Source organism: Streptomyces arenae (assembly GCF_022343545.1).
Taxonomy (GTDB): domain Bacteria; phylum Actinomycetota; class Actinomycetes; order Streptomycetales; family Streptomycetaceae; genus Streptomyces; species Streptomyces humi.
Window position 1 is genome coordinate 56,967 of record NZ_JAKQYH010000043.1, and the last position, 113,425, is coordinate 170,391.

Genomic DNA, 113,425 nt, shown 5'->3' on the forward strand with positions numbered 1-113,425 from the left:
GTACCAGAACAGGAGGATGGTGGCGGCCCAGGCCAGGCAGCACCACAGGCACAGCGCGTCGATCCGGTACAGCGACTCGAACTGCAGCCAGGACACGAAGCCGATGCCGAAGGCGCAGCCGGCCGTGAAGGTCAGCCAGTACCAGGCGGGGAAGCGGGCGCCGGCCAGCAGGCTCATGCCGACGCAGATCACGACGGCGTAGGCCACCAGCCCCAGCATCGGGTTGGGGAACCCGAACACCGAGGCCTGGTCGCTCTTCATGACGCTGCCGCAGGAGACCACCGGGTTCAGGCTGCACCCGGGCACGAAGCGCGGGTTCCTGAGCAGTTCGAACTCGTCGAGGGTGATGACCCAGGAGGCGAGCAGCCCGGCCGCGCCCGCGGCCAGCGTCAGCAGCGCGAACCCCTGTCCGGCGCCCGCGGTCCGGGCCATCAGCCGCGCAGGGTGCGGGCGGGCAGCACCACGTGCGCGGCGGCCGTCAGGGTCTCCTCGGCCCCGGCGAACTCCGTCAGCGCCTCGGGGGTGACGGGCCTGCCGGGCTCGGCGGCGGGCCAGGCGCGGGTGGTGAACACCAGGTAGGCGTAGCCGCGTTCGCCGACCGCGGCGAGCCACTCCTCGGGCGCGGGGCACTGGGCGTTGAGCGGGGCCAGGCTGAGGACCGCCTGGCCGGCCTCGACGAGCAGGGTGACGGGCAGGCCGGGCCGGGCGGTGCCGTCGACGAGGTCGCCGCCGACCGGCAGGCCGTTGTTCTCCAGGAGCGCCCCGATGGCGGTCGCGGTGGCCTCGGGACCGCCTTCGGCGTCACCGAGGGAGTAGGCCAGCAGGTAGGGCATGTCGCCGCCGTCGGGGGCCTCGCCGCTCCAGGCCAGTACGACCAGGGTGCCGAGGTCGGCAGGGCGGAAGGGGCGGGTCGCGCTTGGGGTTGAGGTCACCGCGCGACCCTATCGACGGGCCGTGGGGCGGCCGGGCGTCCGCTCACCCGACCGGCGGACACCGGCCGGCCGGGCCACACGAACGAGGGACACCCCTCGGCGTCCCTCGAACGGTGCCCCTCGAACGGCCTCGCGGCATCCCGGCCCGTGCCGTCCTCAGCTCTGCAGCGGCAGGCCGCCCAGCAGCGGGTTGTGCTGGTTGAGGGCGCCGGTCGCGGTCTTGACCGTGTTGAGCGGGGAGCGCTTGTTCTCGGTGCTGAGGGCGTTCGACTGGTGCCGCAGCGGCATCGCCTGGTTCAGGTCCAGGCCGTCCTTGGTGATGGTGTTCACGGCGCCGTTGAGGCTGGTGGGCGTGAGGTCGGAGGTGGTGTGGGCGAACGCGGGCGCGGCGGCGCCGACGAGAGCCACGGAACCGGCGACGACGACGGCGGCCTTCAGCGACTTCATCATGTTCCTTTCTTCGGCGGCTTTCGGCAACGCAAGCCGCCCGGGGGAATTCTGACGCCGTGTCTAACGATGTCCCGGCGGGCCGGAAACCCCGTTCCCGGAAGACATATGAGATCCCGGGAACGTGACTGAGCTTTCGGAAAGGGTGGCGGCGGGCGGGGCCGGGGAGGGCCGGGAAAGCGGACCGGCCGTCCACCCGCGGAACGCGCGGGCGGACGGCCGGCCGAAGGGAACGGCTGCTGCGTCAGTCGTTGAGGCAGGTCTCGCCGAAGGCGGGGTTCAGCAGGCCGATCACGTCGACGGTGTCGCCGCAGACGTTGACCGGAACGTGGACCGGAACCTCGATGACGTTGCCCGAGATCACGCCCGGGGAGTGGGCGGCGGCGCCGTTCGCGCCGCTGTCGGCGGCGGCCGCACCGGCGGCGCCGGCAACGGCCGCGACGGCGGCGGTGGAAAGGACCAGGCCCTTCGCGATACGCGACATGGAGAGGTCTCCTTGGGGTCGAAACAAACATTCGGGCGGATGCCCAGCGCTGTGTCAACGCGTGGCTCCGCCCCGGGTTGTGCCGCCAAAGGAGTGATCTCCGGGAAGCCGCCTTCACGACTCCGACACACATGTCCGGTTTTGACGGATTAATGCCGATGATGACTAGAGTTGCGAACCTCCTGACCTACTCTCCGAAAGAGCGAAGCCGGTCATGCGCAATCCCCTGGGCCCGCTCCGTACGACGGCCGGCGAGCAGAAGCCGGCCGGAGTACGGCCGAACGGGCTACCCGCTCCGCGTGGCGCCGCCGGTCAGGCGGGTCCGATGACCTACAACGGCGCCCGGGTCGGCACCGGCGACTCGCTCACCCGCACCACGGCCGGCCGCTCACCCACCCCGCTCCGCGCCCCCGCCGGTCCGGCCGACGGCGTACTCCGCCGCACGATCAACGAACCCGGTCAGGTACGCGCCCGGCGTGAGCCCGCGTACGCCAGCACGCTCGGCCACGACTCGGATGTGTTCGATCTCGGCACCGGTCTCGCGCAGGGCGGTGACCAGCCGCCCTTCCGGCTCGTTTCCCAGCCCGACGCGGCGTGGGCGGGCGCGCTCTTCGCCGCCGTGGACGTGCAGTAGTGCGGCGCGTTCCCGCCCGCAGTCCCGAGCGCCCCCCGTGAGCGAGGAAATCGCGTATGCACCGATCAGCCACCGACCCCCGGCCACGGGTCCTCCACCTGGCCCAACCCGTCGAGGGCGGAGTGGCCCGGGTCGTCCTGGACCTGACGAAGGCCCAGCTCGCGGCCGGTCTGCGCGTCACCGTGGCGTGCCCCGGCGGTGAACTGGCGTCAGGTGCACGCGAGCTGGGCGCCGAGGTGCGCGAGTGGCGCGCCGGCCGGTCCCCGGGGGCCGGTCTCCCGGACGAGGTACGACGGCTCACCCGCCTCCTCCACGAGGTCAGGCCCGGACTGGTGCACGCGCACAGCGCGAAGGCGGGCCTCGCCGGGCGCCTGGCCGTGCGCGGGCGCGTCCCGACCCTGTTCCAGCCGCACGCCTGGTCCTTCGAGGCGGTCGGCGGCGCCACCGGCGCACTGGCGCTGAGGTGGGAGCGGTGGGGCGCACGCTGGGCGGACCTGGTGGTGTGCGTCAGCGAGGCGGAGCGCGCGACCGGCGTGCGCGCCGGCATCCGCGCCCGGTACACGGTCGTCCCGAACGGCATCGACACCACCCGCTTCACCCCCGCCCCCGCGCCCGCGCCCGTCGCCACCGAACGGCACGCGACGGCCCCCCTGGTCGTCTGTGTCGGGCGGCTGTGCCGGCAGAAGGGACAGGACGTGCTGGTGCGGGCCTGGCCCGAGGTGCTGCGGCGGGTGCCGGAGGCCCGGCTGGTCCTGGTCGGCGACGGCCCCGACCGGGACGCGCTGCGCCGGCTCGCCCCCGCGTCCGTCGAGTTCGCGGGCGCCGTCACGGACGTCCGCCCCTGGTACCGGGCCGCCGACCTGGTGGTGCTGCCCTCGCGGTGGGAGGGCATGGCGCTGGCCCCGCTGGAGGCGATGGCCTGCGGACGGCCGGTGCTGGTCACCGACGTCGACGGCGCCCGGGAGAGCCTGCCGCCCGGGCACCGCGCACCCTGCCTGGTCCCGCCGGGACAGCCGGGCCCGCTCGCCGGGGCGGTGACCGGGCTGCTGCTCGACCCGGAGCTGCGCGCGTCGCTCGGCGACCGGGGGCGCCGGCACGTCCAGTCCACACACGACGTGCGGCGCACGGCGGAGGCGGTCGCGGAGCTGTACCGCGAACTCCTCGGCGGGCGGCCGCTCGTGTCCTCCGAGCGCAGGGAGTCCATCCACTCGTGACCGCGGAAAGCACCGTCCCCACCCCCGGCCCGCAGCCACGGGACCACGGACTCGCACCCGTCTCGGTACTGCCGGCCCGTACCGCCGGCGGCTTCCGGTTCCCGCTGCGGCGCCCGCCCGCGCGGCCCGCCTCCCCGGTGCCGCTGCTGGCCGCCGACCTGTGTGCCGCGCTGCTCGGCGCGGCCGCCCTGGACGCGGCCGTACGCCGGCCCGTGCTGGTCGGGCTGCTGGTGACCGGGGCGATACTGCTGCGCCCGCCCACGCCCCGGCGGACGGCAGGCGTCCTGGACGAACTCCCCGCCGTCTGCGGCCGGATCGCGGTCGTGTGGCTGGGCCTGGCCGCCGTCCTCGCCGCCTGGGACCCGGGCCGTGCGCTGTCCGCGCGGGTCCTGCTGCTGGGCTTCGCCCTGCACGCGGCGGCGGCCGGCGCGGGCCGCGGCCTGGTGCACTGGCGCCGTCGGGTCGCCCTGCTGCGCCGGCCGGCCGCGGCACTGGTCATCGGCCCGGCCGCGACCGCCCAGCGGGTCGCCGCCGCGGTACTGCGCCACCCGGACTGCGGGGTGCGTCCGGTCGGGGTCGTCGCCGAACACCCGGAGGGCGCCGGCGGCCTGCCCGTGCTCACCACCGGGCAGCAGGTCGAGCGGGCCCTCATCCAGAACGGGGTCCGGGCCGTCCTCACCGTCGACCCCGCCGTCCGCACCGAACAGGGCCCGCTGCTGCGGGCGCTGGCCGAGTCGGGCTGCGTGGTCTGGGAGGTCGACGCCGACTCGCCGGCGTACGAGATGCGCGACCAGCTCGCCGGGTTCTCCTGCCGCCGTCTGGAGATGGGCGCGCGACGGCGCGGCAGCGTCGGCAAGCGGATCCTGGACATCGCGGTGTCCGGGACCGCGCTCGTCCTGGTCAGCCCGCTGCTCCTGGTGTGCGCGGCGGTGCTGCGCCTCACCGACGGACCGGGCGTCGTCTTCCGGCAGGAGCGCATCGGCAAGGGCGGCCGGCCCTTCACCCTGCTGAAGCTGCGCACCCACCGCCCGGTCGACGAGCACGAGGCCGCGACCCGCTGGAGCGTCGCGGGCGAGGTCCGGATGAGCCGCTTCTGCCGCTTCCTGCGCCAGACCTCGCTCGACGAGCTGCTCCAGCTGTGGAACGTGCTGTGGGGCGACATGAGCCTGGTCGGCCCGCGTCCCGAACGGCCCTATTTCGTCGGCCAGTTCAGCCAGACCTATCCGGGCTACGCGGCCCGCCACCGGATGCAGACGGGGATCACCGGGCTCGCCCAGATCCACGGGCTGCGCGGTGACACCTCCATCGAGGACCGCGCCCGCTTCGACAACGCCTACATCGACGACTGGTCGCTGTGGCAGGACGTCTGCATCCTGCTGCGTACCGCGGCCTCGCTCGTGCGCTCGACGGGGAGCTGACGATGAGCCTCGCACTGTCGCCCGCCAGGCCGCTCCGGCTGCCGCCGGTACTGGCCGCGGTCGCCGTCCTCGCGGTCCTCGCGCTGCCGCTCGCCCCGGGCGGCGCGGAGGGCGGCGCCGGACCGGCCGACGCGGTGTCCGCCCTGGTCGTGCTGTACGCCGCGCTGCGGGTGGTCCGGGAGCGGCGCCGCCCGCTGTCCGCCACCGCCGTGGTCGTCCTGGGCATGCCGGTCGTGGGGCTGGCCGTGGCCGCGATGGGCGCGGCCTCGCCGGGCGCGGGACTGACCGGACTCGGCCGCTATCTCCAGGTGTTCGTCCTGGTGCCGGCCGCCGTGCTGCTGCTGGTCCGGAACCGGGCCGACTTCCGGCTGCTGGCCTGGTCGTTCGTGGGACTCGCGGGCTGGCAGGGCGCGGTCGGGGTGCACCAGTACGTCACCGGGACCGGGGCGTCGTACCAGGGCGAGGAGATCCGCGCGGTCGGCACGTTCGGAGCTCAGGACGTGATGGGCATGGCCACGGTGGTCGCCTTCGGCCTGGTGTGCGCGCTGGGCCTGGCCCTGGGGCGGACGACGCCGGTACGGCACCGGGTGGTGGCGGGCGCCTGCGCGCTCGGGCTGCTGCTGCCGCTGGCCCTGTCCTTCAGCCGCGGGGCCTGGATCGCGACCGTGCTCACCTGCGGGGTGCAGCTGGCGCTGGCCGGGCTGCGCCGGGCGCTGAAGGTGGTGGCGGCCGCGGTCGCCGCGGGCGTGGTGCTGGTGGGCGGCCTCGGGGTCGGCACGGCGATGCTCCAGGAGCGGATCAACAGCATCGGGCAGGTCACGGACGCGCCCGACCAGTCGGTGACCGACCGGTACACGCTGTGGGCGGCGGCGACCGGGATGTGGCGTGAACACCCCGTCACCGGCGTCGGGTTGAAGAACTTTCCGGCGTACCGGGACGGGCACGCCTCGCTGGCGCTGTCCTCCGGGAGCGACACGGAGGGGGCGGGGGCCGCGTACCGGAAACAGCCGTTGCTGTCGCCGCACAACATGTACCTGCTGGTGCTGAGCGAGCAGGGGCTGCTCGGGCTGCTGGCGCTGGCCGGCAGCTGGCTGGCGCTCCTGGTGTGCGGGCTGCGGGGCTGGTGGCGGGTCCGCCGCGACGGCCGCGGGCTCGACTGTGCGCTGGTCGGCTGCGGGTTGCTGGTCTGGCAGCTCGTGGACTTCGCGTACGCCGACATCGGGGGGCCGTCGACGGTGCTCACGGCCGTGGTCTTCGGGGCGGTGGCGTGGTGGGCGTTGGTGGGGGCGGCGTGATTCCGGGGGTGCGGGAGTCGGAGGGGCCGGGGGAGCTGGAGGAGCTGGAGGTCGGCTGCGGGCCGGTGCGGGCTGAGCGCGCCCGCGCGGCGGAGCCGCACGTGTCACAGCCCCGCGCCCCTGGGCACGCCGACGGCACCGGAGCCGAAGGGGCGCCGCCCACGGGTGGTTTCCTGGCCAAGGCGGCCTTCGGTACCGCCGTGCTCTCCATTCTCGGGTCGGTGCTCGGGCTCGTGCGGGACCAGTCGCTCGCCCGGCTCTTCGGGGCCGGGCGGGACACGGACGCGTTTCTCGTCGCCTGGACCGTGCCCGAGTTCGCCGCCACCCTGCTCATCGAGGACGGGCTGGCCTTCGCGCTCATCCCCGCGTTCAGTCTGGCCCTGGCCCGCCGGGCCCAGGGGGCGCCCGGCGACCCCGTGCGGGCCCTGGTCGCCGGGACGCTGCCCAAGCTCTCCCTCGCCTTCGCGGGCTTCGGCGCCCTGCTGATCGGGGGCGCCCCGCAACTCGTCGGGGTACTCGCGCCCGGGCTGCGCGACCCCGGGCTCGCCGTGGGCTGCACCCGGCTCACGGCGACCTGCGTGCTGACCTTCGGGCTGGCCGGGTACTGCAGCGCCGCGCTCCGCGCCCACCGGCGCTTCCTCGCCCCGGCCGCGATCTACGTCGCCTACAACACCGGCATCATCACCGCGATGTTCGCGCTCGGCGGCCACTGGGGCGTGCGGTCGGCCGCGTTCGGGGTCGCGGCCGGCGGCGTCCTGATGGTCGCCGTACAACTGCCGACGCTGTTACGTCAGTTGCGGGTCCGTAGCACGCCGTCCGACGGGGCGGCCGGCGCCGGGGCGCAGCCGCTTGACGTCGTGCTGATGGCCACCGTGCTGCTGTTCGCGCTGTGCCGGCAGTCGCAGGTGCTGATCGAGCGGTTCCTCGCCTCGCACCTGGACTCCGGGTCCATCTCGTACCTCAACTACGCGCAGAAGGTCGCGCAGATCCCGATGACGATGTCGTTGATACTGTGCACGGTCACCTTCCCGGTGGTGGCCCGGGCACTGGCCGAGGGCGACACCGAGCGGGCCCGGCTCCGGGTGGAGCGGGACCTCGCGGTGGCCGCGGGCGTCGTGCTGCTCGGCACCGCCGTGGTCGTGGCCTGCGCGCCGCAGCTCATCCGGCTGCTGTTCCAGCGCGGGGCGTTCACGGCCGAGGACACCGCCGCGACCGCCGCGGTGATGCGGGTCTACGCGCTCGGGCTGCTCGGGCAGACCATGGTCGGCGCGCTGGTCCGCTCCTACTTCTCGGCCGGCCGTGCCACCTGGTACCCGGTGGGCGCGATGATCGCCGGGATCGTCGTGACCACCTGGATCGGCGTGCTGGGCGTCGGCCGGTACGGCGTCACCGGCATCGCCGCGGGGAACGCCACCGGGATCACCGTCACCGCCCTGCTCCTGCTGGCCGGCACCGGCCCGCGCAGCGTCCCGATCCGCACTCGGCGGGTGCTGGCGGAGCTCAGCCGGCCGGTGCGGGCCGCCGTCGTCGCGACGGTGGTCGGGACCTTCGCCGCCGGGCGGCCGGCGGACCCGCTGACCGGCCTGGCCGCCGGGATCACGACCGTGACCCTCGTCTTCGTCCTGCTCGGCTGGGCCCTGGACGCCCAGGGCTTCGCCCCCGCACTCCGTTCCGTAGGCAACGTCACCCGAAGGCTCGCGCATGCCGTGTTCCACTGAGTCCGCAGAGCGGGCCGCAGGCCGCACCGGCCCGGTCCCCTGGGTCGCCATGTACCACTCCGTGGGCGACCGTTCCGACGACCCGTACCGGATCACCGTCACCCCCGAACGGCTGGAGAGACAGCTGAGCTGGGTGCGCAGGCGCGGACTGCGCGGGGTGTCGGTGGGGGAACTGCTGGCCGCCCGGGCGCGCGGCGCGGGGCGCCGGCTGGTCGGGCTGACCTTCGACGACGGGTACGCCGACTTCCTCGACCACGCCCTGCCGCTGCTCGACCGCTGGGGCTGCGGCGCCACCCTGTTCGTGCTGCCCGGCCGGCTCGGCGGCAACAACGCCTGGGATCCGCTCGGCCGGCGCAGACCGCTGCTCACCGCCGACGGGATCCGGCGGGCCGCGGCGGGCGGTGTGGAGATCGGTTCGCACGGGCTGACCCATGTCGACCTGACGCGGGCCGACGCGGACACGGTCCGGGCCGAGGTGGCCGGCAGCCGGGCGCTGCTGGAGGACCTGACCCAGGCCCCCGTGACCGGCTTCTGCTACCCCTACGGCGCCGTCGACCGGCGTGCCGTCGACGCGGTACGGGACGCCGGGTACGGCTACGCCTGCGCCATCGACCCCGGCGACCTGAACAGCGTGCACGCCCTGCCCCGCCTGCACATCGGCCAGAACGACAACGCCCTGCGCCTGTTCCTGAAGTACCGGCTGCACCGGCTGCGGCGCCGCCCGGTGGAGGGGGTGTGAATGAAGGCGCTGCACGTCATCACGGGGCTCGGGGTCGGCGGCGCGGAGCAGCAGCTGCGGCTGCTGCTGCGCCACCTGCCGGTCCCCTGTGATGTGGTCACGCTCACCAACCCCGGTCCGGTCGCGCACGGGCTGACCGCCGACGGGGTGCGGGTGGTCCATCTCGGGATGGCCGGGAACCGGGACCTGGCCGCGCTGCCCCGGCTGGTCCGGCTGATCCGCCGGGGCCGCTACGACCTCGTCCACACCCACCTGTACCGGGCCTGTCTGTACGGGCGGCTCGCCGCCCGTCTCGCGGGAGTCCGGGCGGTCGTCGCCACCGAGCACTCGCTCGGCGACTCGCAGCTGGAGGGGCGTGAACTGACCCCCGGAGTACGGGCGCTGTACCTCGCGGGCGAGCGGCTCGGCCGGTCCACCGTGGCCGTCACCCCCACCGTCGCCGAGCGGCTGCGCCGGTGGGGGGTGCCGGGGCCGCGGATCGAGGTCGTACCGAACGGCATCGACCTGGAGCGCTTCCGTTTCGACCCGGCCGCCCGGCGGCGCACCCGGGCCCGCCTCGGGATCCCCGAGGACGCCTATGTCATCGGCGGGGTCGGACGGCTCGCGCCCGGCAAGCGGTTCGGGGTCGCGATCCGGGCGCTGGCCCAGCTCCCCGGAGACTGCCGGCTGCTGCTGGTGGGCGGGGGCCCGGAGGAGCACATCCTGCGCCGGGTCGCCGAGGCCGCCGGGGTCGCCGGCCGGGTGCTGTTCACCGGCGAACGCCCGTACCTCTCCGGCAGTCCTGAGGACCCCGACCTGCCCGCGCTCGCCGCCGCGATGGACGTCCTGGTGTCGCCGTCGGCCGAGGAGGCCTTCGGGCTCGCGGTCGTCGAGGCGCTGGCCGCCGGACTGCCGGTGCTCTACACCTCCTGCCCGGCCGTCGAGGACCTGCCGCCCGCCGCCGCCCCGGGCGCCCGCCGGGTCCGGGGCGGGGCCGGTGCCTACGCCGAGGCGCTCGCCGCCGTCCGCGCCGCCGGACGCGGTCCGCGCACCGCGCCGGAGGCCGCCCGTCACTACTGCATCACCCGCAGCGCCGCCCAGCTCATGGACGTCTACGCGGCCGCACTCGCCACCTCATCCCAGGGAGTCAGTACGCCATGACCGAGAACCCCGTCCGCGCCCCCCGTCCCTTCGCCCGCAAGCTGCCGCCCTGGTCGGTGCTGGCGGCCGGGATCGTCGCCGGCGGCCTGCTGGGCGGCGCCTACGGCGTGGTCGAACCGGCCACCTACACGGCGACCAGCTATGTCATCGCCGTCCCCACCGACCGGTCGGACACCGCCACCGCGCAGGGCTTCGCGCAGGCCTACGGCCGGGTCGCCACCCAGCTCGCGGTGCTCGGGGACGCGCAGCTGTGGGCCGGGGTGCCGGTGAACACCCTGCGGCAGAGCGTGCAGACGGAGACCTCGCCGGACGCGCCGATGGTCGCCGTCTCCGCGACCTCGCCGCACGCCCTGCAGGCCGCCGACATGGCGAACGCGGTGGCCCGCTCGCTCACCCAGCACGCCAACGACACCAAGGCCGACACCCACGTCGAACTCCTCCAGTTCTCCCGCGCCTCGAAGCCGACGTCGCCCACCTCGGCGTCCCCGAAGGTGACCGGTCTGGTGGGTGCGAGCGCGGGCGGGCTGCTGGCCGGTCTGGTGCTGCTGATGCGGCCCCGGCGCCGCCCGGAGGAGACCGCGCCGCAGGCCTCGGTGCCCGGTCCGGCCGTCGCCGCCGACGTACACGGCCAGCTGTGACGACGACGGCCCACCCGACGCTCGCCGCGCACACCACCGAACTCGTCACCGACGAGCGCGCCTTCGCCGCCCTGGCCCCCGCCTGGGGACGCCTCTACCAGCGGTGCGGCACGGCCACCCCGTTCCAGAGCCACGCCTGGCTGCACTCCTGGTGGCGCTCCTACGGCGTCCCGGGCCGGCTGCGCCTGATCCTGGTGCGGCACGGCGGTGAACTCGTCGGCGCGGCCCCGCTGATGCTGGTGCGCCGGCCGCTGCCCGCGCTGGTGCCGCTGGGCGGGGCGATCTCGGACTACGCCGATGTGCTGCTCGCCGACGCCGACGACGGCCGGGCCGCGGCCGCCCTCACCGGGGAGCTGGCACGGGCGGCCCGGACGGCACTGATCGACTTCCGTGAGGTGCGGCCGGGCGGGGCGATGGAACGGGTCTACGACCGCTGGCGCGGGCCGTGCCGGAAGGTGCCCGACTCGCTGTGTCTGGAGCTGCCCGCCGTGTCGATGGACGAGCTGGTCACCCGGCTGCCGTCGAGCAAGGCCCAGCGGGTGCGCGCCAAGCTGCGCAAGCTGGGCTCGCTCGGGGTGCGCCGGGACGCCGTACCGCCGGAGGGCGTCGACGCGGCGCTCGGCCGGCTGCTCGACCTGCACCGCCTCCAGTGGCAGGGACGGAAGGTGACCACCGAGCACCTCCAGTCCCGGTTCCGGGAGCATCTGGTGCGCTCGGTGGGGCCGATGGTGCGTTCCGGGGACGCGGTGGTCACCGAGTTCCGGCTCGACGACGAGGTGGTCGCCGTCGACCTCACCCTGCTGTCGCCGAGCCTGGCCGGCGGTTACCTCTACGGGGCGCACCCGGGACTGCGGGAGCGCAAGGCCGACGTGGCCGTGATGCTGCTGGACGCCTGTACCCAGCACACCGGCACCAGCGAGCGGGGCGCGCTGAGCCTGCTGCGCGGCGACGAGCCGTACAAGCATCACTGGCGCCCCCGGCCGGTCGTCAACCAGCGGCTGCTGCTGGCCCGGCGGCGCACCGCCCCGCTGCTGACGGCGGCGCTCTGCGACGTCGCCGCCCGGCAGCGGGTCAAGGAGGTGCTGCGTCGTTGGAAGGAACACAAGGGACAGACGGAACACCGGCAGGACTAGTCGTCGTCGGACGACCACCAGTCGACGTCGAGGCAGAGCTCCCCGCCGAGCCAGTACTCGACCCAGTCACCCAGGTCCATCGGCGCGCAGTCGGGCGCGGACACGGGGGTGGGCGTGGCCGTGGGTACGGGCGTCGGCGTGACCGCCGGCTTCGGGGTCGGGGTCGGGCTCAGGGCCGGGGTCGGGGTCGGCCTCGGGGTGCCGGTGCCCGGCGTGGGTGTGGGTGTCGGGGTCGGGGCCGGCGTGGTGGGGTCGGTTCTGCCGAACAGCGCCGAGCGGTACACCCGCGACGAACGCGGGTTGGCCGAGCACTGCCAGACCCCGTGCGGGCAGTAGTCGGTCACGGTGTTGTACAGCGGCTTGTGCTCGTCCATCCAGGCGAGCATCCGCCGCATGTACTCGGCGTTGTCACCATTGCGGAAGAGGCCCCATTCCGGATAGGAAATGGGTTTTCCGTGGGCCTTCGCGAAATCCACGTGCTGCTGAAGTCCGTAGGGCTCCCGCACCTGTTCGTCGAAGGAGAGCCCGGACGGCTGGTCGTAGGAATCCATGCCGATGACGTCGACCGTGCCGTCCCCGGGATAGCACTCCGTCCACGGGACGGCGTCCCGGCCCCGGCTCGGCGTGAAGTCGAACCGGAACTTCTGGCCCGGCACCGCGCGCATCGTGGTGACGATCCTGTTCCAGTACTTCTTCCACGCCTCCGGGTCGGGCCCGCAACGATGGGAGTAGGTGATGCCGTTCATCTCCCAGCCGAGCACGAGGACGGTGTCCGGCACCCGCAGCTCCACCAGCCGTTCGGCGAGGGCCCGGAAGTGCTGGTCGAACTCGCCGGCCGCGCCCTGCCGCAGCAGCGAGCGGACCTCGTCGTCCCCGAGACCGTCCTCGTTGTGCTCCTGCATGGGCACGTTGAGGACGAGCGTCCGGTCGGCCTTCTCCCGCCGCCAGTGCGCCCAGACGTCCAGGAAACCGGGGGCGCCCTCGATGTCGGACCAGCGGTCGCCGGGCAGGTAGGTGTGCGCGACCTTGAGCTCGGTGCCGCCCAGCCAGCCGCTCAGCTGCACCATGCGGGCCACCCCGAGCGGCCCGGAGTCGAGGAAGGCCCCGAAGGCCGGCGGTGCCGCCTGGGCGGGCTCGGCCGCGGACGGCGTGGGACGCGCCGGTACCGGCAGAGGAGCCGCCGACGGCGGGACGGACGACGTGGGCGTGACGGCCGGGCTGGGCGTGGCGGCCGGTGTCGGGGGGACGACCCGCACCACGCCCGTGCCCGCGGCGAACCCGAGGCCGGCCGTCAGGGTCGCCGAGGCGACGACCGCCACCGCGACCACGGCCAGACGGGACGACCTGAACCCTGGCCGCTTTCTGTGCTGTGGAGCCATTCCTGCTCCTTTCTCCACCGGTACTGACACTCAGTCATATCAATATGAATTCCGCCAGTGCGGCTGCGGCTTTCGGGTGCCCCGAGCGTCCGCACGGGTGAACCGAATTGAAGGAAATGGTCCGTGTCGCTGCTAGACATCCGAGTGCCCGCGGTTCTGCTGCGGATCGACCGGAATCCCTTTCACCACGGCACCCTGGGAGCTGTGCGCTCGCTCGGCAGGGCCGGGGTGGAGGTCCATGTGGTCGCCGACTCCACCGGAAGTCCGGTCCGCAGGTCGCGTTTCGTACGGCAGTTGCATCCGCCGCCGGCGCCGGACGCGTCCCCCGCCGAGATCGTGGCGGTGCTGCGCCGGGTGGCGGAGCGGATCGCCCGCCCGGCGGTGCTGATCCCGATGGACGACGCGAGCGCGATCGCGGTCGGCCGGTTCCGCGAGGACCTCACACCCGCCTACCTGCTGCCGCGGCAGCCCGGCGCGCTGCCCGAACGCGTCGCCGACAAGGCGGAGTTGGCCGAGGTGTGCGCCGCGGCCGGGATCCCGCACCCCGAGACGGTGGTCCCGGACGGCGCCGAGCAGGCGGCGGCCGCCGCGTGGCGGCTAGGGCTGCCGGTGGTCGCCAAGTGGAGCCGCCCCTGGCTGGTGCCGGCCGGGTCCGGACTGCGCAGCACGGCGGTGGTGCGCTCGGCGCGGGAGGCCCGGGAGCTGTTCGCGCGGACGGAGGAGGCGGGCAGCAGGCTGCTGCTCCAGGAGTTCCTGCCGCCGGGTCCGGACCGTGACTGGTTCTTCCACGGCTACGCCGACCGCACCGGCGCGGTGCGGGCGGGCGGGCCCGGCCGCAAGCAGCGGTCCTGGCCGCGCGACGCCGGACTGACCGCGGTGGGCCGGTGGACGCCCAACGGCCAGGTCCAGGCGTCGGCCGAGCGGCTGGTCGGCGAGCTGGGCTTCCGGGGCATCTTCGACCTGGACTTCCGGCGCTGCGGCAGCACCGGCCGCTACCACCTCCTCGACTTCAACCCCAGGCCGGGCGCCCAGTTCCGGCTCTTCGCCGACAGCACCGGCCTGGACGTCGTACGCGCCCAGCACCTGGACCTGACCCACCGTCCGCTGCCGGCGGGGGTGCCGCTGTCCGGGCGGGCGTTCGTGGTGGAGAACTACGCGCCGCTCAGCGCGCTGCGTCCGGCTCCGCGCGGCCGGGAACTGGCCTGGAGCGCGCCGGACGACCGGGGGCCGGGGCTGGCGATGTGGGCGCTGTGGAGCCGGCATGTGACGGACCGGCTGCTCGACCGGCTCCTGGACCGGCTGCGCCGCGCCGTGGCGGCCCCGGTGCCGTCTCAGCGTCGCGCAGTGGTCCGCCAGGCCGGGGAGCCCGCCGTTGCCGCCGCCCCGGCCGGGGAGTTCTCCGGGGTGTCCGGTCTGACCGACAGGTCCGACGACGGCACGGGGAGCAGCCGATGAGGTACGACCCCCGTACGACGCCGGTGACCGGGGCCGGCGCGGCGCCCGAGGCGGACCGGGGCTTCGGGTCGTCGTACCCCGTGCTGTTCACGGCCGGACCGGTCGCGGCGGCGGGCCGGGGCGTCCCGGCGGGGCGACGGGAGTCCGCGCCGGGCGCGGTGGGAAGCTGACGGACGGGTGCCGGACGTTTGGGGCGTCCGGCACCCGTTCTCCGCTACGGGCGACGGGACGTGGCCCGGCCCCGGCCCCGGCGGAACAGGATCGCCCCACCCGCGATCAGCGCGGCACTGACGGCCGAGGTCGCGATCATGGCCTCACTGCCGGTGTGCGGCAGGCTGGGCCGGTGATGGTGGTGGCCGTGGTGGTGGCCGTGGTGCGGCGGCTTCGGCGGGTGCGTGTAGGGAGGGGGTGACGTCGGCGGCTGCGTGGTGGGCGGCGGGGACGTCGGGGGTTTGGTGTGCGGCGGTTTGGTGTGGGGTGGTTTGGTGTGCGGGGGCGGAGAGGTGTGCGGAGGCGGGGACTCCTCGCCGTAGCCGGACGGGGTGTGGTCGCCGTACGCGGGCGGGGACTGCTGGCCGTGAGCGGGCGGGGTGTGGTCGCCGTAGGCGGGCGGACTGTGGTCGCCGTAGGGAGGCGGGCTGTGGTCGCCGTACGCGGACGGGGACTCCTCGCCGTATGCGGACGGGGACTCCTGCCCGTAGCCGGTGGGCGCCTTGTCGCCGTGGGCCAGGGGCGTCTCGCGGTCGCCGGACGGCGGGGTGGTGCCGGACGCGCTGCCGGCGGACGCCTCGGTTCCGTGACCCGTGGCGCTGTCGCCCCGGTCGCCGTGGTCCGAGTCGTCCTGGCCGGTCTCGGCGCGGGCGGCCTCCGGGTGCACGGCCTGGGCATGGTCGGCCACCTCGTGGGCGGCTTCGGCGGGGGCGGCCTCGGTCCGGTCGGCCACCTCGTGGGCGGCTTCGGCGGGGGCGGCCTCGGTCCGGTCGGCCTCCTTGGGAGCGGCTGCTTCGGGGGCGGCCACCTCGTGAGCGGCCTCCGCGGGAGCGGCCACCTCGGGAGCCGCCGCCTCGGGTGCCGGTGCTTCGGGTGCCGGTGCTTCGGGTGCCGGTGCCTCGGGAGCGGCTTCCGCATGGGCGGCCGCCTCGGGAGCCGGAGCTTCAGGAGCCGGAGCTTCAGGGGCTGCCGCCTCGGGGGCGTGGTCGGCGGTGTGTTCGTCCGAACCCGAGCCGTTCGCACAGGAGTTGCCGCAGGCGTCGGCCGGAACACTCGCCGGGTCACGGGCATCGCTACCGGACACGACACCCGGCTGGCCGGCTGCGGCCCCGGTCGCGTCCGTGCCGGCGAGCGCGGGACTGCCGTACAGGGACAGAATGCTCGTCGCGGCGGCGGCCGCGAGCATTCCCCTGCTGAGGGTCTGTCGCAATCTCGTTGTCTTCCTGCTTGAAGAAGTGGGAAAGCCGGCCTCGGAACGCGGATGCAAAGGATCGACGGTCCGAGGCCGGCCATGACTCAGCCGGGGGGCTGGTGCGCTGTGGGTGACGTCGTCAGTCGTTGGCGCAGGCGTTGGCGAGCGCCGGGTCCAGCAGCGCGATGACGTCGACGGTGTCGCCGCAGACGTTGACCGGAACGTGGACCGGGAGCTCGATCACGTTGCCGGAGACGGCGCCCGGGGAGTTGGTGGCGGCACCCTGCCCACCCGCGTCGGCGAAGGCCGGGACGGCACCGCCCAGCGCCAGGATCACGCCGGCGACCACAGCAGCGGTCTTCTTCATGAACTTTCCCTTCTCTGCGGTCATGCCCGTATGTCGGCCGAAACCGAGCGAGCACACATGAACGGCTCGCACCATGACCGGCGGGCTGTAGAACGAGGAATAGACAGCCGAAGAAACTATGGAACGCGCGCCGTCGGTTAATTCACTCGAACGCCTTCACAGAATTGACACAAAGAGCGGAAACGCTTCTTCTGGCAGCGGGAATTGTCCGGGCACGACGAAAGCCCGCCCGGGCGGCGCATGAACGCGCACCGCCCGGGCGGGCTTTCACAGGACCGGGGTCACTGGTTGGCGACGCCGTTGGCCGCGAGGACCGCGATGTCGTCCAGGATGTGCGACGCCGGCTCGTCACCCTTGGCCTGGGTGGAGTTCTCGGCGCACTGCTGGTTCTGCGGCGCGGACAGGACCGGGATGTCCTGGGCCACCCCGACGGCGGCGATGAGGCCGAGGATCCCCTGGGCGTTCGCCTTCACCGGGAGGCCGACACAGAGCTTGTTGAGCGAGCTCTGGACCAGGGTGGCCTGCGGGCTCATCTTGCCCTTGGTCACCTGGTTGCCGAACGTCTCGCGGGCGTTGTTACCACTGGCGGAGGTGGTGCCGTGGTCGTTCCCGGTGGCAAGCGCCTGGGGGGCTGCCGCCGCCGACACACCTACGACGGACACGGCGACCGCCGCCGCGGCCATTGCCTTCTTCAGCATTTCGCTTTTCCTTTCCTGGCTCAAGGCCAAGACGGACGTTCCTGCCCGGCATCAACCGCTCGCAACCCGAATGGTTGCGGCACGGCGCGGCACGTCACCCGTTCGGACCGACCCCCCTCCCGCAATTCCCCGGGAATCCGGGCCCGGCACGGAATCGGGGGATTTCCGGCCCGTGGGCCATTGGAGTGAAGCGGAGCAACCAAACGGAACACGAGCAGTTGACCAGTGCGCTCCGGTGGACGGGGTGTCCTCAGAAGGGAACTGACAAGTGATCAAGAAGGTTCTGGCCGCCGCCGCTGTCGCCGCCTCCGTCGTCGGCGTCTCCGCTGCCGCCGCCTCGCCGGCGCTGGCCACCGGCAACGACCACGGCACCACCTCCTTCAGCGGCAACGACGCCCAGCAGGCGTTCGGCAACTCCGCCACGTTCGGCAACATGAGCCCCCAGATGGCGCTCATCCAGGGCTCCTTCAACAAGCCCTGCATCGGCCTCCCGGCGAAGCTGAACCTCCAGGGACTGGCCGGCGTGGGTGCCGTCGGCGTCCTGCAGGACGTGCCGATCCTGTCCGCGCCGCAGAACCAGCAGTGCGTGGAGAACTCCACCCAGGCCAAGGGCGACGAGCCGCTGTCGCACATCCTGGACGACATCTCGGCGCTGTCCGCGAACGGCACCGGCAACAAGTAAGTCCGGAAGCCCTCCGGGCCCCTGCGCCCGGAAGCCCTCCGGGCCCTGCGCGAGGGCGCCAGTCGAATGATCGCACTGCGCTCCGCCAATCGGGGCAAACCACGCAACCCAGGCGGGCCCGCGGCCGTTGACGATCACGCAGCTCCTCCCCGGAGTCCGCCTTTCGAAAGGGAACCAACATGAAGAAGCTGTGGGCAACCGCGGCTGTCGCCGTCACCGTCGCCGGTTTCGCCGCCACGGCCGCCCCCCAGGCCCTGGCCACCGGCAACGACAACGGCACCACCTCCCTCAGCGGCAACGACGCCAAGTCGGAGTTCGGCAACTCGGCCACGTTCGGCGACATGAGCCCGCAGCTCTCGCTGGTCCAGGGCTCGCTGAACAAGCCGTGCATCGGTCTCCCGGCGAAGGCGAACCTCCAGGGTCTGGTCGGTGCGGTCGCCGTCGGCGTCGCCCAGGACGTGCCGATCCTGTCCGCGCCGCAGAACCAGCAGTGCACGGAGAACTCCACCCAGGCCAAGGGCGACGAGCCGCTGTCGCACATCCTGGACGACATCTCGGCGCTGTCCGCGAACGGCACCGGCAACAAGTAGGTCCACAAGCTCCGCGGGCGGCGGGTCACCGGTTCTCCGGTGGGCCGCCGCCTTCGTCGTACCGGTCACTTCCCCGGTGACTCCCCCGGTGACTTCCGGTACAGCGCCTCGATCTCGGCCGCGTAGCGGGCGGTCACCGCGTGCCGTTTGACCTTCAGGGACGGCGTGAGCAGTCCGTTGTCCTCGCTGAACTCGCCCTCGACCAGCACGAAGGAGCGGATCGACTCGGCCCGGGAGACGGCCTGGTTGGCGTGGTCGACGGCCTTCTGCACCTCGGCCCGCATCCGGTCGTCGCGCACCAGCTCGGCGAGCGGGGTGTCCGGCGGCAGCTTCCGTACGGACAGCCAGTGGGCGACCGCCTCCGGATCGAGGGTGATCAGCGCGGCGACGAAGGGCCGGTTGTCGCCGACCACCAGGCACTGCCCGACGGGCGCCCGGCTGCGCAGCCGGTCCTCCAGGACGGCCGGTGAGACGTTCTTGCCGCCGGAGGTGACCAGGATGTCCTTCTTCCGGCCGGTGATGGTGAGATAGCCGTCGGCGTCGAGCGATCCGAGGTCGCCGGTCGCGAACCAGCCGTCCGCCGCCAGCACTTCGGCGGTGGCGGCCGGGTTGTTCCAGTACGCCCCGAAGACCACCGGCCCCTTGATCAGCACCTCGCCGTCGGCGGCGATCCGGACGGCCGTGCCGGGCACGGGCTGTCCGACGGTGCCGGGACGGGGTGCCAGCGGCGGCACGACGGTGGCGGCGGCACTGGTCTCGGTCAGGCCGTAGCCCTCGTAGACGACGATCCCGGCGGCCTGGAAGAACAGGTTGAGGTCCCGGTCGAGCGGGGAGCCGCCGCTGATGGCGTACCGCATCCGGCCGCCGAGCTCCTTGCGGATACGGCGGTAGACCAGCAGGTCGTAGAGGGCCCAGGCGGCGTACAGTCCGGGTCCGGGGCCCTTGGCTCCGCGACCGTCCTGACCGCCGCGGCCGCCCGTGCCGAGGAACTTGTCCAGGTAGGCCTCGGCGAAGCGCACGCCGATCCGCTCGGCGCGGTCGAAGGAGGCGGCGCGGCCGATCTTCTCGGCCGTGGCCCGGCCCGTGTCGTGGATCTTCTCGAAGAGATACGGCACCCCGACCAGGAACGTCGGCCTGAACTCCCTCAGTGCGGGCCGCAGTTCGTCCGGCTTCACGCTCGGGAAGTGGCCCATCTCGATGCGGCCCATCAGGCAGGCGATCTGGAGGGTGCGGCCCAGGATGTGGGCGAGCGGGAGGAACAGCAGGGTGGACGCGGTCCGGCCGGTGACCGCCTGGAAGACGGGGTGCAGCAGTTCGACCGTGTTGGCGGCCTCGGCGTGCAGGTTGGCGTGGGTGAGGACACAGCCCTTGGGGCGGCCGGTGGTGCCGGAGGTGTAGCAGACGGTGGCGACCGTGCCGGGGGTGAGGGCGGCGCGGCGCTTGGCGACCTCCTCGGCCGGGACGTCCCGGCCGAGGGCGGTGAGGTCGGCGACCGCACCCGCGTCCAGTTCCCAGATTTGGGGAGGGTGCGGGTGGCCGGCGGTGCCGGCGGTGACGGTGGCCGTGTGCTGCGGGGTCTCGGTGACGACGTGCCGGGCACCGGAGTCCCTGACGATCCAGTCCACCTGGGCCGCGGCCGAGGTGGGGTAGACGGGGACGGTCACACCGCCCGCCGCCCAGACGGCGAAGTCGAGGACCGTCCACTCGTAGCGGGTGCGGGACATGACGGCCACGCGGTCGCCTGCGGCGAGCCCGGCGGCGATCAGGCCCTTCGCGACGGCGGTCACCTGGGCGGCGAAGTCCCGCGCGGTGACCGGGCCGTCGGGGCGCCGTACGGCTGGGGCGTCGGGGTTCTCGGTGGCGTTGGTGTAGGGGAGGTCCGCGAGGGAGCCGGTGGTGAGGGGCGGGGCCAGGTGTTCCCGGCGTACCTCCCGTACGACCCCGGCCTCGTCCTTGATGACCTCGACCTTGGCCCGGTCCGCCAAGTCGGTGCGTTGTCTTGCCCGTTTGAGGTCCTTGCGTACGCCCATGGGGCGTCAACTTACTCACAAGTAAGAATTGGTCAATGGGCTCGGAGGGATGGTTTTCAGGTGCGGGCGGGTCGGGGCTGGTCGCGCAGTTCCCCCAGCGCCCCTAAAGGCGCGCTGCCTCGCCGATCGCGGTGGAAAGGTCGGCGACGTCCTTGTCCTCGGTCACCCTCGCCAGAGCCTTGGCCCGTGCCTGAAGTGCCGTCAAGCTCGGTGCCGCCGGTATGCCGTACTCCCCGCCCGCCAGTGCGTCCGCGAAGTAGGCCGCCACCGCTGTCACCTGGAAGCGGGGGGAGGCCGACCAGACGCTGTCGTGCAGGGCGGCGGTCTCCATCGAGCCCGTGTTCTCGTGCGGGGTGCGGGTGTCGGGGTCCAGCCAGCGGACCGTGGCGGTGGCCAGGTGGCCGTCCGTGCCGGGGTTGGTGCGGACGGCGTAGAGCGCGGTGACCGTGTGGCCGGGGCCTATCTCGCCGCCGTCGACGCGGTCGTTGCGGAAGTCCTCGTCGGCGACCCTGCGGTCCTGGTAGCCGATCAGGCGGAACTCGGCGACCGTGTGCGGGTCGAAGGTGACCTGGGCCTTCGCGTCCCGGGCCACCAGGTCGATGTTCTGCGGCAGTTGCCGGCAGAAGACGTCGGTCGCGGTGGCGGTGTCCGAGACGTACGCCGTGTGGCCGTCGCCCTTGTCGGCCAGGCGCTCCATCAGCTTGTCGCCGTAGTCGCTGCCGACTCCCACGCCGAACAGGGTGATGCCGTACTCGCGACGGTCGCCGTCGATACGCCTGAGGATGGCGTCCGGGGCGGTCTCGCCGTCGTTGGCGAGGGCGTCGGAGATCAGCACGACGCGGTTGGTGGCGTCCTTGCGCAGGCCCTCGACGGCGGTGGCGTAGCCGGTCTCGACGCCCTCGCCGAGGTTGGTGGAGTAGAGGGCCCGGAGCCGGTCGACGGCGCGGTGGATCTCGGTGCGGTGGCCGCCGAGGCGGGTCATCGGCAGGACCCTCTCCGCGTGTTCGCTGAAGGTGACGATCGCCACCGAGTCGTCGTCGCGCAGCCGGTCGGTCAGCGTGTCCAGGGACTTCTTGGCGAGGTCGAGGCGGCCGGGCTCGTCCATCGAGCCGGAGACGTCGATGACGAACGTCAGCGCGGCCGGGGGGCGTTCGGTGCCGTCGGCGGGGCGGGTGGTGAGGCCGACGCGGACCAGGGACCAGTCCGGCCGGCTGGTGCGGGCGCCGTCGACGGTGACCGTGAACCCGTTGTGCTCGGGGGTGCGGTAGTCCTGGCGGAAGCTGTTGACGAACTCCTCGGGCCGGACGGTGGCGGGGTCGGGACGGCCGCCGTCGGCGAGGGTCCGGCGGGCGTAGCCGTAGGAGGCGGTGTCGACGTCGAGGGCGAAGGTGGAGAGGTGGCCGGAGGACGGGGCGGTGGCGGACGAGGTGGGTCCGTCGCCCCGCGCCTGGGAGGGGGCCGGGAGACCCTTGCTGTAGTTCGGGCCGTTGGCGTGGTCCTCGCCGGCGCCGCACGCCGTCAGCAGCAGCGCGCCCGCGGCGGCGACGGCGAGCAGTGACCCGCGGGTCCCTCGGCGGGTCCGGTGTCGGTCCATCATGAGTGCCCCCAGTGCCGGTCGGAGTCGACTTCCTGACTTGTCGTCGACTCTGACGGCGCAGGGGCCCGGAACGTGCGCTCCGATGCGTTGCGGATGGATCTCGAATGAGCCACGGACCAGGGCTTTCGAGTCCGGAGGGAGATCGTCCGGTGATCTGGGGGACACCCCCTAGGACACCACGTCCTTGCGGGCGAACCCCCGGAAGGCCAGGGCGAACAGGACCAGGGCGTACGTCACGGAGACCGCGGTGCCCTGGATCATGCCGGACCACTCGGGATGCGGTTGTACGGCGTCCGCCCAGGCGAACTGCCAGTGCGCGGGCAGGAAGTCGCGCCAGTGGCCGAGAGCGGTGACGGCGTCCAGGACGTTGCCGACGATGGTCAGGCCGACCGCGCCGCCGACCGCGCCGAGCGGTGCGTCGGTCTTCGTGGACAGCCAGAACGCCAGCCCCGCGGTGACCAGTTGGGACAGGAAGAGGTACGCGACCACGACCGCGAGGCGCTGGCCGGCGGTGGTGGTGTCCAGCGCGCCGCCGGTGGGGATCTGGAGCGGCCCCCAGCCGTAGGCGGCGGTGCCGACGGCCAGGGCGACCAACGGCAGCAGGATCATCGCGGCGAGGCTGAGGCCGAGCGCGACGACCAGCTTCGACCAGAGCAGCCGGGCCCTCGGCACGGGCGCGGCGAGCAGGTAGCGCAGGGAGGACCAGCCGGCCTCGGAGGCGACCGTGTCCCCGCAGAACAGGGCGACCGGGATGACCAGCAGGAAGCCCGCCGACACGAACAGGTTGACCGCGGCGAAGTTGGCGCCCGACGCGGTGGCCGTGTCCAGGAGGGTGACCTGGCCGTTCTCCCGGCCCGGCCGGCCGCCGATCGCGAACGCTATGAGCAGCACGAACGGCAGTACGGCCAGGATGCCGCCCATGACCAGTGTGCGGCGCCGCTTGAACTGGCGGACCAGTTCGACGCGCAGCGGCAGGGTGCGGGCCGCCCGGTAGCCGGAGGCGACCGCGGCGTTCTCGGTGACGGTGCTCATGCGGAACCTCCGATCAGGGTCAGGAACGCGTCTTCGAGCCGGCGGTGCGGGCCCACCGAGGCCACCTGGACGTCGAGCCGTACGAGTTCGGCGACCAGCTGCGGGGCGCTGCCGCCGGGCTCCATGCGGACGAGCAGACCGTCGTCGGTGCGGGTCACCGTGGCGACGCCGGGCAGCGCGGCGACCTTCTCCACGACCGGTTCCTCCACGGGGGTGCCGGTGCCGACCAGGAGGGTGTCCCCGGAACCGACGATCTCGGCGACCGGGCCGGCCTGTATCAGCCGGCCGCGGTCCATCACCACGAGGTGGGTGCAGGACTGCTCGACCTCGGCGAGGAGATGGCTGGAGACGATCACCGTCCGGCCGGCGGCCGCGTAGCGGATCATCACCTCGCGCATCTCGCGGATCTGCGGCGGGTCGAGGCCGTTGGTCGGTTCGTCGAGGATGAGCAGGTCCGGCAGGCCGAGCATGGCCTGGGCGATGGCGAGGCGCTGGCGCATGCCCTGGGAGTACGTGCGGACCGCGCGGGCCAGCGCGTCGCCGAGGCCCGCGATCTCCAGGGCCTCCTCCAGGTGGGCGTCCTCCGGCGGGCGGCCGGTGGCCTGCCAGTACAGCTCCAGGTTCTCCCGGCCGGACAGGTGCGGCAGGAAGCCCGCGCCCTCCACGAAGGCGCCGACCCGGGAGAGCACGGGCGCGCCGGGGCGGATGGCGTGTCCGAAGACCCGGATCTCGCCGCCGTCCGGCCTGATCAGGCCCATCAGCATGCGCAGGGTGGTGGTCTTGCCCGCGCCGTTGGGGCCGAGGAGGCCGAGGACCTGGCCCTGCTCGACGCGGAAGGACAGCTCCCGTACCGCGTACCGGTCGGCGGAGCGTGCGTAGCGCTTGCTCAGGTCCGTTATCTGGAGCGGGACTTCGGCGAGTTCCGGGGCGGGGGGCTGGGTGGCGGTGCGGCGGCGGCCGGTGAGCAGCAGGGCCAGGGCGGCCAGCGCGCCGGCCAGCGGCAGCCACCACACCCAGGCGGGCAGCGGTGCGGCGGCCGTGTCCACCTGGGGTGCCGTCGGCACGCTCAGGGGGCTCTTGAGGGAGACGGTGTAGGTGGCCGGGGCGGTCGGGGAGGCGTAGCCGAGGTCGGTGGAGGCGAGGACCAGGCGCAGCCGGTGGCCCTTCTGGACCTCGTGGTCGATGGCCGGGAGGGTGATGGTGACGTCCTTGCCGGCCTTGGCGCCCGTGACCCGGACCGGGGCGACCAGCTGGGAGGGCAGCACCTGCTGGGTGCCGTCGGGGCCGACGTCGTACACCTTGCCGAAGAGGACGGCCTCGTCGCTGGTCGAGGTGAGGTGGACGGTGGCCGTGGGGGTGCCGGTGATCTGCGTGTTGTCGGTGACCGGTGCCGAGTCGAAACGGGCGTACTGGCCGGGGAAGTCCAGGGAGACGCCGACGCCGAGGGAGGAGAGCTGGGCGAGTCCGCCGCCGCCGAGGCCGGGCAGCGCGGAGACGCCGGGCGGGCTGGCGCCGGCCGGGTTCTGGACGCGCTGGGTGCCGCCCTTGAGGGCGATGTTCCGCCGGTCGCCCGTCAGGCCGGGGTAGCTGTCGGCGGTCGCGCCGCGCAGCTGGGCGGTGCCGTTGGTGGAGTCGACGCCACCGGTGCGGGTGATCCGGAAGGCCGGGCCGGTGTCGGTGGCCTTGTCGCCCTTCAGGTACCGGTCGAACCAGGAGGTCACGCGGGCCTCGACGCGGCCGGTCTCCAGGTCGCCGCCGTCATGGCCGCCGGCGATCCAGTCGACGTCGACGGGGGCGCCGTTGGCCTTGACGGCCTTCGCCGCCGCGTCCGACTGGGAGAGGGTGAACAGGGAGTCGGTCTGGCCCTGGAAGAACAGGGTCGGCACCTTGATGCGGCTCGCGACGGCCGACGGGGAGCGTTCTTCGAGGAGCCTGACCGCGGCGGCGTCCGGCTTGCCGGCCTCGGCGACCCGGTCGTACATCGCGCACAGCTCGGGCTGGAACCGCGCGCAGCCGCCGCCGGTGTTGAAGAAGATCCCGGCCCAGAGCTTCTTGAAGACGCCGTCCGGGAACAGGGCGTCCGCGAGGTTCCAGTACGTGATCGACGGGGCGATGGCGTCGACGCGGTCGTCGTGTCCGGCGGCGAGGAGGGAGATCGCGCCGCCGTAGGAGCCGCCGGCCATGCCGACGCGCGGGTCGCCGGGTTTGTCGAGCTGTACCTGGGGCTGCTCCGCGAGCCAGTCGATGAGCCGGGAGACGTCGGCGACCTCGCCCTTCGGGTCGTTGAGGCCGATCTTTCCGGTGGACCTGCCGAAGCCGCGGGCGGACCAGGTGAGGACCGCGTAGCCGTCGCGGGCGAGGTCCTCGGCCTCGGCGCGCATGTCGTTCTTGCTGCCGCCGAAGCCGTGGGCGAGGAGGACCGCGGGGCGCCGGCCGGTGCCGGCGGTGGTGAAGAACGAGGTGTCCAGACGCACCCCGTCCACCGCCATGACCCTGTCGCTCTGGTGCACCGCCGGTGTGTCGTCGGTGGCGGCGACGGCCGTCCATGTGCCGGTGCCGACCAGCACCACGACGGCGGCCGCGGCGGGCAGTAGCCGTCGCGGCCGCCGGAGCAGGGCTCGCCAGGCGGGCAGTCGAAGATCCATGCCTCAACGGTACGGGGCGGGACCGACAACGGATGCCGACGATGGGCTGAACAGCCTGCCATCCCCGAGGAGTACGGTCAGGCACCACGTACTTCAGCCGCGGTACACCGCCCCGAACCCGCCCGGCCGGCGCCCCCGCCGCGACGGTGGCTTTCGGCGGTGCCGAGCCGGGCGGTGATGCACCTGCGGGCCGGTGGGGGTTGTTCGCGCAGTTCCCCGCGCCCCTGGGGTCGGTCGCCGCGCCGCCGGTTTCCCCGGTCCCACCGGCAGCTCCCGGCCCACTGCCGCACCCCCGCCACCGCGCCCCGACCCACCGCCGTCCACCCTGTCCCGCCTGCGGGCCGGTGGGGGTTGCTCGCGCAGTTCCCCGCGCCCCTGGCGGGGCGGTGTAGTCGGCCACTTATTCGGGTGTCACGTCGTCCGGGATTGAGACGACCCAGTGGGTGGTCTTGCGGGGGCGGAGGTAGAAGGCCCAGTAGAGGGTGGCCGCCGCGGTGATGCCGCCGGTCCACAGGAGGTAGGTGGTCTCCTGCTGGGTGAGGATGTACGCCAGGACCACGATGAGGAGGACCGGCATCGCGGGCCAGAGCGGCATCCGCCAGGCGGGGGTGTGCTTGTGGTGGCCCCGGCGCGACAGCAGCGCGGCGATCGCGACCAGCAGGTACATGCCGGTCACCGACACGCCCGTCACGCCGTACAGGGTGTCCAGGTTGACGAAGCAGAGGAGCGCGCCGGGGACGCCGACGGCGAGGGTGGCCACCCAGGGAGAGCCGAAGCGGCCGAGGCGGGAGAGGGCGCTGTTGACCGGGGCGGGCCAGGCCTTGTCGCGGGCCGAGGCGAACAGGACCCGGGAGTTCTGGATGACCATGACGATGCCCGCGTTGATGATCGCGAGGGCCACGCAGAGGCTGACGAACGTGCCGACCGCGGAGTTGGACCAGGCGGTGACCATGGAGCTGATGTCGCCGCCGGTGAGCGCCTTGAGGTCGGTCGCGCCCATGGTGATCGCGGCGACCGGGACGAGGATGACCACCGTGGAGATGGCGAGCGTGGCCAGGACGGTACGGGCGACGTTGCGGCGCGGGTTCTCCAGTTCCTCGGAGAGGTAGACCGCCGTCGAGAAGCCCTGGGTGACGAAGAGGGCGATGGCGAGGCCGGAGACGACGAGCATCGCGGTGACGGTGGTGGCGTGCCCGCCCGTGTCCGCCACCTGCATGGAGGTGAGGCTGCTGACGCCACGGTGGCTGTGGGAGAAGCCGAGCACCGCCACCACGCCCGCCGCGATGACCTCGAGGACCAGGAAGATGCCGGTGATCCAGGCGTTGGCGCGCAGGTCCAGGAGGCCGGCGAGGGTCGCGAGGAGCATGACGCCGGCGCCGGTCATGGCCGGGTCGAGGTGGACGATCGGTGCCAGGTAGTCGGCCGTGCCCATCGAGATCACCGGGGGCACGATCATCACGACGAGGAGGGACAGCACGAAGACCAGCCAGCCGGCCAGGCGTCCCGCCATCGTGGACACCATCGCGTACTCGCCGCCCGCGCTCGGGATGAGGGTGCCGAGCTCGGAGTAACAGAAGGCCACGGCGATACAGAGGAGGGAGCCGATGGCGATGGTGAGGGCGGTGGCGGTGCCGAGGGATCCGAACAGGTCGGGGACGACCACGAAGAGCGTGGAGGCCGGGGTGACGCAGGAGAGGGTCAGTAGGGTGCCGCCTACCACTCCGATGGAGCGCTTGAGCGTCTTGGGACTGTCGGGCGCCTCTGCTACGGCGTTCTCGACAGGGCGGAGCGTGTCGGTCATGCGGCGGTTCCGATCGGCTTGTGCGGATGCCTCCGGCGGTTGGGCTGTGCTGCATGGAACCCCGACGAAAACCGTGGCGTCAATGGCTGTTTACCTTCGGATTCCGCACTCGTAAAGCGAGCGAGTTCACATCACTTTCGCAGGGTCGAACATCCCTATAGAGCAATCACAAAGACTGTTCGCCACATGACCTTGCTTTCGAAGGCAGTGAACGCAAAGAACTTAAGTCACCCGTTTCATCCCCTCGGAACGAGAACCGAAGGTGAACCGCCAAAAAAAGTCGGGGCCGTCCGGATTCCGGACGGCCCCGACGAGGTCGGTCGGTGACACTCAGTGGTTGCGCGGGAAGCCCAGGTCGACGCCCGCGGGGGCGTCCGCCGGGTCGGGCCAGCGAGTGGTGACGACCTTACCGCGGGTGTAGAAGTGCGTGCCGTCGTTGCCGTAGATGTGGTGGTCGCCGAAGAGCGAGTCCTTCCAGCCACCGAAGGAGTGGTAGCCCACCGGCACCGGGATCGGCACGTTCACGCCGACCATGCCGGCCTCGATCTCCAGCTGGAAGCGGCGGGCCGCGCCGCCGTCCCGGGTGAAGATCGCGGTGCCGTTGCCGAACGGCGAGCCGTTGATGAGGGCCACGCCCTCCTCGTAGGTGTCCACGCGCAGCACGCACAGGACCGGGCCGAAGATCTCGTCGGTGTACGCCTTCGCGGTCGTCGGCACCCGGTCCAGCAGCGAGATGCCGATCCAGTGCCCGTCCTCGAAGCCCTCGACCGTGTAGCCGGTGCCGTCCAGGACGACCTCCGAGCCCTCGGCGGCCGCGCCGGCCACGTAGGAGGCCACCTTGTCCCGGTGCACGGCCGTGATGAGCGGGCCCATCTCGGACGTCGGGTCGTTGCCGGGGCCGATCTTGATCTTCTCGGCGCGCTCGCGGATCTTCGCCACCAGCTCGTCGCCGATCGCGCCGACCGCCACGACCGCCGAGATCGCCATGCAGCGCTCACCGGCCGAGCCGTAGGCCGCGGAGACGGCCGCGTCGGCCGCCGCGTCCAGGTCGGCGTCCGGGAGGACCAGCATGTGGTTCTTGGCGCCGCCGAGCGCCTGCACCCGCTTGCCGTTGGCGGAGGCGGTGGTGTGGATGTAGCGGGCGATCGGGGTGGAGCCGACGAAGGAGACCGCCTTGACGTCGGGGTGCTCCAGGAGGCGGTCGACGGCCACCTTGTCACCGTGCACGACGTTGAAGACGCCGTCCGGCAGACCGGCCTCGGCCAGCAGCTCGGCGAGCTTGATCGAGGCCGACGGGTCCTTCTCGGACGGCTTCAGCACGAACGTGTTGCCGCACGCGATGGCGATCGGGAACATCCACATCGGGACCATCGCCGGGAAGTTGAACGGCGTGATGCCCGCGACGACACCCAGCGGCTGGCGGATCGAGGAGACGTCCACCCGGCTGGCGACCTGCGTCGACAGCTCGCCCTTCAGCTGCACGTTGATACCGCAGGCCAGGTCGACGATCTCCAGGCCGCGGGCGACCTCGCCGAGCGCGTCGGAGTGCACCTTGCCGTGCTCGGCGGTGATCAGCTCCGCGATGGCGTCCCGGTTGGCGTCGAGCAGCGCGCGGAACCGGAAGAGGATCTCGGTGCGCTTGGCCAGCGAGGACTGGCCCCAGCTCAGGTAGGCGTCCTTGGCGGTGGCGACCGCCGCGTCGACCTCGTCGACCGAGGCGAACGCGACCTTGGTGGTGACCGCGCCGGTGGCCGGGTCGGTGACCGGCCCGAAGTTGCCCGACGTGCCCTCGACGGACTTGCCGCCGATCCAGTGGTTGACGATCTTCGTCATGACCGGTTACTCCTTCACAGATGGCGGCGTCGGGTCGAGACGTGCCGTTCGTAGAGCTCACGTGCCTTGACCGCGGCGGATCGGGTCGCGGTCGCGGCCACAGGTACATCCCACCAGGCCTGCGCCGGAGGCGGGCCCGACACAGTGTCTGCCGTTTCCGTCTCCACGTAGACACATGTGGGAGCGTCGGCGGCCCGCGCCTCGGCGAGCGCCGCGCGCAGGTCCTCCACGGTCTTCGCGCGCAGCACCCGCATCCCGAGGCTGGCCGCGTTGGCGGCGAGGTCCACGGGCAGCGGGGCGCCGGTGAGCGTGCCGCACTCGGAGGGGAAGCGGTAGGCGGTGCCGTACCGCTCGCCGCCCACCGACTCGGACAGCCCGCCGATGGAGGCGTAGCCGTGGTTCTGCACCAGCAGCACCTTGATGGCTATCCCCTCCTGTACGGCGGTGACGAGCTCGGTCGGCATCATCAGATACGTGCCGTCGCCGACCAGCGCCCACACGTTGCGCTCCGGCGCGGCCAGCTTCACCCCGATGGCGGCCGGGATCTCGTAGCCCATGCACGAGTAGCCGTACTCCAGGTGGTACTGGTCGTGCGACCGCGCCCGCCACATCCGGTGCAGGTCGCCGGGGAGGGAGCCGGCCGCGTTGACGACGACGTCGCTCTCGTCGACGAGGGCGTCGAGGACGCCGAGGATCTGGGACTGGGTGGGCCGGACGTGCGGCTCGTCGGCCTCGTAGCAGGCGTCGACGCGCTGCTCCCAGCGCTCCTTGTCCTCGGTGTACTCGGTGACGTACGAGTCGGCCACCCGGTGGCCGTCCAGGGCCTTCCGCAGCTCCGTGAGGGCACTGCGGGCGTCGGCCACCACAGGCAGTCCGGCCAGCTTGTGGCCGTCGTGGGCGGCGATGTTGAGGTTGAGGAAGCGGACGTCCGGGTTCTCGAAGAGGGTGCCGGAGGCCGTGGTGAAGTCGGTGTAGCGGGTGCCGACGCCGATCACCAGGTCGGCGGTGCGGGCGAGTTCGTCGGCGGTGGCGGTGCCCGTGTGCCCGACGCCGCCGACGTCCTGCGGGTGGTCCCAGCGCAGCGCACCCTTGCCGGCCTGGGTGGCGGCGACGGGGATGCGGGTGGCCTCGGCGAACTCCGCGAGGACGGCCTCGGCGCGGCTGTGGTGGACCCCGCCGCCGGCGATGACCAAGGGCCGGCGCGCGTTCCTGACCGCCTCGGCGGCCGCCGCGAGTTCGACGGGGTCGGCGCCCGGCCGCCGTACGGTCCACACCCGCTCGGCGAAGAACTCCTCGGGCCAGTCGTACGCCTCGGCCTGGACGTCCTGCGGGAGGGCTAGGGTCACGGCGCCGGTCTCGACGGGGTCGGTGAGGACCCGCATCGCGGCGAGGGCGGAGGGGATCAGCTGCTCGGGGCGGGTGATCCGGTCGAAGAACCTCGACACCGGGCGGAGGGTGTCGTTCACGGACACGTCGGCGGCGTACGGGACTTCGAGCTGCTGGAGGACCGGGTCGGCGGGGCGGGCGGCGAAGACGTCGCCGGGCAGCAGCAGGACCGGGAGGTGGTTGATCGTGGCGAGGGCGGCGCCGGTGACCAGGTTGGTGGCGCCGGGGCCGACGGAGGTGGTGACGGCGTGCGTGGCGAGCCGGTTCGACTGACGCGCGTAGCCCACTGCCGCGTGCACCATGGCCTGTTCGTTACGGCCCTGGTGGTACGGCATCTCGTCCGCGTGCTCCAGCAGTGCCTGGCCGAGGCCGGCCACGTTGCCGTGGCCGAAGATGCCCCAGGTGGCGCCGATCAGGCGGCGGCGCTCACCGTCCCGTTCGGTGAACTGGACGGCGAGGAAGCGGACAAGCGCTTGCGCGACGGTCAACCGAATCGTCATCGGTAACCCTCCGTATGGTCCGGATGGAAGCAGATCCGCCACTCCCGCGTCGCACCCGGCCCCGCCATGACGTTCAGGTAGTACATGTCGTGCCCGGGCTGCGCGATCGACGGGCCGTGCCATCCGTCGGGAACGAGCACGGCGTCGCCGGAGCGGACCTCGGCGAGGACGTCCGTACCGCCCTCACGGGAGGGGAATACGCGCTGATACCCGATACCGTTCGGTCCGTCGATCTCGAAGTAGTAGATCTCCTCCAGCTCCGACTCCTCGCCGGGCCGGTGCTCGTCGTGCTTGTGCGGCGGGTACGAGGACCAGTTGCCGCCGGGCGTGATCACCTCCACGGCGATCAGCTTGTCGCAGTCGAAGGCGGTCGCGGAGGCGAAGTTGCGCACCTGCCGGGCGCTGGTGCCGCTGCCGCGGTCTTCGACGGGGACCTCCGGCGCGGGGCCGTAGCGGGCGGGGAGTCGTCGCTCGCACTTCGCTCCTGCCAGGGCGAAGCGGCCTCCCGCGCCGGAGGCGATCTGGACCTGGGCGTCACGGGGCACGTACGCGAAGTCCGAGACTCCGCTGAACACGCTCTCCCGGCCCAGGATCTGGAACTCGTTTCCCTCTGTTCGCACCGTACAACCGCCCTGTAGCGGAAGCACGATCCACTCACTGTCCCCGGTGGTGAACAAATGCGTTCCACGCGGGGTCAGTTCGACGATCCGCAGGCTGCTGTGCGCCCAACCGGCCCGCTTGGGGTCGATGTCGAGCGTGTACTGGGCGTTCGCGGTCGAACCCTTGCTCAGGTGCAGCTCGCTGGTCGTCATCAGGTCCTCACAGCAGTCCTACGGCGGTGTCGACGGCGGCGGCCACGTCACCGTCCGCCGGGTACAGCAGTGAACGGCCGACCACCAGGCCGCGCACGGTGGGGAGTCGCAGGGCGCTGCGCCACTTCTCGTAGGCGCCGTCCTGGTCGTCGCCCACTTCCCCGCCGAGGAGGACGGCCGGGAGCGTGGACGTCTCCATCACCTCGGCCATGTCGTCGGGGTCGTCGGTGACCGGCACCTTCAGCCAGGTGTAGGCCGAACTCCCGCCGAGACCCGAGGCGATGGCGATGGACTTGGTGACCGCCTCCGGGGACAGGTCGTTCCTGACCTTGCCCTCGGGGGTGCGGCGGCTGATGAACGGCTCGACGAAGACCGGGAGCCGGCGCGCGGCCATGTCGTCGATGGCCCGGGCCGTGGACTCCAGGGTGGTCAGGGACCCCGGGTCGTCGTAGTCGATGCGCAGCAGCAGCTTGCCGGCGTCGAACCCGAGGCGCTGGATGTCCTCGGCGCGGTGGCCGGTGAACCGGTCGTCGAGTTCGAAGGCGGCGCCCTGGAGTCCGCCGCGGTTCATCGAGCCCATGACGACCTTGCCGTCGAGGGCGCCGAGCAGGAGCAGGTCGTCCAGGATGTCGGCGGTGGCGAGGACGCCGTCGACGCCGGGGCGGGACAGCGCCAGGCAGAGGCGTTCCAGCAGCCCGGCCCGGTTGGCCATGGCGAGCCGGTCGCCGCCGACGCCGAGGGCGCCGCGGGCCGGGTGGTCGGCGGCGACGATCATCAGCCTGCCGTCCTCGTTGAGGAGCGGGCGGCGGGAGCGCCGGGCGGCCGCCTCGGCGATGGCCTCGGGGTGGTGGGTGCGGGTGTGCACGAGGGCGGAGATGTCCACCTTCACCTGCGGGGCGGGGGCACCGGCGCCGGTGCCGTCGCCGTCGACGGGGTGTGCGCCCGCGACGCGGCCGGCCCTCACAGCACCGCTCCGGCGGCGAGCGCGGCGTCGATCTCTTCCGGGGTCGGCATCGCGGAGGAGCACTCCAGGCGGGAGGCGACGATGGCGCCGGCCGCGTTGGCGTGCCGCATGATCTTCTCCAGGTCCCAGCCCGCGAGGAGGCCGTGGCAGAGGGCGCCGCCGAAGGCGTCACCGGCGCCGAGGCCGTTGAGGACGTTGACCGGCAGTGGCGGGACCTCGGCGGAGTCGCCGTCGCGGCTGACGGCGAGGACGCCCTTGGGTCCCTGTTTGACGACGGCGATCTCGACACCGGCGTCGAGGAGGGCCTGGGCGGCGGCCCGCGGCTCGCGCACGCCGGTCGCCACCTCCACCTCGTCGAGGTTGCCGACGGCGACCGTGGTGTGCTTGAGCGCCTCGGTGTAGAACGGCCGGGCGGCGTCCGGGTCGGTCCAGAACATGGGGCGCCAGTCGAGGTCGAAGACGGTCGTGCCGGCCTTGGCGCGGTGGGCGAGGGCCGCGAGGGTCGCCGTGCGGCTGGGCTCCTCGCTCAGGCCGGTGCCGGTGATCCAGAAGATGCGGGCGTCCCGGACGGCGTCCAGGTCCAGCTCATGGGCGTCGATCTCCAGGTCCGGGGCCTTGGGCTGCCGGTAGAAGTACAGCGGGAAGTCGTCCGGCGGGAAGATCTCGCAGAAGGTGACCGGGGTGTTCAGGCCGGGGACCGAGGTGACCCAGCGGTCGTCCACGCCGAAGCCGCGCAGCGCCTCGTGCAGGTAGGCGCCGAAGGCGTCCTCGCCGGTGCGGGTGATGACGGCGGTGGCGCGGCCGAGACGGGCGGCGGCCACGGCCACGTTCGTCGCCGACCCGCCGAGGAACTTGCCGAAGGACGACACCTGGGCGAGCGGGACACCGGTCTGGAGCGGATAGAGGTCCACCCCGATCCGCCCCATGGTGATCAGGTCGTACGCCATCGGCATCCCTTCGTCACGGCTCTCCCGTGGTTTGTAGCCCCGGTCGGGAGGTCGTGTCAATGGTTTGTCCGGACATTCGGACGACAGTGTGGGAGTCACCCCTGCGGACGGGGCTCGGGTGCCCCCGTGTCAACCCACCCCGCCGACGAGCCGGCGCGCACCTTTGCCCCAGCTCTGTCACAACCACCCCCTTTGTGTCACACATGTCACGCATACGCGGGCTGTCGGTCACACCAGGTCGACAGCCGCTTGCTCACCGTCACGCTCCGTCGTTCACCGGGCACAGGCTTTGTGATCGCCAGCGCAGCGCCCGGCTCCCCCGACGACCGACTCCGGTCGCCCCCGCGGCGCGCGCAGGGAGGTGCGTCCCATGACCGACCGAAGGCTCTGGTCGTACAAGGAGATCGCTGCGCACATCCGCGTGCAGCCCGACACCGTCCGCTCGTACCGAAAACACGGACTGCTCCCGCCGCCCGACCATGTCGAGGGCGGCAAGCCCTACTGGTACGCCGACACGGTCCGCGCCTGGGTGGCCTCCCGCCCGGGCAACCGGGGCCGCAGGGACTGAGAGCACGTCGGGCCCGTCAGGCCCACGGCTCGATGACCGTCACCCCCGCCGGGCCGGCCGTGTCCATCTCCGCCAGGGCCTGTGGGGTCTGGTCCAGGGTGATGGTCCTGGTGACCAGGAGGTCGGGGTGGAGGGTGCGGGTGCGGACCAGTTCGAGCATGGCGGGATAGGCGTGGGCCGGCATGCCGTGGCTGCCCCGCAGTTCGAGCTCCAGGGCGATCGCCCGGGCCAGGGGCACCGGCGTGGTGCCGTCCGGCGACGGCAGGAGGCCCACCTGGATGTGACGGCCGCGGCGGCGCAGGGAGTTGACGGAGGCGGCGGCGGTGGCCGGGGAGCCGAGGGCGTCCAGGGAGAGGTGGGCGCCGCCGGAGGTGAGGTCGCGGACCGCCGCCGCCGGGTCGGCGGTGTCCGACGCGTCCACGCGGTGGGCCGCGCCGAACCTCGCCGCCAGGTCCAGCGCCCTGGGTGAGACGTCGACCGCCACGACCCGCGCTCCGCAGGCGGCCGCGATCATCACCGCCGACAGGCCGACGCCGCCGCAGCCGTACACCGACACCCACTCCCCCGCCGCGACCCTGCCCTGCTGCACCACCGCCCGGAAGGCGGTGGCGAAGCGGCAGCCCAGGGAGGCCGCCGTCGCGTACGACATGTCCTGCGGGATCGCCACCAGGTTGACGTCGGCGTGGTCCAGCGCGACGTACTGGGCGAAGGAGCCCCAGTGGGTGAAGCCGGGCTGCGTCTGGCGTTCGCAGACCTGCTGGTCGCCGGCCGCGCAGGACGGGCAGCTGCCGCAGGCGCAGACGAAGGGGACGGTAACCCGGTCGCCGGGGTGCCAGCGGGTCACCCCGGCGCCGACCGCCTCGACGACGCCGGCCAGTTCGTGGCCGGGTACGTGCGGGAGCGTGATGTCCGGGTCGTGGCCCGTCCAGCCGTGCCAGTCGGACCGGCACAGGCCGGTGGCCGCCACGCGGACGACCACGCCGTGGGGGGCCGGGCGGGGGTCGGGGACGTCCCGTACTTCCGCGGGGGTGCCGTGGTGGTCGAAGACGACGGCTCGCATGCGCATTCCCTTCGGGCGACTCCGGGAAGGGTAGGCGTTGCGGCCGGGTCAGACCCCGACGGTCGAGTGTGGCTGGTCGCGCAGTTCTCCGCGCCCCTTACGGGGCACGTCATGCTCACCCTCGCTCAGGCCGAAGCGTTCGTGGAAGCGGCGCAGCGGGGCCGGGGCCCACCAGGTGGCCCTGCCCGTCAGTCGCATGATGGCCGGGACCAGGAGGCTGCGGACCACCATCGCGTCCATCAGGACCGCCAGGGCGATGCCGAGGCCCAGCATCTTGGTGTTGGTGACCCTGGAGGTGCCGATCGCCACCATCACCACCGCCAGGATGACCGCCGCCGCGGTGATCAGGCCGCCCGTGCGCTGGAGTCCGAGGCGCACCGAGCGCTCGTGGTCGCCTGTTCTGTCGTACTCCTCCTTGATGCGGGAGAGCAGGAACACGCCGTAGTCCATGGAGAGGCCGAAGGCCACGCAGAACATCAGGACCGGGAGCGTGGTCTCTATGGAGCCGGGGCTGGTGAAGCCCAGCAGGCCCGAGAGGTGGCCGTCCTGGAAGACCCAGACGACCGCGCCGAACATCGCCGTCAGGCTGAGCGCGTTCAGCAGGACCGCCTGGAGCGGGATCAGGACGCTGCCCGTGAGGAGGAAGACCAGGAACAGGGTGACGACCGCGATGAACACCGCCGCCCACGGCAGGCGTTGCGCTATCGCGTGCTTGGAGTCGACCAGTACGGCCGCGGTGCCGGTCACCTTCGTGTCGAAGGGGGTGCGCAGTGCGCGCAGGTCGCCGACCAGACGCTGTGCGTCGTCGCCGACGGCCTCTCCTCTGGGCTGCACCGTGAAGTACGCGGAGTCACCCTTGACCAGGGGGCCGGTGACCCGGGCCACCTCCGGGAGGGCCGCCACCCGCCGCTCGTAGGCCGCGTACTGGGCCCGCGTGGCCGGGCCCTCGGCCAGGACCTCCAGGTCGCCGCCGGGGTTGCCCGGGAAGTTCTGCCTGATGTGCTGCTGGACGACGTGGGACTCGGCGGTGGCCGGGAGCTGGCGATCGTCGGCGGTGCCGAACTTCACGCCGGTGAAGGGCAGTCCCAGGACGATGAGCAGGGCCGTGGTGGCCACCGCGAAGAGCGGGGCGCGGCGCATGACGAGCGTCGCGGTGCGGGCCCAGGCCGTGCCCTCCGCGCCGGACGGCCGGGGCGGCCGCGTGCCCCTGCGGAACATCCGGCGCAGGTCCAGGGAGTTGACCCGGTGGCCCAGCAGGACCAGTGCCGCAGGCAGGAGGATCAGGGCGGCCGCCGCGGCGAGCAGCACCACCGCCATGCCCGCGTAGGCGAAGGAGCGCAGGAAGTACTGGGGGAAGACCAGCATCGCCGCCAGCGAGACCGCGACGGTCAGGGCCGAGAACAGCACGGTGCGGCCCGCCGTGCGCAGGGTGGTGCCCACCGCGGTCAACGGGTCGGCGCCCGTGGCCAGTTCCTCGCGGAAGCGGCGGACGATGAAGAGGGCGTAGTCGATGGCCAGGCCCAGGCCCAGGGCCGTGGTCAGGTTCATCGCGAAGACGGAGACGTCCGTGAAGGAGGTCAGGGCGCGCAGCACCGCGTTGGTGCCGAGGATGGCCACGATGCCGATGCCCAGGGGCAGCAGGGCCGCGATCGCGCTGCCGAAGACCATCACCAGCAGGACGAGCGTGATGGGCAGGGCGATCAGCTCGGCACGGGCCAAGTCCTCCTTGATGATCGTCTGCATGTCGTGGCGTACCGCCACCATGCCGCCGACCCTGACCGTCACCGGTCCGTGCGTGCCCCGGTAGTGCGGGGCGATGCGGTCCAGGGTGTCGGCGGCCGCCTTCTCGTCTCCGGTGACGCGAGCCGCTATCAGCGCCTCGTGGCCGTTGCCCGCGCGCAGGGCGGGTGACCCCGTCCCCCAGTACGAACCGACTCCCGTGACGCCCTTCTCCTCGGCCAGGCGGGCGGCCAGGGACTTCGCCTCCGCCGCCACCGCCGGGCTGTCCACCGGGGCGCCGTGCGTGTCCACCAGAAGCAGCAGGTTCGGCTGGGAGTCGGGGAACTCCCGCTCCAGCGCCTTCGTCGCGTACGTGGACTCCGCGGCCGGGTCCTCCCAGCCGCCGCTGCCCAGCCGGTCCGCGACCCCGCTGCCGGCCAGCACGGCCAGTGCGGTGATCACCAGGGCGAGCAGCAGGGAGAGCCGCGGCCGGGCGGTCACGAAACGCGTCCAGCCCCCGGGCCGGACCCCGCCCTCGGGCGTCGTGGGCTTGTCGACTTCGGTCATCCTGCGGTGTCCCCTTCACCGGGACCACTGCCCGCCGAGTACGCATCCGGTCCGCGCGCACGGCAGCATGGGTCGGTCATTGCCACTTAGACTGGCAAACACGAGTAGTCGCTCGCGTTTCACCAGAATGCGAGCGGTCGCTCGTGTTTGTCAATCGCGATCGGAGAGCTGGGGACAACTCGTGCCCGACAAGCCCGACCAGTCACAGAAGCCCGGCGCCGGGACCACCGAGCCCGGCGCCACGGGCAAGGAGCAGCCGCGCCGGCGGCAGGCGCGCGGCGAGCGGCGCATCCAGCAGCTGCTCGAAGCCGCCGCCTCGGTCTTCTGCACCACGGGCTACACGGCCGCCAGCACCAACGCCATCGCCCGCGAGGCCGGCGTCTCCCCCGGCACGCTCTACCAGTTCTTCCCGAACAAGGAGGCGATCGCGATCGAGCTGGGCGACCGGCTCGTCCACGAACTGCGGGACACCTACGGCGAGGCGCTGGCGCCGGTCGCCCCCGGCACCCCGCTCGCGGAGGCGGTCGGCGCCGCCGTGGACCGTTTCGTCGCCTTCAACACCGAGCGCCCGGTGTTCTTCACCCTGATGCACGGCCCGGACATGCCCGGCGGCATCACCGAGGCGCACGACGCCCTGCACTCGACCCTGGTCGGCCGGGTGGCGGACCTGCTCGTCTCGCTCCTGCCGCCCGACACGGACCAGGCGCGCGTCACGCGCACGGCGCACGTCTGCCTCAGCATCTACAAGGCCGGGCTGGAGCTGGTGCTCGGCCACCAGGGCGCCGAACGCCAGGCCTACGTCCAGGAGATCAAGGACGTGCTCACCCGCTACCTGGAACCCCTCGTGGGCGACCGCCTCGGAGACCCCGCCCACCGCACCGCCCACTGACCCGCCCACCGACCCGCCCACCGACCCGCCCACTGACCACGGCCACTCCCCCGAAGGCCCCGGACTGCGACATGTCACGCATCTGCCTAAAGTGCGGGTAAAACAGCCCGATCCGGCGAGCGCCACCGCGTCCGCAGGAGCACCGCGCAGGAGCACAAGGGGACCCGCCGTGACGCACTCTCCGCCTCCCGGCCGGCCGCAGGCCCGCATCCCGGGCCCGCAGCAGCCGCCACCGCCGTACCCGCGCATCCGCACCGGCCTGTGGAGGCGCTGCCTCGGCGGCGGGCTCGCCCTGTGGGCGCTGACCGCGGTGGTCACGTACGCGACCCGGGACACCGCGCCGCTGCCGACGCTGATCCTGCTCGGCGGCTTCCTGGTCCCGGTGGTGTTCGTGCTGTGGGCGTACGAGCGGCACGGCCGCGACCTCGGGGTCAGCGCGGTCCTCGGCTGCTTCCTGGCCGGCGGCGCGCTCGGGGTGCTGGGCGCCTCGGTGACGGAGTCCAGTCTCGTCCGCCCGTCCTGGGGGATGTTCGTGTCGGTCGGCCTGATCGAGGAGGCGGCGAAGCTCGGCGCGCTGGTGTTCGCGCTGCGCCGGCTGCCCGGGATCCGCGGCATGCGGGCCGGACTAATGCTCGGGGCGGCCGTCGGCTTCGGCTTCGCGGCCCTGGAGAGCTCCGGGTACGCCCTCACCGCGGCCGTCTCCACTCAGGGCGTCGGCCTGCGGGCGCTGATCGAGACGGAGCTGCTGCGCGGGACACTGGCCCCCATCGGGCACGGCCTGTGGACGGCGATCGCGGGCGGTGCCCTGCTCGCGTTCCGCCGCCCGAACGGCCGCTTCCGGCTGACCGCCCCGGTCGTCGGCGCTTTCCTCGGCGCCTCCCTGCTGCACGCCCTGTGGGACTCCACCCACGGGGTGGCGATCTGGCTGGTGGCCCGGCTCGCGGGTACCGGAGTGGGGAGGGAGCTGTTCGCCCAGGGGTACATCCCGCACCCGACCGCCGCCCAGGAGCACCTCTTCGCACTGTTCTCGGTCGGTCTGCTGGTGCTCGTCGCGCTGGTCGGCATCGCCTGGGCGGGCTCGCTGGCACGCCGGTACCCCTCTTGGAGAAATACCCCCTAGGGGTATAGTGTGACCAGAGTGGGGTTCTCTCCTGGGCCCCATCGGCCCCACCCGCCTCGACGAGGAGAACGACATGACCGCCCAGACCGACACTTCGGGCTCCGTGACCGCCGTCTACAAGGTGACCGGCATGAGCTGCGGACACTGTGAAGGTTCCGTCTCCGCCGAGATCTCCGGGCTCGCCGGCGTCAGCTCGGTGACGGCCGTCGCGGCCAGCGGCGAGGTCACGGTCGTCTCCGCGGCCCCGCTCGACGAGGAGGCGGTCCGCGCCGCCGTCGACGAGGCGGGCTTCGAGCTCGCCGGCCGCGTCTGAGCGACCCGAGCAGCAGTACGCACGACGGAAGCGCATCTCTCCGCCGGGCCGCGCCGACCAGCTCATACTGGATCCGTACGGTCCGGTCCGTTGCCTGGAGTCCGGACATGACCACCAGCACCACCTCCGCGTCCGCCGCGGACACACCCATAGCCCCGCCGCCGTCGGCCGACGCGTCCGAGGTCGAGCTGCTCATCGGCGGCATGACGTGCGCCTCCTGCGCCGCCCGGGTCGAGAAGAAGCTCAACCGCATGGACGGCGTCACCGCCACCGTGAACTACGCGACCGAGAAGGCGAAGGTCACATACCCCCAGGGGGTTCAGGTCGCGGACCTGATCGCGACCGTCGTGAAGACCGGGTACACGGCCGAGGAGCCGGCCCCTCCGAGGCCGGAACAGCCGGTCCGGCCGGGACCGGCCGGACCGGAGCCGGACGCCACGGACGGCCGGGACCCCGAACTCGCCGCGCTCCGCCGGCGCCTGCTCGTCTCCGCGCTGCTCGCCGCCCCGGTCGTGCTGCTCGCCATGGTCCCGGCGCTGCAGTTCGACAACTGGCAGTGGCTTTCGCTGACGCTGGCCGCGCCCGTGGTCGTCTGGGGCGGCCTGCCGTTCCACCGGGCCGCCTGGACGAACGCCCGGCACGGCGCGGCCACCATGGACACGCTGGTCTCGCTCGGCACGCTGGCCGCCTTCGGCTGGTCGCTGTGGGCACTGTTCCTCGGCGACGCGGGCATGGCCGGCATGCACGACGAGTTCCGGTTCACGGTCTCCCGGACGGACGGCTCCGCCACGATCTACCTGGAGGTCGCCGCCGGGGTCGTCGCGCTGATCCTGCTCGGCCGCTACCTGGAGGCGCGCTCCAAGCGGCGGGCGGGAGCGGCCCTGAGGGCCCTGATGGAGCTGGGCGCCAAGGACGTGGCGGTGCTCAGGAACGGCCGTGAGGTACGGGTCCCGGTGGCGTCCCTGGCGGTCGGCGACCGGTTCGTCGTACGGCCCGGGGAGAAGATCGCCACCGACGGGACCGTGGCCGAGGGGGTCTCGGCGGTCGACGCCTCGATGCTGACCGGCGAGTCGGTGCCGGTGGACGTGAGCGCCGGCGACACCGTCACGGGCGCGACCGTCAACGCGGGCGGGCGGCTGGTGGTGACGGCCACCCGGGTCGGCGCGGACACCCAGCTGGCGCGGATGGCGCGGCTGGTGGAGGACGCCCAGAACGGCAAGGCCGAGGTGCAGCGGCTCGCCGACCGGATCTCCGCGGTGTTCGTGCCCGTCGTCATCCTGATCGCGCTCGCCACCTTCGGCGGCTGGCTCGGCGTCACCGGCGACACGGCCGCCGCGTTCACGGCCGCGGTCGCCGTGCTGATCATCGCCTGCCCGTGCGCGCTGGGGCTGGCCACGCCGACCGCGCTGATGGTCGGCACCGGCCGGGGCGCCCAGCTCGGCATCCTCATCAGGGGGCCCGAGGTGCTGGAGTCCACGCGCCGGGTCGACACCGTCGTGCTCGACAAGACCGGCACGGTGACCACCGGGCGGATGACCCTCCAGGAGGTGTACGCGGCCGAGGGCGTCGACGAGGACGAGGTGCTGCGGCTCGCGGGCGCCCTCGAACACGCCTCCGAGCACCCGGTCGCCAGGGCGATCGCCGCCGGAGCCGAGCAGCGGCTGGGGGAACTGCCCGGCGTCGAGCACTTCGAGAACGTGCCCGGGCGGGGCGTACGCGGCCGGGTGGCGGGCCGCGAGGTGGCCGTGGGCCGCCTCTTCGAGACCGTTCCCGAGGAGCTGGACCGGGCCCGCTCCCGGGCCGAGCGGGACGGGCGTACGGCCGTCCTGGCCGGCTGGGACGGGGTGGCACGCGGTGTCGTCGCGGTCGCCGACGCGGTCAAGGAGTCCAGCCCCGAGGCGGTGCGCGCGCTGCGCGCGCTCGGGCTGACGCCGGTGCTGCTGACCGGGGACAACCGGGCGGTGGCCGGGACGGTGGCACGGGCGGTCGGGATCGACCAGGAGCACGTGTTCGCCGAGGTGCTGCCCGAGGACAAGGTGGCGGTCGTACGACGGCTGCGGGACGAGGGGCGGACGGTCGCCATGGTCGGCGACGGGGTCAACGACGCGGCGGCGCTCGCCACCGCCGACCTGGGGCTGGCGATGGGCACCGGGACGGACGCGGCGATCGAGGCCGCCGACCTGACCCTGGTCCGCGGGGACCTGCGGGTGGCCGCGGACGCGATCCGGCTGTCCCGGCGGACCCTCGCCACCATCAAGGGCAACCTCGTGTGGGCCTTCGGCTACAACGTGGCCGCGCTCCCGCTCGCCGCCGCCGGACTGCTGAACCCGATGATCGCGGGGGCCGCGATGGCCTTCTCCTCCGTGTTCGTGGTGACCAACAGCCTGCGCCTGCGCACCTTCCGGTGAAAGTTACCGAGGGTTCGCCGCCTTGGATGTAGAAGTCCCCCTAGAGTCCGAAGCGCACCTCACATAAGCTCTTCACAAGGCTCGTGCATCATCCTTACGCTTGAGCTCCGATCGCTGTATCGGGGCTCTTGCGCATCTATCGGACATATGCAAGAGACGCAGATCACAGTGATGTGAACGTAACCATCGAAGGGGTTCGAAGGTCTAAGTTGGCGATGTCAGAGAAGCGTCTTGGGGGGCGCTGACCTGGCATCTGGGGATGTCTTGGGGGACTTCCTCAGAGATGCGTTGCCGGGGCACGTACGACGGGAAGCTTTGAGCGGCCCTCCCGTGCCGTGCGGGTCCCGGCAGATCGCACCGCATCACTGGCAGCACGACAAGGAGTACGGCGGGCGGTGCCCGTTGTGCTCAACGCAGCGATTCAGGCGCTGCCGCACCGAGCGCCCGGCCGGATCCCGTGGGGGGAATCCGCACCGGGACACGGGAAGGCGCCCTGGTCGCCGGCCCGTGGGGGGACCGGTGCTCCAGGGCGCCTTCTGCTATGCACGTACAGCGGGGGCGCCGTACCGGACGGCACCCCCGAGCGGAACGTGTCAGCGCTCCTCGACCGGGACGAAGTCGCGCTCGACGACGCCCGTGTAGATCTGGCGCGGGCGGCCGATGCGGGAACCCGGCTCCTTGATCATTTCCTGCCACTGGGCGATCCAGCCGGGCAGCCGACCGAGGGCGAACAGGACCGTGAACATCTCGGTCGGGAAGCCCATCGCGCGGTAGATCAGGCCGGTGTAGAAGTCGACGTTCGGGTAGAGGCTGCGCGAGACGAAGTAGTCGTCGGAGAGCGCGTGCTCCTCCAGCTTCAGGGCGATGTCCAGCAGTTCGTCGGACTTGCCGAGGGCGGAGAGCACGTCGTGCGCGGCGGCCTTGATGATCTTGGCGCGCGGGTCGAAGTTCTTGTAGACCCGGTGGCCGAAGCCCATCAGGCGGACGCCGTCCTCCTTGTTCTTCACCTTGCGGATGAAGGTGTCGACGTCGCCGCCGGTCGCCTGGATGCCCTCCAGCATCTCCAGGACGGACTGGTTGGCGCCGCCGTGCAGGGGGCCCCAGAGCGCGGAGATGCCGGCGGAGATCGACGCGAACATGTTCGCCTGGGACGAGCCGACCAGCCGGACCGTCGACGTCGAACAGTTCTGCTCGTGGTCCGCGTGCAGGATCAGCAGCTTGTCCAGGGCCGAGACGACGACCGGGTCGAGCTCGTAGTCCTGGGCCGGCACCGAGAACGTCATGCGCAGGAAGTTCTCCACGTAGGAGAGGTCGTTGCGCGGGTAGACGAAGGGGTGGCCGACCGACTTCTTGTACGCGTACGCGGCGATCGTCGGAAGCTTGGCGAGCAGGCGGATGGTGGAGAGGTCACGCTGCTTCGCGTCGAACGGGTTGTGGCTGTCCTGGTAGAAGGTGGACAGCGCCGAGACGACCGACGACAGCATCGCCATCGGGTGCGCGTCGCGCGGGAAGCCCCGGTAGAAGTTCTTGACGTCCTCGTGCAGCAGGGTGTGCCGCGTGATCTCGTTCTTGAACGTGGTGAGCTCGTCCACGGTCGGCAGCTCACCGTTGATCAGCAGGTAGGCCACCTCGAGGAAGGTGGAGCGCTCCGCCAGCTGCTCGATCGGGTAGCCGCGGTACCGGAGGATGCCGGCCTCGCCGTCGAGGTAGGTGACGGCGGATTTATAGGCAGCGGTGTTGCCGTAGCCGCTGTCCAGGGTCACGAGACCGGTCTGGGCGCGGAGCTTCCCGATGTCGAAGCCCTTGTCGCCGACGGTGCTGTCGACCACCGGGTAGGTGTACTCGCCGTCGCCGTACCGCAGTACTACAGAGTTGTCGCTCACGTCTTCCCTCACCGACGTAGTGCCTCATCTTCGAGGTGCCCTGACTGTCTCTACCATCCCCCATTTGGCTCAGGAGAGTGCACTCGGGGTCGACCATTGGGCCTATCGACGGCACTCAGTGCCGCCAACCTGCTCATCCTGCCCCCTTGTCCTCCCATCTGGAAGTGCCTTGTGACCTTCACGACTCATTTGATCGATCATTTTTTGTGATGCGTGGCGTCGAAAGCCTGAAGTCGAGTGCCGTACAGCGCCGACCTGCCGACACGGTGCGCACCGCCTGCCCGATCGCCTTGCGCGAACCGACCAGGACGACCAGCCGCTTGGCCCGGGTGACCGCCGTGTAGAGCAGGTTCCGCTGGAGCATCATCCACGCTCCCGTGGTGACCGGAATCACCACCGCGGGATATTCACTCCCCTGTGAACGGTGGATGGTCACCGCGTAGGCATGGGCCAGTTCGTCCAGTTCGTCGAATTCGTACGGCACCTCCTCGTCCTCGTCGGTCAGCACCGTCAGGCGCTGGTCGACCGGGTCCAGCGAGGTGACCACACCCACGGTGCCGTTGAAGACGCCGTTGCTGCCCTTCTCGTAGTTGTTGCGGATCTGGGTGACCTTGTCGCCGACCCGGAAGACCCGCCCGCCGAACCGCTTCTCGGCGAGGTCGGGGCGGGCCGGTGTGATGGCCTGCTGGAGGAGGCCGTTGAGCACACCGGCCCCCGCGGGCCCGCGGTGCATCGGCGCGAGCACCTGCACGTCCCGCCGCGGATCGAGCCCGAACCTGGCCGGCACGCGGCGGGCGGCGACGTCGACGGCGAGCTTCCCGGCCTCCTCCGTCTCGTCCTCCACGAAGAGGAAGAAGTCCTTCATGCCCTCGGTGACGGGCTGCTGTCCGGCGTTGATCCGGTGCGCGTTGGTCACCACCCCCGACTGCTGGGCCTGCCGGAAGACCCGGGTGAGCCGGACGGCCGGGATCGGGCCGCCGTCGGCGAGCAGGTCCCGCAGCACCTCCCCCGCTCCGACGCTGGGCAGCTGGTCGACGTCCCCGACGAAGAGGAGATGAGCACCGAGGGGTACGGCCTTCACCAGCTTGTTGGCGAGCAACAGGTCCAGCATGGACGCCTCGTCGACCACCACCAGGTCGGCGTCGAGCGGGCGGTCCCGGTCGTAGGCCGCGTCCCCGCCGGGCTTCAACTCGAGCAGCCGGTGCACGGTCGACGCGTCGGCGCCGGTCAGTTCGGCGAGCCGCTTGGCGGCACGGCCGGTGGGGGCGGCCAGCACCACCTTGGCCTTCTTCGCCCGCGCCAGCTCCACGATCGACCGGACGGTGAACGACTTGCCGCAGCCGGGGCCGCCGGTGAGGACAGCCACCTTCTCGGTCAACGCCAGCCGGACGGCGGCCTCCTGCTCGGGGGCGAGTTCGGTCCCCGTACGGTCCTTCAGCCAGCCCAGCGCCTTGTCCCAGGCGACGTCCCGGAACGCCGGCATCCGGTCCTCGCCGGTGCGCAGCAGCCGCAACAGCTGGGAGGCCAGGGCGACTTCGGCACGGTGGAAGGGGACGAGGTAGACGGCGGTGACGGGTTCGGCGTCCGGGCCGGGGACCCGCTCCCGTACGACACCCGGGTCCTCGCCGTCCTCCGGCTGCGCCGCCAGTTCGGCGAGGCAGTCGATGACGAGCCCGGTGTCGACCTGGAGCAGCTTGACCGCGTCCGCGATGAGCCGCTCCTCCGGGAGGTAGCAGTGCCCCTGGTCGGCGGACTGGGACAGCGCGTACTGGAGCCCCGCCTTCACCCGCTCCGGACTGTCATGGGGAATGCCGACGGACTGGGCGATCTTGTCGGCGGTGAGGAACCCGATGCCCCAGACGTCGGCGGCGAGCCGGTAGGGCTGGTTCTTCACGACGGAGATCGAGGCGTCCCCGTACTTCTTGTAGATCCGCACCGCGATCGACGTGGACACCTCGACGGTCTGGAGGAAGAGCATCACCTCCTTGATCGCCTTCTGTTCCTCCCAGGCGTCGGCGATCTTCTTCGTCCGCTTCGGTCCGAGGCCGGGCACCTCGACCAGCCGCTTCGGCTCCTCCTCGATGATCCGGAGGGTGTCGACGCCGAAGTGCTGGGTGATGCGGTCGGCGAACACCGGCCCGATGCCCTTGACCAGTCCGGAACCCAGATAACGCCGGATGCCCTGGACGGTGGCCGGCAGCACGGTCGTGTAGTTCTCGACGGTGAACTGCTTGCCGTACTGCGGGTGCGAGCCCCAGCGGCCCTCCATCCGCAGCGACTCCCCCACCTGGGCGCCGAGCAGCGCGCCGACGACCGTGAGGAGGTCGCCGGCGCCTCTGCCGGTGTCGACACGGGCCACGGTGTAGCCGTTGTCCTCGTTGGCGTACGTGATGCGTTCGAGCACGCCTTCGACGGTGGCGAGCCGCCGTTCGCCTGTGGGGGTCCCCGCCTGCTGAGCCATGGACCGACGGTACCGGTGGTGACTGACACCGGAGGGGGCGACCGGGGACGGGCGGGGGTGTCACCTACGTGTCGGATTCCTGCCAGCCCGGGCCGGGCAGCGGGTGGTTGAGTGACCCGCATGACGCTGAATCACCTGCTCCGTGACCAGGCCCTCGCCTTCCGCGCCCGACACGTCCCCGGACGTCCGCTGGTCCTGCCGAACGCCTGGGACGTCACCAGTGCCCGTCTCGTCGAGGACGCGGGAGCCGCCGCGGTGGCGACCACGAGCGCGGGGCTGGCCTGGGCCCTGGGCGCGGCGGACGGCGACCGGCTGGACCGGGACCGGGCCCTCGGTGCCGTCGCGCGCATCGCCGGGGCGGTCCGGGTGCCGGTGACCGCCGACATCGAGAGCGGCTACGCGCCGGACGCCACGGGCGTCGGCGACACGGTCCGCGCGGTGCTCGCGGCGGGCGCGGTCGGCGTCAACATCGAGGACGCGCGGTACGACGGTGGCGAGGGCCCGCTGCGGCCGGTCGCAGAACAGGCCGAGCGCATCGCCGCGGCCCGCGCGGCCGCGGACACGGCGGGCGTGCCGCTGTTCGTGAACGCCCGCATCGACACGTTCCTCTCCGGCACCGGCGGGGTGGCGGAGACCCTCGAACGAGCCGCCGCGTTCCTCGCCGCGGGCGCCGACGGGATCTTCGTCCCCGGCGCCGTCGCCCCGGACACCGTGAAGGCGCTGGTCGCGGGCGTCGACGGCCCGCTCAACATCATGGCGGGCCCCGGAGCGCCCCCGGTCGCCGACCTCGCCGCACTCGGCGTCGCCCGCGTCAGCGTCGGTTCGGCCATCGCCCAGGCCGCCCACGCCGTGATCCGCCGAGCCACCCGGGAACTCCTCGACTCGGGCACCTACACGTCACTGACGGAGGCCCTCGACTACGGCGAGCTGAACACGCTGCTGGGCGAAAACTAGACGCAGGCCCGGCCCTTCACCGCACCGAGGAAAGCGACGAAGACGGGGACGAGGCCGGGGAAGATGAGCGTGGCTCGGGCGGGGGCTTCGGAGTCAGGCGGGGGCTTCGGAGTCACGGGCGGAGATGCGGGCGGGGGCCTTGAAGTCACGGACGCAGGTGCGCGCGGGGCTGGTGGCCCGCGCCCGCATCTCCGTGCGCGAGGGCGCGCGGAACGTGCGCGCCCTGAGATCGCGTCCGTCACGTGCCGGACCAACCGGGGTGCAGGGCCTGCCGCAGCTGCTGACAGAGCCGTTCCACTTCGGCCGCCCGCGGGAAGCAGCCCGCCTCTCCCATGGCCACCTGCAACGTGGGGCCGAAGGCGTCGAACCGCGCCATGTCCTCGCCGCCGACGGGCTGGACGACGAAGTGGATGTGGCCGGGGACGCCGCCGGCGTGCGACCACAGGCATACGTACACCTGCTCAGGGCTCATCACCTCGGTGACCGCGGCGCTCACCTTCCGCAGCAGCGGCCCCAGTTCCGTGGACTCCTGCGGTGTCAGGTCGGCCAGGTGCAGCAGGTGCCGGACCGGCTTGACCACGAGGGTGCCCAGGCCCAGGGGGCCGACGCAGTGCTCGACGACCCAGAACTCCGTGCGCAGCACGGTCCCGCCGGGCAGCGGAGCCCGGCCCGTCATGAGATCGCACGCAAGACACTCGCCGCTCATCGACAACCTCCCCTGCCTGAACCCTCATTCGACCACGGCACACTGACCCCATGGACGCAGGTCTCGCCGCTCTGCTGGGTGCCGCCGTCGGTTCTCTCGCCACCCTCGGCGCCGCCGTCCTGAGCGGCAGGGCGCAGGCGCGGGCGCAGCACGAGCAGTGGCGTCGGCAGCACCGCAGGGACGCGTACGCCGCCTACCTCGGTGCGCTGCACGACCGCGACATCGCCATGGACGCGGTGCTCGACGCGCTGCGTCCCGACGAACCCGACCTGCCCGGCGTCGACGAGAAGGTGCGCCGCTTCGTCGGTCTGGCCCGCGAAGTGCACCGCGCCGCCGAGGTCGTCGTCCTCGAAGGCCCGGCCGCCCTCGCGGAAGCCGCCGACCGGATCACCCGCGCCTCCGCCGAACTGTCCGCAGTGATGCGGCGGATGGTGGACGACGCCCATGGGGGAGACACATCCCGCAAGGACGAGGACACCGCCCTCGCCACCGCGCGCGAGCGCGCCCTCTACCGGACGGTGGGCGACTTCCGGCTCGCCGCCCGCAGGGCCATCGGCAACACGGACTGACCCGCGACGCAACGGCCGGGGCCCCGGGGCGGCGCTGAGCCGTCGGCGCTGAGCCGTCGGCGCCGGGCCGTCGGTGAGCCGTCGGTAAAACCGCGGTCGCTCGGGTGGCGGGATCCGTGCGGGGCGGTAAGGGTGGGCGGCGGAGGACTTCTTCGCGCGCAGGGAGAGCTGGACATGCCCGAGATCACCACTCCGTACGCGACCGGCACCCCGTGCTGGGTCGATCTGATGGCGAAGGACCAGCAGGCGGCGCTGGACTTCTACCGGGACCTGTTCGGCTGGCAGGGCGAGGTCGGCGCGGCCGAGTTCGGCGGGTACGCGGTCTGCACGCTGCACGGCAAGCCGGTGGCCGGCATCGGCCCGGCGATGGCGCCCGACGGCGAGCCCGAGCCGCCGACCGTGTGGACCACCTACCTGGCCAGCACCGACGCGGAGGCCACCCAGGACACCATCGTCTCGGCGGGCGGCACCCTGCTGGCCCCGGTGATGGACGTCGGCACCCTCGGCCGGATGCTGATCGCCGCCGACCCGCAGGGCGCGGTGTTCGGGGTGTGGCAGCCGGGCGAGTTCCACGGCGCGGGCCTGGCCAACGAGCCGGGCACGCTGATCTGGAACGAGCTGAACACCAGCGACCTGCCCGCCGCCACCGGCTTCTACGGACAGTCCTTCGGCATCGAGATCCAGCCGATGGAGGGCGCGGAGGGCGACTACTGGTCCCTGAACGTGGGCGGCCGGGGTGTGGGCGGCGCCGCCCGGCTCGGCGACGACCGGCCCGGCACCCCGCCGCACTGGCTGACGTACTTCGCGGTGGACGACGTGGACTCCACCGTGGACGCGCTGGTCAAGCGGAACGGCACGGTGCTCGCGCCGCCGTTCGACATGATGGCCGGACGGATGTCGGTGGTCGCCGACCCGCAGGGCGCGGTCTTCGCGATCCTCGCGCCGAAGCCGATGGCCTGACGACGGCCCGACGACGGCCTGACGCGCAGAGCAGCCCCGCGCCGAAAGCAACAGGCCCGGACCCCCTTCTGCTTTCGGCGCTGCCGGAGATACCTCTGACGGGGTGACCGGCGGTACGGAAGCGTAAGGGGACGGGTCTTGGCAGGAAACGAGCAGGTCCCGCAGGGCTGGCAGGTGGACTCGCGCTGCGCGAACTGCGATGTCGCACGGCAGCTGGCCCCTGGGCTGATCGGTGAGGCGGGCGGCCGTTCGGTCGTACTGCGCCAGCCGCGCGACGCCGCGGAGGCCGCGCGGCTGCACGCGGCCGCGCACGCCTGTCCCACGCGCTCCGTGCGTCCCCCCGGCGGGCGCCTCGACCCGGCGCGGGACCCGTTCCCGCTGGCCCTGGACGCCACGGTGGCGCTGTGCGGGCACAACTCCCCGCACACCGCCGGCGCCAACTCCTATCTCCTGCGCCGCCCCGACGGCACGTCGATGATGGTGGACACGCCTCGCTGGAGCCCGGCCCTCGCCGCCCGCCACGAGGCGTCCGGCCCGGTCACCGACGTCCTGCTCACCCACCGCGACCACGCCGCACACGGCCGCCGGTACGCCGCCCGGTTCGGCGCCCGCCTCTGGATCCACGAGGGCGACCTCGACGCCGCCCCGGACGCCGACCGCGTACTGCGCGGCACCGCACCGACGGAGATCGGGGACGGCGTGCTCGCCCTCCCCTTCCCCGGCCACACGCGCGGCAGCGTGCTCTACCTCGCCGACGACCGGTACTGCTTCAGCGGCGACAGCTTCTACTGGTCGCGTACGACGGCGGACATCGAGGTCGCCGAGAGCGTCACCTGGTACTCGATCCGCGAACTGGCCGCCTCCCTGACCCGGACCGCGGACCGGCTGCGCTTCGAATGGCTGCTCCCGGGCCACGGCGACCGCCGCCGCCTGCCCGCGGACGACATGGCGGCCCGCCTGCGGCGACTGGCGGCCCGTACCCACGCCCTGCGCCCCCGCCCGGTGGACTTCACCGCGGTGCGCTGGTGACGACCGCCTTCCCCTGACCCCGGCGGCCCGCACCCCCTGACCCGGCGGCCCGCACCCCTCACCTCGGTGACCCGCACCCCCTGACCCCGGCGGCCTGCACCCCTCACCTCGGTGACCCGCACCCCCTGACCCCGGTGGCTCGCACCGCCTGACCCGCGACGCGCTCAGTCACGATTCGGTTTCGGCCACCTCCACCCCCTTGCCCCGCACGCATGTAATCGATTCCAATCCTCGGTACACGCCACCGTGTAATCGATTCCAAGCACGGTGCACGAGTTCCACGAGGAGGTGGAGCGGCGATGGCGAGCATCAAGGACGTCGCTGCCGCGGCCGGGGTTTCCGTCGCCACGGTGTCGCGCGTCCTGAACGACCATCCGTCGGTCAGCGACGACGCCCGTACCCGGGTACGGGCCGCCGTCGCGGCGCTGGGCTACCGCCCGAACGCCGTCGCCCGTTCCCTGCGCACCGACCAGACCCGCACCCTCGGCCTGGTCATCAGCGACGTGCTCAACCCGTACTTCACCGAGCTGGCCCGCTCCGTGGAGGAGGCGGCCCGCGCCCTCGGCTACAGCGTCATCATCGGCAACGCCGACGAACGGCCCGAGCTCCAGGACCACCACGTGCGGACCCTGCTCGACCGGCGGATCGACGGGCTGCTGGTCTCCCCCACCGACGGCGGTTCGCCGCTCATGCTGGAGGCAGCCCGCGGCGGCACGCCGATGGTGTTCGTCGACCGGTGGATCCCGGGCGTCGACGTGCCGGTGGTCCGCTCGGACGGCCGGGCCGCCGTCCGGGACCTGGTGGCGCACCTGCACGGGCTGGGGCACCGACGGCTGGCGATCATCGCGGGGCCGGCGGCCACCACCACCGGCAGCGAGCGGGTACGGGCCTTCCGGGAGGCCCTCGCCGAGTACGGTGTCCCGCTCCCCGAGGCCTACATAGGCCAGGGCGACTTCCAGGCCGAGAGCGGCCGGCGGGTCACCGAGGGCTTCCTCGACCTGCCCGAGCCGCCTCAGGTCGTCTTCGCCGCCGACAACCTGATGGCGCTGGGCGCGCTGGACGCGGTCCGGGCGCGCGGGCTGCGGGTGCCCGACGACATGGCGCTGGCCGCGTTCGACGACATCCCGTGGTTCGTGCACACCGACCCGCCCGTCACGGCCATCGCGCAGCCGACCGGCGAGCTGGGGCGCGCCGCGGTACGGGCGCTGGTCGACCGTATCGAGGGGCGGCCTCCGCAGTCCGTGACCCTCCCCGCCCGGCTCGTCGTACGCCGTTCGTGCGGCGAGAACCCGGACCAGAACGTTCAGAACAGGAGCCAGTCGTGAGCAACCAGGACGAGTTGCTGCGCATCGAGGGCATAAGGAAGACCTTCCCCGGCGTGGTCGCGCTCGACAGCGTCGACTTCGACCTGCGCCGCGGCGAGGTGCACGTACTCCTCGGTGAGAACGGCGCGGGCAAGAGCACCCTCATCAAGATGCTCTCCGGCGCCTACACGCCCGACGCGGGGCGGATCCTGGCCGACGGCGAGGAGGTGCGCATCCACGGTGCGCAGGACTCCGAGCGGCTCGGGATCGCGACGATCTACCAGGAGTTCAACCTCGTACCGGACCTCACGGTCGCCGAGAACATCTTCCTGGGCCGACAGCCGCGCCGCTTCGGGGTGATCGACCGCAAGCGGATGGAGGCCGACGCCGAGGTCCTGCTGCGGCGGGTCGGGGTCGACGTGTCGCCGCGGGCGCGGGTGCGCGAACTCGGTATCGCCCGTCTCCAGATGGTCGAGATCGCCAAGGCGCTCAGCCTGGACGCGCGGGTGCTCATCATGGACGAGCCGACCGCGGTGCTCACCTCCGACGAGGTGGAGAAGCTCTTCACGATCGTGCGCCGACTGCGCGCGGACGGCGTCGGGATCGTCTTCATCACGCACCACCTGGAGGAGATCGCCGCCCTGGGGGACCGGGTGACGGTGATCCGGGACGGGAAGAGCGTGGGCCAGGTGCCCGCCGCCACCCCCGAGGACGAGCTGGTCCGGCTGATGGTCGGGCGTTCCATCGAGCAGCAGTACCCGCGCGAGCGGGCCGAGACGGGCGCCGCGCTGCTGTCCGTGGAGGGGCTGACCCGGGACGGTGTCTTCCACGACGTGAGCTTCGAGGTGCACGCCGGCGAGGTCGTCGGCGTCGCGGGCCTGGTGGGCGCCGGACGTACGGAGGTGGTGCGGGCCGTGTTCGGTGCCGACCCCTACGACAAGGGGGCCGTCCGGGTCTCCGGTACGACGCTGAAGCGGCACGACGTGAACGCGGCCATGTCCGCCGGGATCGGCCTCGTCCCCGAGGACCGCAAGGGGCAGGGCCTGGTCCTGGACGCCTCCGTCGAGGAGAACCTCGGCCTGGTGACCTTGCGGAAGGCCACCCGGGCCGGGATCGTCGATCTCAGGGCGCAGCATGCCGCCGCCGAGCGGATCGCCGGGCAGCTGGGCGTCCGGATGGCGGGCCTCGGCCAGCACGTGCGCACGTTGTCCGGCGGCAACCAGCAGAAGGTCGTCATCGGCAAGTGGCTGCTCGCCGACACCAAGGTGCTGATCCTCGACGAGCCCACCCGCGGCATCGACGTCGGCGCCAAGGTCGAGATCTACCAACTGATCAATGAGCTGACGGCCGCCGGGGCCGCCGTACTGATGATCTCCAGCGATCTGCCCGAGGTGCTCGGTATGAGCGACCGGGTGCTGGTGATGGCGCAGGGCCGGCTCGCGGGCGAACTGACCGCGGAAGAGGCCACCCAGGACGCCGTGATGGCGCTCGCCGTCAGCAACCCCACCATGACCGACAAGGAGGCCGCTCGTGGCCACTGACACGCTCAAGAGCAGCACTACGGGCGCCGGTGGCGTACGCCGGCTGCTCCTCGACAACGGCGCGCTCACCGCGCTGATCGTCCTCGTCATCGCCATGTCGGCGCTGTCCGGGGACTTCCTGACCACCGACAACCTGCTGAACGTCGGCGTCCAGGCCGCCGTGACGGCCATCCTCGCCTTCGGCGTGACCTTCGTGATCGTGTCGGCCGGCATCGACCTGTCGGTCGGCTCGGTGGCGGCCCTGTCGGCGACCGTGCTGGCCTGGAGCGCGACCCAGAACGGGGTGCCGGTCGTCATCGCGGTGGTCCTCGCGGTCCTCACCGGTGTCGCGGCCGGGCTCCTGAACGGCTTCCTCATCGCGTACGGCAGGCTGCCGTCGTTCATCGCGACGCTCGCGATGCTGTCGGTGGCGCGCGGTCTGTCGCTGGTGATCTCCGGGGGCTCCCCGATCGCGTTCCCCGACTCGGTCTCGCACCTCGGTGACACGCTCGGCGGCTGGCTGCCGGTGCCGGTGCTCGTCATGGTCGTGATGGGGCTGATCGCGGCCTTCGTGCTGGGCCGGACCTACATCGGCCGTTCCATGTACGCCATCGGCGGCAACGAGGAGGCCGCCCGGCTGTCCGGGCTGCGGGTGTCACGCCAGAAGCTCGCCATCTACGCGCTGTCCGGGCTGTTCGCGGCCGTCGCGGGCATCGTGCTGGCCGCCCGGCTGTCGTCCGCGCAGCCGCAGGCCGCCAACGGCTACGAGCTGGACGCGATCGCCGCGGTCGTCATCGGCGGCGCCTCGCTGGCCGGCGGCACGGGCAAGGCGTCCGGGACGCTGATCGGCGCGCTGATCCTCGCGGTGCTGCGCAACGGCCTCAACCTGCTCAACGTCTCCGCGTTCTGGCAGCAGGTCGTCATCGGTGTCGTCATCGCGCTGGCGGTGCTCCTCGACACCATGCGCCGCAAGGCCGGGGCCACCCCGGCGGCGCCCCGGATCGGCGGGAGCAAGGGGAAGCAGGCCGGGACGTACGCGCTCGCGGTGGTCATCACCGTGGCGCTGGCGGCCGCGACCTCCCTGCTGCACACGGGCTCCGCCTCCAGCACGCCGAAGGTCGGGCTGTCGCTGTCCACCCTGAACAACCCGTTCTTCGTGCAGATCCGGTCCGGGGCCGAGGCCGAGGCGAAGAAGCTGGGCGTGGACCTGACCGTCACGGACGCCCAGAACGACGCCTCGCAGCAGGCCAACCAGTTGCAGAACTTCACCAGTTCCGGGCTCGGCGCGATCATCGTCAACCCGGTGGACTCGGACGCGGCGAGCAACTCCGTGAAGGCCGCCGACAAGGCGGACATCCCCGTCGTCGCCGTCGACCGGGGCGTCAACGGCGCCAAGACCGACACGCTGGTCGCCTCCGACAACGTCAGGGGCGGTGAGCTGGCCGCGCAGACGATCGCGGACAAGCTCAACGGCCACGGCAAGATCGTGATCCTGCAGGGCCAGGCCGGCACCTCCGCCGCCCGGGAGCGGGCGCAGGGCTTCGCCAACGGGCTCAAGGCCTACCCCGGTATCCAGGTGGTGGCGCAGCAGCCGGCCGACTTCGACCGCACCAAGGGCCTCGACGTGATGTCGAACCTGCTCCAGGCCCACCCGGACATCCAGGGTGTCGTCGCCGCCAACGACGAGATGGCGCTCGGCGCGATCAAGGCGCTGGGTTCCAAGGCCGGCACGTCCGTCTCGGTGGTCGGCTTCGACGGCACCCCGGACGGCCTGACCGCGGTCAAGAACGGCACGCTGTACGCCTCGGTCGCGCAGCAGCCCTCGCAGCTCGGGAAGATCGCCGTGGACAGCGCGCTCAAGGCGATCCAGGACAAGAGGATCGACCCGACGATCAAGGTGCCGGTGAAGGTGATCACGAAGGCCAACGTGGCGGGCTTCACGGGCTGAGGCACCGACGATTCACCGCCGAGGCACTGCCGAGGCACTGCCGGGACGGCCGGGGCGTTCACTTCGGTGTGCGGCCCGGCCGCCTCGTCGCTCATTCGCATAGGGAGTCATGTGATGTACGACTACGACCTCCTGGTCGTGGGATCGGCCAACGCCGACCTGGTCATCGAGGTCGACCGGCGGCCGGCCGCCGGTGAGACGGTGCTCGGCGGGGACCTCGCCACGCACCCCGGCGGCAAGGGCGCGAACCAGGCGGTCGCCGCCGCCCGGCTCGGCGCCCGTACCGCCCTGCTGGCCCGGGTCGGTGACGACGCGCACGGCAGGCTGCTGCTCGACTCGCAGCGGGCGGCCGGGGCGGACACGGCCGGCGTACTGGTCGGCGGGGCGCCGACGGGCGTCGCGCTGATCACCGTGGACCCCTCCGGCGACAACAGCATCGTGGTGTCCCCCGGCGCCAACGGGCGTCTCACGCCTGCGGACGTACGGGCCGCGGCCGGCCTCCTGGGCGCCTCCCGGGTGGTCTCCGCTCAGCTGGAGATCCCACTGGAGACGGTGGTGGAGGTGGTCCGGGGCATGGCACCCGGCAGCCGTTTCGTGCTGAACCCGTCGCCGCCGCTGCCGCTGCCCGCCGAGGTGCTGGCGGCCTGCGACCCGCTGATCGTCAACGAGCACGAGGCGAAGGTGATCCTCGGCGGGGCGGGCGCGGACGGGGAGCCGGCCGACTGGGCGCGGCTGCTGCTCGCGAAGGGTCCGAGGTCGGTGGTGGTGACGCTGGGCGCGGACGGCGCGCTGGTGGCCGACGGCCACGGCGTGACGGCGGTGCCGTCCGTGAAGGTGGCCGCGGTGGACACCACGGGCGCCGGGGACGCGTTCACGGCGGCCCTCGCGGTACGGCTGGGCGCCGGCGCGTCGCTGCCGGAGGCGGCGGCGTACGCGGCCCGGGTCGGGGCGGCGGCGGTGACACGGCGGGGTGCGCAGGAGTCGTACCCGACGGCGGCGGAGGTCGAGGCGCTGTGAGGAAGGCGGGCATTCTCAACCGTCATCTCGCCGGTGCGCTGGCCGAGTTGGGGCACGGGCACGGGGTGCTGGTCTGCGACGCCGGGATGCCGATCCCGCACGGTCCGCGGGTCGTGGACCTCGCCTTCCGGGCCGGGGTGCCGTCCTTCGCCGAGGTGCTGGAGGGGCTGCTGGAAGAGCTGGTCGTGGAGGGCGCGACGGCGGCGACGGAGGTCCGCGAGGCCAATCCGGCCGCGGCCGCGCTCCTGGACGGCCACTTCCCCGGCCTGTCCCTGGTCCCGCACGAACACCTGAAGGAACTGTCGGCGGACGCGCACCTGATCGTCCGCACAGGCGAGGCCCGCCCGTACGCGAACGTACTGCTGCGCTGCGGGGTGTTCTTCTAGGACCTGTCTGACAATTCGCGTCGTCGCCCGAAGGGCGGCCGCGCGGCGTCAGGTGCGTGCTCTGGGGGTCCCCCCCCCCCGGCCGGAGGCTGGGGGAGTGCCGGCCCCAGGCCCCCGTACTGGGCGTACTCGGGTCTGGGGCCGGTGCGGCGAGAGTGCGTGCATGGCGTCGCGCGGCAGACGCCAATTGTCAGACAGGGCCTAGGGACCGCCGGCGCCTCGGCGCCCGGCCTCGACGGTCAGTTACCGGCCTTCTTGTCGAACCATCCGAGCGACCGGATGACGGACGCGCCGATGAAGAGGATGCCGAGAGGAACGACCGTGAACCAGGCCGCGGCGGCCTTCATGGCCGCGAGCAGGGCGATGGCACCGATGGCCAACGCCAGGAGCACGAGCATTCCCACCAGGACACGAATCTTGGAAACCAACGAAGGACTCTCCCCTGTGCGGCTGGGCGCTACTGACGGACGAGCGTTCGCCACCACCCGTCGGACCGCCGGCGACGGTTGCCCAGCGGGAAAGCGGCAAGCTCCCCCGGCGTGACCCCACGGCTCCGCCGGGAAGCTGATGGGGGCGAGTCTCCCAGCGCTGCCTTCCGGAGTCGCCAGTAGAACTACGTAATCGCCTACGCAGGTGCACCGGTACGCGGCCGAGGCCGTCGGCCTCCCGGCCGCACTCGCGCCCGGCCTCGCCGCGGCACGAGCAGCACCTCGACCAGCACGCCCACCGCCGGTCCGCGCGGGCCGGTTCGGCGCCCCGGTGTTCGCCGTCCGCCTACGCGCCGGGTGGGCGGAAGTCGACCTGGCGGCGGGTGGCCTCGTCGACCTCGTCGAGGGTGAGGAGGGGCGTGGCCCGGGTGCGGAGCGCGCCGCTGGCCTTGACGCTGAGGCTCGCGGCGGCCATGGAGACGGAGTCGGGGAGGTCGAGGACGCACACGAGGTCGTCCTCCCCGAAGGCGAAGTACATGGCCTCGACGGTCCCGCCGAGGCCGGCGACCACCCGCTCGACGGCCGCACGACGACCGCTCGCCCCCTCCCTGAGCAGGCCCTTGGTCCCCTCGGGGGTGTAGCTGGCCTGGATGAGGAACTTCGGCATCGGGAACTCCCTGCCCGTGACGTGTCCGACGTGCAACAAGCCCTTCCCGCCGGCACGCCCGCCACCGGTCTCCGAACGGCCGGATTCATCCGTACGGCACATCGTCGGCGGCCACATCATGGGCGTCGACGCTCCCCCGCGCCCCCGTCGCGCTGCCGCGCCCCGCTTGTGCGGGTCCGGCGCGGCCGGTTCGGATGGGGCCGAGGAGCACGAAAGCCGGGACAGGGTTGTAGCGATCATGACAAATTCGGGTAGGGATGCCGACATGCCTTTACGTCGGTCACACCGGTTAAGTCGATCACGTTCGGGAACGGCGCGCCTCGCCGCGCTCCTCGCCGCAGCGGCACTGACCCTGGCGGCCTGTGACAGCGGCGGCGGCTCGCACGACAGCGACGGGCGGCAGGAGCTGACCGTGGCCGCGCTGCCGCTCACCGACTCCGCCGCCCTCTACCTGGCCCGGGACCGCGGGCTGTTCGCCAAGGAGGGGCTCGACGTCCGCATCCAGCCCGTGCAGCAGAGCATCCAGGCGTTGCCCGCGTTGCTCAAGGGACAGGTGGACGTCATCGCGAGCGCGAACTACGTCACCTACCTCCAGGCGTACGAGAAGGGCACCCTGGACCTGCGGATCCTCGCCGAGGGCGTACGGATCGCGCCGCACATGATGGATGTCCTCGTGCCCGGGGACTCCGCCCTGAAGTCGCCCGCGGACCTCGCCGGCAAGAAGGTCGCCGTCGCCGTCCTGAACAACATCCAGTCCCTGACCCTGAACGCGATCCTCGACGCCCGGCACGCCGGCCGGCCCGTCTACCGGCAGATTTTGTTCCCGCAGATGGGCCCGGCCCTGCAACGGGACCAGGTGGACGCCGTGCACGCGGTCGAGCCCTTCGACACGGCCATCCAGGGCGACCTGGGCGCCCGGGTGCTGCTCGACGGCGGCTCGGGACCGGCGAAGGGCCTGCCCGCCAGCGGGTACGTCACGACGGCCGGCTTCGTGAAGAAGAACCCGAAGGCGGCGGCGGGCTTCCGGCGTGCCGTCGAGGCCGCGTCCGCGCTCGCCGCCAAGGACCCGGCGGCGGTGCGCGCCGAACTGCCGAAGTACACCAAGGTGACGGCGGACCAGGCCAAGTCGATCCACCTGCCCGCCTATCCGCCGACCGCCGACCCGGCCGTCCTGCGCCGGCTCGTCCGGCTCATGCGGGCCCAGGGACTGCTGACGAAGGACATCGACCCGGCACCCCTGCTGGTGAAATGACCCGGCGTCAGGAGCTGCTGCTGGGGCTGCTCGGCGCGGCCGCGGCCTTCGGGATCTGCGAGGCGGTGTCCCGGGCCGGGATCGTCCGGCGCAGCTACCTGCCGCCCGCCTCCGAAGTCCTCGTACGCGCCGTCCGGCTGGCGGGCGACCGGGCCTTCCTCGACGGGATCGGGGTCACCCTGCGGGCCTGGGCGCTCGGCCTCGGGCTCGCCTGCGCGCTCGCCGTGCCGCTGGGACTGCTGCTGGGCACGGTGCCGGTGGTCGAGGCCGCCACCCGGGCCGTGCTGGAGTTCCTGCGGCCGCTGCCGTCCGTCGCGCTGATCCCGCTGGTGTCGCTGCTGCTGGGGTCGGGAGCCCGGACGGAGGTGACCCTGATCGCGTACGCCTCGCTGTGGCCGGTGCTGTTCAACACCGTCTACGGCCTCGGCGAGACCGACCCGCTGGCCAGGGACACCTTGCGCGTGTTCGGGTTCGGCCGGCTCGCGGTGCTGCTGCGGGCGGACCTGCCGGCCACCGCCCCGTTCATCGCCGCCGGCGTGCGCATCTCGGCCGCGGTCGCCCTGATCCTCGCCGTCGCGACGGAGATCCTCTCCGGCTTCGGCCAGGGCCTCGGCATCTTCATCGCCCAGGCCCAGACCGGGACCGACGGCACCCGGGACGTGCTGGCCGGGGTGGTGTGGGCGGGCGTCCTCGGCCTGCTGATCAACGGCGTACTGGTCGGCGCCGAACGCCGGTTGTTCGCCTGGGCGCGGGAACCCCGACCGGAGGCGGCACGGAGCCCACGGCGGACGGCGTCATCACCGCGGCCGCGGCCGCAGTCACAGCCACTGCCACAGCCGGGGAGGGACCGCCCATGACGCGGGCGGAGCCGGAAACGGAGCCGCAGGCGCAACCGCGGCCCCAGTCGCTCCCGCACCCCTTCTCCCCTTTTCCCTTCCTGCTCCGCTGGTCCGTGTTCCTCGGTGCCGTCCTCTGCTGGGAGGTGGCCGCCCGTGCGCGGCGCAGCGTGTACTTCCCGCCGCCGCTGCGGATCGTCCGGCACGCCCGCGACCTGTGGTTCTCCGGCCCCGCCTGTCATCTGTTCCTGAGTTCGGACGCCGTCGGCGCCATCCTGCCGAGCCTGGGCCGGATGGCCGCCGGGTTCGCGCTCGCCGCCGTCGCCGGGGTCGCCCTGGGGATCGCGGTGGGCCGCTCGCGCCGGGCGTACGCGCTGTGCAACCCGGTGCTCCAGTTCGCGCGGGCCGTGCCGCCGCCCGCGCTGGTGCCGGTGTTCGTCGTCGTCTTCGACGTCGGTACGCCCATGCAGGTGGCGTCGATCGTGTTCGGCGCCGTGTGGCCGGTGCTGGTCAACTCGGCGGAGGGCGCCCGTGCCACTGACCCGCTGCGGCTCCAGGTGGCGGCCGTGCTGCGGCTGACGGCACCCGAGCGGCTGTGGTTCCTGATCCTGCCCTCGGCGCTGCCCCGGATCCTCGCGGGGCTCCGGCTCAGCCTGTCGCTGTCCCTGATCCTGATGGTGTTCTCGGAGCTGCTGCCGGGCAGCGACGACGGCATCGGGTTCACGCTCACCGACGCCATGACCCGCTCCGACCTGCTCACGGTGTGGTCGGCGCTGCTGCTGCTCGGCACGCTCGGGTATCTCCTCAACACCGCACTGCTGGCGGTCGAGAAACGGCTCGTCGGCCCAGGATCCCCCGCAGGGAGGACGGTATGACGACGACCACTGTGCGCGAGGCGGTCGTACGGCTGCTGCGTGACACCGCCATGACCACGGTCTTCGGCAATCCGGGCTCCACGGAGCTGCGGATGTTCCGGGACTGGCCGGACGACTTCACGTACGTGCTGGGTCTTCAGGAGTCCGTCGTCGTCGGCATGGCGGCCGGATACGCGCTCGGCACCCGGCGGGCCGCGTTCGTCAGCCTGCACTCCGCGGGCGGGGTCGGGCACGCGCTCGGCGCGGTCTTCAACGCGTTCCGCGACCGCGTGCCGCTGGTGATCGTGGCCGGTCAGCAGGCGCGCTCGCTGATCCAGCTGCGGCCGTTCCTCGGTGCCGACGAACCGGCCCTGTTCCCGCGCCCGTACGTGAAGTCCGCGCGCCAGCCGGAGCGGGCCGAGGACGTCCCCGCGGTGCTCGCCGAGGCGCACCGGCTCGCGACGGCACCGCCGCGCGGCCCGGTGTTCGTGTCGGTGCCCGAGGACGACTGGGACCGGCCCGCGGAGCCCGTCGCACCCCGCACGGTGCACTCGGCGTTCACGGCCGGCCCGGACGTCCTGGCCGCGCTGGCCGCCCGGCTGGAGAGCTGTGCCCGCCCGGCGCTCGTGGTCGGACCGGGGGTGGCCGACGAGGACGCCACGGACGAGGTCCGGGCGCTGGCCGAGCGGCTGCGGGCCGGCGTGTGGATCAGCCCGCTCTCCGGCCGCTCCGGCTTCCCGGAGTCGCATCCGCTGTTCCAGGGTTTCCTGCCGCCGGTCGCGCGCCCGCTGGCCGCGTGCCTGGCGCCGTACGACGTGGTGCTCGCCCTCGGCACGCCGGTGTTCACCTACCACGTGGCGGACGGCGGTCCGCCGCTGGCGCCCGGTACCGAGCTGTTCCACCTGGACTGCGACCCGGGCCAGGCGGCCTGGCTGCCCACCGGCACCAGCGTCGTCACCACCCTGCGGCCCGCCCTGGCGCACCTCACCGGGCTGCTGGGCCTGCCCGACCGCGACCCGCCACCGCCCCGCCCGGCACCGCCCCCGGCCCCTGTCGGCGGGGGGTACGGGGGGCCCGGGGGCTCCGGAGGTCACATCACCCCGGAGCTGTTCTTCTACCTGCTGCACGCCCGGCTGCCGCGCGACCGGGTCCTCGTGGAGGAGGCGCCGAGCCATCGCGACGCGCTGCACGCGCGGGTGCCCGTCGAGGCGGGCGACGGTTTCCTGACCACGGGCAGCGGGGCGCTCGGCTGGGGACTGCCCCTCGCGGTGGGCCGGGCGCTCGCCGACCGGCGCCGGGTGGTCTGCGTGGTCGGGGACGGTTCGGCGCTGTACTCGGTGCAGGCCCTGTGGACCGCGGCCCGGCACGCGGCCCCGGTCACCTACGTCCTCCTCGACAACGGCGGTTACGAGGCCGTCGGCGCGCTGGGCCGCCGGATCGGCGTCGCGCCCGTCCCCGGCACGGACATCACCGGCATCGACTTCGCGGCCCTCGCGGAGTCCTTCGGCTGCCCCGCGGCCCGCGCCGAGCACCCCGGGGAACTCCCGGCCGCCCTGGACCACGCCCTGGGCGCGGGCGACGACGCCGGCCCCTTCCTGCTGCACGTCACGGTGGCCGGCGGCGCGGGCACCCTCTACGAACCACGAACCCCGGATCGGGTGAGGTGAGGGATGCTGCGTCTCGACTCCGTCAGCCGGCACTTCGGCGACCAGCACGTCCTGGACGGCATCAGCCTGACCGTGCCCGACGGGCAGCTGCTCAGCGTGGTCGGACCCTCCGGCTGCGGCAAGTCCACGCTGCTGCGCACCATCGCCGGGCTGCTGCCCGCGCAGGAGGGCACGGTCACGGTCGACGGGACCCCGGTGACCGGCGTGCCGGAGCGGCTCGCGGTGGTCTTCCAGGAGTACGGCCGCTCGCTGCTGCCCTGGCTCACCGTCCGCGACAACGTGGCCCTGCCGCTGCGCCGCCGGGGCCTCGGCCGCGCCGCCCGCCGGGCCGAGGCCGAGACCATCCTCGAACGGGTCGGTCTGCACGGGGTCGCCCGGCGCCGTCCGCGCGAACTGTCCGGCGGTATGCAGCAGCGCGTCGCGATCGCCCGCGCGCTGGTCCCCCGTCCCTCGCTGCTGCTCATGGACGAGCCGTTCGGCTCGCTGGACGCGGGCACCCGTGAGGATCTGGAGGACCTGCTGCTGGAGGTCCACCGGGCCGACGAGACGACCATCGTGTTCGTCACCCACGACATCGACGAGAGCGTGTACGTGGGAGACCGCGTCGTCGTCCTCTCCGCCGGCCCCGGCTCCCGTGTCGTCCGGGACCTCCCGGTCGCCCTCCCCGGCGAACGGGACCAGATCACCACCCGCGGCTCCACCGCCTTCGTGGCACTGCGCACGGAGGTGGGCCGGGCGGTGCGGGGCATGCCGGAAGTGAACGGCCGCTAGGACGCCACCCAGACGTGATTCGAGGGGGCCCGGTCCGTCGACCGAACCCCCTCGGCTTACCCCCTCCGCATCAGAACCCCCGCGATCCCCCCGGATCCCCCTCCGAAAGCCCTGACGCCCCGTATGACAGCCGAGGTGGGGGAAGGGTTGTACCGGATTCCAAGATTCTTCCCAGCGCCGAAGATGGCCGCTTAGTCCTTCGAAGCGGTTGACTCCGTCTGTGGTGGTGTCGGCTGCGCCGGACACCCGGCGCAGGAGCCTGACCCGGCCAGTCAGTCACGACTGGGCAGTCGTGCGCCCCTGCTCTCGGCGATGCGTTTGACGTCGCTCAGGGATTCACTCAGCCGTCGGGCTAGGTAGCGGAGTTCGTCGCCTGTCAGGCGCTGCTCCGCGAGGAGGGCGGCGGCATGGTCCAGCAGGCCGTCCGCCATACCGAGGTGCAGGCTCTCGATCTGGTCCGCGAGCCGCGAGACATGACCCTCGCCATCGCCCACGAGGTAACACGGCTTGCCGTCCGCACCGGTCCAGGGAAGCAGGCGCCCGTTCACGTGTAGGTCTCCACATGGTCGAGATAGGGGCGGACGAGCGGGCTGTCCTCGCCGCGCAAGGGGACTTCGCCCCTGCGGTACGTCGTCGGGCGGCCGACGTACGGGCACGAGTACGGGCACATGTAGGTGAGCGGTGCGACCGGTCGCTTCTTGCGCCGTCGCCCACGAGGGGGCAGGAAGAAGCGAAGCAGCGGCTCGACCAGCCGGGCCAGGAGATACGTCATGCCAACCTGCCTTCTCACCTGCGGTGACTTCGTTGTGTGTTGATTCCCTCACAGAGTGGGGTCGGGGGTGGCTACGCTTCCAGGGGCGGGGACTTGACAGAGCCTTTGTCAGGAACGGGAGTTGGCCGCATGAGCGAGTGCCGGAAGCCTCGGACGCAACGGGAGAAGTACGGGGAGGAGTTGCGGCTGCGGCGCGTCGCGTCCGGCCTCACCCAGGAGGGACTGGGCGAGCTGGTCGTGTGCTCGCCCACCTTGATCAGTCACTTCGAGGCAGGGAGGCGGCTGCCGAAGTCCGACGACGCGCGCCGGATCGACCGGGCCCTCAAGACGGACGGGTTCTTCGAGCGGTGGCTTGAGGATCTGGACTCGAAGTACAACGACTACTTCGCGGCCGTGGCGGAGCTGGAGCAACAGGCCACGCTCATCCAGCAGTTCGCACTGTCCCTGGTTCCCGGCGTGTTTCAGACCGAGGACTACGCAAGTGCCCTCTTCCGCGCGTATCGGCCGACGTATACGGCCGAGGAACTTGACGAGTTCCTCGTCAACCGAACAAAACGCCGCCGAATCCTCGACGCCCCCCAACAGCCGGTCATCTGGACGCTGCTGGACGAGTCGGTACTACGGCGCCGCGTCGGCGGCTCCCAGGTGATGGCCGTACAGCTACGCAAGATCGCGGACATGGCCGAGGCGGGACGGCTGCGGCTTCATGTGCTTCCGTACGGTGTGGGCGCACATGCCCTCCTGCAGAGCTACCTCACGCTCATGGGCTTCGAAGACTCCGCCCCCGTGGCCTACGTAGAGGGCTTTCTCACCGGCAACTTGATGGACGATCCGGCGCTGGTGAGGGCCAGCCAGACCGCCTACGCTCTGGCCCTGAGCGACGCGTTGTCGCAGCAGCAGTCACTTGTCGCCGTCAGAGCGGCAGCGGAGGATCACGCACATGGCGAGCAATGAACGCACCGTCTCCGATTCGTCCACGTTCACCGGGTGGTACAAGTCCAGCTACAGCGGAGGTACCAACGACGACTGCCTGGAGATCGCCCCCGTCCATGCCGTCGTACCCGTCCGCGACAGCAAGGCAGGATCCACGGGCCCGGCGCTGGTCTTCTCGGCGGCCGGCTGGGCCGCGTTCGTCGGGGCCGTGCGGGGCGGGCGTTTCAGCAGCTGACGCCCCGAGTGCGGAAGCGATCAAGCCGCCCACGGGAACCGTCAAGCATCCGACGGTGAACTTGATTGGCATGGGCGACCATGTTTCCCAGCGGCTCACCGGTCGCACCACGATGTCGCGGAGCGATTCCACATGGGCGTAGTCCCCGACTATGTGTTCATCCTGCCGGCGGTGATCCTCGTGGGATGGATCGCGTCCTGGTGGGGAACCCGGCGCGTCCGGTGGGCCGGGTTGTCCGGCGCGGCCGTGGTCTCCGTGCTCTGCCTCGTCATCGGCTGGAACGCGATGGGGCCGCGGACGGACCCGCGGACCCTCGGCTGTTCACCGGCGTTCGAGTGCACGGACCTGCGCTCGGTCTACGTCGTCGCGGCCGGCCTGCTCGGTGTCGTGTGCTGCCTGGCGTTGGCGGTCCTGACACTGGTGGGCGAGCTCATCGTCCACGTCAGCCGGAAGGCCTCGGCCTGACACGGAGAGGGACCGAGGGACGTCCGGCGGCCGGAGAGCGGGTTCGCCTCTCCGGCCGCCGGACCGGACTACGCCGCGTGGGTCAGGAACCTCTCCGCCGTCTCCGCGAGGACCTCCCGGCCGTTCCGGGCCCACAGGGCGTCGTTGAAGAGTTCGACCTCGATGGGGCCGGTGTAGCCGGCCGCCTCCACGTAGCCCCGCCACTCCCGCATGTCGATCGCGCCGTCGCCGATCTGGCCGCGGCCGTTGAGGACGCCCGCCGGCAGCGGGGTCGTCCAGTCGGCGAGCTGGAAGGTGTGGATACGGCCGCCGGCGCCGGCGCGGGCGATCTGGGCGGGCGCCTGGTCGTCCCACCAGATGTGGTACGTGTCGACCGTGACGCCGACCTGGTGCGCCGGGAAGCGTTCCGCGAGGTCCAGGGCCTGGGTGAGGGTGGAGACCACGCAGCGGTCGGCGGCGAACATGGGGTGCAGGGGTTCGATGGCCAGCCGGACGCCGTGCTGTTCGGCGTACGGGCCCAGTTCGGCGAGGGCGTCGGCGATCCGCTCCCGGGCGGCGCCCAGGTCCCTGGAGCCCGCCGGGAGACCGCCGGAGACCAGGACCAGCACCTCGGTGCCGAGGGCCGCGGCCTCCTCGACGGCGCGGCGGTTGTCGGCCAGGGCCGCCACGCGTTCCGCCGGGTCGGTCGCGGTGAGGAAACCGCCCCGGCACAGGGTGGTGACCGTCAGGCCGGCCTCGCGGACCAGTTTGGCGGTCGCCTCCACGCCGTGGGACCGCACCGGCTCGCGCCACAGGCCCACGCCCGGCACGCCCAGTTCCAGGCAGGCGTCGGCCAGTTCGGGGATCGACAGCTGCTTGACGGTCATCTGGTTGATCGAGAAACGCGACAGGTCGCCGGTCACTGGGCCACTCCGTACAGGGCGAGCAGGGTCTTCATCCGCTCCTCGGCCAGCTTCGGGTCCGGGAACAGGCCCAGGCCGTCGGCGAGTTCGTAGGCGCGGGCGAAGTGCGGCAGGGAGCGGGCCGACTGGAGGCCGCCGACCATGGTGAAGTGGGACTGGTGGCCCGCGAGCCAGGCCAGCAGGACCACGCCCGTCTTGTAGAACCGGGTGGGGGTCTGGAAGAGGTGGCGGGAGAGTTCCACGGTGGGGTCCAGGAGGCCGCGGAAGCCCGCCGTGTCCCCGGTGTCCAGGACCCGGACCGCCTCGGCCGCCAGCGGGCCCAGCGGGTCGAAGATGCCGAGCAGGGCGTGGCTGAAGCCCTGCTCGTCACCCGCGATCAGCTCGGGGTAGTTGAAGTCGTCGCCGGTGTAGCAGCGGACCCCGCCGGGCAGGCGGCGGCGGATGTCGATCTCCCGCCGGGCCTCCAGGAGCGACACCTTGATGCCGTCGACCTTGTCGGGGTGGGCGGCGATGACCTCCAGGAAGGTCGAGGTGGCCGCGTCCAGGTCGGACGAGCCCCAGTAGCCCTCCAGGGCCGGGTCGAACATGGGGCCGAGCCAGTGCAGGACGACCGGTTCGGAGGCCTGGCGGAGCAGGTGGCCGTAGACGTCGAGGTAGTCCTCGGGTCCGGAGGCGGCCGCGGCCAGCGCCCGGGATGCCATCAGGATGGCCTGGGCGCCGGTCTCCTCGACGAGCGCGAGCTGCTCCTCGTAGGCGGCCCGGACCTCGGCGAGGGTCGCCGGGCCGGTGAGCTGGTCGGTGCCGACCCCGCAGGCGATCCGGCCGCCGACCGCCTTGGCCTCGGCGGCGCTGCGGCGGATCAGCTCGGCCGCGCCGGCCCAGTCGAGGCCCATGCCGCGCTGGGCGGTGTCCATGGCCTCGGCGACGCCCAGGCCATGCGACCAGAGGTGGCGGCGGAAGGCGAGGGTGGCGTCCCAGTCGACGGCGGCGGGCGCGTCGGGGTTGCTGTCGGCGAACGGGTCGGCGACGACGTGCGCCGCCGAGAAGACCGTGCGCGAGGTGAAGGGGGTGCCGGGGGTGAGGGCGAGCGGTTCGCCGCGGGTCTCGTAGGTCCGCAGCGAGCCGTCGGCCGAGGGCAGTCGGAGGGTCACAGCGAGATCTCCGGGACGTCGATACGGCGGCCCTCCGCCGAGGACTTCAGGCCCAGCTCGGCGAGCTGGACGCCACGGGCGCCGGCCAGCAGGTCCCACTGGTAGGGGGCGTCGGCGTAGACGTGCTTGAGGAACAGCTCCCACTGCGCCTTGAAGCCGTTGTCGAACTCGGTGTTGTCCGGGATCTCCTGCCACTGCTCGCGGAAGGCGTAGGTGGCGGGGATGTCCGGGTTCCAGACCGGCATGGGGGTCGCGCTGCGGTGCTGGACACGGCAGTTGCGCAGGCCGGCGACCGCTGAGCCTTCGGTGCCGTCCACCTGGAACTCGACCAGTTCGTCGCGGTTGACGCGGACCGCCCAGGAGGAGTTGATCTGCGCGACGGCGCCGCCGTCCAGCTCGAAGATGCCGTAGGCGGCGTCGTCGGCGGTGGCGTCGTAGGGCTTGCCGCCCTCGTCCCAGCGCTGCGGGATGTGGGTGGCGGTGAGGGCCTGGACGGACTTCACCCGGCCGAACAGCTCGTGCAGCACGTACTCCCAGTGCGGGAACATGTCGACGACGATGCCGCCGCCGTCCTCCGCGCGGTAGTTCCAGGACGGGCGCTGGGCGGTCTGCCAGTCGCCCTCGAAGACCCAGTAGCCGAACTCGCCGCGGACGGACAGGATCCGGCCGAAGAAGCCGCCGTCGATGAGCCGCTTCAGCTTGAGGAGGCCGGGCAGGAAGATCTTGTCCTGGACGACGCCGTGCTTGATGCCCTTCGCGTGCGCGAGCCGGGCCAGCTCCAGGGCGCCGTCCAGGCCGGTCGCGGTCGGCTTCTCGGTGTAGATGTGCTTCCCGGCGGCGATGGCCTGCTTCAGGGCCTCCTCGCGGGCGGAGGTGACCTGGGCGTCGAAGTAGATGTCGATGGTCGGGTCGGCGAGGACCGCCGAGAGGTCCGTGGCGATGTGCTCGCCGGACAGACCGTGCCGGTCGGCGATGTCGCGGAGGGCGTGTTCCCGGCGGCCGACGAGGACCGGTTCCGGCCACAGCACGGTGCCGTCGCCGAGGTCGAGACCGCCCTGTTCGCGCAGCGCGAGGATCGAGCGGACGAGGTGCTGTCGGTAGCCCATGCGCCCGGTCACGCCGTTCATGGCGATACGCACCGTCTTGCGTGTCACGTGTTTCCCTTCGTCCGCGTGCGTCTCAGCAACGCAGCAAGCGCTTTCTATACAGTCTGAAGCTAGCCTTTCACCACTGGTCTGTACAAGACCGTGACGGGGTCGACTTGTTCGAGGGGGCGAACAACCAGGGTGATTGGCCTTATGGTCTGCACGGCAAGGGGGCTTCCTTTGATCAGGCTGTGTACGACGGCGTACGACAAGATGCGCGACCGGAGGACGACGAGATGACGGTGACCCTGGCGGACGTGGCGGCCCGCGCCCAGGTCTCGCCCGCGACGGTGTCGCGCGTACTGAACGGCAACTACCCGGTGGCGGCGACCACTCGGGAGCGGGTGCTGCGGGCGGTGGACGAGCTGGACTACGTCCTCAACGGGCCCGCGAGCGCGCTCGCCGCGGCCACCTCCGACCTGGTCGGCATCCTGGTCAACGACATCGCCGACCCGTTCTTCGGCATCATGGCGGGCGCGATCCAGTCCGAGATCGGCGGGCCCGGCGGGCGCGCGGGCGGCGAGCGGCTGGCTGTGGTGTGCAACACAGGGGGCTCGCCGGAGCGGGAGCTGACGTACCTGACCCTGCTCCAGCGGCAGCGGGCGGCGGCGGTGGTCCTGACCGGCGGTGCCGTGGAGGACGCGCCGCACGCGGCGGCGGTGGCGGCGAAGCTGCGCAAGCTCGCCGACGCGGGCACCCGGGTGGTGCTGTGCGGGCGGCCGCCGGCGCCTGACACCGACGCCGTGGCGCTGACCTTCGACAACCGCGGCGGCGGCAAGCAGCTGACCGAGCACCTCATCGGGCTCGGGCACCGGCGGCTCGGCTACATCGCGGGCCCGGAGGAGCGGACGACCACCCGACACCGGCTCGAAGGGCACCGGGCGGCGCTGGCCGCGGCCGGGATCGAGGAGGACCCGCGCTGGACCGTGCACGGCCGGTACGACCGGCGGGCGGGGTACGAGGCGACGCTGGAGCTGCTGCGCCGGGACCCCACGCTCACCGCGGTGGTGGCCGCGAACGACTCCGTCGCGCTGGGCGCGTGCGCGGCGCTGCGCGAGTCGGGACTGCGGATCCCCGAGGACGTGTCGGTGGCCGGCTTCGACGACCTGCCGTTCAGCATCGACGCGGTGCCCTCGCTGACGACGGTACGGCTGCCGCTGGCGGAGGCGGGCGCACGGGCCGGGCGGATCGCCATGGGGCGCGAGGAGCCGCCACCGGGAGGCATCGCGACGGTCCGGGGGGAGCTGATGGTACGGGGCTCCTCAGGGGTGCCGCGGAGCTGAGGCCGCCGGGGTGCGCGCGGACCGCCCCAGCAGTGGCAGCGGTGCCTCGCCCCACCGCCGGTCCCGGTACCAGCGGCGGCCCGTGTCGTAGGCCCGGCGGACCCGGCGTACCGGGGAAAGCTGGGTGGCCAGGTGGGTCTGGTAGCGCCAGGGGGGCTGGTTGCCCTGGCGGACCGCCATCGCGTAGGCGAAGTCGACGGGGTCCCGGTCGAGGTAGCCGTCGAGGTGCTCGAACCAGGCCATGCTGGTGCGTGCCGCCGCCTGGACGGAGTGCAGTTCGGCGCGGCGGTGCCGGTCGTACTCGTGCAGGGCGACCCGCGGATCGTCGTACCGCTTGAGCGCGTGGGCGAGCACGATCGCGTCGATCATCGCGAGCCGGGTGCCGGAGCCCAGGGTGAAGTGGGTGGTGTGCGCGGCGTCGCCGGCGAGGACCACCCGGCCGTCGACCCAGGTCTTGTTGGTGACGTGGGTGAAGCGCTGCCACCTCGCCGGGGCGCCGCGCGACCTGCTGATCAGGGAGTGGCCGTCGAGGGCCCGGTGGAACACCTTCTCCAGCAGGGGTACGGCGTCCTCCTCGTCCATCGTGTCGAGGCCGAGGCCCTGCCAGGTCTCCGGTGAGCACTCGACGATGCAGGTGCTGACGCCCTTGAACGACGGGTAGGCGTGGAACCAGATCCAGCCCGCCTCGGTCTCCTCGAAGGCGAAGACGAAACGGTCGAACTGCCGGTCCGTACCGAGCCAGACGAACGGGTTGCGGCCGGTCTCCAGCCGGGTGCCGAAGTGCTCGGCGCGGCTCTGCCGGATCCGGCTGTTCGCGCCGTCTGCGGCCACCACCAGGTCGGCTTCGGGCAGGCCGGCGGGGTCGGCGAGGCGTTCCCCGTGCCGTACGTCCACGCCCAGGGAGCGGGCGCGCCGGGTCAGGATGCCGAGCAGGGCGGCGCGGCCCATGCTGTAGCCGTAGCCGCCGAAGTAGGCCGTGCCGTCGTGCCGGTCGCCGTGCACGCGGATCTCCTGCTGCTGCCAGAGCACGGACGCGGCGCTGATCGCACGGGCGCTCTCGGGGTCGTTGCCGTGCAGGATGTCCAGCAGGTCGTGCCAGTACACGACGCCCCAGCCGTAGGTGGCCTCGGGCGGGTCCGCCTCCAGGACGGTGATCTCGTGTCCGGCGTCCCGCAGTTTCGCCGAGATCGAGAAGTAGAGTCCGGCCGGGCCTCCGCCCACGCAGACGATCCTCATCCGGTCACCGCCTCCTGGCGTCGGGACCTGTGCCCCGCGGGGGATTGGATGCACGGGTCCGGGTGCCCGAGGGGTCGGGCACCCGGATCCGTCCTTTACTGTCAGAGAGCGTCAGCGACTGTGGATTCAGTCTCCCCAGCCACCGCCGCCGTAGCCGCCGCCCCCGCCCCAGCCGTCGTCGTCGCCGCCCCAGCCGCCGCCACCGTTGTGGCCGCCGCCCCAGCCGTAGTCGTCGTCGCCGCCCCAGCCCCAGCCGCCGTTGTCGTGGCCTCCGCCGTAGCCGCCACCGCCGTAGCCGCCACCGCCGTAGCCGCCGCCACCGTGGCCGCCACCGCCGTAGCCGCCACCGCCGCCGCCGTGGCCGCCGCCGCCTCCGCCGCCGCCGTGGTCGCCGTACGCGGCGACGTGGGCGGGTGCGGAGCCGGTGGCCGCGCCGGCGACTCCGGCACCTGCCGCGAGCGCCAGGATGGGCGCTGAGATCGCAGCGATCGCGACCCTCTTCATACGTGTGGTGTGCGCGCGCATTTCTCGCCCCTCTCCGAGGGTGTGGATGTGTACCGGCGGCCGCTCAGGGGGACCGCCCTGCGTGCGCTCCAGAGCCTGCGCGCAGCTCTGAGCACGTCCGCCGCCCTCGATGCCGGTTCTCCGCACCGCACGGGTTCTCCGGCGGACCACGTCACGCCCGAAGTTGAAAACGGACATAAGTGACGTTCGTGTATAAACCTACGGCGCTGACGCGACGAAGTCAAAAGCAGGACCAGGACCAGGCAAAAAGAACAAGTAAAGCCCGGAGGGCCCGCGTTCGGGCCGACGCCTTCCGGCCTGACGGGGCGAAGGGTTAGCCTCGGAGGGCGATATCTCTGACTCAGTCAATCATCGGGGTTCCCGCCATGACCGTCCAGGACGTGCGCGCCTTCAACCGCTTCTACACCAACCTCATCGGCGCCCTCGACTACGGCCGCCACCTCTACGCCCCGTACACCCTCACCGAGGCCCGGGTGCTCTACGAACTCGCGCACTCCACGGACACCGACGCGGCCGACCTGCGCGCCGATCTCGCACTGGACGCCGGGTACTTGAGCCGCATCCTCAACAAGTTCGAGACCGCCGGGCTGATCGAGCGCGCCCCCTCGGACAAGGACCCGCGGCGGCGCCGGGTGTCCCTCACCACGGCCGGCCGGGCCGCCGCCGGCCTGCTGGACGAACGGGCCCGGGAGTCGGTCGGCTCGCTGCTGGCCGCCATGGACCCCGGCGACCGGCCGCGCCTGGCCGAGGCCATGCGCACCATCCGCACCCTCCTCGGCGACGGGCACGCCCCGGACGGCGCGGCCGAGCCCGTGCTGCGCGAGCCGCACCCCGGCGACCTGGGCTGGATCGTGCAGCGCAACGCCGCCCTGTACGCCGCCGAGTACGGCTTCAACGCCGACTACGAGGGGCTGGTCGCCCGGATCGTCGCCGACTACGCCGAGGACCACGACCCGCACCTGGAGCGGACCTGGATCGCCGAGTGGGCTGGGCGGCCGGTGGGCTGCGTGATGTGCGTGCGGGACGACGCCCCGGGCACCGCGCGGCTGCGGCTGCTGCTGGTCGAGCCGGACGCCCGCGGGCTCGGCATCGGGGACCGGCTGGTCGGCGCCGTGGTCGACTTCGCGCGCGGGGTCGGCTACCGGGACCTGGTGCTGTGGACCAACGACATCCTGTCCTCGGCCCGCCGCATCTACCAGCGGCACGGCTTCGTCCTCAGCGCCGAGAAACCGCACCGCTCCTTCGGCCAGGACCTGGTCGGGCAGGACTGGCGGCTGGATCTGCACGGGACGGGCCGCTGAGACTAGGTTGGTGGGCATGAAGTTCGCCTTCTCCACCCTCGGGGTCCCCGGCCTGCCCGTCTCGGACGTGCTGGCGCTCGCCACCACCCACGGCTACCACGGTGTGGAGCTGCGCGCCCACCCGGAGGAGCCGGTGCACCCAGGTCTCGGGCCCGCGCAACGGGCCGACATCGCCGCCGAGTTCAAGTCGTGCGGGGTGGAGGTGCTGGGCGTCGCGGGCTACGCGCGGGTGGCCGCGCCCGGCGAGGACGCGCCGGTCCTCGACGAGATCCGGCAACTCCTCCAGCTGGCGCACGACCTGGGCGCCTCCTTCGTGCGCGTCTTCCCCGGCGCCGACCCCGACGTGCCGGCCGCCGAGTCCGACGCGATCGCCGCCCGGCGGCTCGGCACGGTCGCCGAGGACGCCTCCGCGCTCGGCGTACGGGTCCTGCTCGAGACCCATGACTCGCACCGCACCGGCGCCGACGCCATCCGCGTGCTCGGCCCGGTCGGCCACCGCATGGCCGGCGCGCTCTGGGACGTCATGCACACCTGGCTGGGCGGCGAACAGCCCGCCGAGACCTACGCGGCCCTCGCGCCGCACCTCGGATACGTCCAGGTCAAGGACATCGCCTCGGCCGAGGACACCACCCCGCTGGCGCTGGGCGCCGGGGTCCTGCCCCTCTCCGACTGCGTGGAGGTCCTCTCCCGGCACGGCTGGGACGGCTGGCTGTGCTGGGAGTACGAGAAGCGCTGGTACGAGGCGGCGGCCCCGCTGCCCGGCCTCCTGACCGCGGGCCGCGACCACCTCTCCCGGCTCCTCAACGAATCGGCCTGAGCACGGCGCGGTGGCGGGCGGCCTGCCACGGGCGCTGAGCACGGCACGTGGCATGCGGCCGGCCGCCGGCGCGGGACCGGGGACTCAGGCGGCGTCGAGTGGGATTCCCCAGCCCGCGGCCAGTTCCCCGAACGCCTCGTGGAACCCCGGGAACGTCTTCTTCACGCACCCCGGGTCGTCGAAGGTGATGCCGGGGGTCCGCAGGCCCGTCACCGCGAAGGACATGACGACGCGGTGGTCGCCGTGGGTCCTGATCTCGGCGGGGGCCGGGGCGCCGGGGCGGATCTCGATCCAGTCCTCGCCCGTGGCGACCTCGACGCCGAGCCGGCGCAGGTTCTCCGCGCAGGCGTCCAGGCGGTCGCACTCCTTCACCCGCGTGTTGGCCACGTCCTCGATCCGGACGGGGCCGTCCGCGAAGGGGGCGACGGCCGCGAGGGTGGGCATGGTGTCGGAGATGTCCCGCATGTTGACGGTGACGCCGCGGAGTACGCCGGTGCCCCGGACGGTGGTGCGGTCCGCGCCGGTCTCCACCTCGGCGCCCATCCTGCGCAGGACGTCGACGAAGCCGAGGTCCCCCTGGAGCGCGCCCTGTCCGAGGCCCGGCACGGTGACCTCGCGGCCCGTCACGGCCGCCGCGGCGAAGAAGTAGCTCGCGGTGGAGGCGTCGGGTTCGATCGCGTAGGTGGTGGCCCGGTAGCCGCCCGGCGGTACGACGAAGGTGTCCCCCTCGCGTGCCACCCGCACCCCGAACGACCGCATCATCGCGAGGGTGATCTCCACGTACGGCGCGGAGACCAGGTCCGTCACCCGGATCCGCAGGCCCCTGCGGGTCAGCGGTCCGAGCATCAGCAGCGCGGTGAGGTACTGCGAGGACTGCCCGGCGTCCAGGGTCACCTCGCCGCCCTCCACACCGGCCGCCTCGACGCGCAGCGGGTGGTGGCCCTCCGCCGCCTCGTGACGCAGGTCGACACCGAGGTCGCGCAGGGCGCGGGTGAGCGGGGCGAGGGGGCGGCGGCGCATCTGCTCGGACGCGTCGAAGCGGTAGCTGCCGTGGCCGGCGGCGGCGAGCGTGGGCAGGAAGCGGGCGGTGGTGGCGCCGTCCCGGCAGTGGACGTCGGCCTCGGGCACGGCGGGGCCCTGCGGGCGGCCGTCCACCTGCCAGGTGTCCGGGGTGCGGCCGACGCGGTAGCCGAGCCGGGTCAGGCCCTCGGCGAAGCCCTCGGTGTCGTCGGAGCGGAGGGGGCGGACGAGGGTGGTGACTCCGTCGGCGGCGGCCGCGAGGAAGAGGGCGCGGGCGGTGACGGACTTGGAACCGGGGATGTGGGCGACGGGCATGCGCCGATGATCTCCGGTTCTTCGTCGGTGCGGGGTCGTTTGTCCATGGGGTGGAACGGTGGAATGTCGTGTGCGGCCCGGTGGGGGTTGTTCGCGCAGTTCCCCGCGCCCCTGACGGGCGCTTCACCGACGTACCTCGGATTCCTCCGCCAGCCTTCGGCCGGGGGACCCCCAGCGCCCCTTAAGAGCGCCCTCCGCCGGTGAATCGCGGGAATCCGCTGCCGTCGGGAACCCGGCCCCGGCTCCGGTCGTCCAACGCGCAGGCTGTCGGAAGAGTCCTCGTGGTGCGGCCCACCCTCTCCGCCGTACCGCGGCCGCCGGCCCGCCGCCATCGACGTGCCCCCCTCCAATGCGCCGATGGCGGCCCCTTTCCGGCTACCTTGCCCTCAGGGTTCCCCACCGGAAGGAGCGCACGTGCCCTCCAGACGCACCCTTCTCACCGCGACCGCGGGGGTGACCGCGGGACTGACCGTCGGCACCAGCGCGTACTCCCTCGATTCCGACGAGCGGACACTGCGTGCCCTGGTCTCCCGGATGACGCTCCCGGAGAAGGTCGGCCAGCTGTTCGTGGCGCGGGTCCACGGCCACTCCGCCACCGCTCCCGACCAGGCCGACATCGACGCCAACCTGAAGGAGCTCGGCGTCCGCACCGCCGCCGAGCTCGTCGCGAAGTACCGGGTCGGCGGGATCATCTACTTCACCTGGACCCACAACACCCGTGATCCGCGGCAGATCGCCGAGCTGTCGAACGGGATCCAGCGGGCGTCCCTGGAACAGCCGCGCGGGCTGCCCGTGCTCATCAGCACCGACCAGGAGCACGGCGCCGTCTGCCGGATCGGCCGGCCCGCCACCCTCTTCCCGGGCGCGATGGCGATCGGGGCGGGCGGTTCGGCGGCCGACGCCCGTACCGTCGGCCGGGTCTCCGGTGCCGAACTGCGGGCGATGGGAGTCCGGCAGGACTACTCCCCCGACGCCGACGTCAACGTGAACCCGGCCAACCCCGTCATCGGCGTGCGGTCCTTCGGCGCCGATCCGGACGCGGCGGGCGCGCTGGCCGCCGCCGAGGCGCGGGGGTACCAGGAGGCCGGGGTGGCCGCCACCGCCAAGCACTTCCCCGGGCACGGCGACACCACGGTGGACAGCCACACCGGTTTCCCCGTCATCACGCACAGCCGGGAGCTGTGGGAGAAGCTGGACGCGGTGCCCTTCCGGGCGGCCGTCGCGGCGGGCGTCGACTCGGTCATGACCGCGCACATCCAGTTCCCGGCCCTGGACGACTCCGGTGACCCGGCGACCCTCTCCCACCCCGTGGTCACCGGCATCCTGCGCGGTGAACTCGGCTACGACGGTGTGGTGGTGACCGACTCGCTGAGCATGGCGGGGGTGCGCACGAAGTACGGCGACGACCGGGTGCCCGTGCTCGCCCTCAAGGCCGGTGTCGACCAGCTCCTCGACCCGCCCGCCCTGGACGTCGCCTGGAACGCCGTCCTGAAGGCCGTACGGGACGGCGAGCTGACCGAGTCCCGGCTGGACGAGTCGATCCTGCGCCTCCTGCGCCTGAAGTCGCGGCTGGGGCTGCTGGACCGGCCGTACGTCGACGCGAAGGACGTCCGCCGGGTGGTCGGCACGGCCCGCCACCTCGCCGTCGCCGACCGGGTCGCCGAGCGCACCACCACCCTGCTGGTCAACGAGGGCGGTCTGCTCCCGCTGTCGCCGCGCACCCACGGCAAGGTGCTGGTGGTGGGCGCCGATCCGGCGGCCCCGTCCGGCACGACGGGCCCGCCCACCGGCGTGCTCGCCGCCGCGCTCACCGAACTCGGCTTCTCCGCACGCGCGTTGTCCACCGGCACGGACCCCTCCGCGGCGACGATCGAGGAGGCGGTCGCGGCGGCCGAGGGGACGGACGCGGTGGTCGTCGGGACGTACAACGTCACGGCGGGCGGCGGGCAGCAGAAGCTGGTGGGCCGACTGGTGGGCACCGGGCGGCCGGTGGTCGTGGTCGCGGTGCGCAATCCGTACGACGTGGCCCAACTGCCCACCCTCAAGGCCTGCTTGGCGTCCTACTGCTGGACCGACGTCGAACTGCGGGCGGCCGCCCGGGTGATCGCGGGCCGGGTGGCGCCACGCGGGAGACTGCCGGTGCCGGTCGGGCGGGCGGACGACCCGGCCCAGGTGCTGTACCCGATCGGCCATGGGCTGACGTACCGGACGCACGTAGCGGACCGGGCGTGACACCCCCGACGGGCGGACGGCCTTCGGCGCGGCGGGCGCGGACCGTGGACGCGGTCCGCGCCGGCCGGGGTCGGCCGGTCCTCAGCAGAGGATCCACCCCGAGCTGACCGAGCCGCCCGCCACCGCGCCCTTCACCCACACGCAGCGATGGCCCGCGTGGACGGTCACCGGGCCCGCGCGGCGGGTGTACCTGCCCTTGTCCACGACCGGGCGGTTGCCCCGCGCCTGGACGCTGACGGACATGGTGCGCTTGATCCCGGGGTTCTTGGAGAGGGTGACGGCGCAGACGTAGCCGCCCTGCCGGTAGACGTGCACCGTGCCGGTGGTGAACGGCAGGGTCCGGACCTCGCGGCCGGCGCAGTTCTCGGCCGTCACCGCCCGCGCCTGGACCGGCGCCGCGAGGGCGAAGGCCCCGGAGGCGGCCAGCACGGCCGCGCCGAACGCCAGCCGCCGACGTATCGCACCACTGTCCACCGTCGTCCCCTCCCATGCCGCGGCCGTGCACCATCCGTGTACGCCAGGTACGTACTGATGTACGGACGCACGACGTATGTCGGATGGTTGCACGACCGTCAGGGACGCGGGGCCGCCGCCCCCTCGACCGTCCCCTCGGCGGTGCCCGGGCGGCGGGCGGCGGTTCAGCGGGCCGCGCCCACCGGTTCCTCCGGTTCCCCGGCCTGGCCGGTGAAGGTGCGCCACAGTTCGGCGTACCGGCCGCCGCGGGCGAGGAGTTCCTCGTGGGTGCCGTCCTCGGCGACCCGGCCGTGGTCCATGACCACCACCCGGTCGGCGCGGGCCGCGGTGGTCAGCCGGTGGGCGACCACGAGCGTCGTACGACGGCCCGCGAGACGGTCGGTGGCCAGGTTGACCTGCGCCTCCGTCGCCAGGTCGAGCGCCGCCGTCGCCTCGTCGAGGAGCAGCACGTCGGGGTCGACGAGCTCCGCGCGGGCCAGCGCGATCAGCTGGCGCTGGCCGGCCGAGAGGTTGCGGCCGCGCTCGGCCACCTCGTGGAGGTAGCCGCCGCCGAGGGTGGCGATCATCTCGTGGGCGCCGACCGCGCGGGCCGCCGCCTCCACCTCGGCGTCGCCGGCCCCGGGCCGCCCGTACGCGATGGCGTCCCGGACGGTGCCGGGGAACAGGTACGCCTCCTGCGGGACCACGCCGAGACGGTGCCGGTACGAGGTGAGGTCCAGGTCGCGCAGGTCGGTGCCGTCGACGGTCACCCGGCCGCTCGTCGGGTCGTAGAACCGCGCCACCAGCTTCACCAGGGTCGACTTGCCCGCTCCGGTCTCGCCGACGAAGGCGACCGTCTGCCCGGCGGGGATGACCAGGTTCACTCCGGTGAGGGCCGCGTCGCCGTGGTCGGCGGCGCCGTAGGCGAAGCGAACGTCCTCGAAGGCGATGTCGCCGCGCAGGGCGCCCACCTCGCGGGGCCGCTCGGCGGACTTCGTCGAGGTCGGCTCGCGCAGCAGTTCCTGGATGCGGCCGAGGGAGACGGTCGCCTGCTGGTAGCCGTCGAAGACCTGCGAGAGCTGCTGGACGGGCGCGAAGAACAGGTCGATGTAGAGCAGGTAGGCGACCAGCGCGCCGGTGGTGAGGGTGGCCGCCTCGACCCGGTGCGCGCCGGCGATCAGCACGCTCGCCGCCGCCACCGAAGACAGCAGCTGCACGAACGGGAAGTAGACCGAGATCAGGAACTGGCCCCGGGTACGGGCCCTGCGGTAGCTCTCGCTGCGCTCGGTGAAACGCCGGGAGCCGTCGCCCTCGCGCCGGAAGGCCTGCACGATCCTGAGGCCCGCCACCGACTCCTGGAGGTCGGCGTTGACCGCCGACACCCGCTCCCGGGCCAGTTCGTACGCCTTCACGCTCGCCCGGCGGAAGAAGAAGGTCGCGACGACCAGCGGCGGCAGGGTGGTGAAGACGACGAGGGCCAGCTGCACGTCGATCACCAGCAGGGCGACCATGATGCCGAAGAAGGTGACGACGGAGACGAAGGCCGTGACCAGACCGGTCTGGAGGAAGGTGGACAGGGCGTCCACGTCCGTGGTCATCCTCGTCATGATCCGGCCGGTCAGCTCCCGCTCGTAGTAGTCGAGTCCGAGCCGCTGGAGCTGGGCGAAGATCTTCAGCCGGAGCGAGTAGAGGACCCGTTCGCCGGTACGGCCGGTCATCCGGGTCTCGCCGGTCTGGGCGGCCCACTGCGCGAGCACCGCGAACAGCCCCAGCAGCGCGGCCGCCCAGACCGCGCCCAGCGCCATCCTGGAGACGCCCTGGTCGATGCCGTGCCGGATCAGCACCGGCAGGAGGAGGCCCATGCCGGCGTCCACGGCGACCAGACCGAGGCTCACGAGGAGGGGGGCGCCGAAGCCGCGCAGCAGGCGGCGCAGGCCGTAGGAGTCCTCGGGGCGGACGGCACGGTCCTCGTCGATGTCGGGGGTGTCGGTCGCCGGGGGCAGGGCGTCGACCCGGGCGAGGAGTTCTGGGGTGGCCGGGGTGCCGGCGAGGGCGAGGTCCCGGGGAGCGCGGTCACCGGTCCACAGGCGCGGGGTCACCCCGCGCTCGGCGTCGAACTCGGCGTCCAGTTCCTCGCGTACGGAGATGTCCTCGCGCGGCCCGGCGGGCAGGGCGTGCCCCGGGGAGACCCCGCCCAGTTCGTCGGGGTCGGTGAGCAGCCTGCGGTACAGCGCCGACCGTTTCTGGAGCTCCTCGTCGGTGCCGATGTCGGCGAGCCGGCCACCGTCGAGGACGGCGATGCGGTCGGCGAGGTTGAGGGTGGAGCGGCGGTGCGCGACGAGCAGGGTCGTGCGGCCCCGCATCACGTGTCGGAGCGCCTCGTGGATCTCGTGCTCCACGCGGGCGTCGACGGCCGAGGTGGCGTCGTCGAGGACGAGCAGCCGCGGGTCGGTGAGGATGGCGCGGGCCAGGGCGACGCGCTGGCGCTGGCCGCCGGAGAGGGTGAGGCCCTGCTCGCCGACCTTGGTGTCGTAGCCGTCGGGCAGTTCTGTGATGAAACGGTCCGCCTGGGCGGCGCGGGCGGCGGCGCGGATCTCCTCCTCGGTGGCGCCGGGACGGCCGTACGCGATGTTGGCGCGGACGGTGTCCGAGAAGAGGAACGAGTCCTCCGGGACCAGGCCGATCGCGGCCCGCAGCGAGTCGAGCGTCAGCTCGCGCACGTCGTGGCCGCCGACCAGGACGGCGCCGTGGGTGACGTCGTAGAAGCGGGGCAGCAGGAGGGACACCGTGGACTTGCCCGAGCCGGAGGAGCCGACGACGGCGAGGGTCTCGCCGGCGCGGATCTCGAAGCTCAGCCCTCGGAGGACCGGGCTGGTTCCGCCGGGGGCCTGGTCGTAGCCGAAGGCCACGTCGTCGAACTCGACGGTGGCGGGCGCGTCGGCGGGGAGAATCTTCGTCCCGTCCTTCATCGTCGGCCGGGTGTCGATCAGCTCCAGGACGCGTTCGGTGCCGGCGCGGGCCTGCTGGCCGACGGTGAGGACCACGGCGAGCATCCGGACCGGGCCGACCAGCTGGGCGAGGTACGAGGAGAACGCGACGAAGGTGCCGAGGGTGATGTGGCCGCGTACCGCCAGCCAGCCGCCGAGCGCCAGCATGGCGACCTGGCCGAGGGCCGGGACGGCCTGGAGCGCCGGGGTGAACCTGCTGTTCAGCCGGATCGTGCGGAGCCGCCCGGCGAAGAGCCTGCGCCCGATCTCGCGGAGCTTGCCGGTCTCCTGCTCCTCCTGTCCGAACCCCTTGACCACGCGTACGCCGCTCACCGCGCCGTCGACCACCCCGGCGACGGCGGCGGCCTGGGCCTGGGCGTACCAGGTGGCGGGGTGCAGCTTGGTGCGGCTGCGCCTGGCGATCCAGTACAGGGCCGGAGCGACGGCGAGGGCGACCAGGGTGAGCGGCGGCGACAGCCAGGCCATGATCGCGAGGGAGATCACGAAGAGGAGGACGTTGCCGATGGTCATCGGCAGCATGAAGAGCAGGCCCTGGATCAGCTGGAGGTCGCTGGTGGCCCGGCCGACGACCTGGCCCGTGGACAGTTCGTCCTGGCGCCGCCCGTCGAGCCGGGTGAGGGTGTCGTACATCTCCGTCCGCAGGTCGTGCTGGACGTCGAGGGCGAGCCGGCCGCCGTAGTAGCGCCGTACGTAGGCGGAGACGTAGACGAGGACGGCGGCCCCGATCAGGCCGCCGGCCCAGGGCGCCATCGACCGGCTGTGATCACCGATCACGTCGTCGATGATCACCTTGGTCATGAGCGGTACGATGGCCAGCACGGCCATTCCGGCCAGCGAGGACCCGAGCGCGAGCACGACGTCCCGGGGGTGCCGCCAGGCGTACCCCGCGAGTCTGCGCGCCCAGCCACCCTGTCCCCGCTCCCCCTGTTGCGCTGCCACGCGGTGCCCTTCGTTCGCCCTGGTCTTCCGCATCGCCACAACACGGCCAGAAGCGGATTTCATCCCTCCGCAACAATTCTCGGGCCGGCCGGGGGCGTGAAGAAGTTGACGAGGTTGCCGTCCGGGTCGCGGAAGAGCAGGGAGCGGTTGCCCCAGGGCATCGTGGTGGGCCGGTTGACGAAGTCGGTGACGAAGCCGGTCAGGTTCCGGTACACCCGGTCCACGTCGTCGACGCGGAACTCGGTGATCACGCTGTGGTTGTCCGCCGGGCGGCCCGCGCCCGGGGCGAACAGCGGGACGGTGCGGGTGCCGGCGATCGCGAGGGTCGCGCCCCCGGTCCTCAGTTCGGCGAAGTCCTCGGTGGCCCAGGTCGCGGACACTCCCGTGGCCCGTTCGTAGAACGCGACGAGGCGCGCCACGTCCGCGGTGATGATGCGGATCGAGACGAAGTCCATGGCATCTCCTGGCTGTGCTGAAGGGGTGACTGAAGTAGTGACTGAAGTGGTGCACCGCGCAGGCTAGGACGAATAGTGGACAGAATCGGTCCGGTATTCCGCGTTAGATTGAGCCCATGTCCCGACCGACCGGCCGCGTGCTGACACTCCTGGAGCTGTTGCAGTCGGGCGGCACCCGCACCACGGCCGAGCTCGCCGAGCGGCTCGGCGTCGAAGGGCGCACCGTGCGGCGGTACGTGGACCAGCTCATCGACCTGGACGTGCCCGTGGAATCGGTGCGCGGCCGCTACGGCGGCTACCGGCTCGCCCCCGGCTACCGCCTGCCGCCGCTCATGTTCAACGACGACGAGGCGCTGGCCGTGCTCCTCGGCCTGGTCGCCGGCCGCCGGACCGGGTTGACGACGACCGAGCTCGCGGCGAACGAGACGGCTTCGGCGAAGATCATGCGGGTGCTGCCCAAGCACCTCGCCCGTCGGCTCGACACCCTCCTGGAGGCTCTCGCCTTCACGGACCGGCCCGGCGGCTTCGACACCCCGGACGCCCAGGTCCTGCTCACCCTCGCCGACGCGGTGCGCCACCGCCGGCCGGTCTCCGTCCGCTACACCGACCGCCACGGACGGGCCGGCGAACGCACCCTGCACGCGTACGGGATCGTCGCCCACGCGGGCCGCTGGTACGTCACCGGCAAGGATGCCCGTACCGGCGAGGACCGGACCTTCCGGCTCGATCGGATCACGGAGCCGAGAGCCCTGCCCGGCTCCTTCGAGGCGCCCACGGGTGCCGATCCGGCGCAGCGATTGCTGTCGGGGTTCGCGACGGCTGAGTACCGGCACGAGGTGACCCTGCGGATCCACGGGACGGTGGAGCAGATCCGCGCCCGACTGCCCGCCGGCGTCGCGACGCTGGAGGAGGCGGAGGACGAGGCCGGGGCGGAGGACGAGGCCGGGGCGGAGGCCGGGGCCGCGGGCGGCGGGGACGCGGCGGGCGAGCGCTGGCTCCGCGTCGGCCTGCGGGCCGAGCGGCTCGACTGGCTGCCTCCGGTGCTCGCCGCGCTCGACCGGCCGTTCGTCGTCGAGCGCCCCACCGAACTGCGCACCCTCGTCACCGCGTTCGCCGACCGTCTCGCGGCGCGCGCCCGCCAGGTCTGACCGCGCGGGAAAACCGGTGGCACGGTGGCGCCGCGCGCCCCTACGGTGCCTGCGGACCCCAACCCCCGGGCAAGGACGTGCCGTTGTACACCGTGTGAGACCTCCCGAGAGCTGAACTGTCGCGCGTCGCGCCTGCGCGCCGCGCTCTTTCCCGCTGCGGATTTCTCACTGAGACCGGTGTGTTCCTGTGCTCGACAACTGGGTCGTCATGCCCACCTGCCTGCCCCTCGTCCTGCGCCGCTGCCACGCGTGCGCGTCCCCGCGCTTTCGGGCGAACGGAAAGTTCCGTGTCAACGCCCACCACAAGCTCATCGACGCCTGGCTCCTCGTGCTCTGCGCCGGCTGTGGCCGGACCGCGAAGCTCACGGTCCTGGAGCGGATGAACGTGCGCTCCGTACCACCCCTACTGCTGGACCGGCTGCACGCCAACGACCCGTCGCTGGCGGCCGAGTTGCTCCAGGATCCGGTGGTGCGGCGGCGCAACCGGATCGCTCTCGACTGGGACGGGGCCTGGCGCCTCGACACCGGCGGCACGGGCCCTTCCGACCGGGAGGTGCTCGACGTCGCGGTGCGTTTCGCGGCGCCGATCCCCGTCCGGCCGGTGCGGCTCGTCGCCGAGGGCTGCGGCCTCGCGCGAGCCGACGTCGGGAGACTGATCGTGGAGGGGAGGCTCGTCTCGGCGGTCCGGCTGGACGGCCGGCTCTCCGACGACTTCACCTTCACGCTCAAACGCTGACGTCCGGCCCGGCGCGCCGGGCCGGATAACGGATCGTCAAAGCCATCGACCCTCGTACAACCATTCGTGCGAACTCGTGCGTCACATCGGGCATGACTCACCGGATATCCAGACGTGCCCGCGCGCTGGCGGCGGTTGTCGGCGGGGCCGCGCTCACCGTGGGCGTGGCCTCGGCGCCCGCTTCGGCCGCCGCGCCCACGGTCAGCTGTACGTCCGCGAAGGCGGGCCTGGCCGCGAAGCTGAAGACGGACATCACGGCGGCCGTCGCGAACCGCAGGGGGACGATCGCCGTCGGGCTGTACGACCGGTCCACGAAGACGACCTGCACGCTCCGCTCCACCACCCACTACGACTCGGCCAGCACGGTCAAGGTCACCGTCCTCGCCACGCTGCTGTGGGACGCGAAGAAGCACAATCGGTATCTGACCACCACCGAGCAGACGCTCGCCAAGGCCATGATCACCAAGTCGGACAACGACGCGACCAGCAAGCTGTGGCGGCAGCTGGGTCTGACGAAGATCAAGGGCTTCCTGAGCGCCGCCGGCATGACGCAGACCACCCCGGGCGCGAACGGCTACTGGGGCCTCACCCAGATCGACGTGCGCGACGAGCAGAAGCTGCTCGCCCTGGTCACCGCCAAGAACACCGTGCTCAGCGACAACGCGCGGGCCTACATCCTGAAGCTGATGGGGCAGGTCATCTCGTCCCAGCGGTGGGGCACCCCGTACGGCGCCCCGTCCGGCGTCGCCGTGCACGTCAAGAACGGCTGGCTGCAGCGCGCCACGCACGGCTGGCGGGTGCACAGCCTCGGCACGTTCACGGGCGGCGGGCACGACTACCAGATGACCGTGCTGACCCAGGACAACAGCACGATGTCCTACGGCATCAACACGATCCAGGCCGTCGCGAAGGTCGTCCACAAGGATCTCGGGGCGTCCTGAGGCTCCTTGGCCGGAAATCGGCCCTTCCCTTCATGGGGCGGTCTCCGGCCCGTCACCGTCGCGTCCTACGGTGACCGCCATGCGCCTGCGAACCGTACTCGCCACCGTCACCGCCGGCCTGGCGGCGGCCACCTGTCTGTCCGCCGCCGGTCCCGCCACGGCCACGACGACCACCATCACGACGGCCAACACCACGAAGAACAGCGCCTGTTCGCCCTCGGTCTCCATCGACGGCTTCTCCGACGCCCTCGACAAGACGGCCTTCGGCGGCTACTTCGTCGGGAACCTGTCCGCGCTCGCCGTGGACAAGGACGGCTCCCTGGCCGCCCTCGCCGACCGCTCCTACCTCTTCGACCTGGACGCGAAGACGCTCGCGCCGAAGAAGGTCGTCGGGCTGGCCGACGAGAACGGCGCGGCGCTCGACTCCGAGGGCCTGGCCGTGGACCGGGACGGCACCCGGCTGATCACCTCCGAGACCGAGCCGTCCGTCCGGCGCTACTCGGCGGACGGCAGGATCCTGGACCGGCTCCCGGTACCGTCGTCCCTGCTGGTGTCCCCCGCCGGGCGGGCCACCTCCAACCAGACCTTCGAGGGCCTGACCCTGCTGAACGGCGGCCGCACCCTGCTGGCCTCCATGGAGGACGCGATCTCCGGCGACACCCCCGGGACCGTCCGCTTCCAGACCTGGCGGCGCACCAAGGGCGACCACTTCGAACTGTCGGCCCAGTACGCCTACCGCACCGACGACCCGGCCCTCGGCGTCCCCGAGGTGCAGGCGCTGCCCGACGGCCGGCTGCTGGTCCTGGAGCGCGGCTTCACCTCCGGCGTCGGCAACACCGTCCGCCTCTTCCTGGCCGACCCGCGGCACGCCACGGACACCCGCGGGATCGAGAACCTGACCGGGCAGACGGGCGTCCGCCTGATCAGGAAGACGCTGCTGACGGACATCGCGGCCTGCCCGTCGCTGGGCGCCACGGCCAGGCAGCCGCAGCCCAACCCGCTCCTCGACAACATCGAGGGCATGGTGGTCACGGGCCACGCGAAGGGCCGCTACCAGGTCCTCCTGGTCAGCGACGACAACCAGAACGCGGCCCAGACGACCAGGTTCTACCGCCTGTCGGTCCGAGTGCGCTGACCCGGCGGGCATCCGAGCGGAGGGGCGGCCCGCGCCGGCCGCCCTCTTACCCACATCTCACCCATCCACAGCGCGCTCCCAGGATCAGCACAGCGCTCACTCATCGCGCCGCTGCATGTTGGGCTCGTGACATCTGCCACCGATCCCACCCCCCACACGCATCCGACCGTGTCCCCCGACTGGGCCCCGCCCACGGCGGCTTCCGCGGCTCCCCTGCCGGACAAGGCACCGCGCTGGTCGCTTCCCGCGTTGGCCGCGATCCTGGTCCTGGCGGCGGTGCTCTACTCCTGGAACCTCTCCGGTTCCGACATGAACACCTTCTACAGCGGAGCCGTCTGGGCCGGCACGAAGAGCTGGAAGGCCTGGTTCTTCGGCTCGCTGGACCCGGGCAACTTCCTGACCGTCGACAAACCGCCGCTCGCGACCATGGTCATGGGCCTGTCCAGCCGGATCCTCGGCTTCGGCACGTGGCAGATGATGGCGCCGATGATCGTGCTGGCGCTCGCCACGATCTACATCCTGCACACCACCGTCAAGCGGGTGTGGGGCCACGGCGCGGCGGCCGTCGCCGCGCTGGTGCTGGCGCTGACCCCGATCACCGTCGCCATCAACCGCGACAACAACCCCGACACCCTCCTGGTGTTCCTCATGGTGTCGGGCGCGGCGCTCGCCTTCCGCGCCACCCGTGACGAGAGGCTGCTGCCGCTGCTCGGCTCGGCCGCCTGCTTCGGTCTCGCCTTCAACACCAAGCTGCTCGCGGGCTGGATCGCGCTGCCCGCCGTCTTCGCGCTCTACCTGTACGCGTCGAAGGCGCCCTGGGTGAAGCGCGTCGTCAACCTGCTGCTCGCCGCGGTCGTCCTGGCCGTCTCCAGCTTCTGGTGGGCGATCGCCGTCTCCCTGGTCCCGGCCTCCGACCGGCCCTACATCGGCGGCTCCACGGACGGCTCCGCCTGGGACCTGATCATGGGGTACGACGGTCTCGGCCGCGTCTTCGGCGGCGAGGGCAACGGCGGGGGCGGGGGTGGCGGAGGCGGCGGCTTCTCCGGTTCCGCGGGCCTCGGCCGGATGTTCAACGACATCCTCGGCGGCCAGATCTCCTGGCTGCTGCCCTTCTCGGCCATCGCGCTCGTCGGCGGTCTGGTGCTGTGCGGGCGCGCCCCGCGCACCGACCTCAGGCGGATGGCGCTGGTGCTGTGGGGCGGCTGGACCCTCCTGCACTACGTGATCTTCGCGACCGCGCAGGGCACCATGCACCCCTACTACACGACCGCGCTCGCCCCGGGCATCGCGGTGCTGTGCGCCGGCGGCGGTGTGATGCTGCTGGACGCGTTCCGCACCGACAAGCGGTGGGTCTGGGTCCTCCCCCTCGCCTTCGGCGTCACCGGCGTCTGGGCGATCGTGCTGCTGCGCCGGGCCTCCGGCTGGAACACCTGGCTCTGGCCGACGGTCGGCGTGCTGACCGCGGCCGGCATCGTGGGCATGATCCTCTTCCGGTCGGGCGGCAGGGTCCGGCTGCTGGCGGTCTCGCTGGCGGCGGCCGTGGTCGCGGCGCTGGCCGGCCCGACGGCGTACGCGGCGACCCTGCCGTTCGGCAGCGGCACCGGCGGCGGGATGCGCGGCGGTACGAACCCGACCGCGGGCCCCTCGACGGGCAGCGGCTTCGGCGGCGGACCCGGCGGGGGCGGCGGCAGCCGCGGGGGCTTCCCGGGCGGCGGCGAGATGCCGGGCGGCACCCAGCAGGGCGGCGGCCAGAACAGCCAGGCCGGCGGTGAGACGGGCGGGGGCTTCCCGGGCGGTGCGAACGGTGAGGCCCCGAGCGGTGCGAACGGCGGCTTCCCGGGCACCGGAAACGGTCAGACGGCGCCCGGCGGCGGCACCGGCGAACTGCCGAGCGGCGGCACCGGGAACGGCGAACTGCCCGGCGGCACCGGCGGGATGCCGGGCGGAACCGGTGGCACCGGCGAACTGCCCGGTGGCGGTACCGGTACCGGCGGCACGCGCGGCGGCTTCGGCGGCGGCATGGGCGGCGGTGGCGGTATGGGCGGCGGCGTCGACAGCGACCTGATCGCCTACCTCAAGAAGCACATGGACGGCGCCACCTGGCTGCTGGCCGTCTCCAACTCCCAGTCCGCGGCGCAGATCGAGCTCAGCGCGCGGGAACCGGTGATCTCCATGTGGGGCTTCACCGGGTCCGACAAGGCGATGACCGTCGCCAAGCTGAAGGAACTGGTGAAGGCGGGCAAGCTGCACTACATCCAGATCGGCGGCAGCGGGATGGGCGGCGGCATGGGCGGCGGCAACTCCGTCAGCTCCGCCGTGAACACCTGGGTGCAGAAGCACGGCACCGCGGTCAAGGAGAGCGCGTACAGCAAGAGCGCCACGTCGAGTTCGGGTTCGGGTTCGGGTTCGAAGTCGTCGACGTCTTCGTCGTCCACGTCGTCGTCCACGTCGTCGTCCTCGCAGAGCAGCACCTCGACGCTCTACCGGCTGGACCCTTCGGACGTCAGCTGACACACCGGCACCAAGAGGCCTCCGACCACGCGGTCGGGGGCCTCTTTTTACGTCCCGTTCACCTACGCGTCCTCATGTTCATGTCACCCTCCTTCTTGCCGCCTCATCAACCCGCGTAGATGGGACACTCTTTATGCTGGCGACACACATCCGGCGCTGGAAGCCGGTGGCGCTGACGACCGCCGCCGTCCTGGTGGGCCTGACGGTCCCGGCGCTGACGGCGACCCCGGCCGCCGCCACGACGACCGCGTACGACTCGACGTACTACAAGAACGCGATCGGCAAGACGGGGACGAGCCTGAAGTCGTCCCTGCACACGATCATCAGCGCGAACGTCACCAAGCTGTCGTACTCGGCCCTGTGGGACGCCCTGAAGAAGACCGACCAGGACCCGAACAACAGCAGCAACGTGATCCTGCTGTACTCGGGCATCTCGCGCAGCAAGTCCCTCAACGGCGGCGACAGCGGCGACTGGAACCGCGAGCACGTGTGGGCGATCTCGCACGGCGACCTGACCACGTCCACCGGCCCCGGCACGGACCTGCACCACATCCGTCCCGAGGACGTGGCGGTCAACGGCAAGCGCGGCAACCTCGACTTCGACGAGGGCGGCTCCACCTTCACCAACAGCGGCGGCAGCAAGGTCGACTCGGACTCGTTCGAGCCGCGCGACGCCGTCAAGGGCGACGTGGCCCGGATGATCCTCTACATGGCCGTGCGCTACGAGGGCGACGACGGGTTCGCGAACCTGGAGCCCGACGACAAGGTCGGCAACGGCTCCAACCCGTACATCGGCAAGCTGTCGGTCCTGAAGCAGTGGAACGACGAGGACCCGCCGGACTCCTTCGAGGAGAACCGCAACGACGTCATCTACAACACCTACCAGCACAACCGGAACCCGTTCATCGACCACCCGGAGTGGGTCGACGCGATCTGGTAGGCGCGCGGGTCCCGGTCGTACTACTTACCTCACACAGGTGAAGTCGATCTTGGGGTCGGGCGTGTCCGGGTGATCACCCAGGAGCATGGGGACGCCCCGGCGGTCCTGCCGGGGCGTCCCCAACTCCCTTCTCCGGAGCGTCCCGTGAAGCAGCTTCGCACCTGGTCCCTCGCCGCCGTCCTCGCCCTGACCGCCCTGGTGCTGCCCGCGCAGACGGCTGCCGCGCACGCGGTCGCCGCCCCCTCCTGTCCCGACGGCTCGGTCTGCTTCTGGAGCGGTGAGGGCTTCGGCGGCGACTACTGGGAGTGGACGTCCCGCAGTGGCTACCGCGACATGCCGCCCAACCTCCACGACCACGTCGGCTCCTTCGTCGCCGCCACCCGCGCCTGCTTCATCAACTGGTCCCCGGTCGAGAAGCGCGACGTCTACAACGCCGACTGGCGCTCGCAGTACCGCGGCGACTTCGGCGGCCGTATCGACGGGGTGGGCCCGGGCGCCTGCTGAATCACGGCGGGTCCGCACCCCTCAACCGAGGACGTCCCGCGCCACCCGGTCCTGGCGCCGCATCAGGGACCGCCAGGTCGCGACGGTCGCGGGATGCGCGTCCAGCCAGGCCTGCTGGGCCACGGCCAGCCTGGCGTAGGCCGTGCGCAGGTACTCGGTGTCGCCCTTGCAGCGGACGTCCGCCCTGGCGACGGGACTGGTGGCGAGGACGGTGGTCCTGGGCAGGCTGTCGAGCAGACCGACCGGGTCGTCCGTGGCGACCCCGGCGGCCCGCATGCAGCGTGCCCAGCGGGCGTCCGCCGCACGGAACGCCGGATCCCGGGCCAGGTTCCTGCGGGCCTGCTGTTCGCCCTCGCCGATCGCGATGGTGGTCCGCAGCCACCGCAGCCGCTCGGTGCCCAGCAGCCGCTTCTCGGCCTCGGCCTGACAGCCCTGGGCCGGCCAGGAGACCTTGATGGACTTGCCCTCGGCGGAGACGCGCCGGTCGTCGGGGCCGTAGAGCGCGGCGAGGAAGGCCTTGCTCTCGCGCTGCTCCGACGCGGTCGGCGCGGGTCCGGCGGTGGCCCTGGTGAGCGACTCCAGGCCGAACGGCAGCGGGTGGTCGGCGGTGACCGCACTCGGCCGAGGGACCTCGGCGGGCGTGTACCGGTAGCCGTGGGCGGCCATACAGGTGATGGCCAGCCGCCGTTCCGCCGTGGCGATCCGCCACTGCCGCTCGCTCGGCGCGTGCAGGAACGGGTAGAAGGGCAGCCGGGCGCTCAGACGGCCGGCGTCCGCCTGCGGCGGCCGGCCCGGGGACGGGTCGGTACGACCGGAGTACACCCAGGCCGCACAGGCGGCCACGACCACGGCGGTCGCGGCGGCCACGAGTGCGGCGATCTTGCGCGTGACCAAGGTCTTCCTCCTCCCGCGGTGGTGGATCCGGCGAGGGGTCGCCGGATCCACCGCAGGGCGCGGATCAGTAGCAGCCGCCGGGGTTCGAGGTGGTCAGTGAGAGGGAGCTGGCCGACAGCGCGGCGCCGAGGTACTCGACCTGGCTGCCGGGCTTGACGCAGAAGACCATGCCGCCGCCGCTGTTGATGTCCAGGTAGTACCTGGAGTAGTAGCCGCCGGTGCTGGAGTTGCTGGCGGAGTAGGCGTTGTCGTTGACGGTCGTACCGGAGCCGCTGCTGCCGTACGTCGTGTCGTTGAAGGTGTCGTTCGTGAAGTTGCTGTCGCCGTTGAAGTACGAGTGCCTGGCGCTGCTGAAGCCGGACCAGAACACACAGTGGTAGCCGCCGGCACAGTTGGTACCGGCCGACGCGGGCGACGCCGTGACGACACCGCCGACGGCGAGCGCCGCGGCCAGTCCGGCGGTCGCCGCGAGCGTCCTGCGCGACCGCGCCCATCCGGCCCTTATTGGCATTGGCATGACATTCCTTTCATGTCGGTCTCTGGGTGGTCCCTCACCCTCGCAGCCCCCCGGCCGATTTCCCATGCATTGTGGCCAGGGCCGAAAAGCACAGGTCAGCGGCGAAGTCGCGGCTTGCCCGGCACTCCGCGGACACATCGGCACATGACCGAATAACGCCTGTTGCAGGTGTTGTCAGCCGCGTCCGGCGGCGGACATGATGACTCGCGCCCGGCCTGAAACAGACCGGGTCCGAGCGGCCGTCGTGACTCGCGGCCGGACGGGGGGACGGCCGTCGTCACGGCGCGGCCGTACGGGGGCGGCCTCGGTCACACCGCGGCCGGACGGGGGGACCGTCATGCTGCACATCCGTTTCACCGAGGCCGATCTGGCCCGCACCCGGCTGGTGTCCGAGCCGGACCCGCTCTGGGAGACCGCCATGAGCCTGCACCGGCTGCAGACCCAGCAGGGGCGCAGCGCGCACGCGGAGTGGTACCGGACGACCCGGGCCCGGCTGGCGGACCAGGGGCTCGAAGGGGCCGTGCGGCACCTGCTGCTGCCGCTCTTCCCGAGGTCGGCGTACTTCCCGGACTTCCTCACCCCGGCCGAGGGCACCGAGGGCCTCGCCGCCGGCCTCGCGGCGCTGGTGGACACCCCGGCCGACCGGGTGCGCAGGGAGGTGGCGCGCTTCGTATCGGTCGGGGCGCCGCCATGGGCGCCCCGGCTGGCCGAGCGCGCCACGCGCCAGGAGGTCGCCCAGGTGCTGAGGCGGTACCACGAGACCGCGGTGGCGCCCTACCGGGAGCGGGCGCTGGCCCTGGTGGAGGCGGACCGGTCGCTCCGGGGCCGGACGCTCCTTGCCGACGGGGTGGACGGGCTGCTGCGCGGTCTCGGACCGCAGATGCGCTGGGAGGCCCCGGTGCTCCATGTGCACTATCCGGAGGAGCGCGACCTCGACCTCGGCGGGCGCGGGCTGACCCTGGTGCCGTCGTACTTCTGCTGGAGTTATCCGATCGCGCTGGCCGACTCGGCGCTGCCGCCCGTACTCGTATACCCGGTGCTGCGCGAGGCACGGCCGATCACCGTGGGCCGGCCGCTCGGCGTACTGCTCGGCCGGACCCGGGCCCAGGTGCTGCGGGGCATCGCGCCGGGCGCGACCACCGGTGAACTGGCCCGGCAGGCGGGGGTGTCGGCGCCCACGGTGAGCCAGCACGTCTCGGCCCTGCGGGACGCGGGACTCATCAGCAGCCTGCGGTACGGCGCCGGCGTCCTGCACACCCTCACCCCGCTCGGGGAGGCCCTGCTGCGCGGCGCGGCCAGGCGGGCCACCCCCGTCCCCTGAACGGGCCTACCGCTCCCCGGAGTCCAGATGCGTCGGGGCGAACATGCGGAGCAGGGCCGGGAGTACGACCACCGAGGGGCCCGGTGCGGCCAGGGCCTTCGCCAGGTCGGCCGCCAGGTTCTCCGGGGTGGTCCGGGTGCCGGGGACGCCGAAGGACTCCGCGAGGGCCACGTAGTCGGGGCGGGCCAGTTCCGTGGCCGTGGCCTCGCCGAACGCGTCGGTCATGTACTCACGGAGGATGCCGTAGCCGCCGTCGTCGACGATGAGCCAGGTGACCGGGAGGTCGTACTGCTTCGCCGTCGCCAGCTCCGCGATGGAGTAGAGGGCTCCGCCGTCGCCCGACACCGCCAGCACCGGGCGGGACGGGTCGGCCGCCGCCGCGCCCAGGGCGGCCGGGAAGCCGTAGCCGAGACCGCCGGCGCCCTGCGCCGAGTGCATCAGGTTCGGGGCCTCGGCGTCGAAGGCCGCCCAGGCCCAGTACGCCAGGATCGTCATGTCCCAGAAGGACGGGGAGCCGGCCGGCAGGGCCTGCCGGACCGACGCCAGCACCTCCTGTTCCAGGGTGAGTTCCTGGGCGGCGATGCGGTCGGAGACGCGCGAGAGCAGGTCTCGTACCCGGTCCGCCGCCTGGTCGTCCGCACGCGGGGTCACCGTCTCCAGGAGCGCCTGGAGGGCGAGCCGCGCGTCCGCGTGGATGCCCAGTGCCGGGTGGTTGGACTCCAGTTTGCCGAGGTCGGCCTCGATCTGGACGACCCGGCCGCGCGGCTTGAACGTGTGGTAGTTCGAGGAGAGTTCACCGAGGCCCGAGCCGACCACCAGCAGGACGTCCGCGTCCTCCAGGAAGTCCGTGGTGTGCCGGTCCTCCAGCCAGGACTGGAGGGAGAGCGGGTGGTGCCAGGGGAACGCGCCCTTGCCGCCGTAGGTGGTGACGACCGGGGCGTTCAGCGTCTCCGCCAGCTGCCGCAGCTTCCCCGCGGCGTCCGACCGTACGACCCCGCCGCCCGCGATGATCGCCGGGCGGGCGGCCCGGGACAGCAGGTCGGCCGCGACGGCGGTCAGTTCGGGGCGCGGCGGGAGTTCGTCGGGGGCCGCGTCGACCGCCGTCACCACCGGGACGGACGTCTCGGCGAGGAGGACGTCCTGCGGGATCTCCACCCAGACCGGGCCGTGCGGGGCGGTCAGCGCGGACTGCCAGGCGGCCGCGATCGCCGACGGGATCTGCGACTGGGTGCGGACCGTGTGGACCGACTTCACCACGCCGCGGAACGAGGCCGACTGGTCGGGGAGTTCGTGCAGGTAGCCGTGGCGGCCGCCGCCGAGTCCCGCCGTCGGGATCTGGCTGCTGATCGCCAGCACGGGCGCGGACGCGGAGGCCGCCTCGTGCAGCGCGGCCAGCGAGGTCAGCGCGCCGGGGCCGGTGGAGAGGAGCAGCGGGGCCGCCTCGCCGGTGATCCTGCCGTACGCGTCGGCCGCGAAGCCCGCGTTGTTCTCCACCCGCAGGCCGACATAGCGCAGGGCGGAGCGGCGCAGCGCGTCGAACATGCCGAGGGCGTGCTGGCCGGGCAGCCCGAAGACGGTGGTCGCGCCGAGCCCGGCCAGGGTCTCCACGACCAGGTCCCCGCCGTTGCGGCCGGCGGGCGGGTTCAGGGCTGCGGCCGTCTGCGCCTCGGTCGGGCGGAGCACCAGGTCGTGGTCGTGGGTCACTTGGAGCGTGCCTCGGCAATCTGTCGGGTCATGATCGTGGTCAGTTCGTAGGCGGTGTGCGAGGCCGCCACCGAGGTGATCTCGGCGTGGTCGTACGCGGGGGCCACCTCGACGACGTCCGCCGACACCAGGTTGCAGGAGGAGAGTCCGCGCAGGATCTCCAGCAGTTCCCTGGACGTCATACCACCGGCCTCGGGCGTGCCCGTGCCGGGGGCGTGCGCGGGGTCGAGGCAGTCGATGTCGATCGAGATGTAGAGGGGCCGGTCGCCGATGCGCTGCCGCAGCTGGTCGGCGACCTCGTCGGCACCGCGGCGGTAGATGTCCGCCGAGGTGACGATGCCGAAGCCCATCTTCTCGTCGTCGGTGAGGTCCTGCTTGCCGTAGAGGGGGCCGCGGGTGCCGACGTGCGAGAGGGCGGAGGTGTCGAGGATGCCCTCCTCCACCGCCCGCCGGAACGGGGTGCCGTGGGTGTACTCGGCACCGAAGTAGGTGTCCCAGGTGTCGAGGTGGGCGTCGAAGTGGAGCAGCGCGACCGGGCCGTGCTTCTTCGCGACGCTCCGCAGCAGCGGCAGGGCGATGGTGTGGTCGCCGCCCAGCGTCATCAGCCGGGCGCCGGTGCCGAGCAGTTCGTCGGCCGCCGCCTCGATGGTCTCGACGGCCTCGTTGATGTTGAACGGATTCACCGCGACGTCCCCGCCGTCCGCCACCTGCGCCAGCGCGAAGGGGGAGGCGTCCTGCGCGGGGTTGTACGGACGCAGCAGCCGGGACGCCTCGCGGATGGCGTTGCCGCCGAAGCGGGCGCCCGGCCGGTAGGAGACGCCGGAGTCGAAGGGCACGCCCACGACCGCCACGTCCGCGCGGCCCACCTCGTCGAGGCGGGGCAGCCGGGCGAAGGTCGCGGGACCGGCGTACCGCGGGACGCGGGAGGAGTCGACGGGACCGCGGGGCGTGTCGTTGCTGGTCATGGGGGTGCTGCCTTCTTTCCTACGCTTCATCGCGTACGTACCGCTATGTACTGCCTCTGCTGACGACTCTACTGGTGGGCCGGCACCGGTTCGGACGCGAGTTCGGGGGCGGCACGGCCAGCCAGCCGCTCGCGCCAGTTCGCCAGCACCGCCGCGTCGGTCGGCTTCGTCGCCAGGGAGACGGCGACGTACGCGGCGAGGGAGGAGAGGAGGCCGTAGTAGACGGGCTCGTTGGCGAGGATGCCGTACCCGGCCATCAGGCCGATCACCGCGAGGCCGCCGACGACCACGGCGGCGAGGGCGCCCTGCACGGTGCCGCGCTTCCACAGCAGCCCGCCGAGGATCGGCACCAGCAGGCCGCCGACGAGCAGGTTGTACGCCACGGTCAGCGCCTCCACCACGTCGTTGAGCGCGATGGCCGTGCCGATCACCCCGATCCCCATGACCAGGATGAAGACGCGGTTGCCCCGCACCTCGTCGTGGTCGCCGGAGCGCGCCTTCCCGCGCAGCCGCGACCAGATGTCGTTGTTGGCGACGGTGGCGCAGGCGATCAGCGCGCCGGAGGAGGTCGACATCACCGCGGCCAGCGCGGCGGCCAGCACCAGCCCCCGCACGCCGACCGGGAGTTCGTCCTTGACGATGGTCGCGAAGGCGTCGTCCGGGCTGCCCAGCTTCGGGTAGAGCACCTTGGCGGCGGTCCCGATGACCGCCCCGGCGAGGGCGTAGACCAGACAGTAGGTGCCCGCGACCGTGCCGCCCCACCGGGCCGTCGTGTCGCTGCGCGCCGTGAACACCCGCTGCCAGATGTCCTGCCCGATGAGCATGCCGAACGTGTAGATGAGCACGTACGTGAAGATGGTCTCGCCGCCGATGCCCAGCGGGTCGAAGTACGACGTCGGCAGCTTCGCCCTCATCGCGCCGAAGCCACCCGCCTTCACCACCGCGATGGGCAGCAGCAGGAGCAGCACACCGATGGTCTTCACGACGAACTGGACCATGTCCGTCAGGGTGATCGACCACATGCCGCCGAGCGTCGAGTACGCGACCACGATCGAGCCGCCGAGGACGATCGCGACGGTCCGGTTCATGTCGAAGAGGACGTCGAAGATCGTGGCGTAGGCGATGGTCGAGGTGACGGCGAGCATCAGGGTGTACGCCCACATGACCACGCCGGAGATCACGCCCGCCCGGCCGCCGTACCGCAGGTCCAGCATCTCGGAGACGGTGTAGACCTTGAGGCGGGCGATCCGGGCCGAGAAGAAGACGGAGAGGGCGAGCAGGCCCAGGCCGATGGTGAAGACCATCCAGGCCCCGGACAGCCCGTACTGGTACCCGAGACCGACCCCGCCGATGGTGGACGCGCCGCCGAGGACGATCGCGGCCATGGTGCCGGAGTACATGGCGGGCCCGAGCCGGCGCCCGGCCACCAGGAACTCGCTCTTGGACCTGGCGCGACGCATGCCCCACCAGCCCATGGCCAGCATCCCGGCGAGATAGAGCACGATCACTGTGTAGTCGACGGCCATGGGACCTCCCTCGAATCGTGTGCACGGAGTCGGATGACGTGCCACGACACTAGGTGGCCGGAAAGCGACTGCGAAGTGTACGTTTCATCCATTCGAGCCGTAGCGCATGGAGGGAACGCACACCATGCCGGATCCCGCCGTTCCCCCCACGCCCGCGGTGCCCCTCGCGGCGCTGCTGGCCCGCGAGGACCTCGCCCTGCGCCGGATCGCGGGCCCGTCCGACCCCTCCCTGGTGGTCCACGCGGCCCACACCTCGGAGATGGCCGACCCGTACCCGTACCTGCTGGGCGGCGAGCTGCTGCTGACGGCCGGGGTGCACATCCCGGACGCGGCGGGTTCGGGCACCTACTTCGACGGCTACGTCTCCCGGATCGTCGCGGCGGGCGGCGCCGCCCTCGGCTTCGGCCTGGCCCCCGTCCACGACACCGTCCCGCGCGCCCTCGTCGCCGCCTGCGACCGGTACGGCCTCCCGCTGATCGAGGTCCCGCCGCGGACCCCGTTCACCGCCGTCGCCCGCGCCGTCTGGCAGTTGCTGGCCCAGGCCCGCCTCGCCGAGCTGCGCCGGGTCAGCGAGGCCCAGCAGAGCCTCGCGGCCGCCGCGGCCCGCCCGGACCCGGTCCCCGCGGTGCTGCGCCAGCTGGCCCAGCGGGTGGGCGGCTGGACGACCCTGTACGGCCCGGAGGGCACGGAGATCGCGTCGGCGGGCCGGGAGCCGGAGCCGCCGGTGCGCGAGACGCTCGCCGAGCTGGCGGAGGTCGTACGCCCGTCGGGCCCCGGCACCCCCACCTCCGCCACCCACGCCACCGCCGGCAGCCACCTCGCCGCCTACACCCTCAGCAGCGGCTTCGCTCTCGGCGTGGCCACCCCGACCCGCGAACCGGGCGACCACACCATCGCCTCGGTGGCCACGGTCCTGCTCACCCTCCTCACCGGCCAACAGCAGAGCGGCTCGGGCGCGGCCCGCAGCGCGGCGCTGGTACGGCTGATGCTGGGCGGCACACCGGAGGAGGTGACACCTTTGCTGGGCGGAGACGGCGACTGGTTGGTGGTGGAGGCCTGCCAGAACGACCGACGGGACCGCCCCTCCCCAGGGGCGCGGGGAACTGCGCGACAAGCCCCCGCGCACCCGCTCCCGCCAGACCTCGTGGCCCCCACCGCACTGGGCGCCAAACTCGGCTCGACCCTCATCGACCCCGTAGGGGAAACCGTCCGCATCCTGCTCCCGGCGGACCGCACCCCCGAACCCCAGCCCGGCTGGACCATCGGCGTCAGCGACGCGGTCCCCCCGCACCAACTCCCGACCGCCGCCACCCGCGCGGCCCGCGCCCTCGCCCGCGCCCGCGCCACCCGCACCCCCCTCGTCCGCCACAGCACCCGCCCCACCCTCGCCGGCCTGGTCCCACGCGAGGACGCGCAGGCCCACGCCCGCACCCTCCTCGCCCCCCTCGCGGAGCACCCCGCCCTCACCGAGACCCTGCGCACCTGGCTCTCCCTGCACGGCAGTTGGGACCGCACCGCGGTCGCCCTGTCGGTCCACCGCAACACCGTGCGCCAGCGCATCGCCCGCTGCGCGGCCCTCCTCGGCACCGAACTCGACGACCCGGACGTCCGGATGGAGCTGTGGTTCGCCCTCGGACAGCAGTGACCCACGTCCCAGCGGGCGATACGCAGGGAAACCGCACAGCACGCTGCCCCACAATGGAGCCATGCCGATACCCGGGACACCCAGCCGCGCCGAGCTCGTCGAGCACCTTGTGAAGACCCGTATCGCGGGCGATGTCGCAACCCCCCGCGAGAACAACCTGCTCCACTACCGCAAGCTGGCCAACGGCGAGCGCAACTGGTGGCTCGGGCTGGAACTCGGCGACCGCTGGACCGACGAGCAGGACGTACTGGCCGTGATGGCCGAGCGGGTCGGGGTGAACGACGACGCCGAGTACCGGTACGGCCAGGACACCATCGATCCCGAGCTGACCGTGGACGCCCTGGACCGGCTGGCCGCGCGGCTGCGCAAGGCGGCCGAGGGGCGGCAGCGGGTGCTGTTCGCGACCGGCCACCCGGGCGGCCTGCTGGACGTGCACCGGGCGACGGCGGCGGCGCTGCGCGCGGCCGGCTGCGAGATCGTGGTGATCCCGGACGGCCTCCAGACGGACGAGGGGTACGTGATGCAGTTCGCCGACGTGGCGGTGCTGGAGCACGGGGCGACCCTGTGGCACACCCACTCCGGGGAGCCGATGAAGGCGATCCTGGGCGGCCTGGAGCGCGCGGGCCGGCCGCTGCCCGACCTGGTCGTCGCCGACCACGGCTGGGCGGGGTACGCGGCGCAGGCCGGTGTGGACTCCGTCGGCTACGCCGACTGCAACGACCCGGCGCTGTTCCTCGCCGAGGCGGAGGGCACCCTCCAGGTGGCCGTGCCCCTCGACGATCACGTGCTCAGCCCGCGGTACTACGACCCGCTGACCGCGTACCTGCTGGCGGAGGCCGGGCTGGCCTGACACGCCGGTGTGCGGCCCCCGTGAGACGGGAGCCGCACACCGTGTACTGGCCCTAGACCCTCAGTTCCTGCCGTTCGTGGTCCTGTCGTGCCCGGCCGGTTCAGCCGAACCCGTCGTGCCCGGCCGGTTCAGCCGAACCCGAGTCCGCCGAACCCGCCGAAGCCACCGAGGCCGCCGAAACCGCCGAAGCCGAAGGCGGGGACGACCACGACCGGGACGACCGGAACGACGGGGACGACGCCGAAGCTGCGGAAGCCGCAGTTGTTGAACCCGCCGCCCCGGAAGCCGTTGCAGCCGAAGCCGCCGGTGACGACGGTCTGGTGGGTGGAGGCGGGAGCCGCCGAGGCGGTACCCGCGGCGCCGATCGCGGCACCACCGGCCAGCAGCAGGCCGGCGGCGGACATCGCGGCGAGACGCCTCGCGCGCTGTACTCGCATGGGAAATACCTTTCTGCCGGACATACGTCCGCTACGCGGCACGTCCGCTATGCGGCACATGCACTGTGCGGCATTTCACTCATAGAGCTTAATCTCGGACAAGTGGGACGGCACGTCGGGTGGTCACCGACCGTCATTCCCCGAGCTCAGGGGCCCAGACGAGTCAGGGGCCCGGGGAGTTCAGAGGCCCCGGCGTGGGATCCAGGTACACCCGGCCGATCGCGGGGAACGCGGCCCGCAGCCGCTGCTCGGCGCGCTCGCAGGCCCACTCGATCTCGGCCGCCGTCGACACGTCCCGGAAGTCCACCTTGGCGGCCACCAGCGCCTCGTCCGGACCCTGCACCAGCGTGGTCAGCTCCAGCACGGCCACGATGTGCTCGGACTCCAGCAGCTCCGCGCGGATCCGCTCCCGCGCGGACCTCGGCAGCGGCCGCCCGATGAGGAGTTCGGCGTTGGACCGGCCCAGCACCCAGGCGACGTACAGCAGGAGCACGCCGATGAGGAGGGAGGCGAGGCCGTCCCAGACGCCGGAGCCGGTGAGCTGGCCGCCGAGCAGCCCGCCGGCCGCGAGCACCAGGCCGACCAGCGCGGCCGAGTCCTCCAGCACCACGGCCTTCACGGCGGTGTCGGGGGTGTACCGGAGGTAGCGCTTGAACGGCGCCTTGACGCGGGCCGCCGCACCGCGCGCCTGCTTCAGGCCGGTGCGCAGGGAGTACCCCTCCAGCACGAAGGCCACGGCCAGCACGACGTACGAGGTCAGCGGATCGCCGGGTTCCTCCCCGACGGCCAGCGTGTGGACGCCGTCGTAGAGGGAGAAGACCGCGCCGCCGACGAAGGTGGCGAAGGCGGCGAGCATGGCCCAGATGTACCGCTCGGGGCCGTAGCCGAGGGGATGTTCCTCGTCGGCCGGCTTCCCGCTGCGCTTGAGGGCGGTGAGCAGCAGCAGTTCGGTGACGGTGTCGGCGACCGAGTGCGCCGCCTCGGAGAGCATCGCGCTGGACCCGCTGATCACTCCGGCGACCGCCTTGGCCACGGCGATCCCGAGATTGGCGACGGCGGCGACGATCACCGTGAAGGTGCTCTCGCCGCCGCCGTCGTCGTCGTGCGCGTGTGTCTCCGTCACGCCTCTCAGCTTTCCCGGGGGACGCGGACGACACCCTCCTGGATCACGGAAACGGCGAGTGAACCGTCCTGGGTGTAGATCCGGGCCTGGCCGAGCCCCCGGCCGCCGGACGCGGACGGCGACTCCTGGTCGTAGAGCAGCCACTCGTCGGCGCGGAACGGGCGGTGGAACCACATGGCGTGGTCGAGCGAGGCGCCCACCACGTCGCCGACGGCCCAGCCGCCGCGCCCGTGCGCGAGCAGCACGGAGTCGAGGAGGGTCATGTCGGAGACGTAGGTGGCGAGGACGACGTGCAGCAGGGGGTCGTCGTCGAGCTTGCCGTTGGTGCGGAACCAGACCTGGCTGTGCGGTTCGCGCGGCTCCCCGTACTTCCCGTACGGCGGCTCGTCGACGTACCGCAGGTCGATCGCCTCGCGGGCCTCCAGGAACTTCCCGACGACGACCGGGTCCAGGTGGTCGTAACCGCGGAAGCGCTCCGCCGAGGTGGGGAGGGTGTCCGGGTCGGGCGCGGGCGGCATCGGGGCCTGGTGGTCGAGGCCCTCCTCGAACGTCTGGAAGGACGCCGAGAGCGCGAAGATCGGCCGGCCGTGCTGGACCGCGACCGCGCGCCGGGTGGTGAAGGAGCGGCCGTCGCGGATCCGCTCGACGTTGTAGACGATGGGCGCGCCCGGGTCGCCGGCGCGCAGGAAGTACGCGTGCAGGGAGTGGGCGTGCCGGTCCGCCGGGACGGTGCGTCCGGCGGCGACCAGCGCCTGGGCCGCGACCTGTCCGCCGAAGACGCGCGGGACGACGGCGGACCGGGACTGGCCGCGGAAGATGTCCTCCTCGATCTGCTCCAGGTCGAGCAGGTCGAGGAGATCATTCAGTGCCTGGTTCATGGCACCTTTTCTACTGGCCGGTAGTTGCAGCGGGCTTACAGGCCCATGTCCTTCGCGATGATCGTCTTCATGATCTCGCTGGTGCCGCCGTAGATGCGGTTGACCCGGTTGTCCGCGTACAGGCGGGCGATCGGGTACTCGTTCATGAAGCCGTAGCCGCCGTGCAGCTGGAGGCAGCGGTCGATCACGCGGTGCGCGACCTCGGTGGTGAACAGCTTGGCGCTGGCCGCCTCGGCAGGGGTCAGCTCACCGGCGTCCAGGGCCTCGGTGGCGCGGTCGACCACGGCCTCGGCGGCGTCCACCTCGGCCTGGCAGGCGGCCAGCTCGAACTTGGTGTTCTGGAAGGCGGCGACGGGCTGGCCGAAGACGACCCGCTCCTGCACGTACTGCTTGGCGAACCGGACCGCGGCCTTGGCCTGCGCGTAGGCGCCGAAGGCGATGCCCCAGCGCTCCGAGGCGAGGTTGTGGCCGAGGTAGTAGAAGCCCTTGTTCTCCTCGCCGAGGAGGTCCTCGACCGGGATCTTGACGTCGACGAACGCCAGCTCGGCGGTGTCGGAGGTCTTCAGGCCCAGCTTGTCGAGCTTGCGCCCGATCGAGTAGCCCTCCGCCTTGGTGTCCACCACGAAGAGGGAGATGCCGTGCCGGCGGTCCTCCTTGGTGGGCGCGGCGGTACGGGCGCAGACGATCATGCGGTCGGCGTGCACACCGCCGGTGATGAAGGTCTTGGCGCCGTTGAGGACGTAGTGGGTGCCGTCCTCGCTGAGCTTGGCGGTGGTCTTCATGCCGGCGAGGTCGGAGCCGGTGCCCGGCTCGGTCATCGCGATGGCCCACATCTCCTCACCGGAGACGAACTTGGGCAGGTACCGCTTCTTCTGCTCGTCGGTGGCGAGCAGCTTGATGTACGGCAGGCCGAGCAGCACGTGCACGCCGGAGCCACCGAAGGAGATGCCGGCGCGGGCGGTCTCCTCGTACAGGACGGCCTCGAACTTGTAGGAGTCGATGCCGGCGCCGCCGTACTCCTCGTCCACGCGGATGCCGAAGACGCCCAGCTCGGCGAGCTTGTAGTAGAAGTCGCGGGGGGCCTGGCCGGCGGCGAGCCACTCGTCGTAGACCGGGACGACCTCGGCCTCGATGAAGGCGCGGAGGGTGTCCCGGAACGCCTCGTGATCCTCGTTGTACAACGTACGGCGCACGGCCGCCACCTCCAGGCACGTCAGCTGTCTAAGCGCTTGCTCAGATCACCAAGGTACCGGTGGGTAGGCCGACGGGTCCAGGGTGCGCGGGACGGGACGGGGGTAACGCTCGTCACTCCCCCGCCGCCGCGCCGAACGCCCCCTTCGCCATCCGGTGCAGCAGTCCCGCCGTGGTCCCCCGCCCCGGCAGGGAACCCGGTCGGCCCAAGTGCGGGGTGGAGTTCAGGAGGCCGAAGACCGAGTGGACCGCCGAGCGGGCGGCGGGCTCCGCGAGCCGCGGGTGGACCTCCCGGACGACCTGCACCCACAGCTCGACGTACTGCCGCTGGAGCTGGCGGACCAGTTTCCGGTCGCTCTCGCGCAGGCGGTCCAGTTCCCGGTCGTGCAGGGTGATCAGTGGACGGTCGTCGAGGGCGAAGTCGATGTGCCCCTCGATGAGGGAGTCGAGCACCTGCTCGGCGGGGACCCCGTCGGCCTCCGCCAGGCGCCGCTTCGCCCCCGTCAGCAGCTGCCCGCTGATCCCCACCAGGAGCTCCGCGAGCATCGCGTCCTTGCCCGCGAAGTGCCGGTAGAGACCGGGCCCGCTGATGCCGACCGCGGCGCCTATCTCGTCCACGCCGACACCGTGGAAGCCGCGCTCGGCGAAGAGCCGGGCGGCCTCCTTGAGGATCTGCTCACGACGGGTCGGGGCGTCGGTTCTCGTGACCATGAAGGCAATTCTAGACAGGGAGGTTAGCGCTCGTTAACCTGAGGGAAATGCGTTAACGCTCATTAACAAGGTGAGGGGATCGCGGGATGGACCAGGCACCGGAGCTCCACAGCGCGGCGGACCCCGCGTCGGAGGCCTTTCGGGCCAACGAGGAGGCGCACCGCGTCCTCGTGGAGGAGCTGCGCGGCAAGCTGGCCGCGGCCGCGCTGGGCGGCGGCGAGAAGGCGCGGGCCCGGCACACCGCACGCGGGAAGCTGCTGCCCAGGGACCGGGTGGACACCCTGCTGGATCCGGGGTCCCCGTTCCTGGAGCTGGCCCCGCTGGCCGCCGACGGGATGTACGACGGGGCGGCCCCGGCCGCGGGCGTGATCGCCGGGATCGGGCGGGTCAGCGGCCGGGAGTGCGTGATCGTCGCCAACGACGCGACCGTCAAGGGCGGCACGTACTACCCGATGACCGTGAAGAAGCACCTGCGGGCGCAGGAGGTGGCCCTCGACAACCGGCTGCCCTGCCTCTATCTGGTGGACTCCGGGGGCGCCTTCCTGCCCATGCAGGACGAGGTCTTCCCGGACCGTGACCACTTCGGGCGGATCTTCTACAACCAGGCCCGGATGTCGGCCGCGGGGATCCCGCAGATCGCGGCGGTGCTCGGCTCGTGCACGGCCGGCGGCGCGTACGTCCCGGCGATGAGCGACGAGGCGGTCATCGTCCGCGGCCAGGGCACGATCTTCCTGGGCGGGCCCCCGCTGGTGAAGGCCGCCACGGGTGAGGTGGTGACGGCCGAGGAGCTGGGCGGCGGCGAGGTCCACTCCCGGGTCTCCGGGGTCACCGACCACCTCGCCGAGGACGACGCGCACGCCCTGCGGATCGTCCGGAACATCGCCGCCACCCTCCCGGCCCGGCGTGCCCTGCCCTGGCAGGTCGCCCCGGCCGCCGAGCCCAAGGCCGACCCCTACGGCCTCTACGGCGCCGTCCCCGTCGACTCCCGGACCCCCTACGACGTCCGCGAGATCATCGCCCGGGTCGTCGACGGCTCCCGGTTCGCCGAGTTCAAGAGCGAGTTCGGGCAGACCCTGGTCACCGGCTTCGCCCGGATCCACGGTCACCCCGTCGGCATCGTCGCCAACAACGGCATCCTGTTCTCCGAGTCCGCCCAGAAGGGCGCCCACTTCATCGAGCTGTGCGACCAGCGCGGGATCCCGCTGGTGTTCCTCCAGAACATCTCCGGCTTCATGGTGGGCAGGGACTACGAGGCGGGCGGCATCGCCAAGCACGGCGCGAAGATGGTGACGGCGGTGGCCTGCACCCGGGTGCCGAAGCTGACGGTGGTGGTCGGCGGCTCCTACGGCGCCGGGAACTACTCCATGTGCGGCCGGGCCTACTCGCCCCGCTTCCTGTGGATGTGGCCCAACGCGAAGATCTCCGTGATGGGCGGCGAGCAGGCCGCCGGCGTGCTGGCCACGGTCAAGCGGGACCAGCTGGAGGCACGCGGCGAGGAGTGGCCCCGCGAGGCGGAGGAGGCCTTCAAGGCACCCGTCCGGGAGCAGTACGAGCGCCAGGGCAACGCCTACTACGCGACGGCCCGCCTCTGGGACGACGGGGTCATCGACCCCCTCGACACCCGGCAGGTGCTGGGCCTGGCGCTGACGGCCTGTGGCAACGCGCCGCTGGGTGAACCCCGGTTCGGCGTCTTCCGGATGTGAGGAGGGGACTCGTGTTCGACACCGTACTCGTGGCCAACCGGGGCGAGATCGCCGTCCGGATCGTCCGGACGCTGCGCTCGCTGGGCGTGCGCTCGGTGGCCGTGTACTCCGACGCCGACGCGGACGCCCGGCACGTCCGGGAGGCCGACACGGCGGTCCGGCTCGGCCCGGCACCCGCGGCCGAGAGCTATCTGTCGGTGGAGCGGCTGCTGGACGCGGCCGCGCGGACCGGCGCGCAGGCCGTCCACCCCGGCTACGGCTTCCTCGCCGAGAACGCGGCCTTCGCACGCGCCTGCGAGGCGGCCGGGCTGGTCTTCATCGGCCCGCCGGCCGACGCGATCGCGCTGATGGGCGACAAGATCCGGGCCAAGGAGACCGTCCAGGCCGCCGGGGTGCCGGTGGTGCCCGGCGGCCGTGACCCCGAACTGGCGGACGCGGCACGGGCGTTGGGTGCGCCGGTGCTGCTCAAGCCGTCCGCGGGCGGCGGCGGCAAGGGCATGCGGCTGGTGCGCGACCTCACCCTGCTGGACGACGAGATCGCCGCCGCCCGGCGCGAGGCCCGCGCCTCCTTCGGCGACGACACGCTCCTCGTCGAGCGCTGGGTCGACCGGCCCCGGCACATCGAGATCCAGGTACTGGCCGACGGCCACGGCGACGTGGTGCACCTCGGCGAGCGCGAGTGCTCGCTCCAGCGGCGGCACCAGAAGGTCGTGGAGGAGGCGCCCAGCGTGCTCCTGGACGAGGCGACCCGGGCCGCGATGGGCGAGGCCGCGGTGCAGGCGGCGCGCTCGTGCGGGTACGTCGGCGCGGGCACGGTCGAGTTCATCGTGCCGGGCGGCGACCCTTCGTCGTACTACTTCATGGAGATGAACACCCGGCTCCAGGTGGAGCACCCGGTCACGGAGCTGGTCACCGGTCTCGACCTGGTGGAGTGGCAGCTGCGGGTGGCCGCGGGTGAGCGGCTGCCGTACGGGCAGGGGGACATCGCGCTCACCGGGCACGCGGTCGAGGCGCGGATCTGCGCGGAGGACCCGGCCCGCGGCTTCCTGCCGACCGGCGGCACCGTGCTGCTGCTGGACGAGCCGTCCGGCGCCGGGGTCCGTACCGACTCCGGGCTCAGCGAGGGCACCGAGGTGGGCAGCCGGTACGACCCGATGCTGTCCAAGGTGATCGCGTACGGCCCGGACCGGGAGACGGCGCTCCGCAAGCTGCGCGCGGCCCTCGCCGGGACGGTCACGCTGGGCGTGGGGACCAACGCCGGGTTCCTGCGCCGGCTCCTCGCCCATCCGGCGGTGGTGGCCGGGGAGCTGGACACCGGCCTTGTGGAGCGGGAGGCGGCCGGGCTGGTGCCGGACGCGGTGCCCGCGCAGGTGTACGCGGCGGCCGCGCTGCTGCGCCACGGCGCGCTCACGCCCGCCGGCGGCCCCAGCTGGGCCGACCCCTTCGCCGCCGTCGACGGCTGGCGCCTCGGCGGCCGGCGGGCCTGGACCCCCTACCACCTCCAGGTGCCCGGCCACGATCCGGTGACCGTCCGCGTGCGCAGCACGCCGGACGGGACGGCGGAACTCCTCCTGCCCGGCTCGGCGGAACCCGTGCCGGGGTCCCTGCCCCGGGGGCTTACGGACGGGCACCGGTTCACCTTCGGGCTGGACGGCGTCACCCACTCCTTCGCCGCGCTGCCGGACGGCAGCTGGCTCGGCCTGAACGGCGACGCCTGGCAGGTGCGCGACCACGACCCGGTGGCCGCGACCCTCGACCGCGGCGCGCACTCCGGCGCCGACTCCCTCACCGCGCCGATGCCCGGCACGGTGACCGTGGTGAAGGTCGCCGTGGGCGACGAGGTGACCGCAGGTCAGAGCCTGCTGGTGGTCGAGGCGATGAAGATGGAACACGTCATCTCCGCCCCGCACGCCGGCACGGTCGCCGAACTCGACGTGCGGCCCGGCACCACGGTCGCCATGGACCAGGTGCTCGCCGTGATCGCGCCGGCCGCCCCGGCGGAGGAGGACCAGTGACACTCCCCATGGCCGTACCGGCCACCGATCTGCCCGCCCGGGTACGGATCCACGAGGTGGGCGCGCGCGACGGACTGCAGAACGAGAAGTCGGCCGTGCCCACGGAGGTCAAGGCCGAGTTCATCCACCGGCTGGCCGACGCGGGCCTGACGACGATCGAGGCGACCAGCTTCGTGCACCCCAAGTGGGTGCCCCAGCTGGCCGACGCGGAGGACCTGTTCCCCCGGGTCCGCGACCTCTCCGGGGTCGCCCTGCCCGTGCTGGTCCCCAACCGGCGCGGGCTGGACCGCGCGCTGGCCCTCGGCGCCCGCCGGGTCGCCGTCTTCGCCAGCGCCACCGAGTCCTTCGCCAAGGCCAACCTCAACCGCACGGTGGACGAGTCGCTGGCCGTCTTCGACCCCGTCGTCCGGCAGGCGAAGGAGGCCGGCGCGCACGTCCGCGGCTATGTCTCGATGTGCTTCGGCGACCCCTGGGAGGGAGCCGTGCCGCTCCACCAGGTCGTGCGGGTCTGCCGGGCGCTGCGCGACATGGGCTGCGACGAGCTGAGCCTCGGCGACACCATCGGAGTGGCGACCCCCGGCCACGTCCTCGGACTCCTCTCCCTCCTCAACGAGGAGGGCGTGCCGACGAACGTCATCGGCGTGCACTTCCACGACACCTACGGCCAGGCGCTCGCCAACACCTACGCGGCCCTGGAACACGGCGTGACGACGGTCGACGCGTCCGCCGGCGGGCTCGGCGGCTGCCCGTTCGCCAAGTCCGCCACCGGCAACCTCGCCACCGAGGACCTGGTCTGGATGCTCCAGGGCCTCGGCATCGAGACCGGAGTCGATCTCGGCCGTCTCACCGCCACCAGCGTGTGGATGGCCGGCCAACTGGGCCGACCCAGCCCGTCCCGTACCGTACGCGCCCTCTCCCACCAGGAGTGACGACCATGGACCACCGCCTCTCCCCCGAACTGGAAGAACTCCGCCGCACGGTGGAGGAGTTCGCGCACGACGTCGTGGCGCCGAAGATCGGCGACTTCTACGAGCGGCACGAGTTCCCGTACGAGATCGTCCGCGAGATGGGCCGCATGGGCCTGTTCGGGCTGCCGTTCCCCGAGGAGTACGGCGGCATGGGCGGCGACTACCTGGCGCTCGGCATCGCCCTGGAGGAACTGGCCCGCGTCGACTCGTCGGTGGCGATCACGCTGGAGGCCGGGGTGTCGCTCGGCGCCATGCCGGTCCACCTCTTCGGCACCGAGGAACAGAAGCGGGAGTGGCTGCCGAGGCTCTGCGCCGGGGAGCTCCTGGGCGCGTTCGGGCTCACGGAACCGGACGGCGGCAGCGACGCGGGCGCCACGCGCACCACGGCCCGCCTCGACCCCGCCACCGACGAGTGGGTGATCAACGGCAGCAAGTGCTTCATCACCAACTCGGGCACGGACATCACGGGGTTGGTGACGGTCACCGCGGTCACCGGCCGCAAGCCCGACGGCAGGCCCCTGATCTCCTCGATCATCGTCCCCTCCGGCACCCCCGGCTTCACGGTCGCCGCCCCCTACTCCAAGGTCGGCTGGAACGCCTCCGACACCCGTGAGCTGTCCTTCGCGGACGTCCGGGTGCCGGCCGCCAACCTGCTGGGTGAGGAGGGCCGCGGCTACGCGCAGTTCCTGCGCATCCTGGACGAGGGCCGGATCGCGATCGCGGCGCTGGCGACCGGGCTGGCCCAGGGCTGCGTGGACGAGTCGGTGAAGTACGCGAAGGAGCGGCACGCCTTCGGACGGCCGATCGGCAGCAACCAGGCCATCCAGTTCAAGATCGCCGACATGGAGATGAAGGCCCACACGGCCCGCCTGGCCTGGCGGGACGCGGCCTCCCGCCTGGTCGCCGGCGAACCCTTCAAGAAGGAGGCGGCCCTCGCCAAGCTCTACTCCTCGACGGTCGCCGTCGACAACGCCCGGGACGCCACCCAGGTGCACGGCGGGTACGGGTTCATGAACGAGTACCCGGTGGCCCGGATGTGGCGGGACGCCAAGATCCTGGAGATCGGCGAGGGCACCAGCGAGGTGCAACGGATGCTGATCGCCCGCGAGTTGGGGCTGGTGAGCTGAGGGGCGCGAAGGCCGGGCCGGCGCCGTCGAGGGCGGCGGCCAGGAAGTCCCGCGACGTTCGGGCGGTGTCAGGGTTCGGCCGGTCCGATGCCCAGCAGGTCCAGCAGGCGGAAGAACAGTCCCTCCGCCCAGTCGGTGTCCGCCACCGCGAACACCGCGAGCAGGCCCGGCGGGTCGGGGGTCAGGCCCGCCTCCCGGGCCCAGGCGGCCGCGGCGCGGGCGGCTGCCTCCGCGGGCGGGAACTCGGCGGCGAAGTCCTCGTCGTCGTCATCGCAGTAGGCCTCGGCGGCCTCCCGCGCCAGACAGGCCCGCCAGTGGCCGGCGCGGGCCGAGAAGCCCTCGACGAAGACGGTGTCGCTGTCCAGTACGAAGCCGGTCAGGGCCGGGGCCCGGGTCTCCGCCGCCAGTTCGGCGAGCATGCCCGGTCCCTCGTCGGCGAGTTCCGGGCCCGGGTAACGGCCGATCTGCCAGCCGCCGGGGCGGTGTTCGTGCTCGTCGATGCCGTCGTGCCGTTCGACGACGGCCTGGAGGCCGTCGAGCGGCGTCTCGCTGCGGCACACGACGTAGGAGCCCCAGAAACCCACGGTCAGGCCTCCCCGGCCGTCCGCCGCCACAGCCGCTGTCGCGCCCAGACGACGAGGACCGGAGCCACCCCGTCCGCCTCGGCCTTGTCGACCAGCGCGGCCACGTCCTCGGCGGGCTCGTCGTCGATGCGCAGCACGATCTCGCTCTGCGCGGCACCCCAGAGCCTGACCAGTTCGCCGTTCGGGTTGGTGCGGGTCTCCTCCAGCAGGGTCCTGCGGTCGAGCAGACGCGTCATCCGTGGAAGGTCCTCCTCCACCAGAACGCGGGCGAGTTCACTTCCGCACAGATCACGCGTCCGCGGTTCCGTGAAAGCCCACCGTGACCGGAACGGCATCTCCTCGTCGGGCTCGTGGGCGACCGCGGCCGGCGGGATCACGGGGCACGTGGCGAGGGCGCCGCTGGCATCGGGCGCCGGCGGGTCGACGTCGTCCCGCTTGACGAATTCCCAGTACGGCAGCGGGACGACCGAGAAGGTCACGTCGAAGACGTGCCTGCCCGGGTCGACGGCGTGGGTGTCGAACTGCAGGAACAGGTGGTCGCCGGTCCCGGCCGCGAGCCGGAAGGTCCGGCCCTTCCTGGTGAAGCCGGCCGCCTTCATGACCGGGGCCACGTGCTGCTTGATGAGGGTGTCCAGGGGATTCATGTCCGCCGCTTCCTGCTCACGCCGCCAGTTCGAAGAGACTGGCGGCGACGGTCGCGCTCACCGATACGGCTGCCGTCGTACCACCGCCCTCGACGAGGACCGGCGATGCCAGGACGACAATGGGTACCAGCAACGGCCACTGGTTCACGCCGTCCGTCGCCTGGGGCAGGATACCCAGGCCGGGTTGGTCGATGGTCCCCGGATAGGGGCCCGGCCCCGGACCGGGTGTGGGCTGTGGCACGGGCTGGGACTGCTGCTGAGCCACCGCGGTGGGACTGGAGCTCAGCACGCGCCTGAACTTCTTGTTCTGGGGTCTGCCGTAGATGACGGCCCCCGGCTCCGGCCCGATCACCTTGTCGCCGTTCACCACGTTGTACGGTCCGCCGATGGTCCATCCCAGCACCGAGTTCTTCCCGTCGGCGCGCATCCGGTTGACGTACCACTGGGCCTCGGGAACGGCCTTGGCCGCCACTCCCGCGGACTTGACCTCCCAGACGTAGTAGATGTCGTGGTTCGGGTCGTAGCCGACGATGTCCGGCACTCCGTAGTTGCACGACGCCCCGGGATTCTTGCCGGGGTACATGCACTTCTTGCTGGCACCCGGTACCTGCAGCGAGGTGAAGATCTTGAAGTTCTTCACGCCCAGCGCCTTGACCTGCATCTGGATCACCTTGATGGCCCGGTCGCGGGCCTGGTCGTGCCGGGTTGTCTTGTTACCGGTGGCGGCGCCCAGCACCGGCGGCGCGGGATCGTCGTGACTCGACCCGTCGTACTGGTCGGACTCCGGGTCGTTCTCCGGCTTGTACGTTCCGTACGTGCCGTTGCTGCCCGAGCAGAAGTGGGGGTAACACGACTCGAGACCAGTCGGATCGGACTGGGTGACCGGGTTGTCATTGGCGTAGGTGTAGCCGTTGAGTGACTGGCCCTGGTCGGTGCTGAGGACCGGGTCGACGCTGATGAAGCGGCCGGTCACCGGGTCGTACTCGCGGGCACCGAGGTGGGTCAGGCCGGTATCGGTGTCCGAGGTCTTGCCCAGGAAACCCTTGTCGTCCGCCCATGTGCCGGTGCCGCCGGAGCGGTTCCCGCCGAAGGGGGTGCTGTAGCGCTTGGTGACGGACTGCGTGGTCGACTCGACCGCCAGGGCGGAGGTGCCGTGCCGGTCGGCCGCGAGCCAGGTCAGCGTGTCGGTGCCGGTCCTGTTGCTGCGCAGCGCGACGGTGGACTCGCCGGCGGTGTAGTAGCGCTGCGCCCAGTGTTTGGCGGTGGAGGTCCTGGTGTCGAGGTGTACCTCGGTGGCTCCGAGGTAGAGGACCGTCTCGCCCGCGGTGTTGCGGCGGATGAGGAGACTGCCGTCGGCGTCGTAGACGTAACCGGTGGTGCTGCTGCCCTCGACCAGCTTGCCGAGGTCGCCCTCCTCGTTCCAGACCAGGGACTGCGAGGAGCTACCGTCGGGGCGGGTGGTGGTGTTTCCGGTGGTGTCGTAGGCATACGTGGGCGTCACGCCGGTGCAGGAGACGGCCGTGGTGACCGCCGCCAGGGCGTGCGTGCGGGTGCCGTCGTAGCAGTAGGTCTTCTTGGTGTCGCCGCCGGTGGCGTGGGTGGTCTCGGTCGTGCGCAGACCGGAGGCCTGGTACTCGTACGACGTCCAGTACGGGCTCGCCCCGCCGAGGTTGGCCGTGGTGCGGCCGCTGGTCGAACAGTCGGCGGTCCTGGGGGTCCAGGCCTCGGTCAGCCGCTGGTGGCCGTCGTAGG

General features: G+C 72.4%; 102 protein-coding genes (2 of these 102 only partly in view). 53 read left to right on the forward strand and 49 right to left on the reverse strand.

Annotated elements, in window-relative coordinates:
• From MB828_RS18375 to MB828_RS18390, 4 genes are all read right to left on the reverse strand, one after another.
• Positions 1-432: the 5' portion of a vitamin K epoxide reductase family protein gene (locus MB828_RS18375; RefSeq protein ID WP_133021855.1), read on the reverse strand. The gene continues 153 nt to the left of window position 1, outside the view; only the first 432 of its 585 coding nucleotides appear in the window; it begins with the start codon at positions 430-432; the stop codon falls past the left edge of the window.
• A complete protein-coding gene (locus tag MB828_RS18380; RefSeq protein WP_133021854.1) occupies positions 432-932 on the reverse strand; it encodes a DUF5949 family protein in 501 nt (166 codons plus the stop codon). The genes MB828_RS18375 and MB828_RS18380 overlap by 1 nt, the downstream gene beginning before the upstream one ends.
• 156 nt (positions 933-1,088) lie before the next feature.
• Positions 1,089-1,379: a hypothetical protein gene (locus MB828_RS18385; RefSeq protein WP_133022339.1), complete on the reverse strand. Its 291-nt coding sequence runs from the start codon at positions 1,377-1,379 to the stop codon at positions 1,089-1,091.
• A 244-nt stretch (positions 1,380-1,623) separates the two neighbouring features.
• Positions 1,624-1,863, reverse strand: a complete 240-nt coding sequence (locus MB828_RS18390; protein ID WP_133021853.1) for a chaplin — start codon at positions 1,861-1,863, stop codon at positions 1,624-1,626.
• A gap of 214 nt (positions 1,864-2,077) precedes the next feature.
• Between MB828_RS18390 and MB828_RS18395 the strand changes: the two genes are divergently transcribed.
• From MB828_RS18395 to MB828_RS18435, 9 genes are all read left to right on the forward strand, one after another.
• Positions 2,078-2,497 carry a hypothetical protein gene (locus tag MB828_RS18395; RefSeq protein WP_133021852.1) on the forward strand — a complete coding sequence of 140 codons (420 nt, stop codon included), beginning with the start codon at positions 2,078-2,080 and terminating at the stop codon, positions 2,495-2,497.
• Between the two features lie 56 nt (positions 2,498-2,553).
• Complete coding sequence (locus MB828_RS18400; RefSeq protein WP_301649175.1) at positions 2,554-3,711, forward strand: glycosyltransferase; 1,158 nt, start codon at positions 2,554-2,556, stop codon at positions 3,709-3,711.
• Positions 3,708-5,129 carry an exopolysaccharide biosynthesis polyprenyl glycosylphosphotransferase gene (locus MB828_RS18405; protein WP_301649176.1) on the forward strand — a complete coding sequence of 474 codons (1,422 nt, stop codon included), beginning with the start codon at positions 3,708-3,710 and terminating at the stop codon, positions 5,127-5,129. The genes MB828_RS18400 and MB828_RS18405 overlap by 4 nt, the downstream gene beginning before the upstream one ends.
• A gap of 2 nt (positions 5,130-5,131) precedes the next feature.
• Complete coding sequence (locus MB828_RS18410; protein WP_301649177.1) at positions 5,132-6,424, forward strand: O-antigen ligase family protein; 1,293 nt, start codon at positions 5,132-5,134, stop codon at positions 6,422-6,424.
• A 101-nt stretch (positions 6,425-6,525) separates the two neighbouring features.
• On the forward strand, positions 6,526-8,142 hold the full coding sequence (murJ, locus tag MB828_RS18415) for a murein biosynthesis integral membrane protein MurJ (protein WP_301649290.1): 1,617 nt from the start codon (positions 6,526-6,528) through the stop codon (positions 8,140-8,142).
• The gene (locus MB828_RS18420) at positions 8,126-8,881 is read left to right on the forward strand and encodes a polysaccharide deacetylase family protein (protein WP_301649178.1); all 756 of its coding nucleotides are present in this window, start codon (positions 8,126-8,128) and stop codon (positions 8,879-8,881) included. The genes murJ and MB828_RS18420 overlap by 17 nt, the downstream gene beginning before the upstream one ends.
• Positions 8,882-10,021, forward strand: coding sequence for a glycosyltransferase (locus MB828_RS18425; RefSeq protein ID WP_133021847.1), 1,140 nt, complete (start codon positions 8,882-8,884; stop codon positions 10,019-10,021).
• Entirely contained in the window at positions 10,018-10,659 is a 642-nt protein-coding gene (locus MB828_RS18430) for a hypothetical protein (RefSeq protein ID WP_046731513.1), read from the forward strand. Before MB828_RS18425 ends, MB828_RS18430 begins: the two co-directional genes overlap by 4 nt.
• Positions 10,656-11,792 (forward strand): GNAT family N-acetyltransferase, encoded by a 1,137-nt coding sequence (locus MB828_RS18435; protein WP_133021846.1) that lies wholly within the window; start codon positions 10,656-10,658, stop codon positions 11,790-11,792. Before MB828_RS18430 ends, MB828_RS18435 begins: the two co-directional genes overlap by 4 nt.
• Here the strand turns inward: MB828_RS18435 and MB828_RS18440 are convergent.
• Positions 11,789-13,171, reverse strand: a complete 1,383-nt coding sequence (locus tag MB828_RS18440) for a glycoside hydrolase family 26 protein (RefSeq protein ID WP_301649179.1) — start codon at positions 13,169-13,171, stop codon at positions 11,789-11,791. The two genes, MB828_RS18435 and MB828_RS18440, sit on opposite strands and share 4 nt — an antisense overlap.
• A 123-nt stretch (positions 13,172-13,294) precedes the next feature.
• Between MB828_RS18440 and MB828_RS18445 the strand changes: the two genes are divergently transcribed.
• A complete protein-coding gene (locus MB828_RS18445) occupies positions 13,295-14,626 on the forward strand; it encodes an ATP-grasp domain-containing protein (RefSeq protein ID WP_301649180.1) in 1,332 nt (443 codons plus the stop codon).
• Positions 14,623-14,796, forward strand: a complete 174-nt coding sequence (locus tag MB828_RS18450) for a hypothetical protein (RefSeq protein ID WP_301649181.1) — start codon at positions 14,623-14,625, stop codon at positions 14,794-14,796. The genes MB828_RS18445 and MB828_RS18450 overlap by 4 nt, the downstream gene beginning before the upstream one ends.
• 44 nt (positions 14,797-14,840) lie before the next feature.
• Here the strand turns inward: MB828_RS18450 and MB828_RS18455 are convergent, their stop codons facing one another.
• The 3 genes from MB828_RS18455 to MB828_RS18465 form a co-directional block, all read right to left on the reverse strand.
• Positions 14,841-16,046, reverse strand: a complete 1,206-nt coding sequence (locus tag MB828_RS18455) for an LPXTG cell wall anchor domain-containing protein (protein WP_301649182.1) — start codon at positions 16,044-16,046, stop codon at positions 14,841-14,843.
• Positions 16,047-16,167: 121 nt separating this feature from the next.
• Positions 16,168-16,419 (reverse strand): chaplin, encoded by a 252-nt coding sequence (locus MB828_RS18460; protein ID WP_301649183.1) that lies wholly within the window; start codon positions 16,417-16,419, stop codon positions 16,168-16,170.
• Positions 16,420-16,676: 257 nt separating this feature from the next.
• A complete protein-coding gene (locus MB828_RS18465; RefSeq protein WP_133021843.1) occupies positions 16,677-17,093 on the reverse strand; it encodes a rodlin in 417 nt (138 codons plus the stop codon).
• Between the two features lie 268 nt (positions 17,094-17,361).
• Here MB828_RS18465 and MB828_RS18470 point away from each other — a divergent pair, with 268 nt between their 5' ends.
• Entirely contained in the window at positions 17,362-17,775 is a 414-nt protein-coding gene (locus tag MB828_RS18470; RefSeq protein ID WP_133021842.1) for a rodlin, read from the forward strand.
• 179 nt (positions 17,776-17,954) lie between these two features.
• Positions 17,955-18,365, forward strand: coding sequence for a rodlin (locus tag MB828_RS18475; protein WP_301649184.1), 411 nt, complete (start codon positions 17,955-17,957; stop codon positions 18,363-18,365).
• Positions 18,366-18,430: 65 nt separating this feature from the next.
• Here MB828_RS18475 and MB828_RS18480 read toward each other — a convergent pair whose 3' ends face one another.
• From MB828_RS18480 to iolC, 10 genes are all read right to left on the reverse strand, one after another.
• Positions 18,431-20,395, reverse strand: coding sequence for an AMP-dependent synthetase/ligase (locus tag MB828_RS18480; RefSeq protein ID WP_301649185.1), 1,965 nt, complete (start codon positions 20,393-20,395; stop codon positions 18,431-18,433).
• Between the two features lie 103 nt (positions 20,396-20,498).
• A complete protein-coding gene (locus MB828_RS18485; protein WP_301649291.1) occupies positions 20,499-21,989 on the reverse strand; it encodes a vWA domain-containing protein in 1,491 nt (496 codons plus the stop codon).
• 171 nt (positions 21,990-22,160) lie between these two features.
• Entirely contained in the window at positions 22,161-23,024 is an 864-nt protein-coding gene (locus MB828_RS18490) for an ABC transporter permease (protein WP_133021839.1), read from the reverse strand.
• Positions 23,021-25,669 (reverse strand): CocE/NonD family hydrolase, encoded by a 2,649-nt coding sequence (locus tag MB828_RS18495; protein ID WP_301649186.1) that lies wholly within the window; start codon positions 25,667-25,669, stop codon positions 23,021-23,023. The genes MB828_RS18490 and MB828_RS18495 overlap by 4 nt, the downstream gene beginning before the upstream one ends.
• A gap of 400 nt (positions 25,670-26,069) precedes the next feature.
• Positions 26,070-27,470, reverse strand: a complete 1,401-nt coding sequence (locus MB828_RS18500; protein ID WP_301649187.1) for an APC family permease — start codon at positions 27,468-27,470, stop codon at positions 26,070-26,072.
• A 330-nt stretch (positions 27,471-27,800) separates the two neighbouring features.
• Positions 27,801-29,303 (reverse strand): CoA-acylating methylmalonate-semialdehyde dehydrogenase, encoded by a 1,503-nt coding sequence (gene mmsA, locus MB828_RS18505; protein ID WP_301649188.1) that lies wholly within the window; start codon positions 29,301-29,303, stop codon positions 27,801-27,803.
• 14 nt (positions 29,304-29,317) lie between these two features.
• Positions 29,318-31,189 carry a 3D-(3,5/4)-trihydroxycyclohexane-1,2-dione acylhydrolase (decyclizing) gene (gene iolD / locus MB828_RS18510; protein WP_301649189.1) on the reverse strand — a complete coding sequence of 624 codons (1,872 nt, stop codon included), beginning with the start codon at positions 31,187-31,189 and terminating at the stop codon, positions 29,318-29,320.
• Positions 31,186-32,001, reverse strand: a complete 816-nt coding sequence (gene iolB / locus MB828_RS18515; RefSeq protein WP_301649190.1) for a 5-deoxy-glucuronate isomerase — start codon at positions 31,999-32,001, stop codon at positions 31,186-31,188. Before iolB ends, iolD begins: the two co-directional genes overlap by 4 nt.
• Before the next feature lie 7 nt (positions 32,002-32,008).
• Positions 32,009-32,890, reverse strand: a complete 882-nt coding sequence (locus tag MB828_RS18520) for a Cgl0159 family (beta/alpha)8-fold protein (RefSeq protein WP_133022335.1) — start codon at positions 32,888-32,890, stop codon at positions 32,009-32,011.
• Positions 32,891-32,961: 71 nt separating this feature from the next.
• Positions 32,962-33,912: a 5-dehydro-2-deoxygluconokinase gene (gene iolC, locus MB828_RS18525; RefSeq protein ID WP_301649191.1), complete on the reverse strand. Its 951-nt coding sequence runs from the start codon at positions 33,910-33,912 to the stop codon at positions 32,962-32,964.
• 370 nt (positions 33,913-34,282) lie between these two features.
• Here iolC and MB828_RS18530 point away from each other — a divergent pair, with 370 nt between their 5' ends.
• Positions 34,283-34,480: a helix-turn-helix transcriptional regulator gene (locus tag MB828_RS18530; RefSeq protein WP_046731498.1), complete on the forward strand. Its 198-nt coding sequence runs from the start codon at positions 34,283-34,285 to the stop codon at positions 34,478-34,480.
• Between the two features lie 16 nt (positions 34,481-34,496).
• Here the strand turns inward: MB828_RS18530 and MB828_RS18535 are convergent, their stop codons facing one another.
• A complete protein-coding gene (locus tag MB828_RS18535) occupies positions 34,497-35,540 on the reverse strand; it encodes a zinc-dependent alcohol dehydrogenase family protein (RefSeq protein WP_301649192.1) in 1,044 nt (347 codons plus the stop codon).
• 48 nt (positions 35,541-35,588) lie between these two features.
• Positions 35,589-37,826: an MMPL family transporter gene (locus tag MB828_RS18540; protein WP_301649193.1), complete on the reverse strand. Its 2,238-nt coding sequence runs from the start codon at positions 37,824-37,826 to the stop codon at positions 35,589-35,591.
• A 181-nt stretch (positions 37,827-38,007) separates the two neighbouring features.
• Here MB828_RS18540 and MB828_RS18545 point away from each other — a divergent pair, with 181 nt between their 5' ends.
• From MB828_RS18545 to MB828_RS18560, 4 genes are all read left to right on the forward strand, one after another.
• Positions 38,008-38,715 carry a TetR/AcrR family transcriptional regulator gene (locus tag MB828_RS18545; protein ID WP_430381397.1) on the forward strand — a complete coding sequence of 236 codons (708 nt, stop codon included), beginning with the start codon at positions 38,008-38,010 and terminating at the stop codon, positions 38,713-38,715.
• Between the two features lie 169 nt (positions 38,716-38,884).
• On the forward strand, positions 38,885-39,835 hold the full coding sequence (locus tag MB828_RS18550; RefSeq protein WP_301649194.1) for a PrsW family intramembrane metalloprotease: 951 nt from the start codon (positions 38,885-38,887) through the stop codon (positions 39,833-39,835).
• A gap of 73 nt (positions 39,836-39,908) precedes the next feature.
• The gene (locus MB828_RS18555; RefSeq protein ID WP_133021828.1) at positions 39,909-40,148 is read left to right on the forward strand and encodes a heavy-metal-associated domain-containing protein; all 240 of its coding nucleotides are present in this window, start codon (positions 39,909-39,911) and stop codon (positions 40,146-40,148) included.
• Positions 40,149-40,255: 107 nt separating this feature from the next.
• Complete coding sequence (locus MB828_RS18560) at positions 40,256-42,556, forward strand: heavy metal translocating P-type ATPase (protein ID WP_301649195.1); 2,301 nt, start codon at positions 40,256-40,258, stop codon at positions 42,554-42,556.
• A gap of 593 nt (positions 42,557-43,149) precedes the next feature.
• On the opposite strand, the gene MB828_RS18565 is transcribed toward MB828_RS18560, so the two are convergent.
• Together MB828_RS18565 and recD2 are read right to left on the reverse strand one after the other, a co-directional pair.
• Positions 43,150-44,439, reverse strand: coding sequence for a citrate synthase (locus tag MB828_RS18565; protein ID WP_046731492.1), 1,290 nt, complete (start codon positions 44,437-44,439; stop codon positions 43,150-43,152).
• Between the two features lie 178 nt (positions 44,440-44,617).
• Positions 44,618-46,900, reverse strand: coding sequence for an SF1B family DNA helicase RecD2 (gene recD2 / locus MB828_RS18570; RefSeq protein ID WP_301649196.1), 2,283 nt, complete (start codon positions 46,898-46,900; stop codon positions 44,618-44,620).
• Positions 46,901-47,020: 120 nt separating this feature from the next.
• Here recD2 and MB828_RS18575 point away from each other — a divergent pair, with 120 nt between their 5' ends.
• Positions 47,021-47,854 (forward strand): isocitrate lyase/PEP mutase family protein, encoded by an 834-nt coding sequence (locus MB828_RS18575; RefSeq protein WP_301649197.1) that lies wholly within the window; start codon positions 47,021-47,023, stop codon positions 47,852-47,854.
• Positions 47,855-48,092: 238 nt separating this feature from the next.
• Here the strand turns inward: MB828_RS18575 and MB828_RS18580 are convergent, their stop codons facing one another.
• The gene (locus MB828_RS18580; RefSeq protein ID WP_301649198.1) at positions 48,093-48,530 is read right to left on the reverse strand and encodes an HIT family protein; all 438 of its coding nucleotides are present in this window, start codon (positions 48,528-48,530) and stop codon (positions 48,093-48,095) included.
• Between the two features lie 80 nt (positions 48,531-48,610).
• On the opposite strand from MB828_RS18580, the gene MB828_RS18585 reads away from it, so the two are divergent.
• The 8 genes from MB828_RS18585 to rbsD all read left to right on the forward strand — a co-directional run bounded on the left by MB828_RS18585 (position 48,611) and on the right by rbsD (position 57,293).
• Entirely contained in the window at positions 48,611-49,129 is a 519-nt protein-coding gene (locus MB828_RS18585; RefSeq protein ID WP_301649199.1) for a proline dehydrogenase, read from the forward strand.
• Between the two features lie 174 nt (positions 49,130-49,303).
• Entirely contained in the window at positions 49,304-50,089 is a 786-nt protein-coding gene (locus MB828_RS18590; protein WP_301649200.1) for a VOC family protein, read from the forward strand.
• A 138-nt stretch (positions 50,090-50,227) separates the two neighbouring features.
• Entirely contained in the window at positions 50,228-51,118 is an 891-nt protein-coding gene (locus MB828_RS18595) for a 4Fe-4S domain-containing protein (protein ID WP_301649201.1), read from the forward strand.
• Positions 51,119-51,417: 299 nt separating this feature from the next.
• On the forward strand, positions 51,418-52,443 hold the full coding sequence (locus MB828_RS18600) for a LacI family DNA-binding transcriptional regulator (RefSeq protein WP_301649202.1): 1,026 nt from the start codon (positions 51,418-51,420) through the stop codon (positions 52,441-52,443).
• Entirely contained in the window at positions 52,440-53,963 is a 1,524-nt protein-coding gene (locus MB828_RS18605; RefSeq protein WP_133021819.1) for a sugar ABC transporter ATP-binding protein, read from the forward strand. Before MB828_RS18600 ends, MB828_RS18605 begins: the two co-directional genes overlap by 4 nt.
• Complete coding sequence (locus tag MB828_RS18610) at positions 53,953-55,890, forward strand: ABC transporter permease/substrate-binding protein (RefSeq protein ID WP_301649203.1); 1,938 nt, start codon at positions 53,953-53,955, stop codon at positions 55,888-55,890. The genes MB828_RS18605 and MB828_RS18610 overlap by 11 nt, the downstream gene beginning before the upstream one ends.
• 114 nt (positions 55,891-56,004) lie before the next feature.
• Positions 56,005-56,907 (forward strand): ribokinase, encoded by a 903-nt coding sequence (locus MB828_RS18615; protein WP_301649204.1) that lies wholly within the window; start codon positions 56,005-56,007, stop codon positions 56,905-56,907.
• On the forward strand, positions 56,904-57,293 hold the full coding sequence (gene rbsD / locus MB828_RS18620; RefSeq protein ID WP_133021816.1) for a D-ribose pyranase: 390 nt from the start codon (positions 56,904-56,906) through the stop codon (positions 57,291-57,293). Before MB828_RS18615 ends, rbsD begins: the two co-directional genes overlap by 4 nt.
• 239 nt (positions 57,294-57,532) lie before the next feature.
• Here rbsD and MB828_RS18625 read toward each other — a convergent pair whose 3' ends face one another.
• Both MB828_RS18625 and MB828_RS18630 read right to left on the reverse strand, forming a co-directional pair.
• Positions 57,533-57,691, reverse strand: coding sequence for a hypothetical protein (locus MB828_RS18625; RefSeq protein WP_301649205.1), 159 nt, complete (start codon positions 57,689-57,691; stop codon positions 57,533-57,535).
• 376 nt (positions 57,692-58,067) lie between these two features.
• Positions 58,068-58,388 carry a GYD domain-containing protein gene (locus tag MB828_RS18630; RefSeq protein WP_133021814.1) on the reverse strand — a complete coding sequence of 107 codons (321 nt, stop codon included), beginning with the start codon at positions 58,386-58,388 and terminating at the stop codon, positions 58,068-58,070.
• Positions 58,389-58,653: 265 nt separating this feature from the next.
• Here MB828_RS18630 and MB828_RS18635 point away from each other — a divergent pair, with 265 nt between their 5' ends.
• The 5 genes from MB828_RS18635 to MB828_RS18655 are packed head-to-tail and all read left to right on the forward strand — an operon-like array spanning position 58,654 to position 63,768.
• Positions 58,654-59,640: an ABC transporter substrate-binding protein gene (locus tag MB828_RS18635; RefSeq protein ID WP_301649206.1), complete on the forward strand. Its 987-nt coding sequence runs from the start codon at positions 58,654-58,656 to the stop codon at positions 59,638-59,640.
• Complete coding sequence (locus tag MB828_RS18640) at positions 59,637-60,497, forward strand: ABC transporter permease (protein WP_301649207.1); 861 nt, start codon at positions 59,637-59,639, stop codon at positions 60,495-60,497. The genes MB828_RS18635 and MB828_RS18640 overlap by 4 nt, the downstream gene beginning before the upstream one ends.
• Positions 60,494-61,351: an ABC transporter permease gene (locus MB828_RS18645; RefSeq protein WP_301649208.1), complete on the forward strand. Its 858-nt coding sequence runs from the start codon at positions 60,494-60,496 to the stop codon at positions 61,349-61,351. The genes MB828_RS18640 and MB828_RS18645 overlap by 4 nt, the downstream gene beginning before the upstream one ends.
• Positions 61,348-62,997 (forward strand): benzoylformate decarboxylase, encoded by a 1,650-nt coding sequence (gene mdlC / locus MB828_RS18650; protein ID WP_301649209.1) that lies wholly within the window; start codon positions 61,348-61,350, stop codon positions 62,995-62,997. Before MB828_RS18645 ends, mdlC begins: the two co-directional genes overlap by 4 nt.
• 3 nt (positions 62,998-63,000) lie before the next feature.
• A complete protein-coding gene (locus MB828_RS18655; RefSeq protein WP_301649210.1) occupies positions 63,001-63,768 on the forward strand; it encodes an ABC transporter ATP-binding protein in 768 nt (255 codons plus the stop codon).
• Positions 63,769-64,040: 272 nt separating this feature from the next.
• Here the strand turns inward: MB828_RS18655 and MB828_RS18660 are convergent, their stop codons facing one another.
• Both MB828_RS18660 and MB828_RS18665 read right to left on the reverse strand, forming a co-directional pair.
• A complete protein-coding gene (locus MB828_RS18660; protein ID WP_301649211.1) occupies positions 64,041-64,316 on the reverse strand; it encodes a hypothetical protein in 276 nt (91 codons plus the stop codon).
• On the reverse strand, positions 64,313-64,540 hold the full coding sequence (locus MB828_RS18665; RefSeq protein ID WP_301649212.1) for a hypothetical protein: 228 nt from the start codon (positions 64,538-64,540) through the stop codon (positions 64,313-64,315). The genes MB828_RS18660 and MB828_RS18665 overlap by 4 nt, the downstream gene beginning before the upstream one ends.
• A gap of 129 nt (positions 64,541-64,669) precedes the next feature.
• Here MB828_RS18665 and MB828_RS18670 point away from each other — a divergent pair, with 129 nt between their 5' ends.
• From MB828_RS18670 to MB828_RS18680, 3 genes are all read left to right on the forward strand, one after another.
• The gene (locus tag MB828_RS18670) at positions 64,670-65,494 is read left to right on the forward strand and encodes a helix-turn-helix domain-containing protein (protein ID WP_301649213.1); all 825 of its coding nucleotides are present in this window, start codon (positions 64,670-64,672) and stop codon (positions 65,492-65,494) included.
• Positions 65,481-65,708 carry a DUF397 domain-containing protein gene (locus MB828_RS18675; protein ID WP_301649214.1) on the forward strand — a complete coding sequence of 76 codons (228 nt, stop codon included), beginning with the start codon at positions 65,481-65,483 and terminating at the stop codon, positions 65,706-65,708. Before MB828_RS18670 ends, MB828_RS18675 begins: the two co-directional genes overlap by 14 nt.
• A gap of 132 nt (positions 65,709-65,840) precedes the next feature.
• Positions 65,841-66,173 carry a hypothetical protein gene (locus tag MB828_RS18680; RefSeq protein ID WP_301649215.1) on the forward strand — a complete coding sequence of 111 codons (333 nt, stop codon included), beginning with the start codon at positions 65,841-65,843 and terminating at the stop codon, positions 66,171-66,173.
• A gap of 68 nt (positions 66,174-66,241) precedes the next feature.
• Here MB828_RS18680 and MB828_RS18685 read toward each other — a convergent pair whose 3' ends face one another.
• From MB828_RS18685 to MB828_RS18695, 3 genes are read right to left on the reverse strand one after another with little or no spacing between them, the layout of a single operon-like run.
• Complete coding sequence (locus MB828_RS18685; protein WP_301649293.1) at positions 66,242-67,039, reverse strand: sugar phosphate isomerase/epimerase family protein; 798 nt, start codon at positions 67,037-67,039, stop codon at positions 66,242-66,244.
• 32 nt (positions 67,040-67,071) lie between these two features.
• Positions 67,072-68,226 carry a dihydrodipicolinate synthase family protein gene (locus MB828_RS18690; RefSeq protein ID WP_133021805.1) on the reverse strand — a complete coding sequence of 385 codons (1,155 nt, stop codon included), beginning with the start codon at positions 68,224-68,226 and terminating at the stop codon, positions 67,072-67,074.
• Positions 68,223-69,380 (reverse strand): Gfo/Idh/MocA family protein, encoded by a 1,158-nt coding sequence (locus MB828_RS18695; RefSeq protein WP_133021804.1) that lies wholly within the window; start codon positions 69,378-69,380, stop codon positions 68,223-68,225. Before MB828_RS18695 ends, MB828_RS18690 begins: the two co-directional genes overlap by 4 nt.
• Before the next feature lie 227 nt (positions 69,381-69,607).
• On the opposite strand from MB828_RS18695, the gene MB828_RS18700 reads away from it, so the two are divergent.
• Entirely contained in the window at positions 69,608-70,654 is a 1,047-nt protein-coding gene (locus MB828_RS18700; protein WP_133021803.1) for a LacI family DNA-binding transcriptional regulator, read from the forward strand.
• On the opposite strand, the gene MB828_RS18705 is transcribed toward MB828_RS18700, so the two are convergent.
• Positions 70,634-71,890 (reverse strand): FAD-dependent monooxygenase, encoded by a 1,257-nt coding sequence (locus MB828_RS18705; protein ID WP_301649216.1) that lies wholly within the window; start codon positions 71,888-71,890, stop codon positions 70,634-70,636. The two genes, MB828_RS18700 and MB828_RS18705, sit on opposite strands and share 21 nt — an antisense overlap.
• 126 nt (positions 71,891-72,016) lie before the next feature.
• The gene (locus MB828_RS18710; protein ID WP_301649217.1) at positions 72,017-72,394 is read right to left on the reverse strand and encodes a hypothetical protein; all 378 of its coding nucleotides are present in this window, start codon (positions 72,392-72,394) and stop codon (positions 72,017-72,019) included.
• Between the two features lie 386 nt (positions 72,395-72,780).
• Between MB828_RS18710 and MB828_RS18715 the strand changes: the two genes are divergently transcribed.
• Positions 72,781-73,716, forward strand: coding sequence for a bifunctional helix-turn-helix transcriptional regulator/GNAT family N-acetyltransferase (locus tag MB828_RS18715; RefSeq protein ID WP_301649218.1), 936 nt, complete (start codon positions 72,781-72,783; stop codon positions 73,714-73,716).
• A gap of 16 nt (positions 73,717-73,732) precedes the next feature.
• The gene (locus MB828_RS18720) at positions 73,733-74,533 is read left to right on the forward strand and encodes a sugar phosphate isomerase/epimerase family protein (RefSeq protein ID WP_165941393.1); all 801 of its coding nucleotides are present in this window, start codon (positions 73,733-73,735) and stop codon (positions 74,531-74,533) included.
• A gap of 84 nt (positions 74,534-74,617) precedes the next feature.
• Here MB828_RS18720 and aroA read toward each other — a convergent pair whose 3' ends face one another.
• Complete coding sequence (gene aroA, locus MB828_RS18725; RefSeq protein WP_301649219.1) at positions 74,618-75,868, reverse strand: 3-phosphoshikimate 1-carboxyvinyltransferase; 1,251 nt, start codon at positions 75,866-75,868, stop codon at positions 74,618-74,620.
• A gap of 357 nt (positions 75,869-76,225) precedes the next feature.
• On the opposite strand from aroA, the gene MB828_RS18730 reads away from it, so the two are divergent.
• Positions 76,226-78,100, forward strand: coding sequence for a glycoside hydrolase family 3 protein (locus MB828_RS18730; protein WP_301649220.1), 1,875 nt, complete (start codon positions 76,226-76,228; stop codon positions 78,098-78,100).
• 81 nt (positions 78,101-78,181) lie between these two features.
• On the opposite strand, the gene MB828_RS18735 is transcribed toward MB828_RS18730, so the two are convergent.
• The 3 genes from MB828_RS18735 to MB828_RS18745 form a co-directional block, all read right to left on the reverse strand.
• Positions 78,182-78,574, reverse strand: a complete 393-nt coding sequence (locus MB828_RS18735; protein ID WP_301649221.1) for a hypothetical protein — start codon at positions 78,572-78,574, stop codon at positions 78,182-78,184.
• A 164-nt stretch (positions 78,575-78,738) separates the two neighbouring features.
• Complete coding sequence (locus tag MB828_RS18740) at positions 78,739-82,533, reverse strand: ABC transporter ATP-binding protein (RefSeq protein WP_430381398.1); 3,795 nt, start codon at positions 82,531-82,533, stop codon at positions 78,739-78,741.
• A gap of 26 nt (positions 82,534-82,559) precedes the next feature.
• Entirely contained in the window at positions 82,560-82,955 is a 396-nt protein-coding gene (locus tag MB828_RS18745; RefSeq protein WP_301649223.1) for a VOC family protein, read from the reverse strand.
• Between the two features lie 116 nt (positions 82,956-83,071).
• Between MB828_RS18745 and MB828_RS18750 the strand changes: the two genes are divergently transcribed.
• From MB828_RS18750 to MB828_RS18780, 7 genes are all read left to right on the forward strand, one after another.
• Positions 83,072-84,103, forward strand: coding sequence for a helix-turn-helix transcriptional regulator (locus MB828_RS18750; protein WP_301649224.1), 1,032 nt, complete (start codon positions 83,072-83,074; stop codon positions 84,101-84,103).
• 187 nt (positions 84,104-84,290) lie between these two features.
• Positions 84,291-84,839: a DUF1062 domain-containing protein gene (locus tag MB828_RS18755; protein ID WP_301649225.1), complete on the forward strand. Its 549-nt coding sequence runs from the start codon at positions 84,291-84,293 to the stop codon at positions 84,837-84,839.
• Between the two features lie 92 nt (positions 84,840-84,931).
• Positions 84,932-85,780, forward strand: a complete 849-nt coding sequence (locus MB828_RS18760) for a serine hydrolase (protein ID WP_301649226.1) — start codon at positions 84,932-84,934, stop codon at positions 85,778-85,780.
• Between the two features lie 79 nt (positions 85,781-85,859).
• Positions 85,860-86,915, forward strand: coding sequence for an esterase-like activity of phytase family protein (locus MB828_RS18765; protein ID WP_301649227.1), 1,056 nt, complete (start codon positions 85,860-85,862; stop codon positions 86,913-86,915).
• Positions 86,916-87,041: 126 nt separating this feature from the next.
• Positions 87,042-89,426 (forward strand): ArnT family glycosyltransferase, encoded by a 2,385-nt coding sequence (locus MB828_RS18770; protein WP_301649228.1) that lies wholly within the window; start codon positions 87,042-87,044, stop codon positions 89,424-89,426.
• Positions 89,427-89,559: 133 nt separating this feature from the next.
• Entirely contained in the window at positions 89,560-90,366 is an 807-nt protein-coding gene (locus tag MB828_RS18775) for an endonuclease I family protein (protein WP_046731625.1), read from the forward strand.
• 144 nt (positions 90,367-90,510) lie between these two features.
• Positions 90,511-90,870 carry a peptidase inhibitor family I36 protein gene (locus MB828_RS18780; protein WP_133021790.1) on the forward strand — a complete coding sequence of 120 codons (360 nt, stop codon included), beginning with the start codon at positions 90,511-90,513 and terminating at the stop codon, positions 90,868-90,870.
• A gap of 21 nt (positions 90,871-90,891) precedes the next feature.
• On the opposite strand, the gene MB828_RS18785 is transcribed toward MB828_RS18780, so the two are convergent.
• Both MB828_RS18785 and MB828_RS18790 read right to left on the reverse strand, forming a co-directional pair.
• Complete coding sequence (locus MB828_RS18785; RefSeq protein WP_301649229.1) at positions 90,892-91,764, reverse strand: hypothetical protein; 873 nt, start codon at positions 91,762-91,764, stop codon at positions 90,892-90,894.
• 64 nt (positions 91,765-91,828) lie between these two features.
• Positions 91,829-92,281, reverse strand: a complete 453-nt coding sequence (locus tag MB828_RS18790) for a hypothetical protein (protein ID WP_301649230.1) — start codon at positions 92,279-92,281, stop codon at positions 91,829-91,831.
• Between the two features lie 337 nt (positions 92,282-92,618).
• Here MB828_RS18790 and MB828_RS18795 point away from each other — a divergent pair, with 337 nt between their 5' ends.
• On the forward strand, positions 92,619-93,602 hold the full coding sequence (locus MB828_RS18795; protein WP_301649231.1) for an ArsR/SmtB family transcription factor: 984 nt from the start codon (positions 92,619-92,621) through the stop codon (positions 93,600-93,602).
• A 6-nt stretch (positions 93,603-93,608) separates the two neighbouring features.
• Here MB828_RS18795 and MB828_RS18800 read toward each other — a convergent pair whose 3' ends face one another.
• The 3 genes from MB828_RS18800 to MB828_RS18810 form a co-directional block, all read right to left on the reverse strand.
• Positions 93,609-95,306 (reverse strand): thiamine pyrophosphate-binding protein, encoded by a 1,698-nt coding sequence (locus tag MB828_RS18800; RefSeq protein WP_301649232.1) that lies wholly within the window; start codon positions 95,304-95,306, stop codon positions 93,609-93,611.
• A complete protein-coding gene (gene speB / locus MB828_RS18805; RefSeq protein ID WP_301649233.1) occupies positions 95,303-96,271 on the reverse strand; it encodes an agmatinase in 969 nt (322 codons plus the stop codon). The genes MB828_RS18800 and speB overlap by 4 nt, the downstream gene beginning before the upstream one ends.
• Before the next feature lie 68 nt (positions 96,272-96,339).
• Positions 96,340-97,797, reverse strand: coding sequence for a sodium:solute symporter (locus MB828_RS18810; protein WP_301649234.1), 1,458 nt, complete (start codon positions 97,795-97,797; stop codon positions 96,340-96,342).
• A gap of 124 nt (positions 97,798-97,921) precedes the next feature.
• Here MB828_RS18810 and MB828_RS18815 point away from each other — a divergent pair, with 124 nt between their 5' ends.
• Both MB828_RS18815 and MB828_RS18820 read left to right on the forward strand, forming a co-directional pair.
• Positions 97,922-99,442 carry a helix-turn-helix domain-containing protein gene (locus MB828_RS18815; protein WP_301649235.1) on the forward strand — a complete coding sequence of 507 codons (1,521 nt, stop codon included), beginning with the start codon at positions 97,922-97,924 and terminating at the stop codon, positions 99,440-99,442.
• A gap of 61 nt (positions 99,443-99,503) precedes the next feature.
• On the forward strand, positions 99,504-100,292 hold the full coding sequence (locus tag MB828_RS18820) for a phosphatase (protein ID WP_133021782.1): 789 nt from the start codon (positions 99,504-99,506) through the stop codon (positions 100,290-100,292).
• A 128-nt stretch (positions 100,293-100,420) separates the two neighbouring features.
• Here MB828_RS18820 and MB828_RS18825 read toward each other — a convergent pair whose 3' ends face one another.
• The 5 genes from MB828_RS18825 to MB828_RS18845 form a co-directional block, all read right to left on the reverse strand.
• Positions 100,421-100,729 carry a hypothetical protein gene (locus MB828_RS18825; RefSeq protein ID WP_133021781.1) on the reverse strand — a complete coding sequence of 103 codons (309 nt, stop codon included), beginning with the start codon at positions 100,727-100,729 and terminating at the stop codon, positions 100,421-100,423.
• 163 nt (positions 100,730-100,892) lie between these two features.
• Positions 100,893-101,852: a cation diffusion facilitator family transporter gene (locus MB828_RS18830; RefSeq protein ID WP_301649236.1), complete on the reverse strand. Its 960-nt coding sequence runs from the start codon at positions 101,850-101,852 to the stop codon at positions 100,893-100,895.
• A gap of 5 nt (positions 101,853-101,857) precedes the next feature.
• A complete protein-coding gene (locus MB828_RS18835) occupies positions 101,858-102,730 on the reverse strand; it encodes an acyl-CoA thioesterase (RefSeq protein WP_133021779.1) in 873 nt (290 codons plus the stop codon).
• A gap of 35 nt (positions 102,731-102,765) precedes the next feature.
• On the reverse strand, positions 102,766-103,923 hold the full coding sequence (locus MB828_RS18840; RefSeq protein ID WP_133021778.1) for an acyl-CoA dehydrogenase family protein: 1,158 nt from the start codon (positions 103,921-103,923) through the stop codon (positions 102,766-102,768).
• 112 nt (positions 103,924-104,035) lie between these two features.
• A complete protein-coding gene (locus MB828_RS18845; protein ID WP_301649237.1) occupies positions 104,036-104,632 on the reverse strand; it encodes an SACE_7040 family transcriptional regulator in 597 nt (198 codons plus the stop codon).
• An 86-nt stretch (positions 104,633-104,718) separates the two neighbouring features.
• Between MB828_RS18845 and MB828_RS18850 the strand changes: the two genes are divergently transcribed.
• Genes MB828_RS18850 through MB828_RS18865 form a run of 4 tightly spaced genes read left to right on the forward strand, consistent with a single transcriptional unit; the run spans position 104,719 to position 110,445 of the window.
• Entirely contained in the window at positions 104,719-106,335 is a 1,617-nt protein-coding gene (locus tag MB828_RS18850) for a carboxyl transferase domain-containing protein (RefSeq protein ID WP_301649238.1), read from the forward strand.
• Between the two features lie 11 nt (positions 106,336-106,346).
• Positions 106,347-108,350 carry a biotin carboxylase N-terminal domain-containing protein gene (locus MB828_RS18855; protein WP_301649239.1) on the forward strand — a complete coding sequence of 668 codons (2,004 nt, stop codon included), beginning with the start codon at positions 106,347-106,349 and terminating at the stop codon, positions 108,348-108,350.
• 8 nt (positions 108,351-108,358) lie between these two features.
• A complete protein-coding gene (locus MB828_RS18860) occupies positions 108,359-109,279 on the forward strand; it encodes a hydroxymethylglutaryl-CoA lyase (RefSeq protein ID WP_301649294.1) in 921 nt (306 codons plus the stop codon).
• A 5-nt stretch (positions 109,280-109,284) separates the two neighbouring features.
• Complete coding sequence (locus MB828_RS18865; protein WP_301649240.1) at positions 109,285-110,445, forward strand: acyl-CoA dehydrogenase family protein; 1,161 nt, start codon at positions 109,285-109,287, stop codon at positions 110,443-110,445.
• Between the two features lie 68 nt (positions 110,446-110,513).
• Here MB828_RS18865 and MB828_RS18870 read toward each other — a convergent pair whose 3' ends face one another.
• The 3 genes in view from MB828_RS18870 to MB828_RS18880 are tightly spaced (at most 16 nt apart) and all read right to left on the reverse strand, a layout consistent with a single transcriptional unit that may run on beyond the window.
• Positions 110,514-111,029, reverse strand: a complete 516-nt coding sequence (locus tag MB828_RS18870) for a hypothetical protein (RefSeq protein WP_301649241.1) — start codon at positions 111,027-111,029, stop codon at positions 110,514-110,516.
• A 2-nt stretch (positions 111,030-111,031) separates the two neighbouring features.
• Complete coding sequence (locus MB828_RS18875) at positions 111,032-111,673, reverse strand: hypothetical protein (RefSeq protein WP_301649242.1); 642 nt, start codon at positions 111,671-111,673, stop codon at positions 111,032-111,034.
• Between the two features lie 16 nt (positions 111,674-111,689).
• Positions 111,690-113,425, reverse strand: partial view of an RHS repeat domain-containing protein gene (locus tag MB828_RS18880; RefSeq protein ID WP_301649243.1) — the end only. The gene runs 4,798 nt beyond the window's last position; 1,736 of the gene's 6,534 nt are visible here — the last part of the coding sequence; its start codon lies off the right edge, out of view; it ends in the stop codon at positions 111,690-111,692.

What these genes read in the sequence shown, in the direction of transcription:
- MB828_RS18720 (WP_165941393.1), top strand. Translation starts at nt 73,733, where the DNA reads ATGAAGTTCGCCTTCTCCACCCTCGGGGTCCCCGGCCTGCCCGTCTCG.
- MB828_RS18460 (WP_301649183.1), bottom strand. Translation starts at nt 16,419, where the DNA reads ATGACCGCAGAGAAGGGAAAGTTCATGAAGAAGACCGCTGCTGTGGTC.
- MB828_RS18535 (WP_301649192.1), bottom strand. Translation starts at nt 35,540, where the DNA reads ATGCGAGCCGTCGTCTTCGACCACCACGGCACCCCCGCGGAAGTACGG.
- MB828_RS18760 (WP_301649226.1), top strand. Translation starts at nt 84,932, where the DNA reads ATGACTCACCGGATATCCAGACGTGCCCGCGCGCTGGCGGCGGTTGTC.
- MB828_RS18680 (WP_301649215.1), top strand. Translation starts at nt 65,841, where the DNA reads ATGGGCGTAGTCCCCGACTATGTGTTCATCCTGCCGGCGGTGATCCTC.
- MB828_RS18580 (WP_301649198.1), bottom strand. Translation starts at nt 48,530, where the DNA reads ATGACGGGCCGGGCTCCGCTGCCCGGCGGGACCGTGCTGCGCACGGAG.
- MB828_RS18675 (WP_301649214.1), top strand. Translation starts at nt 65,481, where the DNA reads ATGGCGAGCAATGAACGCACCGTCTCCGATTCGTCCACGTTCACCGGG.
- MB828_RS18475 (WP_301649184.1), top strand. Translation starts at nt 17,955, where the DNA reads ATGAAGAAGCTGTGGGCAACCGCGGCTGTCGCCGTCACCGTCGCCGGT.
- iolD (WP_301649189.1), bottom strand. Translation starts at nt 31,189, where the DNA reads ATGACGATTCGGTTGACCGTCGCGCAAGCGCTTGTCCGCTTCCTCGCC.
- mdlC (WP_301649209.1), top strand. Translation starts at nt 61,348, where the DNA reads ATGACGACGACCACTGTGCGCGAGGCGGTCGTACGGCTGCTGCGTGAC.
- MB828_RS18670 (WP_301649213.1), top strand. Translation starts at nt 64,670, where the DNA reads ATGAGCGAGTGCCGGAAGCCTCGGACGCAACGGGAGAAGTACGGGGAG.
- MB828_RS18400 (WP_301649175.1), top strand. Translation starts at nt 2,554, where the DNA reads ATGCACCGATCAGCCACCGACCCCCGGCCACGGGTCCTCCACCTGGCC.
- MB828_RS18600 (WP_301649202.1), top strand. Translation starts at nt 51,418, where the DNA reads ATGGCGAGCATCAAGGACGTCGCTGCCGCGGCCGGGGTTTCCGTCGCC.
- MB828_RS18575 (WP_301649197.1), top strand. Translation starts at nt 47,021, where the DNA reads ATGACGCTGAATCACCTGCTCCGTGACCAGGCCCTCGCCTTCCGCGCC.
- MB828_RS18395 (WP_133021852.1), top strand. Translation starts at nt 2,078, where the DNA reads ATGCGCAATCCCCTGGGCCCGCTCCGTACGACGGCCGGCGAGCAGAAG.
- MB828_RS18665 (WP_301649212.1), bottom strand. Translation starts at nt 64,540, where the DNA reads ATGACGTATCTCCTGGCCCGGCTGGTCGAGCCGCTGCTTCGCTTCTTC.
- MB828_RS18560 (WP_301649195.1), top strand. Translation starts at nt 40,256, where the DNA reads ATGACCACCAGCACCACCTCCGCGTCCGCCGCGGACACACCCATAGCC.
- MB828_RS18875 (WP_301649242.1), bottom strand. Translation starts at nt 111,673, where the DNA reads ATGAATCCCCTGGACACCCTCATCAAGCAGCACGTGGCCCCGGTCATG.
- MB828_RS18440 (WP_301649179.1), bottom strand. Translation starts at nt 13,171, where the DNA reads ATGGCTCCACAGCACAGAAAGCGGCCAGGGTTCAGGTCGTCCCGTCTG.
- MB828_RS18810 (WP_301649234.1), bottom strand. Translation starts at nt 97,797, where the DNA reads ATGGCCGTCGACTACACAGTGATCGTGCTCTATCTCGCCGGGATGCTG.
- MB828_RS18640 (WP_301649207.1), top strand. Translation starts at nt 59,637, where the DNA reads ATGACCCGGCGTCAGGAGCTGCTGCTGGGGCTGCTCGGCGCGGCCGCG.
- MB828_RS18790 (WP_301649230.1), bottom strand. Translation starts at nt 92,281, where the DNA reads ATGCCAATGCCAATAAGGGCCGGATGGGCGCGGTCGCGCAGGACGCTC.
- iolB (WP_301649190.1), bottom strand. Translation starts at nt 32,001, where the DNA reads ATGACGACCAGCGAGCTGCACCTGAGCAAGGGTTCGACCGCGAACGCC.
- MB828_RS18765 (WP_301649227.1), top strand. Translation starts at nt 85,860, where the DNA reads ATGCGCCTGCGAACCGTACTCGCCACCGTCACCGCCGGCCTGGCGGCG.
- MB828_RS18420 (WP_301649178.1), top strand. Translation starts at nt 8,126, where the DNA reads ATGCCGTGTTCCACTGAGTCCGCAGAGCGGGCCGCAGGCCGCACCGGC.
- MB828_RS18500 (WP_301649187.1), bottom strand. Translation starts at nt 27,470, where the DNA reads ATGACCGACACGCTCCGCCCTGTCGAGAACGCCGTAGCAGAGGCGCCC.
- MB828_RS18465 (WP_133021843.1), bottom strand. Translation starts at nt 17,093, where the DNA reads ATGCTGAAGAAGGCAATGGCCGCGGCGGCGGTCGCCGTGTCCGTCGTA.
- MB828_RS18410 (WP_301649177.1), top strand. Translation starts at nt 5,132, where the DNA reads ATGAGCCTCGCACTGTCGCCCGCCAGGCCGCTCCGGCTGCCGCCGGTA.
- mmsA (WP_301649188.1), bottom strand. Translation starts at nt 29,303, where the DNA reads ATGACGAAGATCGTCAACCACTGGATCGGCGGCAAGTCCGTCGAGGGC.
- MB828_RS18530 (WP_046731498.1), top strand. Translation starts at nt 34,283, where the DNA reads ATGACCGACCGAAGGCTCTGGTCGTACAAGGAGATCGCTGCGCACATC.
- MB828_RS18385 (WP_133022339.1), bottom strand. Translation starts at nt 1,379, where the DNA reads ATGAAGTCGCTGAAGGCCGCCGTCGTCGTCGCCGGTTCCGTGGCTCTC.
- MB828_RS18625 (WP_301649205.1), bottom strand. Translation starts at nt 57,691, where the DNA reads ATGCTCGTGCTCCTGGCGTTGGCCATCGGTGCCATCGCCCTGCTCGCG.
- MB828_RS18685 (WP_301649293.1), bottom strand. Translation starts at nt 67,039, where the DNA reads ATGACCGTCAAGCAGCTGTCGATCCCCGAACTGGCCGACGCCTGCCTG.
- MB828_RS18490 (WP_133021839.1), bottom strand. Translation starts at nt 23,024, where the DNA reads ATGAGCACCGTCACCGAGAACGCCGCGGTCGCCTCCGGCTACCGGGCG.
- MB828_RS18820 (WP_133021782.1), top strand. Translation starts at nt 99,504, where the DNA reads ATGCCGATACCCGGGACACCCAGCCGCGCCGAGCTCGTCGAGCACCTT.
- MB828_RS18705 (WP_301649216.1), bottom strand. Translation starts at nt 71,890, where the DNA reads ATGAGGATCGTCTGCGTGGGCGGAGGCCCGGCCGGACTCTACTTCTCG.
- recD2 (WP_301649196.1), bottom strand. Translation starts at nt 46,900, where the DNA reads ATGGCTCAGCAGGCGGGGACCCCCACAGGCGAACGGCGGCTCGCCACC.
- MB828_RS18495 (WP_301649186.1), bottom strand. Translation starts at nt 25,669, where the DNA reads ATGGATCTTCGACTGCCCGCCTGGCGAGCCCTGCTCCGGCGGCCGCGA.
- MB828_RS18715 (WP_301649218.1), top strand. Translation starts at nt 72,781, where the DNA reads ATGACCGTCCAGGACGTGCGCGCCTTCAACCGCTTCTACACCAACCTC.
- MB828_RS18555 (WP_133021828.1), top strand. Translation starts at nt 39,909, where the DNA reads ATGACCGCCCAGACCGACACTTCGGGCTCCGTGACCGCCGTCTACAAG.
- MB828_RS18860 (WP_301649294.1), top strand. Translation starts at nt 108,359, where the DNA reads ATGGCCGTACCGGCCACCGATCTGCCCGCCCGGGTACGGATCCACGAG.
- MB828_RS18740 (WP_430381398.1), bottom strand. Translation starts at nt 82,533, where the DNA reads ATGCGGAAGACCAGGGCGAACGAAGGGCACCGCGTGGCAGCGCAACAG.
- MB828_RS18480 (WP_301649185.1), bottom strand. Translation starts at nt 20,395, where the DNA reads ATGGGCGTACGCAAGGACCTCAAACGGGCAAGACAACGCACCGACTTG.
- MB828_RS18450 (WP_301649181.1), top strand. Translation starts at nt 14,623, where the DNA reads ATGAGGTACGACCCCCGTACGACGCCGGTGACCGGGGCCGGCGCGGCG.
- MB828_RS18795 (WP_301649231.1), top strand. Translation starts at nt 92,619, where the DNA reads ATGCTGCACATCCGTTTCACCGAGGCCGATCTGGCCCGCACCCGGCTG.
- MB828_RS18775 (WP_046731625.1), top strand. Translation starts at nt 89,560, where the DNA reads ATGCTGGCGACACACATCCGGCGCTGGAAGCCGGTGGCGCTGACGACC.
- MB828_RS18815 (WP_301649235.1), top strand. Translation starts at nt 97,922, where the DNA reads ATGCCGGATCCCGCCGTTCCCCCCACGCCCGCGGTGCCCCTCGCGGCG.
- speB (WP_301649233.1), bottom strand. Translation starts at nt 96,271, where the DNA reads ATGACCAGCAACGACACGCCCCGCGGTCCCGTCGACTCCTCCCGCGTC.
- MB828_RS18825 (WP_133021781.1), bottom strand. Translation starts at nt 100,729, where the DNA reads ATGCGAGTACAGCGCGCGAGGCGTCTCGCCGCGATGTCCGCCGCCGGC.
- MB828_RS18540 (WP_301649193.1), bottom strand. Translation starts at nt 37,826, where the DNA reads ATGACCGAAGTCGACAAGCCCACGACGCCCGAGGGCGGGGTCCGGCCC.
- MB828_RS18730 (WP_301649220.1), top strand. Translation starts at nt 76,226, where the DNA reads ATGGCGGCCCCTTTCCGGCTACCTTGCCCTCAGGGTTCCCCACCGGAA.
- MB828_RS18850 (WP_301649238.1), top strand. Translation starts at nt 104,719, where the DNA reads ATGGACCAGGCACCGGAGCTCCACAGCGCGGCGGACCCCGCGTCGGAG.
- MB828_RS18430 (WP_046731513.1), top strand. Translation starts at nt 10,018, where the DNA reads ATGACCGAGAACCCCGTCCGCGCCCCCCGTCCCTTCGCCCGCAAGCTG.
- MB828_RS18865 (WP_301649240.1), top strand. Translation starts at nt 109,285, where the DNA reads ATGGACCACCGCCTCTCCCCCGAACTGGAAGAACTCCGCCGCACGGTG.
- MB828_RS18745 (WP_301649223.1), bottom strand. Translation starts at nt 82,955, where the DNA reads ATGGACTTCGTCTCGATCCGCATCATCACCGCGGACGTGGCGCGCCTC.
- MB828_RS18645 (WP_301649208.1), top strand. Translation starts at nt 60,494, where the DNA reads ATGACGCGGGCGGAGCCGGAAACGGAGCCGCAGGCGCAACCGCGGCCC.
- MB828_RS18710 (WP_301649217.1), bottom strand. Translation starts at nt 72,394, where the DNA reads ATGAAGAGGGTCGCGATCGCTGCGATCTCAGCGCCCATCCTGGCGCTC.
- MB828_RS18750 (WP_301649224.1), top strand. Translation starts at nt 83,072, where the DNA reads ATGTCCCGACCGACCGGCCGCGTGCTGACACTCCTGGAGCTGTTGCAG.
- MB828_RS18635 (WP_301649206.1), top strand. Translation starts at nt 58,654, where the DNA reads ATGCCTTTACGTCGGTCACACCGGTTAAGTCGATCACGTTCGGGAACG.
- MB828_RS18630 (WP_133021814.1), bottom strand. Translation starts at nt 58,388, where the DNA reads ATGCCGAAGTTCCTCATCCAGGCCAGCTACACCCCCGAGGGGACCAAG.
- MB828_RS18655 (WP_301649210.1), top strand. Translation starts at nt 63,001, where the DNA reads ATGCTGCGTCTCGACTCCGTCAGCCGGCACTTCGGCGACCAGCACGTC.
- aroA (WP_301649219.1), bottom strand. Translation starts at nt 75,868, where the DNA reads ATGCCCGTCGCCCACATCCCCGGTTCCAAGTCCGTCACCGCCCGCGCC.
- MB828_RS18390 (WP_133021853.1), bottom strand. Translation starts at nt 1,863, where the DNA reads ATGTCGCGTATCGCGAAGGGCCTGGTCCTTTCCACCGCCGCCGTCGCG.
- MB828_RS18700 (WP_133021803.1), top strand. Translation starts at nt 69,608, where the DNA reads ATGACGGTGACCCTGGCGGACGTGGCGGCCCGCGCCCAGGTCTCGCCC.
- iolC (WP_301649191.1), bottom strand. Translation starts at nt 33,912, where the DNA reads ATGGCGTACGACCTGATCACCATGGGGCGGATCGGGGTGGACCTCTAT.
- MB828_RS18485 (WP_301649291.1), bottom strand. Translation starts at nt 21,989, where the DNA reads ATGGACCGACACCGGACCCGCCGAGGGACCCGCGGGTCACTGCTCGCC.
- MB828_RS18590 (WP_301649200.1), top strand. Translation starts at nt 49,304, where the DNA reads ATGCCCGAGATCACCACTCCGTACGCGACCGGCACCCCGTGCTGGGTC.
- MB828_RS18425 (WP_133021847.1), top strand. Translation starts at nt 8,882, where the DNA reads ATGAAGGCGCTGCACGTCATCACGGGGCTCGGGGTCGGCGGCGCGGAG.
- MB828_RS18845 (WP_301649237.1), bottom strand. Translation starts at nt 104,632, where the DNA reads ATGGTCACGAGAACCGACGCCCCGACCCGTCGTGAGCAGATCCTCAAG.
- MB828_RS18835 (WP_133021779.1), bottom strand. Translation starts at nt 102,730, where the DNA reads ATGAACCAGGCACTGAATGATCTCCTCGACCTGCTCGACCTGGAGCAG.
- MB828_RS18585 (WP_301649199.1), top strand. Translation starts at nt 48,611, where the DNA reads ATGGACGCAGGTCTCGCCGCTCTGCTGGGTGCCGCCGTCGGTTCTCTC.
- MB828_RS18615 (WP_301649204.1), top strand. Translation starts at nt 56,005, where the DNA reads ATGTACGACTACGACCTCCTGGTCGTGGGATCGGCCAACGCCGACCTG.